At 52.6% G+C, this 115,343-nt stretch carries 72 protein-coding genes and 1 pseudogene (2 of these 73 running past the window's edge); 55 read left to right on the top strand and 18 right to left on the bottom strand.

Features of this window, described 5'->3' with window-relative positions; translation table 11 throughout:
- Positions 1–566 carry the 3' portion of a Gfo/Idh/MocA family protein gene (locus tag IEY46_RS22675; RefSeq protein WP_188995284.1) on the top strand. Its footprint begins 652 nt before the window's first position, so the window shows 566 of its 1,218 coding nt (coding positions 653–1,218); its start codon lies off the left edge, out of view; it ends in the stop codon at positions 564–566.
- Between the two features lie 12 nt (positions 567–578).
- Positions 579–875 (top strand): hypothetical protein, encoded by a 297-nt coding sequence (locus IEY46_RS22670; RefSeq protein WP_188995283.1) that lies wholly within the window; start codon positions 579–581, stop codon positions 873–875.
- A 470-nt stretch (positions 876–1,345) separates the two neighbouring features.
- Here the strand turns inward: IEY46_RS22670 and IEY46_RS22665 are convergent, their stop codons facing one another.
- On the bottom strand, positions 1,346–2,920 hold the full coding sequence (locus IEY46_RS22665) for an MFS transporter (protein ID WP_188995282.1): 1,575 nt from the start codon (positions 2,918–2,920) through the stop codon (positions 1,346–1,348).
- Positions 2,920–3,363 carry an SRPBCC family protein gene (locus IEY46_RS22660; protein WP_188996126.1) on the bottom strand — a complete coding sequence of 148 codons (444 nt, stop codon included), beginning with the start codon at positions 3,361–3,363 and terminating at the stop codon, positions 2,920–2,922. The genes IEY46_RS22665 and IEY46_RS22660 overlap by 1 nt, the downstream gene beginning before the upstream one ends.
- 1,022 nt (positions 3,364–4,385) lie before the next feature.
- Between IEY46_RS22660 and IEY46_RS22655 the strand changes: the two genes are divergently transcribed.
- The 4 genes from IEY46_RS22655 (at position 4,386) to IEY46_RS22640 (ending at position 13,999) form a co-directional block, all read left to right on the top strand.
- On the top strand, positions 4,386–4,841 hold the full coding sequence (locus IEY46_RS22655) for a DUF2269 family protein (protein WP_188995280.1): 456 nt from the start codon (positions 4,386–4,388) through the stop codon (positions 4,839–4,841).
- Between the two features lie 53 nt (positions 4,842–4,894).
- Positions 4,895–5,644, top strand: coding sequence for an SDR family oxidoreductase (locus tag IEY46_RS22650; RefSeq protein WP_188995277.1), 750 nt, complete (start codon positions 4,895–4,897; stop codon positions 5,642–5,644).
- A 92-nt stretch (positions 5,645–5,736) separates the two neighbouring features.
- On the top strand, positions 5,737–6,102 hold the full coding sequence (locus tag IEY46_RS22645; protein WP_188995275.1) for a cytochrome-c oxidase: 366 nt from the start codon (positions 5,737–5,739) through the stop codon (positions 6,100–6,102).
- Positions 6,103–6,172: 70 nt separating this feature from the next.
- A complete protein-coding gene (locus tag IEY46_RS22640) occupies positions 6,173–13,999 on the top strand; it encodes an S-layer homology domain-containing protein (protein WP_188995273.1) in 7,827 nt (2,608 codons plus the stop codon).
- A 386-nt stretch (positions 14,000–14,385) separates the two neighbouring features.
- Here IEY46_RS22640 and IEY46_RS22635 read toward each other — a convergent pair whose 3' ends face one another.
- Entirely contained in the window at positions 14,386–16,842 is a 2,457-nt protein-coding gene (locus IEY46_RS22635; RefSeq protein ID WP_188995271.1) for an NHL repeat-containing protein, read from the bottom strand.
- Positions 16,843–17,115: 273 nt separating this feature from the next.
- Positions 17,116–19,572: an NHL repeat-containing protein gene (locus tag IEY46_RS22630; protein ID WP_188995268.1), complete on the bottom strand. Its 2,457-nt coding sequence runs from the start codon at positions 19,570–19,572 to the stop codon at positions 17,116–17,118.
- A gap of 796 nt (positions 19,573–20,368) precedes the next feature.
- Here IEY46_RS22630 and IEY46_RS22625 point away from each other — a divergent pair.
- The 6 genes from IEY46_RS22625 to IEY46_RS22600 all read left to right on the top strand — a co-directional run bounded on the left by IEY46_RS22625 (position 20,369) and on the right by IEY46_RS22600 (position 27,666).
- Entirely contained in the window at positions 20,369–21,985 is a 1,617-nt protein-coding gene (locus IEY46_RS22625; RefSeq protein ID WP_188995266.1) for an extracellular solute-binding protein, read from the top strand.
- 35 nt (positions 21,986–22,020) lie between these two features.
- Positions 22,021–22,962, top strand: coding sequence for an ABC transporter permease (locus IEY46_RS22620; RefSeq protein ID WP_188995265.1), 942 nt, complete (start codon positions 22,021–22,023; stop codon positions 22,960–22,962).
- Positions 22,956–23,819 (top strand): carbohydrate ABC transporter permease, encoded by an 864-nt coding sequence (locus IEY46_RS22615; protein WP_188995264.1) that lies wholly within the window; start codon positions 22,956–22,958, stop codon positions 23,817–23,819. The genes IEY46_RS22620 and IEY46_RS22615 overlap by 7 nt, the downstream gene beginning before the upstream one ends.
- Positions 23,820–23,879: 60 nt before the next feature.
- Positions 23,880–26,150 (top strand): AraC family transcriptional regulator, encoded by a 2,271-nt coding sequence (locus IEY46_RS22610; protein ID WP_188995263.1) that lies wholly within the window; start codon positions 23,880–23,882, stop codon positions 26,148–26,150.
- A 386-nt stretch (positions 26,151–26,536) separates the two neighbouring features.
- On the top strand, positions 26,537–26,965 hold the full coding sequence (locus tag IEY46_RS22605; RefSeq protein WP_188995262.1) for a DUF6984 family protein: 429 nt from the start codon (positions 26,537–26,539) through the stop codon (positions 26,963–26,965).
- Positions 26,966–27,396: 431 nt separating this feature from the next.
- Positions 27,397–27,666: a hypothetical protein gene (locus IEY46_RS22600; protein ID WP_188995261.1), complete on the top strand. Its 270-nt coding sequence runs from the start codon at positions 27,397–27,399 to the stop codon at positions 27,664–27,666.
- Between the two features lie 102 nt (positions 27,667–27,768).
- On the opposite strand, the gene IEY46_RS22595 is transcribed toward IEY46_RS22600, so the two are convergent.
- Both IEY46_RS22595 and IEY46_RS22590 read right to left on the bottom strand, forming a co-directional pair.
- Positions 27,769–28,938: an IS3 family transposase gene (locus IEY46_RS22595; RefSeq protein ID WP_229750471.1), complete on the bottom strand. Its 1,170-nt coding sequence runs from the start codon at positions 28,936–28,938 to the stop codon at positions 27,769–27,771.
- Positions 28,939–29,635: 697 nt separating this feature from the next.
- On the bottom strand, positions 29,636–31,147 hold the full coding sequence (locus IEY46_RS22590) for an ADP-ribosylglycohydrolase family protein (protein WP_188995260.1): 1,512 nt from the start codon (positions 31,145–31,147) through the stop codon (positions 29,636–29,638).
- A gap of 305 nt (positions 31,148–31,452) precedes the next feature.
- On the opposite strand from IEY46_RS22590, the gene IEY46_RS22585 reads away from it, so the two are divergent.
- The 27 genes and pseudogenes from IEY46_RS22585 (at position 31,453) to IEY46_RS22450 (ending at position 80,098) form a co-directional block, all read left to right on the top strand.
- The gene (locus IEY46_RS22585) at positions 31,453–32,811 is read left to right on the top strand and encodes a response regulator (protein WP_229750513.1); all 1,359 of its coding nucleotides are present in this window, start codon (positions 31,453–31,455) and stop codon (positions 32,809–32,811) included.
- Positions 32,808–35,639, top strand: coding sequence for a sensor histidine kinase (locus IEY46_RS22580; RefSeq protein WP_188995258.1), 2,832 nt, complete (start codon positions 32,808–32,810; stop codon positions 35,637–35,639). Before IEY46_RS22585 ends, IEY46_RS22580 begins: the two co-directional genes overlap by 4 nt.
- 123 nt (positions 35,640–35,762) lie before the next feature.
- Positions 35,763–37,169: an ABC transporter substrate-binding protein gene (locus IEY46_RS22575; RefSeq protein WP_188995257.1), complete on the top strand. Its 1,407-nt coding sequence runs from the start codon at positions 35,763–35,765 to the stop codon at positions 37,167–37,169.
- 29 nt (positions 37,170–37,198) lie between these two features.
- Positions 37,199–38,110 (top strand): carbohydrate ABC transporter permease, encoded by a 912-nt coding sequence (locus IEY46_RS22570; protein ID WP_188995256.1) that lies wholly within the window; start codon positions 37,199–37,201, stop codon positions 38,108–38,110.
- A 2-nt stretch (positions 38,111–38,112) separates the two neighbouring features.
- Positions 38,113–38,943 carry a carbohydrate ABC transporter permease gene (locus tag IEY46_RS22565; RefSeq protein WP_188995255.1) on the top strand — a complete coding sequence of 277 codons (831 nt, stop codon included), beginning with the start codon at positions 38,113–38,115 and terminating at the stop codon, positions 38,941–38,943.
- 57 nt (positions 38,944–39,000) lie between these two features.
- Positions 39,001–43,374, top strand: a complete 4,374-nt coding sequence (locus IEY46_RS22560; protein ID WP_188995254.1) for a fibronectin type III domain-containing protein — start codon at positions 39,001–39,003, stop codon at positions 43,372–43,374.
- Between the two features lie 342 nt (positions 43,375–43,716).
- Positions 43,717–45,903 carry a glycoside hydrolase family 36 protein gene (locus IEY46_RS22555; RefSeq protein ID WP_188995253.1) on the top strand — a complete coding sequence of 729 codons (2,187 nt, stop codon included), beginning with the start codon at positions 43,717–43,719 and terminating at the stop codon, positions 45,901–45,903.
- Positions 45,904–45,937: 34 nt separating this feature from the next.
- Positions 45,938–47,068: a sialidase family protein gene (locus tag IEY46_RS22550; protein WP_188995252.1), complete on the top strand. Its 1,131-nt coding sequence runs from the start codon at positions 45,938–45,940 to the stop codon at positions 47,066–47,068.
- 266 nt (positions 47,069–47,334) lie between these two features.
- Positions 47,335–49,122, top strand: a complete 1,788-nt coding sequence (locus IEY46_RS22545) for a sensor histidine kinase (protein ID WP_188995250.1) — start codon at positions 47,335–47,337, stop codon at positions 49,120–49,122.
- Complete coding sequence (locus IEY46_RS22540) at positions 49,097–50,743, top strand: response regulator (protein WP_188995248.1); 1,647 nt, start codon at positions 49,097–49,099, stop codon at positions 50,741–50,743. Before IEY46_RS22545 ends, IEY46_RS22540 begins: the two co-directional genes overlap by 26 nt.
- A 125-nt stretch (positions 50,744–50,868) precedes the next feature.
- A complete protein-coding gene (locus IEY46_RS22535) occupies positions 50,869–52,578 on the top strand; it encodes an extracellular solute-binding protein (protein ID WP_188995246.1) in 1,710 nt (569 codons plus the stop codon).
- Positions 52,579–52,652: 74 nt separating this feature from the next.
- The gene (locus IEY46_RS22530; protein ID WP_229750470.1) at positions 52,653–53,549 is read left to right on the top strand and encodes an ABC transporter permease; all 897 of its coding nucleotides are present in this window, start codon (positions 52,653–52,655) and stop codon (positions 53,547–53,549) included.
- A 16-nt stretch (positions 53,550–53,565) separates the two neighbouring features.
- Positions 53,566–54,453 (top strand): carbohydrate ABC transporter permease, encoded by an 888-nt coding sequence (locus IEY46_RS22525; RefSeq protein ID WP_188995244.1) that lies wholly within the window; start codon positions 53,566–53,568, stop codon positions 54,451–54,453.
- 50 nt (positions 54,454–54,503) lie between these two features.
- A complete protein-coding gene (locus IEY46_RS22520; RefSeq protein WP_188995242.1) occupies positions 54,504–54,872 on the top strand; it encodes a hypothetical protein in 369 nt (122 codons plus the stop codon).
- Positions 54,872–58,678, top strand: coding sequence for a DUF5722 domain-containing protein (locus tag IEY46_RS22515; RefSeq protein ID WP_188995240.1), 3,807 nt, complete (start codon positions 54,872–54,874; stop codon positions 58,676–58,678). The genes IEY46_RS22520 and IEY46_RS22515 overlap by 1 nt, the downstream gene beginning before the upstream one ends.
- A 36-nt stretch (positions 58,679–58,714) precedes the next feature.
- Positions 58,715–59,122: pseudogene (locus IEY46_RS22510) on the top strand (SGNH/GDSL hydrolase family protein); the annotation flags it as partial.
- Positions 59,123–59,160: 38 nt separating this feature from the next.
- Positions 59,161–60,147 (top strand): sugar phosphate isomerase/epimerase family protein, encoded by a 987-nt coding sequence (locus tag IEY46_RS22505; protein ID WP_188995236.1) that lies wholly within the window; start codon positions 59,161–59,163, stop codon positions 60,145–60,147.
- 22 nt (positions 60,148–60,169) lie between these two features.
- Entirely contained in the window at positions 60,170–63,403 is a 3,234-nt protein-coding gene (locus IEY46_RS22500; protein ID WP_229750469.1) for a family 78 glycoside hydrolase catalytic domain, read from the top strand.
- A gap of 170 nt (positions 63,404–63,573) precedes the next feature.
- Positions 63,574–65,676, top strand: coding sequence for an alpha-L-rhamnosidase-related protein (locus IEY46_RS22490; protein ID WP_188995230.1), 2,103 nt, complete (start codon positions 63,574–63,576; stop codon positions 65,674–65,676).
- 386 nt (positions 65,677–66,062) lie between these two features.
- Positions 66,063–68,165: an S-layer homology domain-containing protein gene (locus IEY46_RS22485; protein WP_188995228.1), complete on the top strand. Its 2,103-nt coding sequence runs from the start codon at positions 66,063–66,065 to the stop codon at positions 68,163–68,165.
- Positions 68,166–68,612: 447 nt separating this feature from the next.
- Positions 68,613–69,686 carry a substrate-binding domain-containing protein gene (locus IEY46_RS22480; RefSeq protein WP_188995226.1) on the top strand — a complete coding sequence of 358 codons (1,074 nt, stop codon included), beginning with the start codon at positions 68,613–68,615 and terminating at the stop codon, positions 69,684–69,686.
- A gap of 182 nt (positions 69,687–69,868) precedes the next feature.
- Entirely contained in the window at positions 69,869–71,224 is a 1,356-nt protein-coding gene (locus tag IEY46_RS22475) for a sugar ABC transporter substrate-binding protein (protein WP_188995224.1), read from the top strand.
- A 63-nt stretch (positions 71,225–71,287) separates the two neighbouring features.
- Positions 71,288–72,172: a carbohydrate ABC transporter permease gene (locus tag IEY46_RS22470; RefSeq protein WP_188995222.1), complete on the top strand. Its 885-nt coding sequence runs from the start codon at positions 71,288–71,290 to the stop codon at positions 72,170–72,172.
- Between the two features lie 16 nt (positions 72,173–72,188).
- Positions 72,189–73,013 carry a carbohydrate ABC transporter permease gene (locus IEY46_RS22465; protein ID WP_188995220.1) on the top strand — a complete coding sequence of 275 codons (825 nt, stop codon included), beginning with the start codon at positions 72,189–72,191 and terminating at the stop codon, positions 73,011–73,013.
- A gap of 42 nt (positions 73,014–73,055) precedes the next feature.
- Positions 73,056–74,213 carry a glycoside hydrolase family 88 protein gene (locus tag IEY46_RS22460; RefSeq protein ID WP_188995218.1) on the top strand — a complete coding sequence of 386 codons (1,158 nt, stop codon included), beginning with the start codon at positions 73,056–73,058 and terminating at the stop codon, positions 74,211–74,213.
- 22 nt (positions 74,214–74,235) lie between these two features.
- Positions 74,236–77,919: a chitobiase/beta-hexosaminidase C-terminal domain-containing protein gene (locus tag IEY46_RS22455; RefSeq protein WP_229750468.1), complete on the top strand. Its 3,684-nt coding sequence runs from the start codon at positions 74,236–74,238 to the stop codon at positions 77,917–77,919.
- Positions 77,920–78,055: 136 nt separating this feature from the next.
- Positions 78,056–80,098: a hypothetical protein gene (locus IEY46_RS22450; RefSeq protein WP_188995213.1), complete on the top strand. Its 2,043-nt coding sequence runs from the start codon at positions 78,056–78,058 to the stop codon at positions 80,096–80,098.
- Positions 80,099–80,208: 110 nt separating this feature from the next.
- Here the strand turns inward: IEY46_RS22450 and IEY46_RS36805 are convergent, their stop codons facing one another.
- From IEY46_RS36805 to catA, 4 genes are all read right to left on the bottom strand, one after another.
- Positions 80,209–80,340 carry a nucleotidyl cyclase domain-containing protein gene (locus tag IEY46_RS36805; RefSeq protein WP_268239535.1) on the bottom strand — a complete coding sequence of 44 codons (132 nt, stop codon included), beginning with the start codon at positions 80,338–80,340 and terminating at the stop codon, positions 80,209–80,211.
- 42 nt (positions 80,341–80,382) lie between these two features.
- Positions 80,383–81,180: an AIM24 family protein gene (locus IEY46_RS22445; protein ID WP_188995211.1), complete on the bottom strand. Its 798-nt coding sequence runs from the start codon at positions 81,178–81,180 to the stop codon at positions 80,383–80,385.
- Between the two features lie 111 nt (positions 81,181–81,291).
- Complete coding sequence (locus IEY46_RS22440) at positions 81,292–82,869, bottom strand: histidine kinase N-terminal 7TM domain-containing diguanylate cyclase (protein WP_188995209.1); 1,578 nt, start codon at positions 82,867–82,869, stop codon at positions 81,292–81,294.
- 267 nt (positions 82,870–83,136) lie between these two features.
- Entirely contained in the window at positions 83,137–83,796 is a 660-nt protein-coding gene (gene catA / locus IEY46_RS22435) for a type A chloramphenicol O-acetyltransferase (RefSeq protein ID WP_188995207.1), read from the bottom strand.
- Between the two features lie 246 nt (positions 83,797–84,042).
- On the opposite strand from catA, the gene IEY46_RS22430 reads away from it, so the two are divergent.
- From IEY46_RS22430 to IEY46_RS22415, 4 genes are all read left to right on the top strand, one after another.
- A complete protein-coding gene (locus tag IEY46_RS22430) occupies positions 84,043–84,735 on the top strand; it encodes an ABC transporter ATP-binding protein (RefSeq protein ID WP_188995205.1) in 693 nt (230 codons plus the stop codon).
- 98 nt (positions 84,736–84,833) lie between these two features.
- Positions 84,834–85,709, top strand: a complete 876-nt coding sequence (locus IEY46_RS22425) for a helix-turn-helix domain-containing protein (RefSeq protein ID WP_188995203.1) — start codon at positions 84,834–84,836, stop codon at positions 85,707–85,709.
- A gap of 142 nt (positions 85,710–85,851) precedes the next feature.
- Positions 85,852–86,694, top strand: coding sequence for a phytanoyl-CoA dioxygenase family protein (locus IEY46_RS22420; RefSeq protein ID WP_188995201.1), 843 nt, complete (start codon positions 85,852–85,854; stop codon positions 86,692–86,694).
- A gap of 4 nt (positions 86,695–86,698) precedes the next feature.
- Positions 86,699–87,460: a prolyl oligopeptidase family serine peptidase gene (locus IEY46_RS22415; RefSeq protein ID WP_188995199.1), complete on the top strand. Its 762-nt coding sequence runs from the start codon at positions 86,699–86,701 to the stop codon at positions 87,458–87,460.
- Positions 87,461–87,700: 240 nt separating this feature from the next.
- On the opposite strand, the gene IEY46_RS22410 is transcribed toward IEY46_RS22415, so the two are convergent.
- From IEY46_RS22410 to IEY46_RS22395, 4 genes are all read right to left on the bottom strand, one after another.
- Complete coding sequence (locus IEY46_RS22410; protein ID WP_188995197.1) at positions 87,701–88,678, bottom strand: serine hydrolase domain-containing protein; 978 nt, start codon at positions 88,676–88,678, stop codon at positions 87,701–87,703.
- A 395-nt stretch (positions 88,679–89,073) separates the two neighbouring features.
- Positions 89,074–90,852 carry an ABC transporter ATP-binding protein gene (locus IEY46_RS22405; protein ID WP_188995195.1) on the bottom strand — a complete coding sequence of 593 codons (1,779 nt, stop codon included), beginning with the start codon at positions 90,850–90,852 and terminating at the stop codon, positions 89,074–89,076.
- Positions 90,845–92,587: an ABC transporter ATP-binding protein gene (locus IEY46_RS22400; protein WP_188995193.1), complete on the bottom strand. Its 1,743-nt coding sequence runs from the start codon at positions 92,585–92,587 to the stop codon at positions 90,845–90,847. Before IEY46_RS22400 ends, IEY46_RS22405 begins: the two co-directional genes overlap by 8 nt.
- Before the next feature lie 86 nt (positions 92,588–92,673).
- Entirely contained in the window at positions 92,674–93,105 is a 432-nt protein-coding gene (locus IEY46_RS22395; RefSeq protein WP_188995191.1) for a MarR family winged helix-turn-helix transcriptional regulator, read from the bottom strand.
- Between the two features lie 183 nt (positions 93,106–93,288).
- Here IEY46_RS22395 and IEY46_RS22390 point away from each other — a divergent pair, with 183 nt between their 5' ends.
- The 3 genes from IEY46_RS22390 (at position 93,289) to IEY46_RS22380 (ending at position 99,999) form a co-directional block, all read left to right on the top strand.
- The gene (locus IEY46_RS22390) at positions 93,289–94,242 is read left to right on the top strand and encodes an AraC family transcriptional regulator (RefSeq protein WP_229750467.1); all 954 of its coding nucleotides are present in this window, start codon (positions 93,289–93,291) and stop codon (positions 94,240–94,242) included.
- Positions 94,243–94,332: 90 nt separating this feature from the next.
- Complete coding sequence (locus IEY46_RS22385; RefSeq protein ID WP_188995187.1) at positions 94,333–95,328, top strand: phytanoyl-CoA dioxygenase family protein; 996 nt, start codon at positions 94,333–94,335, stop codon at positions 95,326–95,328.
- 384 nt (positions 95,329–95,712) lie between these two features.
- Complete coding sequence (locus IEY46_RS22380; protein ID WP_188995184.1) at positions 95,713–99,999, top strand: S-layer homology domain-containing protein; 4,287 nt, start codon at positions 95,713–95,715, stop codon at positions 99,997–99,999.
- Between the two features lie 502 nt (positions 100,000–100,501).
- On the opposite strand, the gene IEY46_RS22375 is transcribed toward IEY46_RS22380, so the two are convergent.
- From IEY46_RS22375 to IEY46_RS22365, 3 genes are all read right to left on the bottom strand, one after another.
- A complete protein-coding gene (locus IEY46_RS22375) occupies positions 100,502–100,801 on the bottom strand; it encodes a hypothetical protein (RefSeq protein ID WP_188995182.1) in 300 nt (99 codons plus the stop codon).
- Between the two features lies 1 nt (position 100,802).
- Positions 100,803–100,991 (bottom strand): hypothetical protein, encoded by a 189-nt coding sequence (locus tag IEY46_RS22370; protein WP_188995180.1) that lies wholly within the window; start codon positions 100,989–100,991, stop codon positions 100,803–100,805.
- Positions 100,992–101,258: 267 nt separating this feature from the next.
- Positions 101,259–102,587, bottom strand: a complete 1,329-nt coding sequence (locus tag IEY46_RS22365; RefSeq protein ID WP_188995178.1) for an FAD-dependent oxidoreductase — start codon at positions 102,585–102,587, stop codon at positions 101,259–101,261.
- 317 nt (positions 102,588–102,904) lie between these two features.
- Here IEY46_RS22365 and desA point away from each other — a divergent pair, with 317 nt between their 5' ends.
- The 4 genes from desA (at position 102,905) to IEY46_RS22345 (ending at position 106,626) form a co-directional block, all read left to right on the top strand.
- Positions 102,905–103,981 (top strand): Delta(5) desaturase DesA, encoded by a 1,077-nt coding sequence (gene desA / locus IEY46_RS22360; protein WP_188995175.1) that lies wholly within the window; start codon positions 102,905–102,907, stop codon positions 103,979–103,981.
- Between the two features lie 41 nt (positions 103,982–104,022).
- Positions 104,023–105,159, top strand: a complete 1,137-nt coding sequence (locus IEY46_RS22355) for a sensor histidine kinase (RefSeq protein ID WP_188995173.1) — start codon at positions 104,023–104,025, stop codon at positions 105,157–105,159.
- Positions 105,156–105,755, top strand: a complete 600-nt coding sequence (locus IEY46_RS22350) for a response regulator transcription factor (RefSeq protein ID WP_188995171.1) — start codon at positions 105,156–105,158, stop codon at positions 105,753–105,755. The genes IEY46_RS22355 and IEY46_RS22350 overlap by 4 nt, the downstream gene beginning before the upstream one ends.
- Before the next feature lie 148 nt (positions 105,756–105,903).
- Entirely contained in the window at positions 105,904–106,626 is a 723-nt protein-coding gene (locus tag IEY46_RS22345; RefSeq protein WP_188995169.1) for a metallophosphoesterase family protein, read from the top strand.
- Positions 106,627–106,745: 119 nt separating this feature from the next.
- Here the strand turns inward: IEY46_RS22345 and IEY46_RS22340 are convergent, their stop codons facing one another.
- Complete coding sequence (locus IEY46_RS22340) at positions 106,746–107,855, bottom strand: GntR family transcriptional regulator (RefSeq protein ID WP_268239534.1); 1,110 nt, start codon at positions 107,853–107,855, stop codon at positions 106,746–106,748.
- Between the two features lie 244 nt (positions 107,856–108,099).
- Here IEY46_RS22340 and IEY46_RS22335 point away from each other — a divergent pair, with 244 nt between their 5' ends.
- From IEY46_RS22335 to IEY46_RS22315, 5 genes are all read left to right on the top strand, one after another.
- Positions 108,100–108,990 (top strand): ABC transporter permease, encoded by an 891-nt coding sequence (locus tag IEY46_RS22335; RefSeq protein WP_229750466.1) that lies wholly within the window; start codon positions 108,100–108,102, stop codon positions 108,988–108,990.
- Positions 108,984–109,928 (top strand): carbohydrate ABC transporter permease, encoded by a 945-nt coding sequence (locus tag IEY46_RS22330; RefSeq protein ID WP_188995165.1) that lies wholly within the window; start codon positions 108,984–108,986, stop codon positions 109,926–109,928. The genes IEY46_RS22335 and IEY46_RS22330 overlap by 7 nt, the downstream gene beginning before the upstream one ends.
- A 65-nt stretch (positions 109,929–109,993) precedes the next feature.
- On the top strand, positions 109,994–111,613 hold the full coding sequence (locus IEY46_RS22325; protein WP_188995163.1) for a type 2 periplasmic-binding domain-containing protein: 1,620 nt from the start codon (positions 109,994–109,996) through the stop codon (positions 111,611–111,613).
- A 107-nt stretch (positions 111,614–111,720) separates the two neighbouring features.
- The gene (locus IEY46_RS22320) at positions 111,721–114,483 is read left to right on the top strand and encodes an alpha-mannosidase (RefSeq protein ID WP_188995161.1); all 2,763 of its coding nucleotides are present in this window, start codon (positions 111,721–111,723) and stop codon (positions 114,481–114,483) included.
- Positions 114,484–114,550: 67 nt separating this feature from the next.
- Positions 114,551–115,343 carry the beginning of a glycoside hydrolase family 2 protein gene (locus tag IEY46_RS22315; protein ID WP_188995159.1) on the top strand. Its footprint extends 1,925 nt past the window's final position, so the window shows 793 of its 2,718 coding nt (coding positions 1–793); the start codon lies at positions 114,551–114,553; the stop codon falls past the right edge of the window.

The raw sequence follows: 115,343 nt of genomic DNA, 5'->3' as shown, positions 1-115,343 counted from the left end.
GCGAGAGATGCTGGACATGCCATCATAAATCTACTTGTGAATTTCATTATGATATTTCGGAAAGCGACTTTACAAGATCGATGTATCAAAAAGCGGAGCAGGAAGATGGGTATTACCGAGACCAATGTGTATTCGGGGACGACATTGATATCTACGATACGATGTCGCTCAGTGTCAAGTATGCGAAAGGGACGCTTTTGACTTACTCGCTACAAGCGTACAGCCCTTACGAAGGCTGGAAGGCAACCTTCATCGGTACGAAAGGACGGCTAGAAGCAGAGGAATATCAAAGCGGCTTCGAGAAGGAAGAGATGAACGAAATTCGCCTTTATAACCGTGCAGGGGAACGCACGACTTTGCACAGCCTGAAAGCATCGGGCATCCATGGCGGCGGAGACTCTATTCTGCGGAGAATGATATTCACAGACGATGTGTCGGATCCGCTTGGTCAGAGGGCGGGCTCTAGAGCAGGCGCGATGTCGCTGATTATTGGTGCGGCTGCCAACATATCTATTGAGGAGAAACGGTTGGTTGCGATTCGAGAATTACTGCAAGAGGTGGAATAACCTTAAAAGCTTATGAATCAAACTAAGATTGTATCCGGATTACATTACAAGACAGGGGAACCCGTTCAGGTTCATATGACGGATGGGGTTATCGACCGAGTAGAGCCGTTGATGAATCGGACAATGGAACATGCAGGGGATTTGTATTGGATTGGCCCGGGGTTTGTTGAATCCGCCGCTTTTATGGATCTAACTGTTGGTTTGGCTAAGGGAGCTCCAGCGGACTTGATTACCTTCTCATGGGACCAGTGCCATAATCTGATGCTGCACGATGTATATAAACATGTAGCTGAAACCCCGGCTTCTTGAGGCTGAGGTTCCAGCTTATGTGGATTTGACAATGATCTGAGCCTAGTGAGCACCTACAAGGTGCTCTTTGTCGTTACGGGCGTGCCTAGGGGCTCGCTATAATTATACTGAATTTCTTGGAGGTGGAGAAATGCGCTGGCAAGAAGTACAGGAACGGTTTCCGGAGGAATGGGGTGTTTTGGGGACTGCGAAGGCTCACTCGGAAGCATGGACTAAGGCATGGAGATTGATGGAATTATCGGATTTGATTTTATGAAGGCAGCTGGTCTAATGATCGCCTCCACCATGAAAGGCCCGACCTCACGCGGTCGGGCTCAGGCTGTCGAGACTTTCTCGATAGCCTGACCGCATATAATGCGGCTTTCATAGTTTACATGTTTTTGTCATCTGACAGTAATCAAACATTTCGTACATTATGCAACCGGGGTTCCGTCCAGTGTTTGTACTTTGTACATTGTTTGTACTCTCTTTCATTTTTCAGATACAGCCGCTGAAATTCTGCCAGGTTCTTGTGTCTCGGATGTACCGATCGGCCTTTTTTTCCAATACCGTATCACCGCGATTATGGCAGATCCGAGCATCAACGCGCAGCAGCATGCTGCAACCACATTCAGTCCGCTCGTAAAGGCTTCGTGTGCTCCGGTCAGCAGCTTGTCTGCAGTCTTTAAACTTAAGCCTTCTGCAGCGGCTGTGGCACTGGCGAGACTATCCCGGGAAGCCTGCGCTACAGAAGCGGGGATATCAACTGGCATCGTATCCTTGACTCTGCTGCGGTAAACTACCGTGCCCAGGCTGCCTAAGACGGCGATCCCAACAGCAAAGGCAAATTCACCGCTGGTCTGCAGCATCGAGGCAGCGGAACCAGCCTTCTCAGGCGGGGCTGACCCCACGACAAAGTCGCTGGCCAGGCTCTGGAATGGGGAAGCTCCAAGGTTAAAGAGTGTATAACCCCCTGCCAGGAGCATAAGACCCGAAGCAGGGGAAATACGGGCCAGCAGCACGCATCCAGTGGCCGACAAGATCAGTCCTGCTCCTATGAGAACAGCAGGTCGAACTCTCCGTGCAATCAGGGGGGACAGCAGCATACCACTCATGGAACCGATCACTCCTGGAAGCATCCACAGCCCTGCTTGAAGTGGTGACAATCCTTTAACAAATTGGAGATACTGAGCGATATACAGCATCACCGCACCTGTCATGGTAATCCCGAACATGCAGGCAAGAGATGTGCTGAAGGCTGAATTAGTAAACAGCCGCAAATCGAGCAGTGGGCTGGAAAGCCTCTGCTGCCGCTGTACGAACAGAACACCAATCAGAAGCCCCACCAAAATAATCACGATTGGAAGTGTTTGAAAACCATGCTTGGCTGCTTCTTTAAAGCCGTAAACGATCGGCAGAATCGCTCCGAGAGATAAGCCTACACTTAAAAGGTCCACACGTTCCCCATCGTTCTGGCGATACTCCGGCAGCAGGAAGGGACCCAGAATCAGCAGCAGCACCATGACAGGTACTGCGAGCAGAAATATCGATCCCCACCAGAAATGCCCCAGCAGCGTTCCACCAACCACCGGTCCAAGTGCCATGCCACCCATGGAGCAAGTCAGCCATATGCCGATGGCAAATGATCTCTGCTTGTGGTCATGGAACATATTGCTGATAAGTGCAAGTGTCGAAGGCGAAAGTGTTGCTCCCGCGATTCCAAGCAGTGCCCGGGCAGCAATCAACATCCCTGCGCTCTGTGAGAATGCCGCTAGAATCGAAGCGGCGCCAAATGCGGCTCCCCCAATCATGAGCAGCTTGCGCCTTCCAATCCGGTCGCCGAGCGTGCCCATCGTAATCAAAAACCCAGAAAGCATAAAACCATAAATATCCATGACCCATAGCTGCTGCGTGCTATCTGCCCCAAGAGCAGCACCGATATGCGGCAGCGCGAGAATCATTACGGAGACATCAATAGATACAAGGAGCGCGGGTAATGCCAGCACGGCAAGACCAATCCAATCCTTTATTCCTGCCTTCATCACTTTTCCTGTCACAGCAATCATTATACCTCCTGCCTCCGTGCTTCCCCGAGTATGTCCAGCATTGCCTTCGTACCACGCTCACGAACTGCCGGGGTATCGTACCCATCTAGGAAAGCACCATGCTCTGTGTAAATCAGGTGCGTGCCATTCTCTACAGCTTTGAATTGTACAGACACCACAGATACCGAAATTCTTGCATCGCCTTGATCCATCGAGTAGGTATACACAATGCGCTCATCCGCAGCAATCTCCTGGAATAGAGCTTCATAAGTATAAATCTCGCCTCCAGGCGAGCCACCGCGGTGGATTTCCCGCCCACCGACTGTAAAATCAAACGTGTCTGCTTTCGGGAACCAGGTTGCTTTAACTTCAGGGTCTGACCACGCTGAGAAGACACGCGATGGCGTAGTGTTATAGGTACGTTCGTGCACAAAAGTATCATGGACTACAGATCGTTCATTCATTATTTTCGCCTCCTTGTATGGGATCTTCTTTCTTGTTATCATTTGCGAGAAATCACCAAGCCGGTCAAGACTATGCGCGATACTCGTCCGTCTCTCCAAAAAATAATTTTCGTGACTCTTCTTCGTCATGCTTAACAATTTGGTGAAATCCTGAGTCGTAAAGTGCGGATTATTAACCCTGCCAACGTGGCGAGCTCGCCGACTTTCCATTGATTCTCCATAATCATCCCCTTTGAAGCTCGCTGGTCGTTTACCGGTAGCTTAACTATAAAACATGACGTCACGTTAGGATCAAGAGGGAAATGGAAATTCGAGCAGAAATACTTATTCTGAACACTATTTTAATCAAAACAAATGCTCGTTCAGCATGACGGTCAATCTGAACCTTTTAACCAAATCCCGTACTGCTTCGTATGGAATATCATTACTCTCTATACTATTAGGCGTGTCTTCAAACCAAGCCAGACTAAGCCAGATGGCAAGGCCCTGAGCTTTGCGCTCGACGGACAGCAAGTTCTTGAGCTTTTCCCCCTGGTCGTCATTTCGATATCGTCGATTGCTAGACCATTTCAGCAAACAATCTAAACAACACGCGGCGATGAATTGTGGTTTTACATACCTACGGTTCGCCTCCACCATGAAAACCCCGACCGTGCTAGGTCGGGGTTTTGTGTTGTCAAAATTCACCTTAAGTTATCTCAAGTTATCTCGATTTACCTGACATGTTTGGCTTATTCTTTTCTGATATTTCTGTGGGAAGAAACTAACTTTGCCGCCAGAGGACGGCGCAACCGTTTCTTCTTGGGTTCTGCAGCAATGGTTTGGTCAACGTATAGTTCCAAAACTATACGTTCGTATAATTCCTGGAGCCAGACCCGTCATGGTAAATTGAATGGCGTGAGAGCCGGTGTACCATACGTTTGAAGCTTATCGAGGGGGAGTTGTATATCGAAAGGTCATTTAAAGAAGTGTCCGGATGACATGTCTGACGAACGAAAGATGAAAGATTGGAGTGGTGAACAATGGAATGGCTTATATGGATTCATGTGCTGTCAGCGATTCTTGGCATTGGACCAACTTATTTCGGTCATATTTTACTCCGGAAGAAGCAGCAAAGAGAGCAGCTTCTGCAATCACTCGTACTGTTCAAGCTGCTTAACTATTTCCCGAAAATCGGCGGTTCTATTGCTGTTGTGTCGGGGGTGGCGCTTGTTGCCTCTTCAGGCTGGAAATTTTCCGATCTATGGATTCTGATTTCCCTCGTGTTATATGTACTCATTCAGGTGGTTGCGGTGGGCATGCTGGGTCCTGTATTGGGTCAATTGAATCAAGTGCTGAGCGTTGGGGATGAAAAGGCAAGTGATCCAGAGACAACGGCAAACAAGACGGCTCTTCTCACAAAAGCCAACCAGCTTTACAACACGGCTTCGATTCTGGGCATCGTATTAATCATTTTAATGATTGTCAAACCAATGTGAGATCTGAATTTGACTGGGAAAGAACAGCACTTAATAAGAGGAGGAAACGAAAAATGAATTTACATGGAAAAGTCGCTTTCATTTCAGGAGGGGCACGAGGAATCGGAGCTGCGGCGGCGCTGATGCTGGCCCGGCAGGGGGCTAAGGTTGCTGTGAATTATATTCTGGATGCAGATTCTGCTCAGGCGATCGTGGATCGAATTCGTAATGCGGGCGGGGAAGCAGAGCTTGCAAGGGCGGATGTGCGCGATCCTGAACAGGTGAACAAGGCTGTGTCACATATTCATGCAACACTGGGAGACATTGATATCCTGGTGAACAATGCGCATATGTCCTTCGTGATGAAACCGCTGATGGAGATGCACTGGGAGGAATTTGTCCAGAAGCTGAATGATGAGATGAAGACAGCATTTACGCTGACACAAGCCATTCTGCCTGGCATGATTGCGCGAAAATATGGAAGAATCATCTATATTTCCAGCAATGCGGCGGACACACCGCTGCCTTATATGGCGGCGCATGGCTCAGCCAAAGCAGCGCTTAATGCCTTTGCAAAATATGTAGCTCTGGAGTGTTCCCCCTATGGTGTAACGGCGAATGTGGTCTCGCCCGGACTGGTCCAGACGGATGCGTCGAGTGATACGCCGGAAACAATCAAGCAGCAAGTTGCTGCCATGACACCCCTGCAACGGGTGGCTATGCCAGATGACGTGTCGGGCGCAATCGCTTTTCTGGCCAGTGAGGAGAGCAGGTTCTTAACAGGTACATGTACGAATGTGAACGGCGGAATAAATATGGCGTAAGTCGGCACCGCAAATTACAAGGTGCTCGTGGTCCTCGCAGGACGATATTACGGTTCAAAGCAATGGCTGTTATCTCTAGGAGGTTAATGAACATGGCAAGGAAAATGATGATCGGGTCTACCTTTTATTTTGTTATAGGTGTTGTCATGGGATTGGGGATGTCCATATCGAAAGTTTACACATTATCCCCGGTTCATGCGCACACCAATTTACTGGGCTGGGTGTCCATGGCGCTGGGAGGCGTGCTATACCATCTGTTTCCTGCTGCAGCGAATTCATTGCTGGGGAAGTGGCATTTCTGGCTCCATATGACCGGTATTCCGCTAATGATGGCAGGATTGGCCGGCTTGCTCTATTCAGAGAGCCCGGGATTTATCATTGCAACATCCATTGGTGGCATTTTTGTTGTAGCAGGGGCCATTTTCTTGTTTATCAATGCGATACGCCATGTCAAGTAAGCAGCTTGATACGGACGCTCAAACCGGTACGGGATAGTTGAATTTATAATAGAAGTGAGGTTCAAATGTTATGGATATGTTGTTAGCGAGAAGGTTGAGTTCCTTGCTGCTCATCCTGTCCTTATTTGCTCAGCTGGCATTCGGTGTGGGGCAGGCTGGGGCAAGTGATGTCGGCTTAAACAAACTGAAGCCGGAGGAGCTTATACCGGAATGGGCGATAGAACCGATTGCCGAGATGACAAGACTTGGCGTTATAAAAGGCTATGAGGACGGTGCTTTTCGGGCGGAAAGCAGTGTTACGCGGGCGGAAATCACCGTTATGCTGCTTCGGTTCGTGCAATCGACTTCAATGAAGCTGCAGGATGAGCAAGCACCGACCTTCCAGGACGTCGGGAACGAGTGGTTTGCCGATGATGTCCGCCGCGCATCCCGGCTCGGGATTGTGCAAGGAAACGAATCAGGTATGTTCAGACCTCACGCTGCTGTGAGCCGCCAAGAGTCAGCGGTGATGCTGAATCGGGTTGTGCAGCTGACAGCAGCGGGAGCCTTGTCCTTTAAGGACCAGAGCTCGATTCCGGATTGGGCCCGGCCGGCTGTTGCTGCTCTGGTTGAAGCCGGTGTGCTGCAGGGTTATGAGGATAATACCTTTCAGGGGCAGAAAAGCATAACAAGGGCGGAAGCGGCCGTTATTCTGCATCGTGCCAAGAAGCTTGCAGACGCAGGAGAACCAACAGGAGGCAAGGCGGAATCAGCGGCTCTGACGATCAAGGCCAATCAATCGGACGGGTCGATGCTGGCGCAGGCCGATGTGTTTATTCATGAGAAAGGGAAGCGGATGTATCTGATGTGGGGACGTACGAATGAGCAGGGTGTTTGGACGGCTTCGATCCCATACGGAGATTATGATGTGCATATCGTGAAGGAGGGGTTCGCAGGCTACCAGTCTATCGATTTCCAGAAAGGACGAACGGATTTGGAACTAACGGCCCAGAAAGCCGCACAGATTGAAGGCACCGTGCTGAGAGCAGACGGCAAGCCGGCGGCAGGCATTTTCCTCTCCTTTACGTCCAATCCGACGTTTCATACGGTCACGGGCATGGATGGTACGTTCCGCGCGAGCGTGCTGCCCGAGAAGACGTACCGGTTGACGCTTGTTGAGGATGCGGGCTTGTCGCGGATCTTTGCAGAAGGTGGGGGGCCGGCGTCTATTTATGGAGCGGGCGGTTCAGCATTTCCCGGATTGTCTCTGCTGGATTCGGAGTTGGCGCAGATACCGGACTGCGGATGCCATAAATATGATGCGGCTCAAACCTATACCTCATTAGGGGCAGGGCAAACGCTGAAGATGGGTTTGGTATCGATTGACGGTGCCCGGCCCATAACAGCAGCAGGAGGCAATGGCGGCGGCTCAGGATTGAATCCGAATCAGCCTGATAACAGCGACACGACACCGCCGGCCGCACCCGCAGGCCTGACCGGCACGGCTGGTAACAGCGTGGTGGTGCTGAACTGGGCGGCGAACAGCGAGAGCGACCTGGCGGGGTATAAGGTGTACGTGTCAGAAGACAATGGCTCGACATGGGACGCTGGAACGAAAATTGCGGGAGGTAGCGTGACGAGCCATACTGTAGGTGGACTCACGAATGGGGTATCGTACCGCTTCGCGGTAACGGCGTTTGACGCTGCCGGCAACGAGTCGGTGAAGTCGGCCGGGGTGACTGCGACCCCGCAAGCGCCTCCAGAGGGAAAGCCGCCGGCTGCACCACGCGGATTAACAGGCAAGGCTGCTAACACGCTGGTAACTTTAAGCTGGATGGCGAACAGCGAGACCGATCTGTCGGGATACGAGATTTACTATTCTGCAGACAACGGTGCAACCTGGACCAACGGACCCAAGCTCGGCAGAGTGACCGAAACTGAGGTAACAGGCTTGAGGAATGGTACTGCCTATAGCTTCACTATATCTGCCTTTAATACGGCTGGCGAGAGCTCGGCCCGGGCCGAACCGATCACGATCACGCCGAAGGGCACGAACGGGACGCCGGACCCGGTTGACGTCGCAACCCGGATTCCAACGACGGCGCTGCCTACCTTCCATTCCACAGTCAAGTTTCTGTATGCGGGAAATGAGCCGCTGCAAACCGGTGTCGCTGAAGGAGCCATTGAAGACAGTCTCGTGTCCGTTGTTCGCGGTAAGATACTGGATGCGGCAGGTCAGCCATTGGCAGGCGTAGGGATTCGTATTCTGGATCATAACGAGCTGGGTGCTACGAGAAGCCGCACAGACGGAATGTTCGATCTCGCCGTAAACGGCGGCGGCGGCCTGACGCTGCAATTAACCAAAGACGGATATATGCCTGTTCAGCGTAAAGTAACGGCAACAGCCGGTAGATATGAGACACTGCCGGATGTGGTACTGAAAGCTTACGATACGAAGGTGACCCTTGTTGACTTGAGCACGGCAGAGAACGTTCAGGTGGCACAAGGCTCTCCGGTAACGGATGCAGACGGTACCCGGACGCCTTCGGTGCTCTTTCCGGAAGGGACGTCTGCAACGATGAAGCTGCCGGATGGGTCGGTCGTGCCGCTGCCGGAAATTCACCTCCGGGCTACCGAATACACGGTAGGAGAGAACGGACTGAACGCCATGCCGGGTGACCTGCCGGATTTTGTCGGCTACACGCATGCCGTTGAACTATCTGCTGATGAAGCTGTGAAAGCGGGAGCGACAGAGGTTCGATTCAATCAACAATTGTATTACTATGTGGAGAATTACCTCGGATTCCCGGTCGGTGAAGCCGTGCCTATGGGCTATTACGACCGTGAAGCAGGCCGCTGGGTAGCGTCGGATAACGGGAAGGTCATCCGCATTCTCAGTGTTGACGGGGGAATTGCCTCCATCGATCTGGACGGAGACGGTGAAGCTGACAGCGCGGAGAAACTGACAGCGTTAGGGTTTTCGGATAAGGAAAGACAGAAGTTAGCCGGTATGTACACAGCAGGACAAAGCTTGTGGCGCGTACCGATTGAGCATTTCACGCCTTGGGATTGCAACTGGCCCTACGGTCCGCCGCCTGATGCCGAGCCTCCGATCGACAAAGAGCCGAACAGAGAACACGAGGAGGAGGATCCATGTGAACAAGCGGGCTCCATCATCGGCTGTCAGAATCAGAGCTTAGGTCAAGCGATCCCGATTGAAGGGACGGGAATGAGCCTGAATTATACCAGCACGAGAACTCCGGGTTATAAGGAAAAATCGAAGCTAACCATTCCGGTCAGCGGAGATTCAATTCCAGGCTCGCTGCGTTCGATGAGCGTCACGGTCGAAATCGGGGGCAAATCATTTAGGAAAACGTTCAGTCCTGCCCCCAATGTTTCGCATACCTTTCAATGGGATGGGATCGATGTTTACGCAAGAAAGCTGGTCGGTAAGCATCCCTACAAAGTAACGGTATCCAACAACTACGACCTTCAATATTATGCGGCTTCAAGTGATTTCCAGCAAAGCTTTGGACGGCTTAGCGGATCAGGAGTGGTCATCGGAGGGGTAAGAGAAACAACGAAAATACCCATCTCCCGTGTCTGGTATGGTTCTTTGGAGAGTCCAAACAATCCGTTCGAACAAGCGGGAGTCGCAGGCTGGAGTCTGGATGCGCATCATATGCTCAGTATGGAAGAGAATGTGATGTATGAAGGTGACCGCAATAAGAAAACAGTGTCTCACAAAAGTTTGAACAAGAAGGATCTAAGCGGGCTTGGAGATGACTACTATCCTATAGTGGATGATGCAATCTTCCCTGGTCCTGGAAATTCGTTCTATTTTAAAGCGGAAGGGGGAGTGAAAACCGGCAGGCGGCATCAAATTATTGCACGGTTAAATAATGATGGGAGCTTCCAAAAGAGTGACGAATTCCCGAGTGAGCAATACGGAGAAATAAGTTCTGACTCCATAGGGAATGTGTATCGATACTCGCCAACTACTAACCGGATTTACCTGAAAAAATTTGACGAGACACATTGGAATGTTTTTGCGGGGACGGGGAACCGTGCAAGCCGCGATATCATCGATGGGGCTCTGGCGGTCGAATCGGATTTGTATCATATCTTCAGTATGGCTGCTGCAAGCGACGGAACCTTGTATCTGACTTCACACAACCCGGTTGCACGGCAGAATATATTTTACCGGATTAGCGCTGACGGCCGTATTCACATGATGGGCGATGAGAGCACAGATGGGGCAGACAGTGGCAGGGCCACCAATGATACGATTGGCAACGCGACTATGGTCATGGCGGGTTCTGATGGTTCTGTTTACATTGGGGATAACAGCTATGCCAGCTATGGTGGCGGTATGCAATATGCTTCAAGAATAAGGAAAATAAGTCCCGATGGTATAATAACAAAGTTAGCCGGGAAAACACCGTATGTTTATACCCCGCAAGTAATCGATCACGGTGTGGATGCGAACCAGGCATTATTTTACTTGAAGAAGATGTTCATGGATGGTGAAGGTAATCTGTTGTTCGAAGCTTATTCATCTATCTTGTCATCATCACTATTGCTTTATAAGGTCAATAAGGAAGGCATTGTGGAGGAAGTAAACCTCGATCATGTAAATGCAGCGTCCAAAGCTTCTCTGTCATTGGCTGCGATAGACTATAACGGCAGCTTCATTTATAACCAATATAACAATATCTACAGGCATGATAGCTCGAAAATCAACCTAGCAGAAATCCCGGAGGAGGATGGGTTGTCGGTGAATGCTTTTGATCTCGCAACAGGGAGGATCATGCAAAATGTAAGTGCGTTTTCCGGTGCTGTGCTGAAAGCATTCTCGTATGACGATGAAGGCCGCCTGCTGTCGATATCCGACCGGAGTGGAAATTTGACCCGTATTGAACGCGATGAGCAAGGGAAACCGACGGCGATCGTGGCGCCAGGCGGGCAGCGGACGATACTCGAGGTAGATAGCAGCGGCGAGCTTACCTCCATTACGAACCCCGCAGGGGAAACGTATCGAATGAAGTACGAGGACGGAATGCTCACAGAATACATGGATCCGGAGCAAGGCGTTAGCCAGTACGCTTACGATGCCAGTGGGAGGCTCGTGAAGGCGATCAATCCGGAGGGTGGAATCAAAACCCTGGAAAAAACATTCATCAACCAAGGCTATAGCGTGATCTTTACGGATCCGAGCAGCCGCACAACAACGTATGAGACCGTGATTGCCAAAGGCAAAACGATTCATACGCTGACAGACCCCAATGGGTACAAGACGGTGACGGAGAAGATCGGTGAGCAGAGCGAAACGGCATTACTGCCAGACGGCACCAAGGTTCGTAAAAAATTCGGGACAGACCCGCGTATGGGAAAGAATACGCCGTTTGTTGCGGAGTTAATCTACACCTCGCCTGACGGCAAAGAAAGTAAATTCAAAGAAGAACGGTCTGCTGTGACGGATAATAACAATGAGTTGGTGTCGTACATGGTCAGGCATACGCTTAACGGCGATGTTTCCACCATCCAATACGATCGGGCAGGCCATAAATTTACGGAAACAACGGCTGAAGGCACCAAGACCGAAACCTATCTGGATGAAAAAGACAGGGTTAGCAAGGTGGCTTGGCCGGAAACCGATCTTTTCCCTATTGAAACCTTTTACGATTCGATCGGCCGGATGGAGCGGGTCCAACAAGGGGAGAAATTTATCAGCTATACGTATAACGCTCAAAATTTGATCGAGCAGGAGACAGACGCTTTCGGCAACGTGAAGAAATACGATTATGACGCTGCAGGACGCATGACCTCCATCACCACTCCAGGCAGCAAAATGTATCGTAAAGGATATGACAGCCTTGGAAATTTAACGGAGCTGACGATGCCAAATGGTGCGAAATACGCGCAGCAATTCAACAAGCTGGGTCAATTCGAAGGTTTCGCTCCGAGTTCGTCTGCGCTCTGGTACGCACCAGAGCATGACAACAGCGGCAACCTGACAAAGACCACGCTGCGAAGCGGTCGTGTCATTGATCATGTGCTGGAGCCGGCAGAAGGTAAGCGGCCTGTTGGCATCAATGATGCCGATATTCAGCGTACGTTTACGTACTTGGGTCAATCGGAGGCTGCCAAAACGATCGAAAGCGTGATGCAGCAGGACAGTTCCAGACAACAAAAGATTGAATATGGATACGAAGGGGAAAGCATCCATACGATGACGCTGACAGGGAAAGCGAATGCTTCGTTCAGCTACGCATACGACGATTTCTTCAACATGACCCATATGGCGATGACGGTTGGTGAAGCGGTATATAACACGCCTTTCCAATATGATAACGATGACAACCTGACTCAATTCGGAGCTTTTCAATTTAATCGCGGCGGTCCGTTGAAGGCAGTCGATTCCATGAGTGACGGCAAGCTGGACATTCAGGTGGATTACGACCGGTATGGCAAAATAGACAGCGTCACCTATATGCTGAAGGGAAGTCAAGTATACAAGGCGGCCTACAAGTATGATAAGAGAGACTTCGTAACGGACGTTGCTGTCGATTCGACCAATGGCAGGGAGACCACTCATTACGAATACGATCTGGATGGACAGTTGAAAAGCACGACGCGGATCGGGCCAGGAGGCAATGCCTTTACAGAATCATACAGCTATGATGCGAATAAGAACCGGGTAACAAGTCAGCTTAACGGAGCCGGGGAAGTGATCAGCAGCTACGGGGAGCACGATGTATTGGAGCGTGTGGGGACACTTGCATACACCTTCGATGAGGATGGCTTCCTTAAGCAGCGGGGTTCCGATACGTTCACCTACGGCGTTCGCGGCGAGCTGTTGGAAGCGACGGTGACAAGTGCGGGGAACACCTTCACGAATAATCTTTCCGTTACCGATGTCACCTACGACCCAACCGTTACAAGAGCAACTTATTTGGATACTTTGACGAATAATACCTTCAAGTATACGTATGACGGTCTCAGCAGAAGGGTGGCCAAGGAAGACAGCGCAGGGCGGAAGTATCAGTATTTGTACGGAAATCCCGAATCCCTGCAGCTGATGACAGCATCGGTTGATCCGAGCGGCCAGGTTACGATGTATTCCTATAATGAGATGGGATTGCTCATCGCGCTGGAGCGTGGCGGGGAGCGGTACTATGTCGTAACTGATGCTGTGGGTACCCCGAAGCTGGTGTTGGATGATAATGGTGCTGTCGTGAAGGAGCTGCATTATGACAGCTTTGGTAGCTTGCAATCCGATTCCAACCCCGAGTTTGAGCTGCTGCTTGGTTATGCCGGCGGCTTGGAGGATCGGGATACGGGATTGACGCGTTTTGGCTTCCGTGACTATGACCCGGCTTCGGGCCGTTGGACGGCACGGGATCCGGTACTTATCGAAAGCGGCCAGACGAATTTGTATACCTATGTCAATAACAACCCGATTATGTTCCGTGACCCTTGCGGACAATTATGTGTGGGTGCATCTGTATACGCCGTTGTCGGGATTGGCGGTAAGTTATGCATTACCGAAGAGGGTGTTTCGTCATGCGGGGACACCGGATTTGGCGTAGGGGTTGGAATTGAAGTCTCTCCATTTGAGGATATTGCCAAGAATGAGCTCTCCCTGGAGGCGATGGGGAAGCTGACGGCCGGAATCGGAAATTTGCAGGCGGGTTACAAGCTGGGTATTGACTTCGATACCAATTGCCGAACCGACGGACCTATTGCGAGAGTGGAAGCCGGCCCCTACCGTGTTGATCTGCTCAAACCCAGCAAATCGGCAGTAAAGGGCAACGAAGACAATTTCCAAAAAAAGATTAAAGAGTTGTTTAAGAAAAGCGGTGCAAAAGCGGAAGCGTCCATAAAAGCGAAGCTGTGCAGCAATCTCCGCTGGTAGTCCATGAAGCCCCTTGCCCTTGTGTGGCAGGGGGCGTTTTTATAAATATGACCCACATAAATATGTTAATATTCTAAAATAAGGAAAGCGGGATGAAATTGAATAGTCAAAAAACAATGTTTGTTTTAGAACGGCGTATTGGTGGATGGTATGCATGGTCTCAGGTAAAGGTGTTGGGGAGCTGTCAAAATGAATAGAACTTATTTTTGTCCGCTATTAAAAGGGCTCTTGATGATATGAATGAAATATGCGAAGAGTGCCCAATTTGAAGGATTTCCGAATTGATTTGCATTCGCTAAGATCAGAGCAGCGGCGCAGAGAGAATCTTCTGTGCGCCGCCATAATCACTGTATAAAAAGAGATACTCAGGTCAGCAACTAGTCCTATTAAAACGCATAACGGAATATATCAGTCCCACTAATGTAGTAGAGATTTCGAAACTCGTCTTCAATTAGACGGACTTTGGAGTTGGCCGTGCTCTCTATTGTGGTTACCGCCTTTGTTGTAGGGTGGATTTTAAAGAAATAAGTTCCCTTGATCACTCCGTACACATACCCATCCTTGCCGTTTACTAACGAAGCATCAAGAACGATGCCCGAAGATGCGGTAGGCCCATAAGTAACAGTCGGGAAAATGTTGCTATTGTAGACAAATGTTCCTGTCGTAGGGTTATAGATGAATAAATACCCTTCAGCCATCATCCAGATGTTATTGTCAGGTCCTACCGTAACGGCGGTAATCGCGGCAAGTCCGGATACAGGAAGATTGATCGCCGTGGATGTTCCGGTAGAAATGTTATACTTCAATAGTTTCGCGCTAGTCTCTGATGGAGCCACGCCTAGCCCCCCTGAGATTGATGTCCCACCGTAAATATATCCGCTTTTATAAGCAAGCGCTATAATACTCTGATGATAGACAATGTTGCGATTGACTGTATACGTGCCGGTTGATGGATCGTAAATCGTGAGCGCTCCTCCAAGCTCCCCGTAGGAAGGCACGGAGCCAATGAATAATTTCCCTTCCGCGCTTACCATGGTGCCAGGACGATCTTGCTTGTCTGCCTTGAGATCAAATAACTTGACCGGGTTGCTACCAATCGACCAAGGATTAGCAGGATCATACTCGTATATGAATGCTTCGGGATAAACCCCGGTATATAGCTTCCCATTTAAGAATGCCATACTCTCTGATTGCCCGACTCCGCGCTCTATCGTGATTTCGTCTGAACGCATGGAAGTATATATTCCTGTACCGCCAGTGAGGAATCCGCCCGTATAAATCTTATTGTCCGGTCCCTTAACCAGATTCTGAAGGATTGTTGGAGTAGCCGATACTCCTGACACGTAGGCGTTGGTAACGGTTCCGTTTTGAATATTATATTTGGCAACTTGAATTTTGCCCAAGTTATTCGCAATTCCCACCAGTGTATATCCCGGGTAGTTCGTTTGATCCGCCAATTGTATGAGTTTAAAATCTTGTGCATTCAGAAACGACACTCCGAGGGAGGTGTAGGTCTTGGAAGCAATATTGTAAGTATGCAGCACGTTATCCTTGACAAAGTACACAAGTCCTCCAGACACCTCTGACACAAGGGAGGACGTTACCTTGTCAATCTCTGCTTCTTTCGTGACAACCCCTCCCGTTATATCGAACACGATCGTTTTGTAACTAGGCAACACTCGTGCAAACAGCTTTCCACCTTCGATGTCCAGATTGTATACAAACTGCTCGGAAGAATAGCTAGCTGGCAATACACTCGTGCTCACGCCGGTCGAGACGTTATATTTGATTAGATGCGCATGTGAGCCAACACCTGCATAAACGATGTTATTTGTCGGATCATATGCAACGCTTCTGACGTACTGCTCGCTGCCGACTAATGGACTGGAGCCAAGCTGCGTAAAGCCTGATTCGGGAGTATATTTCATAAGTTTCGAGTTTGGAAAGGAACCAATGAAAACAGATCCAGATGGACCAGGAGCCAGAGACCACAGGAAGGGTTGACCTCCTGCTTGCCCCAGGTCGACAACGCTTGATGCGCCGGGGGTATATTGAAACAATTTACCGTTATTGTAGGTACCCGCGTATATTTTTCCATCTGTTGCTTTAGTGACTGCCCAACCTCCTGCCGCACCAGAAAGGGCATAGGTGGAGGTGCTTAATGTATCCACATTGATTGAAGCCAACCGGGCGTCAATTCCCGTAGCCCCGTCCACTACAGCATAGATCGTATCGTTATTGGATCCATCTTTGCCGAAAGTTGCCGAATGGATGGATGAGCTGGTGATTTGTGTCCCGACGTTCATAAGCGATTTAGTAACAAATACATCGTCCCAATAAGTAGTTCCAACGTTCGCCCCACCTGAATAAAGAAGTACCGTTACATAGGCAGTGCCTGCCGGCGCTACACCCGTCGTCTTCAAATAGGTCCAATCGCTTACCGGTGTGCTCTTCGTTGAGTAAGCAGCGCCCAGATAGGATTTAGAACTGTTCCAAAATCTCACGTATAGATCAGCAGCCCCGCTATCGATGTAGGCCCTAGCATAGGAAACATATGTGGTTCCAGCCAGCGCCGGAAGGTAATCGCTTTCGGTTCCAACGGCGTCCGAGCTTGTTGTATCGACAATTTTAAGACTTTTAGTACCGGTATACGTTTGAGTTGTGGAAGAGGAAATGCCGCCAGTTCCGTACTTTTGCGTCCATGAGGTCGTTCCGGACTCGAAGCTGTAGTTGGGTATTAATAAATCAGCCGCAAACGCGGGGGTGATCCAGACCAATGTGGCAAACAAACTACATAATAAGCTTGCGGTCAATGTCTTTGCGATCCCTTTTACTCGGTTCATAAAAAAACACCTCCATTTAGTTTCAACAATGTGATTCCTTGATACTCCGGTATAATTATTTTCCGGATAGCGACCGTCCGATGTGTCCTAGTAACCTGCCAGACGTGCCGTGTCAGTACCATTTGTTTCAACTTCGAACGCGTACAGGAGTCTCCTTACTACGGCAGCAGATCCACCTTCACGTCTTCGAAGCAAATTTTGGCCTTCGATGCGTGTAGACCGAAGATTCCGCGGGAAAGGATCGTAAGTAGTTCAACTTACGATTCCTTGAAACTAAAATGCATAACGGAAAATATCCGTTCCACCGATGTAATATAAATTCCGGAATTCGTCTTCTATTAGTCTGACCTTGCCGTTCGCTGTGCTTTCAATCGTAGTGACGACTTTAGTCGTAGGATGGATTTTGAAGAAGTAGGTTCCCTTGATTACCCCGTAAACATAACCGTCTTTGCCAAGAATCAAAGTTGCATCCGCAATTACGGTAGATGAGGCGGAAGGTGCATAAGACACAGAAGGAAATAAGTTGCTGTTATATACAAATGTGCCCGTGGAAGGATTGTAAATAAACAAGTAGCCCTCCGCCATCATCCAAATGTTGTTGTCTGGGCCGACCATCATTGAAGTAATGGCGGCCAGTCCTGAAACAGGAAGACTGATTGTTGTCGATGTCCCCAGAGCGACATTGTATTTCAATAGTTTCGCGCTGGTCTCGGATGGCGCTATTCCAAGTCCACCCGAGATGGAAGAGCCACCGTAGATATAGCCATCTTTATATGCAAGCGAGATAATGCTCTGATTGTTGACGAGATTCCGCTTTACCGTATGAACGCCTGTCGAAGGATCATAAATGGTGAGCGCACCGCCGAGCTTGCCGTACAATGGTACTGTCCCAATAAACAATTTTTCGTTCGCGCTGATCAAACTGACGGGACGATCCTGATCATCACCCTCCAGATCGAACAGCTTGACCGGACTCGTCCCCATGGACCACGGCAGGGAAGGATCTTGTTCGAAGATCTCCGCAGAAGGATATACTCCGTAGTAGATTTTTCCATTGAGAGTCGTCATGCCTTCTGCTTGCCCTATTCCACGTTCGATATCGATCTGATCCGAGCGCATGGATGTATAGATACCGGTCCCTCCGGTAAGGAACCCGCTAGTATATATTTTATTGTCCGGGCTCTTAACGATGTTCTGGAGAGTGGACGGCGATTCCGGAATACCAGTAACATAATTGGAGGTATTCAAGCCAGTTTGAAAGTTATATTTGGTAACACTAATGTTGCCCATTTTGTTGGCGATCCCCATCAATGTTACGCCGGGATAATTGGTTTGATCCGCCAACTGAATGAATCCGAAATCATGAGTATTCGGAAAAGGAACACCAAGCGAGGTTGTGGTTTTGCTGGCGTAATCATAGGTGTAAAGCACATTGTCTTTGCTGAAGTAAGAAATCCCACCTTGCGCCTTCGACATAATATTGGAGGTGACTCGGTCAATCTCTGCTTCTTGGGTCACGCTCCCGCCAGTCAGATCAAAGACGATTGTTTTGAAGCTGGGTAGCAGCCTGGCGAACAATTTTCCGCCCTCTATATCAAGATTATTTACAAATTCCTCTGACATATAGCTAGAAGGCAATACATTGGTTCGAATTCCTGTAGCGACGTTATATTTAATCAGATGGGCATGTGCCCCAATTCCTGCGAAGACGTTGTTATTCGTTGGATCATAAGCTACGCTGCGAACATAGCTTTCTCCGGTGACCAGAGGACTTGGACCGAGCTGCGAAAAACCGGATCCAGGAGTATACTTCATAAGTTTAGCATTCGGGAAAGACCCCATATAGACAGAACCCGATGCGCCCGGGGCAACGCTCCACAGAAACGATTGTCCGCCTGCCTGACCGAGGTCGACTACGCTGGAGGCTCCCGGTGTATATTGGAACAGCTTCCCCCCGTTATACGTGCCTACATATATTTTGCCGTCAGTAGCTCGAGTGATTGCCCAACCTCCTCCTGCACCTGGAAGAGTATAGGTTGTCGCGACTAAGTTATTTACATTGATCACTGCCAATCGAGCATTGACTCCGGTAGCTCCGTCCACTACGGCATAGATCACATCGTTATTAGAACCGTCCTTGCCGAATATCGCAGAATGAATGGAAGCGCTTGTAACTTGCGTGCCCACTTTCATCAGTGATTTGGTAATGAAAACATCATCCCAGTAAACGGTACCAACGTTGGCTCCACTTGAGTACAATAATGCAGTCACGTACGCGGTGCCGGCAGGCGCTTCCCCCGACGCCTTCAGGTAGGTCCATTCGTCCACGGGGGTGCTTTTGCTTACGTAGGTTGTACTCAGATAAGTCTTCGAGCTATTCCAGAATCTTAAATATAGATCTGCGGAGCCTGATTTAATATATGCTCTCGCGAATGTCACATAGGTTGTTCCCGCCGTAGCCGGCATGTAGTCGCTCTCAATTCCATAGGGCCCTGAACTGTTGCCGTCAACGATTTTCAGGCTGTTGCTTTCTGTGAAAGCCTCATCGCTGGAAACGCTAATACCACCCGAGCCGTACTTTTGGGTCCAGGAGCTTAACCCGAATTCGAAGCTGTAGTTCGGAACAAGCAAATCGGCTGCAGCCGCCTGGAAATGGGGGAATACCATCGCTAATATAAACAAAGTTACACTGACCGATACGGTCTTAAACACTACTCTTATTCGTTTCATAAATAACCTCCGATCCAATTTGGTATAACGTTCTACTACAAATCTGGTGCATGCTCCTTTTTTTGAGTGTAGTGCTTGACCCAGTTCATTAAATGATAATGCAAACCCTCCTTTGGTTATTTCTAGAAACGTATGCGCTTTCATTTCTGAGTTTATCTGCCTTTCACTGGAAAGTTTGATGAAAGGCTACAGACAAGATTATATTCCTGCGGGTTATATATTCAAGAATGCATTTTCGTAAGCATTACAATTTTCCGCATCGGGGTACTATCGATTGTGGATTTTACTGTAACAGAAGGACTTCGTTCGTGTAGAAATTGAACAAGATGCGAAAATCGGCGGTTGAGGGCTGGAAGTTTGCCGCAGCATCAGTCTACAAGGAGAGTTGAAAAGCCAGAGGAGTCTGTGCAGAAATTCGACCCAGAAAGACAGTTTCATTTCTTGATCCGTTATATTATGGAAATAGATAATAAATAATCATAGCATGTTTATGCTGATAAAGAGTATGATTCCGGGCAAAAGAGAAATTGATCATTATCTACCTATTTATCATTTTCTACACCACTGAAACCCTTGATATGATTGGTTTTTTTAAGAATATTACAGATTGAATATGGCTTTAATTATAATGGTGAAAACGCTTTATTTACAAACATGAAATGGGCAAATAGAATGTGAACTGTCAGGTGCGTCATCTGAAAGTGAGAATTTAGAAACTTAGAAAGAGAGGTTAGCAGGTTCGGTATTGTAGTGGATTAGATATGTTGAAAAAGTTAAATAATTGGGAGGGAAAAAAATGTCGAGAAGTTTTTTTAGAATTACATTAATTCTGTCATTAGTTATCACCATCTTAGCCGCTTGCAGCGGGAAAACAAACGAAAATGCAACAAACACAACAACAAACACAGATGCACCAAGCGATAAACCTGCTGCAACAGAAGATCTTACTAATAAGTATGGTGACACTGGTGGATTAAAGCTTCCATTGGTAGATAAGCCTACAACAATCAACTGGATGCTGGTAAGCGAAAATCCAGCGAACGACAAATTGATTGCCAAAGAAATTGAAAAACGTACAGGGATTACACTTAATATAATAACAACTCCATCAGCGACATTCCAGGACAAGTTAAGAGTAACCATGGCTTCAGGGAAGCTTCCCGATATTTTCCATGGTATTACGCCTTCGGAATTGAAAAAGTTGGGGCAACAAAAAGCAGTAGTCGCAATCAATGATTACTTGGATATCCTTCCAAATTTCAAAAAATTGTATATTGAACAAAATGATTGGGTTGTGAAGTCATTTGGCGATGAGAATGGAAAGATGTATTCTTGGCCCATTTACAATATGAATCGTGATGTAAATCATGGATTTTTGTATAGAAAAGACATTTTCGAAAAAAACAATATCCCTGAATGGACGGATACAGATGGATTTTATCAAGCTCTTAAAAAATTAAAAGAGATTTACCCGGCTTCTTATCCGTTCGCTTCCAGTCGTAAAGCCAATATTTTTAAAGACATTGCTTATGGATGGGGAATCGGTGGATTGGATTATCCTATGTATTATGACGAAACCACAAAAACATGGAAATTTGCACCCACTCAACCTGAGAACAAAGAAATGTTGACTTTCATGAAAAAACTTTATAACGAAGGCTTGATTGATCCTGAATTTTTAACGGACACACCCGATTCATGGACTTCCAAGATGACAACGGATAAAGCCTTTGTCACATTCGACTGGATCGGCCGCTTGGATTTATTCTACAATCAAGTGAAATCACAAATTCCTGATTTCAACCTGCGCTACGCTAATCCCGTGGGGCCGACAGGTAATATCAGAACACTGCCGAAAATTGATGCAAACTGGAGCATTACAGTAGCGAACAATGAAAATAAAGAAGCCGCATTGAAGCTGCTTGATTACCTTACCAGTCCTTCTGGTGCTGCATTAGTTACATTAGGTGTCGAGGGAGAAACATTCAATTTCGACGCAAACGGCAAACCGGTTTATCCTGAATTGGAGGATGTACCTTTAGTTGATATTAAAGTATTGGAAGATCGTTATGGGCTATGGCTGGAAGGCATGTACCTAAACCCTGACAGACGCAGTGTGTACTATAACTATACTGAGAAGGAACAAGAGGCACAGGACAAAATTCTTTCAGCAAAAAAATTCGAGCCCTTGGACCCGGTTTTGAATTTTACGGATGCAGAAACGGCAACAATTGCGGAGCTCCAAACATCGCTTCAGAAAGCTGCAGAAGAGTTTAATACGAAATTTGTACTTGACAAGACTTACGGGGACCAACAGTGGGAGGCATGGCTAAAGAATGCTGATAAACTCGGTGCCAGCAAATTAGCGGAAATATTCAATGTGGCTCAAGAACGCTTTGATACGGTCCAATAGTTTTACGATAACATAATAGTGGTAAGGCTACTCGGATGATTCCCATCCGAGTGTCCTTATCTAAGATAGGAGTAAAAGCAATGATCAAGCACATGAAACGGGACAAACAACTATTGATTCTCTTCATTCCTTGCATACTATTCTATATCATTTTTCGTTATGGACCCCTGTATGGTCTGATTATTGCCTTTAAAGACTACAGTGTATTCACAGGGATTATAGATAGTCCATGGGTAGGGCTGAAGCATTTTAATCGCTTTTTTTTGAGTCAGGATTTCTTTATGCTATTCAAAAATACACTATTGCTTGGATTTTTTTCTTTGGTTTTCGGGTTTCCCTTTCCGATTATATTAGCGATTATGCTCAATGAAATCAGGGTACACTGGTTTAAAAAAATTATACAAACAGCTAGCTATCTACCAACGTTTTTGTCTGTTGTTATTATCAGCAGTATGATTATCGACTTTCTTTCACCGAATAACGGTTTGATTAACCAGTTCATATCTCTTCTCGGATTTGAGAAAAAGTACTTTCTGATTGATCCCGATTGGTTTCGACCCATTTATGTTATTTCTGACATCTGGTCCAGTATGGGCTATGAAGCCATTATATTCTTAGCAGCTATTGCCAGTATTAGTCCAACTCTATATGAGGCAGCCAAGGTGGATGGATGCAGCAGATTCCAAATGATGCGTCATATTACACTTCCAGGCATTCTGCCTACCATCCTTATCATCTTCATTCTAAAAACAGGATCGATGATTCGTATCGGTTACGAGAAGGTATTACTTCTTTACAATGCGATGACTTATGATGTAGCGGATGTCTTTTCCACCTTTGTGTACCGGAAAGGCTTGCTCGAATCGAATTATAGCTACGGAGCAGCAGTAGGCATGTTTGAAGCTGTAGTCGCCATGGTGATGTTAATCGGAGCTAATTCGATAAGCAAAAGGCTTGGGGGCGGAGGAATATGGTAGGGATACGCAAATTATCTTTTTTTGATATGATAAACTATTTATTTTTAATAGGTATTGCCCTTGCAACCGTTTATCCGATAGTCTATATTACAGCGGTATCATTTAGCGATACATCCTATATTGTTCAAGGAAAAGTGTTTCTATTTCCAAAAGGGTTTAATATTGAAGCATATAAAGAGGTTTTATTGGATAATAAAATCCCAAGGGCCTATCTAAATACTGTTTATTACACTGTTTTGGGTACATTTATCAATCTATTGTTCACCTCTATTGCTGCTTATCCATTGTCGCAAAGAAATTTTTTCGGTCGTAAAATATGGATGCCTGCCATTGTCGTGACTATGTTTCTTCAGCCAGGCATTATCCCCAATTTCCTTATTGTACAGAAGCTTGGACTCTTAGACAGCGTGTGGGCTTTGGTTATCCCCAATGCGATTTGGACCTTTGAATTAATTATTCTAATTAGTTTTTATGAAAGCGTGTCCAAACAAATTCGCGAAGCTGCACTCATTGATGGTGCATCCGAATACCGAATCTTATTTAATATGGTGATTCCGCTTTCCAAGCCGGCGCTTGCCTCCATTGGCCTGTTTTACTTTGTCGGCCATTGGAATAGCTTCTTTCTTCCGATGATTTATTTAACAGATCAAACCTTGTATCCGTTGCAGGTAGTCTTAAGAGGCATGCTAATATTTAACGAGGGCAATGGCTCCAGCCTTGTCGATTCAGCTGCATTGGCACCTCAGGCAATGAAGAACGCGACGATTGTTCTGTCGATGATTCCCGTATTGATGATTTACCCGTTTGCGCAGAAATATTTTGCCAAGGGTGTGATGCTGGGGTCCGAGAAGGGATAAGGATCCAGCCATTGCTTGAGTTGGTCACCTATCATGATGAACAAGGAGATGACTAACCGGATGAAACGTATGTTTACTAATCTAGGTTTATTGCAAATATTTTTTTCGTTGATGTTAGTCATCTCTATCATGTTTGGGTCTACTTATTATGTCTATAAAAACTCGATCTCTGGAATCTATGAAAAAGTCAGTCAAAATAATAACCTTGTCGTTAAATCGATTGTACAATCTTTTGATAACAGCTTCAAATCGGTAAATAACTTGATTTATTCGATTCATGGCCTGCCACCATACGATAATTTAGTATTTCCTGAGGATGACCTTACCGACATGAGCAAGGTCTACGATTTAGTGGAAAATCTCTCCACCCTGGTTTCTTCTCTCGATTATATTGAGGAAGTCCTCGTCTATTACGACAACGCGAATTTGGCAATTACCTCAAAAGGAACGAGTAGCTTCCCCTTTTTTTTCAACAACCTATATAAACATCAGTTATATAATGCCGATTATTGGAAAGCTTATTTGCTCAGCAAGCACTCCTTTAAAATCTTCCCGGCAGAAACCTTCAGGATTTCATCGGAGTTTAATCAGCAAGTTTGGAATAAAAAACTGTTGGTCGTTGTTGATGGAAATAAGGCACGGCTGTCCAATAAGAACGTAATGATTCTCATGAATGTTGAGAAATTAATGAAGCATGTGAATCAAAAATCGATGATACCGGGTGCATCTTTGATTGTCCTTGATCAAGATCGCAATATTATTCACAGTACGGAGGAGACCTTAGATCTAATGGAGGTTTTGAATGACGTTTATTTCAATGCCTCTCAGGAAGCGTCTTTAACTCGCGAAGATTACGAATACAACTTCTATAAGTCGGAATATAACGGTTTTATTTATATCGACAAGGTACCCTACCAATTCCAGAATATTGATTCTGTTGCCACAGCCAATTATAGGATCATGCTGACTGCTATAATCAGTGCGATCGTTTTATCCTTTTTTCTCAGTATTTATTTAAATAACCCAGTCAAGAATATTCTCCGGCTGCTTGGCGGCGGAAATAGCAATGGCAATGACTTTCGTAAAATTCACAGTGGGATCGTGAAGATTCAAATGGACAATGAATCATATAAAAATCAGCTGTCCTTTGTTGAATCAGAGCTGCGTAGAGGGGTTTTTCTCCAAGCCTTGGATGAATATGCCCACACGAAGGAACATAGCATTCAAATGCAGCACTACTACCCCGATTTTTTTCGCCACAAATGTTTTGTTATGGCTGCTCTACAATTAAATCAAATAGATAATGAACAAAGTCTTTCTTTAACGGTTGAAGAAATTGTCGAAATGATTCAGCGCGCTTTTAAGCGTGACAAGCTTGATGCGAACGTGTTTCATGTGAAAAATTTGCAGTTTCTAGTAGTCATGGGATTGGAACAAGTAAGCGTTAGAGAAAAGCTTATTAAACGTTTGCGTTCCTCCGTAACACTTTCAGAAAGCGAAGAGCTGCTGGGATTTTCAGTATGGGTTTGTATAAGCAAAGTGTACACCTCGGAAATTGATAATTTTAAACGTGCCTACTGGGATGTTATGAATGGCAGGATGTATCGGAATGTCAATGACGATGTCAATGTGATCGATGTTGAAGACATCCAGTTTAAATGGGATATTTACTATCCATTTGAGCACATGGAGAAGCTTGCGAATTATATATTGAATCGGAAAATAACAGAAGCTATTCATATGATTAAAGAAATTATGCAGGAAAACGCCGAGCGGAATATCCACCATCACCAGCTGGTCCATATCGCTAAAACCATGTTTTTTTACATGCTCAGACATGCGGGAGGATCAGCTAACGTAAACAATGAATTATATAAGCTTGAAATCAACTTTTTCCAGAAGATAGAAGACGCTCTTAGCTATAGAGATGTTGAAAATGCGCTCATAGTGGTGACGAAGTATATCGGAAATCAAAATAAACCTGAGTTTAAAAATAAATTAAATCCGGCATTCGTCTCGCAATATATTGAATTGCACTATATGGAAAATTTATATTTGGATGATATCGCAGAAGTGCTGGAAACGTCGCCGAAATATTTTTCAAACTATTTTAAAAAGACGTTTGGCATTAATTATGTCGAATATCTCAATAAAGTGAGATTATCGCATGCAAGAGAATTGCTTAGAGATACAAATGCATCGATTGCTGAAGTCGGAGAAAAAACGGGATATCAGAATGCGTCCACGTTCACAACCACATTTAAGAAATATTATGGGATTTCCCCAAGTGAATATAGAAAGCATAGTGACGTAACTTTAGGGATGAAATAAAGATGAAAGCGATAGCTGCGCAACATGGAGAGATTCTAATTACCGAGTTGAGCAAACCCGAGCTGCCAGCTGGACATGTACTGGTTCGCACTGAATATTCGGCCATAAGCCCTGGAACAGAAATAGGCAGGCACGTTCAAGATTAATAATCCTACTCGTAATCCTCATCTGCGTGTTCTTTAGCGGCTGCTCAAACAGAGAAAATAATGAAACGATTCCTTCTGAGAAATACGGTGCTCCTATTAGCGATGATGCACGATCACTCCTTTCGGTAAACGCCGGGAGCCTCTCGATTCTAACGGCTCGCGATTGATTCACTCTTTCAGTTGGGGGCGCTCAGCTTGTTGAATACAGGGTTTATAACCGTGGAGAAGGGACAATAAATATTGGAACATACATTCCAAAGTGAGGAAAGGTTGACTGTTATGGCATATACACATCTTCAATCTTGGTATAATAAACCAAGAGAGTTATCAACTGTTGAAAAAGAATGGTTAGAACGGCTTTTGGACCACACGTTAACTGATAGGGAAATATTACAGAAACAATTAATGCATTCTAAAGTGATAGGGGAGTGTATGTGTGGTTGTAAGTCAATAAATATAAAAATAGAATCGGTTGCACAAAGTTACCCATATCCTGAACGGATTCCTGTTGAAATGACAGTATACGAATCAGGGAAAGCCCCGATAATGATTTTATTACACGTAGTAAATGGATATATTAACGAATTAGAAGTATTAAGAGCTGACTCAACCCCAATTATTGGTAATATTGATTTATCAAACACGGAAGTTTTGGTTAACATTCAATAATTTTATGCAACCACATGTGATATACTCCATGTGGTTTCTTTAGGTACTCTGTGTCTCTTTCAACGCCCAAGCTATAGCCTTGTCACTTCATAACAGGCTGGCAAACCCATATGAAAAGGCATTCTGATGAGTGGAAAGTTCAAGAGACAGTTACTTGATGCATACGACCTTGCTTGCAATAGTGCTGCTGCTGCAATTGTCATGAATTATGACTATGATCTTTACGGTAAGTTGAGTAAAATCACATATCCCGATAACGGCTTTGTGGAATACACATATGATTATTTGGATCGAATGAAAACATACAAGTACCAACAACTGGTTTCCAGTTATCTATTCATAATCAACAGCTAGCAGATACTATAAATGCGGGACGTGTACTCACTACTTATATCACTGTAAAATAATAATTCGGAAGGGGGATCAAAGCATTGAGTGAATACCGATTTATTTCCAAACAAGATTCTTATAATATTTGTGAACTAATTAAAGAAGCAATGATAAATGAGTTCAAAATAGCTGAAGATGAAGCGATAGGTAGAATGAATAGATTGTGGGGTAAATACTCAAGTCCAATTGATGAAGATGAGGATTTCCTGAATCTTGAAACACCACAGGATTGGGCATACATTATCTACTATGGTGAAGATTCTCAGTGGTGGAATAAGAGTAAGGATTTAACACCGCGTCCATATCCCTGATAGAGTAAGGGTGCTAATAATTTCTATGCGAAAAATCACATGCGAGTGTAACAATGAACTGTAACCTCATTTATGGACAATGTTAAAAACGGTATTGAAGCTTTAAGCAGCTAGGAGATGACTTCTGAATTCATCAGGAGTCATCTTTTTTAGTGTCCACTGATAGCGTTCGGAATTGTAGTGGATCACATACTCATTGACCCGTAGACGCAGCTCTTTAAGAGATTTACTGTCCTTGTAGTCAAGCTCATCCTTCATATGACCAAAGAATGTCTCCATGGACGCATTATCCCAGCAGTTCCCTTTACGAGACATCGACTGCTTAAACCCAGCTTCGGCGATAAGGAGGCGGGTTTTCGGGTGCGTGTAGTGCATACCCTGGTCAGAATGGAAGATGGCATCGGGATGAATATTTCCATCCAATCGTTTGAGTAGGCGAGCTATTGTCCGTTCAACCAAGGATAGCTCCAACGTTGAAGATAGATAGTGTGCCAGAATCTGCTTCGTAGCACCGTCCTTCACACAAGAAAGATATGCCCACTGACCGTTGCCATATCGAATGTAGGTGATGTCTGTAAGGAAGACCTTCTCTGGTTCGCCTTGATCAAACTTGCGCTCCAGAACAGTAGGACAGGTACGATGTTCTTGCGTAGCTTTAGCCATCTTGCGATAGGGATTGGCTTGCCGGATCGTAGCTACTAACCCAAACTTGCGCATGATACGACGAATCTTTTTATGATTCATGACAATGCCATTACATTTCTCTAGCCTCATTTTGATAACCAGTGCGCCTGCTTTCCCGTTTAACGCTTCAAAATGCTCCTTTATCAGGTGGAAGTCGGATTGATCGGCTGTATCGCGCAATTGACGCATTTCTTCAGCGCCGCACCAACGGTAATAGCCGCTCGCACTTACTTCGGCTATTTGACATAGGTAACGTGTTAAACGTCGTAAGTCATGCTTACGAATCGTCTGATTAATGAGCTGGAAGCGCTCGGAAGGCTTCAACTCCTTACTGCTTCGCCTTTCGAGCGCTTCTAGCTTTTTTAGGAGCTCGTTCTCCGCTTCGAGAAGTTTAATCCGAGCTTCTGCTTGCTTCAGTTTCTCTTCTGCTGACGCTTCTCTCTTTGATCGTTTGCCTGTGCTTCCAATGCCTCTGCGCTCTTCTAGCAAGCCATCCTCACCATACTTAGCATAGGTCTCCCTCCAGCGATAGAGGCTTTCCGTAGGTGTTCTCTGATCGACGAGTTCAATACTAAAGCCTGCTTTCAAGAAAATCTACATTGGCGGCTCTCCCGCTTGGTTAGATTGCACGGCAGCAAGTTTAAAACCTGGAGCATACGAGATATTCCTCCCTGAGATGCGGCTTACGTTCGGATTGGACTCCAACAATCTGATCTCTGCTTCAGTAAATCCTGTTCTGATTTTTCTCATGATGTTCATTCCCCGTATTTTCTCGATAGTATGATTAAAACACAAAAACCCGCAAGAGGTTACTTTTTTTAAGTGTCCATCTTACGGGTTACAGTTCAACAACTCCATGTGGTTTTTTCTTTTTGTAAACCTCACCCAGTGCTGAACCAATCGGGCGGCTAAGTTAAATCAAACTTAACCATCGTTTGTTCTGTACAATATGTTATCAATATGGATGTAATACCCTCCCTAATCTTTGAGTCACTTCAGAAAGGGACATTCTGCTGCAATAAGCGACATCTGCGGCAAGTAGCAGGATATTGCCGAGTATGACAAGAAGTTGGGTTACAAAAAATGTAAAGAAGCTGGTGAGCGATCATCAGCTTCTATTTTTACGTTTCAATTTATTTATCACGGTAATTCGGTTCTTTAAGATCATTTGCTTATTCGAATCCATCAACTTATCAACTTCTCGTTCATTTTAGATTTTGTCCAAGAGCACTACAATTTCAAAGGAGCTGGCGAAGTTGAATTGCTGCTGACCGAAGCAATCAAACTACCGGTAATTCCCCAAAAGAACGACAGGAACCAGCATGACGGTATTCCGCCCGTCCAGGGTCAGCTCGATAACGAAGCGGTTCGTGCCATGCGGGCAGGCCAGCGACAACTCGAACGAAATGCCCCGGGTCGTGTCGGGATAGATGACGGAGAACAGCTTCGTCGTCCCCGCCGGCGACAGCGTGAATCCCTCGGGACCGTACCAGCGGATGTTGAGAATATCCGATATTTTATAATGGTTGCGGACGACCAGACGAATCGTCTTCGGTACTCCCGCCTGGATGACAGCTCCTTCTTCGCCATAATCCACGATAATTTCGAAGAAATCGAACCGGAATGCGGTTCCCGCTGACCGCTCGTAGATCGATAGGAACTCGCCGTTGTCATGAAGCGATGCCGCCTGCAGATCCGAAAGCTGTGTCGGTTCGTCCGCCGACAGAGTAAGCGGGCTCGGTTTGCCGGGCATCACACGCTTGGCGACGGCCGTGACCCGATCCGTCAATTGATGGATATCGGCAGGCAGCTGATCGCCGTAAACCCCCAGCTCCCCGAGGTTCAGACAGGCGGTCTTGATGCCGGTGCCGATCGGCTCGATCCAGCGTTCGGGAATCGCCTCCAGGCCGTACAGGATGCCCAGCAACGATCCCAGGGTCGCGGCCGTGCAGTCCGTATCTTCCCCGCAATTGACCGCCGTACAGAGCGTCTTGTCGAAATCGCCTTCCCCGTAGAGTAGGCCGAGAATGACAATCCCCAGGTTGGAAGGCGCATCCCAGCCCGGCACGCCATCCTTGAACCCTTTCTCCTCATCCTCAGGGGAAATGCCCGCCCAGACGGCGTATTTGCCCCGGTGATGGCGCAGCAGCTCGTCCCGGGCTTCTTCCCATGTCAGGCCCTGGCGGAAGGAATGGATCGCTTGCCGGATCGCGAGCGCGACGCCGCAGTTGTCCGGGATGTAGGACAAGCCGACCGAGATCAGAGTATCGATATTCCGCTCGACGAAAGCGGCGCTCTCAAGAGCGGCGCAGAACACTTCCGCATATACGCCCTCCCCGTTGCCGTGATCGATGATGGCATCCTCGTAAGCGTATCGTGCGGCCAGACCGGGATTGCCCGGAGCGATGCACGCCCATATCTCGGAGCGGATAAATGCGCCGTTGCTATGTTTGAACACATTGCCTGCGGTCCCGCTCAGAGGAGGCATCAGTCCCGCCCGCATATTCACCTTGGCGATACCGTATTCGGCCCAGTGGGGTGTGACGTAGTGGAGCCAATATTCGCCGAGCAGCCGCGCGTCCACGTCGATGCCCTTCTCTTCGAGAGCGATCAACCACAGCAGCTGAATATCAAGATCGTCGTTGGGCACAGGGCTGCCGTCGAGCTGCTGCGTGTAGAATGAAACGCGGTTGAACTGCCGCTTGAATTCAAAAGGAGCGCCGAGCGTTCCGCCGATATTTTTCCCCATCCAACAGCCGAGCACCTTGTTCCGGTAATCCGTTTCGTTCAATATCATGCCTGTCATCCTCTCTGCAAAAAACGTTCAGTAAAATCGTTCCATCCGATTATAGCACCGGCGTTTCCTCTGGAAATATCGATATTTTCGTCAGTTTGTATCGGAAAATGAAGAAGTTTCCCCTCCGCGGGGTTGCCGCGTCCGCTGCGGGAAGGAAACGGCGGGAATTTGTCGAAAAGGGACACAAACGCCGCGGAGCCTGTGCGGCAAAATGATCCGGCGCGGAAGCGGTCCATTCCAGGGTCGCAGCCGATTGTGCCCTAAACGTTCCCCAATTCGACAAGGCGGTGATTGCGGTGTATAACATGCTGATTGTAGACGATGAAGAAGAAATCCGCAGAGGGCTTGAGGCCCACGATTGGGAAGGAATGGGCATTCGCGCAGCCGGGAGCTGCGAGAACGGCTTGATTGCCTGTCAGCGATTGTTCAGCGAGCCAGCGGATATTTTACTCACCGATATCCGGATGCCCTTCATGGACGGCTTTGAGCTGATTCACCAAATCGTTCAACGGTTTCCTTATATGAAAATTGTCATTCTGTCCGGTTACAACGATTTTCAGTACGCCCGCCAAGGGATACGGTACGGCGTCTCCGATTATTTGCTCAAGCCGGTAAGCAGGGCGGACATTGACGAAACGTTCGGACGGATTGTACGCGAGCTGGACGACAAGCGGCTGATCGAGATCCGGACGGCGGCCCTGGAACGAAAAGCGAAGCTTTCTGCGCATTTTCTGCGCCAGCGTTTCATGCAGCGGCTGCTTTTCCAGCGATTGACACAGGATGAAATCGAGGAAGGCTGCTCGGAGAGCGAGATGATGCCGGAGGGCGGGCGTTACGCCGTCTGGATGCTGCGGATCGACCGCAGGGAGGAGCAGCCCCATTATTATTCAGACCGCGTGTGGGACTTGATCCTGTTTGCGCTCAGCAATATTTTGACAGAGATGTGGGATGGGGCGGGACATGGCTATCACTGGATCGATCCGGTCACGGGAAGATGCAGTTTATTATGCGCTGACCGCAGCCTTCTGGACAAATCGGAAGCGGGAACATCGATGGAGGCGGAAAAAGCGGCGGCTGCCATTGCGGAGAATATAAAGCGTTTTCAGGGACTGATTATGTCGACGGTCTCCTACGGCATCGGACCCATCGTTAGCGATCTCGCGCAGGTTCATCTGTCCCGCCGTACCGTTAACGATGCTCTGAGCGCGGAAACGGGCAAAGGAGCTTCGCTTGTTGTACCTTTGGTTCTGTCACAGGGGCGGGAGAGCGAGCTTGCTCATTCTGCCGACAACGGATGGGGTATTCCTGTGAGAGAGGCTGCCTCAGCCAGCATGATTGAAGATGCGAAGCGGTTTATCGACGCCAATTTCGAACGGTCCATTTCGCTGCAGGACGTAGCGGAGCATATTCATTGCAATCCCAACTATTTGAGCTCGCTGTTTCGCAAAACAACGGGGAAAAACTACATTCACTATTTGACGACCCGCCGGATGGAGCGGGCGGTCCAGCTGCTGCGGCATTCCTCGTTCAAGGTCTACGAAATATCGGAGATGGTCGGCTACTCCACGCCTGCCTATTTCGTCGATCTGTTCCGCAAGCACAACGGGCATACGCCGCATGAATTCCGATCCATGCAAGGGAATGCGGAGGAGGGGGAGCATTGAATTGGACCCATCGGAAACGGATCATCGCGGCAGCCGTCGGGCTCTCGCTGTGCACCCAAATCGTCCTGGTTGTTATGGGGATACTGGGGGCTCAGCGGATGGACCGCGATATCGAGGACCAGACCCGTGCCAAGCTGCTCGATTCCGCCAGCCACAATGTTGCGACCTATTTCAATCAATTGACCTCCATGCTCAGTTTTCTGCAGTCCAGCGAGCTGGGCGAATACGCCCAATCCTATTTGGGGTTTCAGGATGCCGAATCCGTCGCCAGGCACACGGATAAAGCGAACGCTGTGCTGGAGCAAATCCGCATATCCGACAGCCTTATCGATACGATCTATATTCTGGGCAATTTCACGTTTCAGAAAAGCGTCGTTATCCGCTCGGGCCAGGACCGGATGTCGGACGAATCCGCACCGACCATCGACGACCTGACCTCCTCCAATCTGCTTCCGATTCTGCAGTATACGAGAAATCGGCCTGTTGTATTTGCGCCCGGCGATCTGACGGGCCGCCTTCAAATTTCTCCGGCGATGTCGCCGGGGCAGGCGGCGGATATCCGCAAGCTGGCGCAAACCCTGGAGGGCCGCGTCATCCTGAACGGGGGAGTTTTCGAGAGTACGCCAAAATCGTTTGTCGTAATAATGGTTTTGAAGGAGAACCTGCTTGGCTCACTGGTCCATGCCGATTCCAATGCCTCGTTCGCCTTAACGGATCACGAGGGGCGCAGCATCGGCCGCACCCCGCCGCTCGCTGGCGGCGATGTCGCGCTTCTGGAGAAAACGATCGATGTTTCCGGCATGAAGCTGACGATGTATACGCATAGAAGAGCGGAGATGGAATCCAATAAAGAGAGTTTCTTGCTAAAATATGTGATCTTCTTCGTTGTTGTCGCGATTATGACCTTCGTCGTCACCTTGCTCTTCTCGCATTATCTGATCCTGCCGTTCCGCAAGCTGTCGCACCGGATGACAAAGCAGCATTTGCTGTTTCCGCTGCAGTATTTGCGCAAGGACGACGGGAGGAAGCGTCTGCTGCCCCCGCTTTCCCTGCAGAAAAAGCTGGTTGTTTTATTTTTCGCCGCCGTATGTTTTCCGGCCGTTTCCTCCGGTTTTGCCTATCATCAATTTCTGAGCGCCTTCGCGGTTCAGCAAATGAAGCCGGCCTTCGATCCATATGCGGACCAGGTCGGGCTGAATATTCGCCGTCAGGCTGTAATCTACGAGGATCTGATCCGGAAATTGTCGCTCAATCAAACGTTTATCCTTCAGCTGATCAATCAGAGCATGGGCGGGGTGTCGGGGCTGCCGCAAGTGCCGGATATTTCGTTTCTCCAGTATTCGGGAATTAATGATTCCTCGTATTTTGTCCTGTACAATCTGCTCGGTACGCGTGTCTACTCCAACCAAAACTCCGAGTCCTTCAATTATCTGTCACTGGACGGAGCAACGAGGGAACGGATCGACGGGGCCAACGGGGCAATCTGGCTCACGAACGGAAAAGATCTTTATAATCAGGCGACCGTCTCCCTCGTCAAAGCCGTGTACGACAACCGCACTCCGTCATCCCGGCCCATCGGATATATCCAGATTGTTTTTGCCCAGTCGGCTTTCCAATCGGTTTTGCCGCAGAATGAGGTCTACACGGCAACCTTGGATGCGGATGGAAATTTGCTTTTTCAAAACGACGCATTCCGGAAGACGGCTGCAAGAGCGGCGGCAGTTAAAGGGACCACGCCGGATGCGCAGCAATTCGCCGGGATGAACGGACTTCGCGGCGTAGCGCATCTTTATATGGACGGGGAATGGAGCTGGAGCACTTATTTGATAGAGTCGACGAATGACGTGGACAAGAAGCAGCAGGAGCTGATCATCAGCTATGCGGGCGTGATTATCGCAAGCGTGGCAATCGCCATGCTGCTCGCTTATGGATTGTCAAGATGGCTGCTTCGTTCGCTGGAGCATCTGAAACTGGCCATGGAGCATCAAATCGAGGAAGTGAAGATGGACCGGCGTATCATTCACGGGGGGACGGGCCGGGACGAGATCGGCGAGCTGATCGACAATTATAACCGGATGCTGGCACGGATTAACGGGCTGATGGAGGAGAATATCCGTATTGCGGAGGAAAACAGTCTCAGCCGGATGAAACAGCAAGAACTGCTGTCGCTCAAAATACAGGCCGAGCTGAACATGCTGCAGCTGCAAATCAATCCCCATTTTCTGTACAACACACTGCAGAGCATTGGCATGCGCTCGCGGGGGGCGGGCGAAGAAGAGGCAAGCTTCATGATCTATGCACTGGCCGATCTGTTTCGCTACAGCATCGGTCAGGAGGGCAATTACGTGACTCTTGAAGAGGAAATCCGGCATACGCGGAACTACATCGCCATCCAGGAATTCCGGTTCAAAAATAAATTCACGGTCGAATGGAACGTTTCCGAAGCCGCGCTTCAATGCCGGACGATCAAATTCATTCTCCAGCCCCTGGTCGAGAACGCCATTACACATGGATTTCTGAACTCAATCCGCAGCGGGACCGTCTGGATCGACGCTTCACTGAACGAGGGCGAGCTGACGCTATCGGTGAGAGACGATGGCATGGGCATTGAGCCGCAGCGGCTGGCTTCAATTACGGAGCAGTGGGAGCACAGCCCGCCAGGCGGGAAGAAAGCGGAAACGGCGGACGCTGGCGGCGGTACCGGTATCGGGCTGAATAATGTATTCCAAAGGCTGCGGCTGCTCTATGACGGGGCAGCAGGGATGGAAATCGAAAGCGAATGGTTCGAGGGAACGGCAATCCGGCTGACGATCCCGCAGACGGAATGAATAAAACGATAGAAAGCGGTGAATTTTGTCACCTTGAGGGCAGGAGGCGCCCTTGCTACAGTTAAGCTAGGAATTGCGGCCGCAGTCCGGATCAACTACGACCAATAGGGGGAGCACAAAATCGTGTCCAAAAAACGAATGTATCCAATCGTGGCGCTGCTGCTGGTTTTCTCGCTGGCGCTTGCCGGCTGCAGCGGCAATAATACGTCGCCTGAGCCCGGCACCGGTACCAATAAGGAAAGAACGGCGTCCGAAGGAGGGACCCAGGCTGGGAAGAAAGTGACGATTCGGATTCATCTGGCCGAAGGGGAAATATCCAAGGAGCAGATTGAATCATTCGAGGCCGAGCATCCGAACATCGACCTGGAGCGGGTCGATACCGATTTCAATAAATTGATGGGCCAGATCGCAGCGGATTCCGACACGACACCGGACATTTTCCGGTTGATGGGAGCCAGCGAATTTCCGTTCTACGCCAGTCGCGGATTTGCCCTTAATCTGCAGCCGTACTTTGATCGCAGCGATTATTTCATAGCGGACGACTTGCTTGACACGACCAATATTTTTCGGTGGGATGGGCAGAGCTCGGGCAAAGGCGATATTTACGGTTTCCCCAAGGATTGGGCGCCGGACTTCAACCTGTTCATCAACAAGAAGCTGTTCGAGGCAGCCGGTATTCCGATTCCAAGCGACAAGGAATCGCTGACCTGGGAGCAGGTAATGGAATACGCGGCGAAGCTGACGGTCAAAGAAGGGGATAAGGTCACGCAGTGGGGCTTGTACGATCCGCTGGCCGGCGGGATTGGGCTTAATCAGGATCTCATGCTTGCGCAGCTTGCCTCTCTCGGTCAATCGCTCTATACCCCCGACAACAACGAAATTGTGCTGGATTCGCCCGAGGCCAAGCGGATCGTCCAATATTGGGTTGATGCGGTGAAAAAACCGGTCGGACCGAGCTCGCTGAACTCCGATGCCGCCAATTTTATCGATTTGTTCTCGCAGAACAAGCTTGGCATGATGATTGTCGGGTACTGGTTCAGCGGTCTGCTGAGAAGCAATGAACTGACGAAAAGTCATCTCGACGATTTTATCATGCTTCCTGCACCCGTCATGAGCGGAGGCAAGCGCGTGGAAGCGACGCGCAGCGGCACAGGCGGCATTATCTACAGCAAAACCAAACATCCGGAGGAAGCCTGGACGGTATTCGAATGGTTCTACGGCGGCAAGCCGGCGGATGAGCGTGCCAAAAGCGGCTGGGGACTGCCCGGCTTCAAGTCCAAGGTCGAGCTCCTTCCAAGGGAAACGAACTTCGACAAGCAAACCTACGCCGTCATTACGGATGATCTGAAGCAGCTCTCCACGCTTCCTTATAATCCGTATATATCGGCTACGGCTTTCAGCACGCTGCTCGACAAATATATGACGCCTGTCTATTTCGACAAAGACACGGTGGACGGCGCGATCGACAAAATCGCGAAAGAAGTGAAAATTCAAATCCGCGAGAACAAGGATATCGTCGGTGTGAAATGACGATGCACAAGGAAGGATGACTGGCTTCTATGGGGAAGGCAGCGCGCAGAGAGAGCCGGGAATTTTATATGCTGGTATTTCCATGGCTCATCGTGTTTTTATTCATGTCTCTCTATCCATTGCTTTACGGGCTTTACTTGAGCTTTACCAATTTTGCGGGGTTCAACTACGGGAATGTGAGATATGTCGGCCTGCGCAACTACAATAATGTTTTTTTGGACAGCGACGCGATGTACGCGCTAGGGCGCTCCTTCGCCATCGGATCTTTGAACGTGCTCTTCAGTACGGTTTTCGGATTCCTGATCGCCGTATTGTTGAACAACAAATTCAAAGCGATCGGTTTCTTCCGGTCGCTTTATTATCTCCCGGCGATTCTGCCGATCACGGCGGTCGGATTGATGTGGAAGCAGCTGTTTGCGACGACAGGCGTGCTGAACGATTTTCTCAGCTGGATCGGCCTTCAGCCGATCAATTGGCTCGGATACGACCATGCCGCAATGTCGCTGCTTATTCTGCTCAGCTGGGGCTGCGGAGGAGGCATCATCATCTATCTGGCCGGCCTTAAGGGCATCTCGCCGGAGCTGTACGAGGCGGCGGCCATCGACGGGGCCGGGGCGTTCAGGCGATTCCGGCTTATCACCATCCCGCTGATGACACCCGTTATCTTTTTCAATCTCGTCTTCGGCATTATCGGCTCTCTGCAGATTTTCGCCCAGGCTACGCTTCTGTCCTCAAACGGAGGATTGATGGGCGTTCCGATCCGGCCGATCTATCTGTATCTGGTTCATACGTTCCAGCAGATTTTCATGTTCCAGCGGTACGCATACGGTCTGGCATTGTTATGGGTGCTTTTTATCATCACGATCCTGCTCACGTTGATCGTGTTTGGCACGAGCCGGCTGTGGGTTCATTATGAATCGGGCGAACGGAGGGGAGGCTGACCATGAACCAACATCCCGCTGCCCGCTTGACCTGGTACGCCGTACTTCTGGTGCTGGCGCTCGTTTTCTCGTTTCCTTTGTACTGGATGGCGGTCAATTCGCTTCAGCCTCTCTTTACAGGCATGACCTGGTTTCCCGTGCGGCCGACGCTTGAGAATTTCCGTCTGGCATTCACCTTGCAGCCGTATTGGACGTTTTTTCGGAATTCATGTATTCTCGCGTTGATTTCCGTAGGCATTCCGATCTTTACGAGCTTCTTCTCCGCCTTCGCCTTCGCGCGGTTGAAGGCCAAGCTCAAGGGCGTATTGTTCATGGTCATCCTGTCGACGATGATGATTCCTCCAACTGTGACGCAAATTCCGCAGCTTGTCCTGTTCAAGCAATATGGACTGCTCGGCACCTATTGGCCGTGGATTATAGGGGGCCTGGGCGGCAGTCCGTTCATCATCTTCCTGTACCGGCAGTTCTTCATGAATGTGCCCAAAGAGCTGGATGAAGCGGCGCGTATCGACGGCTGCTCGACGTTTGCGATCATCTGGCGCATCTATATGCCGATCTCCATTCCGGTCGTTGCGACAGCGGCAATCATGTCCTTCAACACGAGCTGGGGCGGCGATTATCTGGCTCCCTTCATGTTTTTGCAGGAGCGGCAATATCCGCTCTCCACGCAGCTGATGCAGGTCGGCTATATCCTGCCGTCCTCGCCCAATGTGGACCTGTTTCAAGTGAAACAGGCGGCGCTGCTCATCTTCGTCCTGCCGATTCTGATCGTGTTTCTGTTCGGCCAGCGGTTCTTGATCAGCGGCATTATGACAGGTGCGATAAAGTCGTAGCGAAGGCCTCTACCGGAATGGAGGCATGTATCCACAATATCGGGAGGCGAAGGTCAGTTGAAACGAATCGGTGCATGGCTCGCGTTTGGGTTGTTGTTTCTTATGATGATGAACGGCATTGCGCATGCGGATTACGATGCGGATTCCCTGGAGCCGCTGGGGACCCGGGCTGCGGGCACATCCACCGTAGTCTATGACGCCGTCCGAAATGAATACGTTTTTCAGTTCGCCGAATCGGGCGGGGGCGATGTCGTTACGTACAAGCTGCCTCTTAACGATCCCAATGCGCAGAAAGGATTGATCGTCGTTCAGGCGCAATTGAATGACCATGCGGCGGTTTATCCGGTTTATTGGGGCGGGACGCTCTACCGCAATGCCGCGGGAGAGGTACTGCTTCCGTTTCAGCTGGCTTCTGCGGCAACCGTCGCCTGTACGAATTCGCTGACCGGAAGCACGGTAACGATCTCCTGTACGGATACGTACCAGGGTATCTCCACGTCAAAGACAATGACGTATAAGCTGAAGGGACAGACGCTGATCATCGGACTCTCTTCGAGCGGTGCGGGCGGCAGTAATAACTACGCGGGCTTCGCCTTCGACCGGACGAACGCCACTCCGAACGTTGTTCCCAAACGGATGACCTACGCGGAGGACGCGCCGTTCATGATGGTGGACAATGCGTACTTCATGAGCACGGTCGTGGACAAATTCAAGAGCGGCGGGACCTCGTTCGCGGATCAATTCGCCAACTACGCTTCCGATTCTGCCTGGTCGTCCACACGCGTGAACTATGACAAGAACAGTGCGGGAAGCACTAATGCGCTGGCGGAAACGGTATACGTGACGGTCAGCTCCGGCGCGCTGGACACGATCTATGCCACGAGTAAAACAAAATCCGCGCACCGGGACGATCTGACGGACAAAGTCGTCTGGGATTACTGGGGCGTCGGCGCCTACGGGGGCGATCTGCGGCAGCTGGGCGGCGGGATTGTGCAATCCGCTTTGGCCAGGGCCGATTTTCTCAAAAACAATTGGAGGATGGATCATCTGCTGATGATCGATCACCAGTGGCAGCGTCACGATTACGACCGCGGTTTGCCGGAGCATTATCCGGCCAATCCGATGCGCGGTACAGGGGCCGAGGTGCATGATTTAGTCGCCTCGCTGAAGAGCTACGGCTGGAAGTATGCTTTTCATGAGGATTATTGGTACAACTATCCCGTCGCCGCAGAGAACAAATACTGGACTGCCGCCGACCAGACGAAGCTGGCGAAGAACCCGGATGGCTCCTACCGGGACGGATTCCTGCATTCGGTAACGGGCGTGCAATCCTTTGCGATCCGGGCAGAGCGGATGAAGGATTATTCCGCTCTGGAATCCGCCGCGATCCGCACGAACTATGCGCCGAACGCAGCCTATCTGGACGTTAATCCGGCTTATGCGCCCGATTATTTGAAGCAGGTCACGCTGGATGCTTCCGCTGGCGATTCCCGCACGCTGCGGGCGGCTTATAACGGCAATAAATCGCTGTACGACGGAATCCGAACCATCTATGATGCGCCACTGCTCGGGGAAGGAACGAATCAGCTGTTCCGCGGAGATACGGCCTATGCCGGTTATGTCGACGGCGTGGAGAGGGAGGCAGTCGGTCATAAGGATGCGGAGATGATGGTGGATTACGAGCTGAAGACGATCCGCCCGCTCATGGCCAATCAGGGAATGGGTTATCGTTCCCGTTATTTCGGCGCTTCGTATCCGCTCCCGTCCCTTGCGGAGATGGATCACTACCGGGCTATGTCCATCGCTTTCGGACATACGGGCTTCATCGGCGACGAAGGTTATTTCTCGCAGGACATTCTGGATAATCTGGCGGGCAAGGAATATTACCTGATGCAGGCGCTGCAGGAACAATATCTGGATGCTGCCGCAAACGTTGACAGTATTCAATATTGGAACGGCTCGGCTTATCGGACCCTGGACGAGGCGCTTAAGGAAGGGTATGACTTCACGAAAGCGAAGCTCCATATCGCCTATGGCAATGGACTCGAGCTTTATCTCAACTTCGGGACGGCCGACTGGAGCGTCACGGTCAATGGAACGGCGTACACGCTCGATACCAACGGTTGGGTGGCGAGCAATCCGGGACGCTCTTTCCTGGCCTACTCTGCATTGATCGGCGGCCATCGCGTCGACTATGCCGACACCCCCGATTATACAATGGCTGACGGACGCGGCACGGACACCAATTTCGGGACCGTCGCGGCCAAGGGGATGAAAGTGATTGTGAAAAATGCCGGCGATGCCGCTGCGCCGGTCATTACGGATGCCTCCGTCGTCAGCCTCTCGGGCGATTCGGCAGCAATCAGCTGGACGACCGACGAGCCCGCGTCCGCCGAGGCGGATTACGGCGTTACGGCGGCATACGGCAAAAACGAGCCGGCCGTCTTGAATTTCACGAAGCAGCATCAGGTAACGTTGAAGCAGCTGCTGCCCGATACGCGCTATTATGTAAGGGCGCGATCGTACGATATCGCCGGGAATGCGGCGGAAGGTCCCGTATTGACGTTCCGGACCCAGCCTGCCGGCGGCAGCCTCGGGTCGCAATTTTCGCTTACGCAAGGAAACGCCGGTTGGCGGTACAAATATTGGAACGGGACGGCTTATGGAAATCTAAGCTCGAACGGAACGTACTGGTATTTGCCGTCGGATCCCGGAACGCTTATTACGTCTTACAGCATGGAGCCCGGAGCCTCCAATGACGCTGTTCTGCAATGGACGGCGCCAACAACCGGGTGGATCCGGCTGGAAGAGAAAACGCCGGATTCCGCCGACAGCTACAATCTCAATGCGACGGACGGCGTTACGTTGACCATCCTGCACAATGACGAGAAACTATGGGAGGACAGCCAATATCGCTCCAGGAAAAAAGTGAACGGATTCGATCTGACGCGTTACGTCCAGGCGGGCGATAACATCTACATCCGGATGAACAAGAAAAGCAATCCTTATTTCGATGAATTTTTGATCAATCCGGCGATCACTTACATGCCGCAGCCTGCATCGGCATCGGTATCGTTCTCGGAAACCCAGGGAAGCGGCCAGTGGTACTACCGGTATTGGGACGGATTAAAATATGCGGATATGGTCTATACGGCCGCGAATGCCAGATGGAGCGGGGGCGGGGCATGGATCGCGGAGGATTCGTCGGCTCCGTCGACGTCGGCCGATTCCGCCCGGGTCTGGATCGCTTCCGCCAGACAGGAGGTGACGGTCTCCGGCATGGTGAAGAAAAGCGCAGCGGGCGGCGACGGCGTAAGGACGACGATTCTGATCAATGAGATGCCGTTATGGAGTCAGACGATCGGCGCTACCGATACGACCGGGCACGATGCCGCCGTTCGGACATGGGTCGAGCCCGGCGACCGGCTTGTTTTTCGGGTGAACCGGGTCGGAACCGAAGCAGCCGACACCGTGAGCTGGAATCCGCAGATCACGCTCGTTCAGCCGTTTCAATCGCAGGCCGATTTCTCCTCTGTGCAGGGCCATAATCAGTGGTATTACCAGAAATGGGATGGAACAGCCTACACGGATCTGGTATGGGACCCTGCAGCCGGCAGCTATGCCGGCGGCGGATATTTAAAGGCGGACGGCTTGCGGCTCCATCCGGAGAATGGCTACGACGCTGTCCGGAAGTGGGTTGCGAATACGGATGGCATGGTCCGCGTGCGGGGTTATGCGCAAAATCCCGACACGGGCGGAGACGGGGTGACCGTCACGCTGCTCAAGAATGACACCGTCTACTGGAGCCGCAGCATCGGCGGGAGCGATACGAACCGATACGTTATCGACGTACCGGTGACGGTGAAGAAGAACGATGCCGTCTACATTCGGGTCAACAAGAATGTTACCCTGGATTTCGATTCCATTCACGTTGCGACTTCCATCGCATACGAACGGCCCGTCTATCGGGCATCCGACGGCTTCTCCAGCATGCAGGGGAAGGAGCAGTGGCGCTACAAAAGCCTCTCCGGCACGGCATATGGTACGCTGAGCTGGAATCCAGCATATCAGAATTGGATATTCGGCACCTACGGCTCAGTCACGGCGACGGCGCAGCATCCCGAAAATTCGGGCGTGGCCGTGCGTCAATGGACGGCCCCTTTCGCCGGTAAAATCCGCATCGCCGGCAGCGTCTTGAAGCAGACATCCGGCGGGGACGGCGTTGACGCGACCATCCGGAAGAACGGTTCGCAGCTCTGGTCGCGTTATATTGGCGGAGAGAAGCTGGGCAACTATCCGGAATCCTCGTATTATCATGACCTTGTCGCGAACGTCGAAGCAGGCGATGCGATCGATTTTATCGTCGACAAGCATGTCACGCTGGACTACGACGGCACGCTGTGGAATCCGACGATTACTTACGTGCCTTAGCGCAGATTCGAAAGCCCATCCCTGCCAGTGGGAATGGGCCTTTCGTTTGTCAATCAAGAAGCGGATTTTTCTTGCGAATCCAAGGGTATTCGCCTTTGCAGCCCGAATTTATCCGTTAGGAATAAAATGGCACACGCTAAAAGTCCGGTGATCAAATCAGGCTGCGCATGCGGAAACGTCTTTCGATCGCTTTTTGTACCCCTGAATTTTTGAATTTGGATATCTTTATGGGTAAAATTCGGGATACAAAGGCGAACGCTACGCTTCTCCAGATCGTTTTCCGCCTGCTCCGCCTCTTATTCACCGGACTTCAAAAGCCAGTGATGACGAGGAGCGATGATCATGACGAAACAATATCAAACGATCCAGCACGAAGGCATGCATTTGCAGTATGAGGAGACGGATCACGGCATGTGGCAGCGGGCGATCAGTCCTAAGCCGCTGGAACTGGGCGAGGCCAGTATCGCCTATCCCAATTTCCAGACGGCCATCGCCGGCATCCCGCAGGGACGGAGTTCGGCTGGCGCTACGGGCTATTCCGCTTTGTTCGCGGAAATGCGGATGGAACGCTTCGAGCCGTCCGCCGAAGGATTGTTTGCGCGCTACAAGCATGACAAGCTTGGTCTTGCGGTGGAGGTATCCATGGCGTTCATACCCGGGACGGCGATGATCCGCCAGACCACCGCAGCCATTAACGAGGGGGACGGAGCGATTACGCTGACGCAGCTGTCCTCGCTCCATATGCAAGGAATCGCCCTGGGCGGCTGCCGTCCCTGTTACGATCCGAAGAAAGTGAAGGTTCACTACTGCCGGACCGCATGGGAAGGGGAGAGCCAGTGGCGAAGCGACGATTTGGAAAGCCTGGGCTTATTCCAGACCTCCGTCCATGCGGAATTGGCTACCGTCTCGTTTTCCTCGATCGGCAGCTTCAGCACCGCGCATTACGTGCCCATGATCGTCCTTGAAGATATGGAGACAAGCCAGGTCTGGTATTTGCAGATCGAGGCTTCGTCCAACTGGAATGTCGAAATCGGCCATCGCAGCGCCTGGAATCGGCCGGATGGATCGTTGTATCTCTACGCGGACGGAGCCAATGAGCGGGTCGGCGGCTGGGCGAAGCCGCTGCAGCCGGGCGAGCGGTTCGAGACGGTACCGGTGGCTTTCGGCTGCTGCGAGGGTTCGTTCGGGGACGCTGTGCGCGAGCTGACGAAATACCGCCGCCATTCCTGCAAGCCGACGACGGCGCTCGAAGAGCTGCCGATCGTTTATAACGATTACATGAACACGCTGTGGGGAAATCCGACGACGGAGAGGCTCCTTCCCTTGATCGAAGCCGCATCCCGGGCAGGAGCAGAATGCTTCTGTATCGATGCGGGCTGGTTCGCGACGCGGGAGGAGAACTGGTCGATGGGGCTGGGCGACTGGCGGGAGAGTCCGGACCGGTTCGGTTCCGCAGGCTTGCGCGGCATGCTGGCCGAGATTGAGCAGCGCAGCATGATCCCCGGCATATGGCTGGAAATGGAAGTATGCGGGGAGGAAGCGGAGCTTGGCTCCAAACCCGATTCCTGGTTTCTGATGCGAAACGGCAGACGGGTCGGCGGAGGCTCGCGCTGGTTTCTGAATTTCGAAAACTCCGAGGTCCGTCACTACATGCACGGCGTCATCGACCGGCTTGCTGCAATGGGCGTAGGCTACATTAAGAACGACTACAACGACACGGTGGGAGCGGGCGCCGACGGCTTCGGCGGCTCCGGTGCAGTCGGAACGCTGCAGCATTCCCGCGCCTTCTATTCGTTTATCGACGAGGTGCGGGAGAAACATCCGTCGCTCGTCCTCGAGAACTGCGCATCCGGCGCAATGAGACAGGATTACGGCATTCTGCGCCATTTTCATCTGCAGAGCTTCACCGATCAGGAAATCTATACGAGATGCCCGAGCATTCTGGGCGGCAGTCTGGCAACGGTGCTGCCGGAGCAGCTCGGCATTTGGGCGTACCCCTACCCGCTGCTGCATCCTAACCATAACGCGCCGGAAATCGTTGAGACTGCTAGCTACCGTGAGTCGATGGCGGACGGCGAGCAGACAATCTTCAACCTGGTGAACGGTTTATGCGGTCAGCTGTATCTGTCAGGGCGCATCGATGCGGCCGATGAGCGGAATACCGCGCTGATCGCCGAAGCGGTCGGCCTTGCAAAGCTCGAGCGTTCTTTTGTGAGAAATGCTTATCCAGTCTGGCCGATCGGCTTCTCCCGGATCGGCGATGCCAACGGCTGGGCGAGCGTCGGTCTGGCCTCCGAGGAAGGGGAGCGGCTGCTGCTGGCCGTATGGCGGCTTGGCAGCCATGACGAAGTTATGGAGCTGCCGCTGCCTGGCTGGGCGAATCAGGCCGCAGTCGTCAAGATGCTGTATCCGGTCGGCTGCGGACTGGTGAAGTCGTTCTATAACGAACGCAAGGGAGCATTGAGCGTACGGTTTCCGAGCCGGAACCAGGCGAGGCTGTTTGAAATCAAACGCGATATCAGCGGGTGAAGCGGATAAAGCATCACTTCAAAGGAGGCATGATATGCAAGCCATGATCACGAACCGGTACGATCCGGCAGCTGAGCGGCCCAAGTTGGACGTAGAATGCATGGACCTGTATACGCCCGTCCATGAATCGGACTGGAAGTATTCGCATCATCCGCATCTCGCTTATTTCCAGGGAAAGCTGTATGCGATCTGGTCGAACGGCCGCGTCAACGAAGACGACCTGGGGCAGCGCGTGCTGCTCTCGGTCTCGGACGATTTCCGCAGCTGGTCCGAACCGGTCCCGCTCGTAGACTCGCTTATGGGCAAACATTCCGAGCTGGTCCTGACGGCCGCCGGTTTTCACCAGACCTGCGATGAACGGCTGGTCGCCTATTTCGGGCAATATGAATACAAGCCCGAGGTGATCCAGAACGGGCGGCGCACCCCCGGTGACGAAGGCCATATGGACACATGCTTGCGGGCGGTGACAACAGCGGACGGGGCGGTCTGGACCCCGCCGCTCGATATGAATTTGCCGATTGTACCGAACCACGGTCCGTCGGCGCTGTCTTCCGGCAGGCTTGTCATCAGCGGCAACATCATGTTTCCGTATACGGACGATCCGTCCGGACTCGCAGGCTGGAAGCAGGCGGGAATCTACCCTTCCGACATGGAGGGTGGGATTCGCGACGATTCCGAATCGTTCCGGAGCGTGAAGGAGCGGATGGACTGGCCGGTCGGACTGTGCGAAGGGTCCATGTACGAGCTGGACGACGGGACGATCCGGATGCTGCTGAGGAGCAATGCGGACAAGCTGTGGGCAACTGAAAGCCGGGATGGCGGGGCATCCTGGACGCCCCCCGCAGAGACGGATTTTACCGACAACTGGACGAAATTCCACTTCGGCCGTTTGCCGGACGGACGCTATTATTATGTCGGATGTCCCGACCCGAAGCCAAGAGGGCGGCGCAATCCGCTGGTCCTTTCCTTATCGGCGGACGGGAATGTGTTCGACCGTCATTTTATACTCGGCAATGACAGCTTCGAACCGAAATTTCCCGGGATGCACAAGGGCGGAGATTACGGCTACCCGCATTCTCTCGTCCATGACGGTTTCCTCTACGTTATCTTCTCCATCCGGAAGGAGCGGGTGGCGGTCATCCGGGTCCGGCTCGGTACGTTCTGACAGAGGGACATAGACGCAAGATCCGGCAAAGGCAAAGCATCGCCAGCAGCATCGTTTATTCAATTGGAAATAGTGAAAACAGGTCATTCTCTTTAGAGAACGGCCTGTTTTCATTTGGAGATGGAAAATTTCCGATACATTCGGGAGCGGGCTTTCCGGATGATGTTCCTATTGTATCGGTATAGAAAACGTAGTAGATTTAGGAGTAAATTTATCCGGCGGGGTCGGCGACGATCTGCGCCCGTACAAGGATGTGCATAACCTAGATGGTCGATCCCTTTCGGAAAAGCAAGCTGCTCTCCTTCGGATTGTTTCAGAAGATCCTATTTTCGTTTCTCGTTGCGATCATCCCGATTATGGCGGTAGGGTATGTGCTGGTGAGTAACGGGGAGAACATTATTCGCAAGGAAATCGAGAGTTCCCTTCATTCGCGCGTCCATTTCTATCTCAACGAATTGACCCGAGAGCTCGGGCACATCGTCAATCTGAAGCGGGAATATATTTTCGATCAGGAAATTCAACGCCTGAATGTACTTTCCCCAGCGATGACCGACTACGACCGGCGGGTGGCGGTACTCAATCTTCAGAAGAAAATGCAAACGCTATCATCGTCCAGCTCCTACATCAAGACCGTCAAGCTGCATATGGTGGCGGAGCAGAAAATTATTCAACCCGATCAGATCGAATATGGAAACTCCGATGAGGACAAGCAGCTCCATCTCATGCTCAACCGGAACGAATTTCCGATCGTTTCCTGGAACAATCAGCTCATAATGGTGGAGCGGTATCCGACGGGCAATTATGTAAACGGGGATCTGCCGCTCTACTGGATCGAAATTGTGCTGGACCGTTCCAAAATCGAGTCCGTACTGTCGCAGATCTTAACCGAGAATGGCGGAAACGCGATTCTTGCCGGTCCGGAAGGGAAGTGGGCCGTGCTCGGGGATGATAGCGATCCCTCCTTCACGGAAGAGATGACGCGGTTGAACCGTGTGGAGGGAGAGGAAAGCGATTCGGGCCAAAAGCGGATGACCGTGTGGAACCAGACCTACATGGTAGCCTATGAACGTTCGCCGGACTTCGGACTGGCATTGACGCTTTACGTCCCGGAGAAGGACGTGTTCGAGCCGCTGGAAATTTATAAAATCTGGTTCCGCATCCTGGTCGCGACCGCCATCCTCATTGTCATTCTGTTCGCCTACTGGATTTACCTCTTTCTGCAGCGTCCGCTTCAGCGGCTGATCCGTGCCTTCCGCAAAGTGAAAGAAGGGACGTTTGATGTCCACCTGACTCACAAAAACAAAGATGAGATTCAATACCTCTACCAGCAATTCAACCAGATGGTCGGCAGGATTCAGTCGTTGATACACGACGTATATGAACAAAATATTCGTTGGCAAAGGGCGGAGCTGCGCCATTTGCAGGCGCAGATCAATCCCCATTTTCTGTACAACACTTATTACCGGATGCACCGCCTCGTCCAAGCGGAGGACATAGACAGTCTCAAACGTTATACGAGACTGCTTGGGGACTATCTGAAATACATCGCCAGAAACGCTCAGGAAGAAGCGACCTTGCGTATGGAGGTCGACCATGCCAGAACGTACGCCGATATTTTGAAAATGCGCTTCCGCGACAAGGTTATGATCGAGTGGCAGGAGCTTCCGGATCGTCTCGCAGATCTGAAGGTCCCCAGACTCGTTCTGCAGCCGATCGTGGAGAATGCATTCGAGTACGGAGTGGAGGAAGTGGAAGGAATCGGTCTGTTGCGATTTTCATTGATGCCGGACGAACGGGCCCTGTCGTTGATCGTGGAAGATAACGGCGAGCATCTGCCCGATTCCAATCTGAGCGAAATCATCCAGCGGCTGGCCTCGAAGGAAGAGGACATCGAAACGACGGGGCTCGTCAATGTGCATCGCCGGCTGCAGCTGAAATTCGGTGAAGGGTATGGCATTAAGGCAGAACGCAGCGACTTGGGCGGGCTGCGCATCATTATGGTTATACCAATCGGGGAGGTCGAGTCCTATGTACCGCATACTGATCGTGGATAATGAAGATTATGTCGTGGAAGGGTTAATCGAAGTCTTTCATCAGCTGCCCCATTTGGAGCTTGAAGTTATCGGGGCTTTCTCCGCCAAGGAAGCGTTGGAATGGTTGAAGCGGACGAAGGTCGATATCGTCATCTCCGATATCCGCATGCCCGGCATGGATGGTATGACACTGCATCGCGAGATCGTCCGCTACTGGCCGAGATGCCAGGTTATTTTCTTGTCGGGGTTCAATGATTTCGGTTATGCCCAGCGGGCGATTCGCGGCGGGGCGCTCGATTATGTGCTGAAGACCGACGGTGACGAGGTGCTCATCACAGCCGTGGAGAAGGCTGTACGGAAGCTGGAGGCGGAGATCGAAATCAATGCCTTGATCGCCAAATCCAAAAACCAAATTGAGACCGCCGGGGCCGCGCTGCAGAAGGATTTTTTCAGCAATATGCTGCAGGGTGACCAGATTGGGCAGAGCGCCCTGTCCAGGCAGTTCAAGGAGTTGAGCATCCCGCTGCATCCCATCGTACCGGCGCTGCTCGTCATTGGACGGGTGGATGAATGGGCGGCAGACATCGTTTATTACGACCGCTGCCTGCTTCTGTACAGCATACAGAACATTGCCGGCGAATACTTGGACACGACTGTCGTACAGGTCTCGTTCGTGTACGACCGGTTCAACCTGATTTGGCTGATTCAGCCGAAAGAGATGAATCCGAGCAGTATTCCGCGGATTCAGGAGGAAACCTGGGCCATGATCGAACGGTTCGTGCAAGGAACGTTCGAGCGGATTCAAGAGGCATGCCGGGAGCTGCTGAAGCTGAAGCTGTCCGTCGCGCTTGCCGACCGGCCCGCCGGATGGGGGGAGCTGTCCCCCAAATTTGCGAGTATGCGTTCGGAGCTTGCTTGGGGGCTCGGTTCGGGACAGGAGATGCTGATTGTGAACAAGGAGAATGCAGCAGGGGAGTCTCCGCCGTTCTCGCAGCTGCACAATTCCGTATATCAACTAAACCGGTTGACCGAATGTTTAAATCATAATTTACCGGAATCGTTTAATGACATTCTGACTGAAATTTTAAGTCAAGGTTCCTTCGAGCAGAACTATTATATGGCTGCCTCGCTTATTCTTTCCATCCAGCCGCAAGGCCTGAATTTGTTATCGTCCGGAGAACAGGTGGACGGGGACCGGCTGCTTAGACCCGATTTGTTTGCTTCGCGCAGCGAGGCGATCGATTATTTGCGCGAATGCGGGAACCTCCTATTCGATTGCAAGAACCGGCTGCTGCACGAGCAGGAGGACGAGCTGGTGTTCCGGGTCAAGCGGATAATCGGGGATAATTTGGGCAATGAGCTCTCTCTGACCGCCATTGCGGAGAACGTGAATCATAATCCGTCTTATCTGTCCCGGCTGTTCAAGCAGAAGAACGGTGTCGGCATTGCCGAATATATTACCGATTGCCGGATTCAACGGGCCAAGGACATGCTGGGGGATCCGAACCGCAAAATTCAGGACATCGCGGCGGCGGTCGGATTTTCCTCCGTGCAGTACTTTTACCGTGTATTCAAAAAAGCGGCCAGATTTACTCCGCAGGAATATCGGGAGAAGCTGCTGCACGAACATGAGCGTAAATAAAGTGCAATCCCGGACGATTGGCCTCAAAAACTTACAACGCAAAGTAAAATCTTTAGAATAGAGGCCGGAATTTGCAGTTGTTACAATAATCATGCACGAACAAACCGTCTTGAGGGGGACAACGCATGAACGGAAGAAAAAGATTGTCGATGCTGCTGGTTGCCGCGCTAATTACGACTGTGGTCAGTGCTTGCAGCAGCGGCTCAAACAATGGAGGAAGCGGGTCCGAAGGGAATGGCGGTCAGAACGTGAAGTCGACGGACAATGCGGGCAAGACGGCTGCAAGCGACGGGCCTTTCGGCAAGTATGAGCAGCCGATTACCGTGAAATCCGTTTTGTCCACTGCGGGCTGGGCGACTTTTCCCGAAGGCGAGACGTGGGATAACGACAACCGCTGGACGAAGCTGTATCGGGAGACGCTCGGCGTCAACCTGAAGTGGAATTGGCAAGTCGATTCCACTCAATACGATAACAAAATGAACGTGACGATCGCGTCCGGCGACATTCCGGATCTGATGGTCGTCTCAAAGAAACAGCTGAACCAACTGGTTGAAGCGGACATGGTCGAAGACTTGACGGATGTCTTCGACAAGTACGCGATGCCGTACTTAAAGGAACAAGTCGCGGAGGCGCTGGCGCCGGCTCAGAAAATGGCGACGTACGACGGCCGGCTGATGGCTGTCCCGATGTACGGCGGCGATCCTCGCGATTCCTTGGTGACGCTGTACGTCCGTTCCGACTGGCTCGCGAAGCTGAACTTACCTGAGCCGAAGACGATCGACGAGCTCGTTCAGGTGGCGGAAGCTTTCGTCAAGCAAGATCCCGACGGCAACGGCAAAGCCGACACACTCGGGCTCGGAGTCCTTAGCGCGACGATGGGCGGCGGCTCCATGGGTGGTTTCTTGAACGGCTTCCATGCTTATCCGGACATCTGGGTCGACGACGGAGCCGGACAATTAATGTTCGGCAGCATCGCTCCGGAGACGAAGACCGCGCTGGCCAGGCTGCAGCAAATGTACAAGGACGGCTTGATTGATCGGGAGTTCGGTACGAAAGATTACAACCGGCTGAAGGAAGACGTCGTGTCCGGCAAGCTCGGCATTTTCTACGGCACGATCTCGGAATCGGCGCTGATCGCGGTCGATCTGATCAAGAACGATCCGAAGGCTTCCTGGAAGGCGTTTCCTCTGCCTTCGATCGACGGGACTCCGGCCAAGCCGAGCGTAGGCGTCTCCGTCGGCGGCTTCCACGTCGTGAAGAAGGGCTTCCCCCGCCCGGAGGTGGCTGTGAAAATGATGAACCTGTTCCTGCAGAAGGTGTACGGCGAAGACAAGTTCGGAACGAACAATGATCTGCAGACCTATGCATGGGCAGAGAACGCGAAATATGCCATGCACGTGTTATCGCCGGTCCAGGGCTACATCAAGGATTACAACTACCGTCTCGTACGCGATGCGTTGGCAGCCAAGGATCCTTCCGGTCTGAACGAAGCTCTTAAGAACACCTACGATCTCGTTGCGGGCACGGACGGTTCGGATCCCGAGAAATGGCAGCAATGGTGGATCCACCAGCCCGCGGTCAGCCCGTTCGAAGTGCGCGACCAATATCAGTTGCAGCCGGACGGCGTCGTCATTGACAAATATTTCGGCGGCTCCACCAAGACGGCGGACGAGAAAATGTCCACGCTGGGCAAGATGCAGAACGAGACATTCATCAAGATCATCATGAACGCGGCGCCGATCGACGAATTCGACAACTACGTGGCGAATTGGAAGAAGCTCGGCGGCGACAAGATCACTCAGGAAGTCAACGAATGGTACGCGAGCAACAAGTAATATAGATTAGCCCGCCAGCGGGCGACGGACGCTGGTCGTCCGTTCCCCGGCGGCGGAAGGAGGTGACGAAGATCGTGTTCAATCGCAAGTGGAGACAGGAAAGCTCCAACCACATCATGCTGTTGCCGGGGGTCTTGTTTCTCTTCCTTTTCTGTTACGTTCCGATGTTTGGGATCATCATTTCTTTCCAGAAATACTACCCGACGAAAGGTTTTTTCAAGTCCGAGTGGGTCGGCTTCGAGAATTTCCAATATATTTTCGACCTGCCCGATTTCAGCCGCGTTCTCTGGAACACGGTGTTCATCGCGACGGCCAAGATCGTCCTGCACCTGATCGTACCGATCATCACGGCGCTGCTCCTCAATGAGATTCGCAACGTCGTGTTCAAGCGCTCGGTGCAGACGTTGATTTATTTGCCTTATTTTCTGTCCTGGGTCATTCTCGCCGGCATCCTGATGGACGTTCTCTCCTTGAAAGGGATCGTGAACCAGATGATTCAAGGGCTCGGCTTCGATGCGATCTTCTTCCTCGGGGACAACGATTGGTTTCCGTGGACGCTTATTTTCTCGGATACATGGAAGCAGTTCGGGTTCGACACGATCATCTACTTGGCGGCGCTTACCGGCATCAATCCGACGCTTTATGAAGCGGCCGTCATCGACGGAGCGAGCCGCTGGAAGCAGACGCTGCACATTACGCTTCCCGGGATGGCTCCGATCATCGTGCTGATGATGACGCTGAGCCTCGGTAACGTACTGAATGCCGGCTTCGACCAGGTGTTCAACCTGTACAGCGCGCCCGTGCTCGAAAGCGGAGACATCCTCGATACGATGATTTACCGGATCGGCCTGCAAGATTACCAGTTCAGCGTCTCCGCGGCGCTAGGTTTGTTCAAGTCTCTCGTCTCGTTCGTTCTCGTGTCCGTCTCTTACGGACTGGCTTACAAGTACGCCAACTATAGAATTTTTTGATTGGAGTGGCTGACGGATGATAAAGCCGACGTCTTGGAGCGGTAGAAGCTTCAATCTGGCCAACTACGCGCTGCTGACTTTGCTGGCGGCGCTTTGTTTTCTGCCCATCGTTCACGTATTGGCTCTATCGCTTAGTTCCAAAGTTCAAGTAGCGGCGGGTAACGTTCTGTTCTGGCCGCGCGATTTCACTTGGGCTTCCTACGAATACGTCGCCTCGCAGGGGCAGTTTTTCCGGTCCATGGGCATTACCGTGCAACGGGTCGCTCTAGGCACGGCGATCAATCTCGCCCTGACGCTGCTGTGTGCATATCCGCTGTCCAAGGAACGCCGGGATTTCCGGCTGCGGTCGCTCTACGTCTGGTATTTCGTGATTACGATCCTTTTCGGCGGCGGCCTGATTCCCTGGTATTTAACGATCAAAAACTTGGATCTGCTCAATTCCATTTGGGCGCTTGTGCTACCCGGAGCCGTTCCGGTATTCAACGTCATCTTGCTGCTTAACTTCTTCCGCCGGCTTCCGAAGGAGATGAACGAATCCGCTCGAATGGACGGGGCGGGGGACTGGCGCATTCTGTTCAGCATCTACATTCCGCTGTCGACGCCCGCTCTCGCGACGATCACGCTGTTCACTGTCGTGGGCCATTGGAATTCGTGGTTCGATGGCTTGCTGCTGATGAACAATCCGGCGAAGTATCCGTTATCCAGCTATTTGCAGACCGTCATTACGATGCCGGATCTGTCTAAGTTCACCGACCCGGAGACGGCCAGATTGTTCAACCGGATCTCGGACCGGACGGCTCGCGCCGCCCAAGTGTTCGTCGGAATGCTTCCGATTTTGCTCGTTTATCCGTTCCTTCAACGGTACTTCATCCATGGCATCGTACTCGGCAGCGTGAAGGAATAATTTCCTAATTCTTGGGGGGTTAATGATCGATGCGAACGTGGAAAAAGAGGTTGGCTCTTGGGTGCGTCTTGGGATTGGCGTTAAGTTTGGTTCTGCCTGCCGGTTCTGTAATCGGTATGGATACGGCGAGGGCGGCCGACGGGGTTCCGTCGCAGACGCCGAACATGAGGACGGTCGGGCAATTCGCGCCTTATACCGTAATCGAGGATTTCGAATCGCCAGGGGCCGCGGCCGGCTGGCAAGCGGGCGAGAACGTGGCCGAGGTCGGCCTCGCCGAGCAGGCGTGGAACGTGTTTTTTCCTTATGAAGGCAGTAAGTTCCTCGCGATGAAGAGCGTGCCTAACTTGCAAACAACGTCTGGAGAACGGCGATCCGCACGTTCGACCAGCCTCTGGACCTTTCGGATTACCGCTATCTGATGATGGCTTACGATCACTTCGGCTATTTGCCGAACGACAAGCCTTATTACGCCAGGTTAAGAGTCTTTAGCGGCGACTCGGTGGAAGAAGGAATCGTCCGCGTCTTCAACAACCAGTGGAACAAGATCGGGATCGACTTGAGCGGCTGGGAGGGACGCGGGGCGATCGACAAGCTGGAGGTCGGCTTCCAGCACGCGTACGACCGCGCCGATCATCCGGACGATCCGCTGCCGGATTGGCCGCAGACGGAATTTTACGTCGATTACGTTCACGCGGCGAATATTCTCGATTGGCAGTTCTCCTACGACGGCGATACGGAGGGTTGGTCGTTCGACGGTTCGGCCGCTTCGCCGACCGTGTCGGGCGGCAAACTGTCGCTCGGCTTGACGGGGACGGGGGCAACGATGACCTCGGCTCCGATCAAATTGGACGCGGCGGCTAACAACGTCGTAACGTTGAAGCTCGCGAACGGTGCGGCGCTGTCTTCCGGCAAGCTGTATTGGACGACGGAGACGGAGCCCGCCTTCGACGAAGCCAAGTCGGCGGCGCTCGAACTCGCCGCGGAGGACGGTGCGAACAAAACCTATGCAGCCAGACTTCTCGGGCATCCGAATTGGGCGGGGCAAGTGACCGGCCTACGGTTGCAAGTGGCGGGAGGCTCATCCGGAACGAATACGATCGCGATTGAAGGCATCGATTTCGACAAGCAGGATCGTCCGATCTATGAATACGTCGGCGAAGTGTCAACGGTTCGCGTGGATGCCGGTAACGTGACGGTGACCGGGGAGCTCGGCAATGCGGCCGTCGCGGCGAATGCGCGGTTGCAGCTCTACGAGCTCGCCCCTTACCAGTACGAAGCGGATATCGCCTCGTTATCACCCTTAAGCTCGATTCCGGTCCCGGCTGGAGGCGATGGCGGGTTCTCGTTCGCCGTGAACCGGTTCGACGGGGAGCGGGATCGCTACTACTCCAAGTTTCTTGTCGTTCTCCGCGAGGACGGCGAAGGCGACGGAGGCATTCGATACGTCGACGCGCCGAAGTCGGCCACGGCAATCGATTTCCCGGCGGCGCATTCGTTCCCATATCCGGTCGCGCTATCCAAGAAAGGCCTTAACGTGCAGATGACGGACGATGCCGAGGAGCTCGGCGTCGCCCATGCGACGCTGACCGTCGTCGTGAATAGCCTGATGTACAAGGACGACGTCGATCCGGCCAACGCGATCCCGTTCGTATCGGAAGGCGAAACTTATTATTTTCACAAGGACGCCGTGGTCGAGCTGGACAGAGAGATCAAGGCGATGTCCGACAACGGAACGATCGTTAATCTCGTTCTGATTCTCTACGATGCGGACGATCCGGACGGATCGACGAACGCGCTCATTCATCCTGACGCGGCCAGGGGCCAAGGCACCGTCTACGCGTTTAATACGGCGAACGCCGAAGGAGTAACCTACTTCAAGACCGCCATGGAGTTTCTGGCCGACCGCTATACGCGGCAGGACGAACGGTACGGCAGGGCAATGGGATACATCGTCGGCAACGAGGTGGATTCCGCGTGGATCTGGCAGAACATGGGCGACAAGACCGTCGACCAGTTCGTCGAGCAATACGAGCGGTCTGTCCGGGTGGCCTATCAGGCCGTCCGCAAATATTCTGACAGCGCCAGAGTGTATATCTCGCTCGATAACGCCTGGAACGAGCCTTATTTTTCAAACCAGCCCACGCGCTTTTACAAGGGCAAGGACATCGTCGACAAGATGAACGCCTTGTCCAAGCGGGGCGGAGATTACCCGTGGCATCTGGCGCAGCATCCGTATCCCGAGAATATGCTCGATCCGCGCACTTGGAACGACAGCCTTCATGTGACGGACGGCTTCGATACGCCGAAAATCACGTTCAAAAACTTGCAGGTGATCGACCGGTACATGGGCCAGGAAGCGTTCAAGTCCGGCGGAGAGCGCAGAAGAATCATTCTGTCCGAGCAGGGCTTCCATACACAAGCGGACACGCCGGAAGCGCAGCGGGTCCAGGCGGCCGCATACGCCTACGCGTATTACAAAGCCCGGTTTTTGGACGGCATCGACGCGTTTATTCTGTTCAACCAGCTCGACATTCCGGCGGCGGGACTGAACATGGGCTTATGGACGGCCAACACGGCGCTTCCGGGGTTCGTGGCGAAAGACAAGAAATTCATTTACGACGTGTTCAAGAACATCGACACGAGCCGTTCGCTCGAAGCGACCGAATTCGCGAAACCGATCATCGGCATTTCGGATTGGAGCAAGGCGATTCCGGGCTTCGACGCCGCCGGGCTGGACCAACGCGTTCCCGCCCAGCTTGTGCCCATGTCGGTCAACAAACGCGCGCCGCGGAACGAAGGCGGCGATCGCTTCGAGACGGGCATCGATGGTTGGGAGCCCTCCGACCATGCCGACGGGATCACGCGAACGACGGCGGATGCGTATGAGGGAACCGGCGCGCTGAAGGTCGATTTCGTGAAGTTGGTGCGCATGACATTCGTGGGACTGGAACGCCTGTGGAAAGGCGCGGAGAAGAAGTTCGCGACGCCGGTCGACGCAACGGCGAAGCCCTACCTGAACGTCTCGTTGAAGCTGACCGAACCGGTCGGTACGCAAATTTATTACGCGAAAGTGAGAGTGTACAGCGGGGACCGCATCGCTGAAGGCGTCGCGAGAATCGTCCCGGACCGGGGCTGGAACGCGCTGTCCCTCGACCTGAGCGGATGGTCCGGCAAGGCGGCGATCGACCGGATCAAGGTGTGGACGCGCAAGACGACGAACGATAGCTGGAACGGCTCGCTGCTGATCGACGATGCCGGATTTTCGAGGAAGAATGAAGCGGTCGGCGGGTTGGCGAATCTCGATATCACTGTAACGTCGGATCTGGCGGGCGTATCGGCCGGCGCTTACCTAACCGTCGAGGCAACCAACTACGATGCCAAGAAGCTGTCCGGGGAAATCAGCGTCGAGCCGATCGGGAACTTGTCCTTCAAAACAAGCAAGCTGAAATTGAACGGGCTCGGCACGGGAGAATCGCAGCGGTTCAGGCTGCAGATCGCTTCATACGACCTAGGTGATGAAGACAGGACAGGGATTCGATTCCATTACCGGAATACCGTGCAGGAGCTGATGTTCGGGCACGATGCCGGGGACGATCCCGCGAGTTTGGAGGCGTTGTCGATGCAGCCATTCTGGCAAGGGGATACGTTGTACAACGAATCGGCGCTGATGGTTTCGCATGATGGCGAGCTTCCGGAAGCGAGGTTGATGTATGCGCCGACCGAGGTGGTAGCGGTGAAGAACGCCAGACTGGATACGGAATACGCGGAAGGCGCCGACTGGACATTCGAGAACGGCAAGCTTCGGCTCTCCGCACACTCGCGAATCCCATACATGACGGAAGACGAAATGTATTTGCCGGAATACACGCCGAACGTCAGCATGCCGAAGAAGGGCGGCGGCGCCGTCATCTACCGGGAAGGCTCGTTCTTCCATGATCGGCAGATCGTCGTCACCTATAAGCATGCCGGGACCTGGAACGGGCCGTCGCCGGCATTCGCCCGGGAGAGCTTGCCCCTAACGATCGGGAAGCTGCGGGCGGGAGATCCGGTTAAGGTGGCGCTCTTCGGGGACAGCATCTCGGTCGGCGCCAACGCCAGCGGGTTTTCCGGGGTGCCGCCTTATCTGCCGACGTGGGGTCGCATGCTCGCGAATGCGCTGGAACGCCATTACGGATCCGACGTCGCATTCGTCAATCCTTCCGTCGGCGGGACGACGTCGGCATAGGGCAAGGACAATGCCGCTTCGCTTGTCTCCGGGGAGCATCCGGATCTCGTCATCGTCGCCTTCGGCATGAACGACGGATCGGGGACCGGTATCGGGGACGGGGTGACGCCGTCCGCTTTCAAAGCGAATATCCGGTCGATCGTCAATACGGTCCGGTCGGTCAATCCTGCGGCCGAATTCATCCTGGCGGGCACAACGCTGCCGAACCCCGAGACCTTCTTCCTCGATCAGCAGCCTTATTATTTCGAGGCGCTTCGCGAGCTCGCTTCCGAGATGCCGGGGGTCGCAGCCGCGGATATGACAGGCGTTCACGCCGAGCTGCTGAAGACCAAAAGCTTCGGCGACATGACGGGCAACAACGTGAACCATCCGAACGATTTTCTATCCCGATGGCATGCGCAATTCGTATTCGGCATGCTGGCCGACCGAGCGGTTGGCGCATAAGCAAAGAATCGAGAATCGCATATGAGGAGTGATCTGCAATGAAGTCGCAATATTCCGTCATTTTATCGAATGTAGGCAGCTGCTCGGATCGTTACGTGACCGGCGGCTACGACAGACCGTTCGCCATTTCCGAATTGTTCGAGCGGGCCGTGCGAATTCCCCAGATAACGGGCGTCGAGCTGATCGGCACCTGGCACGTGACGGAGAACAACGTGAAGGAACTTAAGGTCCTTCTGGAGCATCACGAGTTGAAGCTCGTCTCGATCATTCCCGATCATTTCGGCCAGATGAAATGGAAATACGGCAGCTTCGCGGCCAAGGATCCGGCCGTTCGCAGGGAAGCCGTCGCCCATACGAAAGAAATGATCGACGCCGCGACGGAACTGGGAGGGAATCTCATCTCGCTCTGGCCCGGCCAAGACGGCTACGACTACCTGTTCCAGGCCGATTACATCGAGGAACGCGATTGGTTTGCGGAGGGGCTGAAGGAAGTGAGCCGCTATCGGCCGGACGTAAAAATCAGCCTGGAATACAAGCCCAAGGAGCCGCGCACCCACAGCTACCTGAGCACGGCGGCCGTGTCTATTCTCATGGCCCAGGAGACCGGCGCGGACAACGTCGGCGTGACGATCGACTTCGGACACTCGCTGAACGCTTACGAGACGCCGGCCGAATCGGTCGCGCTGCTGAAGAAGTACGGCAACCGGCTGTTCCACGTCCACATGAACGACAACTTTCGCCATTGGGACGATGACATGATTGTGGGCAGCATCCATACGATCGAGACGCTGGAGTTTTTCTATTGGCTGAAGCGGACCGGCTACGACGGCTGGCTGTCGATCGACCAATATCCGTACCGGGAAGACGGATTGGAAGCGGTGCGGGAAGGGGTCAACGCGATGGAAGCGTTCGTCCGTCTCGTGGACGCGATTCCGTCCGGAGAGATCGAGGCGTTGCTGAAAGGTGGCAAGTCGCCGGAGATTACCGCTTATCTGCGCAGGCTGCTGCTGTCGCTGGATCGTTGATCGGCAGGAAGAGAGGGACATCATGATTACTGTAGGCAAAATGACCGTCGATTACGAAACGAGTCCGATCGGTATCGACAACGCGCGTCCGGCGTTTAGCTGGCAACTGCAATCCAATCGAAGGGGCGAATACCAGACCGCATATCGCGTTCTGGTGTCCGTCAGCCGCGAGGGGCTGGAGCGGGTTATCGGCGACTGCTGGGACAGCGGCCGCGTCGAGTCCCGCGATTCGCAGCATATCGCATACGGCGGATGCGAGTTGCGATCGGAGACGCGTTACTATTGGAAAACGAAAGTCTGGGATAGAGACGGCAACGAAAGCGAATGGAGCGATACCGGTTATTGGGAAATGGGTTTGCTGAGGCAGGAGGAATGGACCGGGCGGTGGATCACCGCCCCGTTCTTACCGGAACCGCAGCCGGAACCGGATCTGCTGAAGGGCGTGCCGGTGCTCTGGGATCGGGCGGTTAACGCCGAGGAAACTGCAGGCGCCAAGAAGGCAGACGCGGAGAGCGGGTCCGGGAGCGGCACTGGCGAGAAATCCGGCGACGACCGCGGGAAGCGCTATTTCCGGCTCGTTTTCGAGATCGGGGACGAAGGACTGCCGGCCGAGGCGAAGCTGCACGTCTTCGCGGCGGATTCCCTCTATATTTATGTAAACGAACACGACGAGGGACTCTATTATCCTTACCTTCAATCGGTCGTGCTGGACGTGGCGGGCTTGCTGCGGCAAGGGAGGAACGTCGTGGCGTGCGCTGCGGACGGGGAAAGGCCAGGGCTCGTCGCGACGCTGCGGCTTACGTATCCAGACGGGAGCGTTCGTACCTACGGAGGAGAGGGCGATTGGCTAGCTTCGGACTCTCCGCAAGAGGATTGGACGTCACCCGATTCGACGGGAGAGGGAGCCGGGTGGCGAGCCCCCGCGAAGATCGGCGCGTTCGGTGAAGGGGACTGGAGCGTCTACAAACGCATCCACTACCCGGTCAATACCGCTTACGGCCCATGTCCGGTTCTCGGTCGCGCTTTCCGGGTCGAGAAACCCGTGGCGGGCGCGAGGCTGTATATTTCCGCTCTCGGAATCTATCAAAGCCGCATGAACGGCGTCCCGATCGGCAACGACGTTTTTGCGCCCGGTTGGACGGATTACCGTACTCGCATTCCGTACCAGGTTTACGATGTCGCGTCGATGCTTCGGGAGGGCGACAACACGCTGGAAGCCGATGTCGGCTCCGGTTGGTACGCCGGCCATCTGGGGATATGCGGCCCTTACCATTACGGAAAAAAGGTCGCTTGCCGAGCGCAATTGCGAATCGACTATGCGGACGGCACGAGCGAGACGATCGGCACGGACGAAGAGTGGTACGCCGCGCTAAGCCCGATCGTCTCCGCGGATATCTACATGGGCGAGACGTACGATGCCCGGCTGGAGAGAGCTTCTTTCGCGTCTGCGCCGGAACTTCAATCCACGGCGTTCTTCGAGGAAGGCCCCGGCGGGCGGATGACGGCGCAGCAAGGACCCGCGATCCGCGCGGTCGACGAGCTTGCTCCCCGTTCCGTCCGTCGCGTCGGCGAGGGTCGTTATATCGTCGACATGGGCCAGAACATGGTCGGATGGCTTCGGCTGAAAGTGACCGGCGCGGAATCCGGCCGGACGATCACGCTTCGTTACGCGGAGCGGTTGGAGCGGGAGGACCGGTTGTACCGGGTGAACCTTCGTACCGCCAAGCAGACGGACGTCTACATTGCCAGAGGAGCGGCCGAGGAGCAATACGAGCCGCGATTTACGTATCATGGCTTCCAATACGTCGAGATCGAAGGATATCCCGACGGCGAGCTGACGACAGACCGCATCGCGGGAATTGTCGTGCGCTCCACCGCCGAAGAGACGTCGGAAGTCCATACGTCGCACGCGCTGCTCAACCGGTTGATGGACAACGTGAAGTGGAGCCAGCGGGGCAACTTCTTCGGCGTTCCGCTCGATTGCCCGCAGCGGGACGAACGGCTCGGCTGGACGGGCGACGCCCATGCTTTCGCCCGGACGGCCACCTACAATATGAACTGTGCGAGCTTCTACGGCAAGTGGATGGCCGACATTCGCGACGCGCAAGGCGAAGACGGCGCGATGCCGGACGTCGCTCCGTTCGTCGAGCACTTCGGCAGAGGCCATGTGTTCTTCGCCGACGGCGGCGTCATTCTGCCTTGGACGTTATATCGGGTATACGGTGATAAGAGAACGATCGAATCGAATTACGAGGCGATGGCCCGCTGGATCGTCTGGATGGAGAACGACAGCGACGAGAACCTGGTGCGGCGGTCGGAAAGCTTCGGCGACCATCTGAGCTTCGGGGCGGAGACGCCGCGCGCGCTCATCAACGCGGCGTTCTTCGCTTATAGCGTGCGGCTCATGGCGCGGATGGCGGGAGAGATCGGCAGGGAGGAAGATGCTGTTCGTTACGAGGAACTGTTCGAGGGGCTGAAGCGGTCGTTCCAAGCGCGGTTCGTCCGGGAAGACGGGCTCGTCGAGAGCGAGACGCAGACGGCTTACGTGCTGGCGCTTATGATCGGCTTGCTGCCGAAAGAGATGGAGCGCGCAGCTCTGCGCCGGCTCGTCGACAACATCCGGCAGCGGGATTGGCATATGACGACGGGATTCATGGGCGTTTCCTACATTTTACCGCTGCTATCCGAGTACGGCGAGACGGCAACAGCCTATCGGCTGCTGCTTCAAGAGACGTTCCCGTCCTGGCTGTACCCGGTAATGAACGGTGCGACGACGATCTGGGAACGTTGGGACGGCTGGAACGAGGAGCGCGGGTTCCAGGATCCCGAGATGAACTCCTTTAACCATTACGCGCTCGGTTCGGTGGGCGAGTGGATCTACCGTTACCTGGTTGGCATCGACTTGGACGATCAAGAAGCAGGGTTCCGTTCGTTCCGCATCCGGCCGCTCCCCGGCGGAGGGATCTCGTCCGCGGCTTGCCGGTACGACAGCCTCTACGGCCGAATCGAAAGTGATTGGAGCATCGCGGACGACGGCTTGTCGCTGCGCGTGGAAGTTCCGGCGAACACCTCGGCGGAACTTCGGCTTCCCGCGCAGGCGGACGCGGAAATCCGCATTGACGGGATGCCGATCGTCGCGCACGCGCAAGACGACGACGCGGCGAGGGACGGATGGACGTTCATCCGCCGCGACGTCTGGGCGGCGTATTTCCGGATCGGCTCCGGCCGCTACGAGTTCAAGGTGGCGACATGGTAAGGCCAGGGTCCGAGGGAGGCCCTTGGGATATCGAGAAGCTGAAGGGGCCACCCTCCGCCGGGGTAAAACCGAACGTCTGCCGGAATACGATCTAAAGGAGCTAGGCGAACGCAATGCCAGTCTATCCAAAGCGCCTGCGAAACGAATTAGCATGAAGGGAGAGAGAACAAATGCAGGACCACCTCCAACGGGCTACTTGGATCTGGTATCCGGACGATTATGAAATATGGCTTCATCAGAAGGTATCCGTCCTCCGGCAGTTCAGAGGCTACATATGCCCGCCTTCTTGGCGGCTCGATGCTGCCTATACGAGCGTCAAATTCCGCAAGACGTTCGACTTGACGGAACCGGAGCTGTTGACCTTATCGGTGCAAGGCGAGTTTGTTCTGCTCATGGACGGCAGCATGACTCCGATTCCTTACAAGAAGACACCAATCACGTCGGTGCATATTCCTGCCGGCAGGCATGAATTGACGGTGAATGTATATAATGACCGTGAAATTCCCGCTATGTATGCTTCCGGAGCGACTTGCGGAACGGACGGAACGTGGGAGGTAACCGCGTTGAACGGCAAATGGGTACCTGTTGCATCATGGACCTTCCACCATATTGAGCAGCCTCCGGCAGCTTTTCCGTTCTCCTATGAAACGCGTCAGCCCGCTGCCGTTACGAATATTGACGGGGGGGTTATCGTCGATTTTGGCCGGGAAACGTTCGGAACCGTTAGCTTTCTGGAGGCCTCAGGTCAAGGCGGCATTCATTTGTATTATGGCGAATCGCTTGAGGAAGCGATGGCGGGGGAGGGAGCGGAGACGTTCGATACGTTGGCCGTGAATAGCGCCGAGCCTCTGGATCGCACTACATCGGTTACTCGGGCTTTTCGTTATATCCAGATCAAAACGGATCCGGGCATTTCTTATGCGCAGATCGAACACCGGTACGAATATTTGCCGATGGAACGGCGAGGCGAATTCCGCTGCTCCGATCCGCGGCTTAATGAGATTTGGGAGATGTCGGCGCATACCCTGCACATTAATATGCGGGAGTTCCTCTACGACGGTATGAAGCGGGACCGGTGGGTGTGGAGCGGGGACGCGAATCTCGGCTTTCTCATTAACAATTATTCGTTCTTTGAACAGGACGTCGCCAAGCGGACGATGATTGCGCTTCGGGGCAAAGAGCCTGTGGAAATTCATATCAATACAATTATGGACTATACGTTGTACTGGTTTTTGAGCGTCCACGATTATTATCTGTATACCGGCGATCTTGCGTTTGTTCGGTCCTGTTATCCGAAACTGGTATCATTGATGGAATTTTGCCTGAACCGGCGCAATGAAGCGGGCATGTTGGAAGGATATCCGGAGGACTGGGTATTCATTGATTGGGCACCCATGGAACGGCGCGGAGAGCTGGCAGCCGAGCAGCTTCTGTTTTGCCGGAGCCTTGAAGCAGCGGCTTTGTTCGCGGGAGAAGTCGGGGACAGCGAGGGTGAAGCAAGATATGGCAAGCTAACCGGACGGCTCCGCGAAACCATATACCGATTATTTTGGGACGATGAACAGGGCGGTTTGATTCATGGCCGGTATGAAGGAGAATTAAACAGGCAGCTTCTAAAGTACCCGAACATTTTCGCAACCCGATTTCATTATTTGGATGAAGGGCAGCGGGAGGCTGTGCGTGAAAAAGTGCTGAAGAACGATGCAGTGCAAAAGATCAATACGCCGTTCATGCGTTTTTATGAACTGGATGCGCTTTGCCTGCTCGGCGAGCATGACTATGTGTTCCAGGAGGTTCGCGAGTATTGGGGCGGGATGCTCGATCTGGGGGCTACAACCTTCTGGGAAGAATACGACCCCGCCATACCCGCTGAGCGGCAATACGATATGTACGGCGACAAGTTCCGCAAGAGCTTGTGCCATGCATGGGGGGCTGCGCCGATCTACCTGATCGGGAAATATATGTTGGGCGTCAAGCCTACAGAACCCGGGTACTCCCGTTATCAAGTAGAGCCGAAGCTGTGCGGACTCGAATGGATCGAGGGGAAGGTGCCGACTCCAGATGGAGAGATCGCCGTATACATGGATGCTTGGCGTATTCGAGTGACTGCGAATGACTCGGGTATTGGCGTGCTGAAATTTAAATGCGCGGGCAGGCCAATTGTCAACGCAGGGGAATTGACGGCTGTAGGCGGGGATGAATATGAGTTGCTCCTGACCTCACCGTCTTATGAATATGAGATCGAATTGGGAAGGGGTGATGTCCATGCGTAAGCCTGAATGAATCACCGGACTTTTAGTAGATCATGTTAAGCGGATAGATTGTAAAGGTAATTGAATAGTTCGCGCAGAGTCACATTCAGGTCTCTTACTAAGGAGACCTTTTTTTAATTATAGGAAAGTATAAATTTTCGTCATCCTTTCTCTATCATTCAAAGAGAAGAAACTTGGCTATGCCGCAAAGGACGGCGTTATCCGTTTCTTCTTGTTTGGAATAACAAAAGCCGCTGGGCATTTAGTTGTTGCAATTTCTATAAATATTTCCTTATAATCGACTTTATTCGACATTATTCTCGAAAATGATTTGCTATATTAGTTCTATTGTACATAAAACTATTTACCTATGTACGAATATAGAATAACGGGGAGTGTTGTAGAGTATGAAAAAATGGTTAGGGAGTATAGCCGCCGTATTGCTGCTGGCCGCTATTTTTGCATTTCCGAACGATTCATTTGCGGACAATTCGTTTAAAGACGTGGGCGGTACGTTCTGGGCAGAAGAAGAGATTAACAGTATGGCTCAGCTTGGACTTGTCAAAGGGTATACCGACAATACGTTCAAACCGAACAATACGGTAACACGGGAAGAATTCGCCGTCCTTATTACACGTGCGTTTTACTTGGAGCTGCCGGCAAGCAGCCCGTCTTCGACATTTGCCGATGTCTCGAAGACCAGATGGTCTTATACATCCATAGAGGCCGCGAAAGAATTTCTCACCGGTTATTATCCGCCGTCCGGCAAAGCCTTCTTTGACCCGACTGGAAAAGCGACGCGTGAGGATGTTGCGGTTGCTCTCGTTAAGGCTCTTGGTTATCAACCGGATGAGTTGAAAGATGAGAGAGTAATCAATCGTTTTTATGACGGTGACGACATTTCACCTAATATGCGTACTTATGTAGCATTGGCGGTAGAAAATAAGCTGATAAGCGGCTATAACGACGGGACGTTCAAACCGGGCAAGGCCGTTACGCGGGCAGAGTCTGCCGCGCTCCTTTACCGTGTGATCAAAGGCGCGGCGGCTGATAGCAAGCAGACTCTCACGTTGAACGTTGAAGCGCCCGAAACAACATCGACACCGACTTTTTATGTTTCCGGAGATGCAACAAAAGGTGCGAAGGTCTTTATCAATAACGAAGAAGTCGAAGTCGTGCAAGGACAATTCCGGGTTGGTTTCCGTTTGGAGGAAGAAGGCAGCTACAAGTATACCGTATCTGCGCGCATGGCGGGAGGCAAGACGCAGACTGTAACAAAAACGGTCAAGTTTGAAAAAGGCGCGCCTTCTATTGAAGTAAAAGGCGTGCCGGAAACAACCGACAAGAAAACGATAACGGTCACTTGGACCGTGAAAGACGGAAATGATGTAAGTCCGGTTGTCTATATAAATGATGAGAGACAATACGGGTCAACAGCTACGATTACTCTTGAAGAAGGGGATAACGAAATTAAAGTAGTCGTCGAAAACAGCTTTGGAAAATCGACAGAAGTTGTCAAACATGTTGTTTTTCAAAGCGGCGGTCCTGTATTGAACGTAGGCATTGTCCCGGCGACAACAGATAAGGAATCGCTGACGCTGAGCTGGACTGTACAGGATAAGAACGACTACAGCCCCAAAGTTTACCTCAACGGTGACCAGCTATACGGCAGCAACACGAGCGTGACGCTAAAAGAAGGTACAAATATCTTTACATTCCGGGCGGTCAATAGTGCCGGCAAATCGACGGAAGTGACCAAAACAGTCGTATTAAACGGGGGAGCTCCCAACTTGACCGTGGAACCGATCCCCGACACGACGGACAAGGATTCGATTACGGTCTCCTGGAATGTACAAGACAGGAACGACTACAGTCCGAAGGTATATGTCAATGGGCAGCAGATGTACGGCAGCTCTACGACCGTTAATCTGACTCCGGGTCCAAATACGATTACGGTTAAAGCGGTCAACAAGCCGGGAAAAATAACGGAAATCACCAAAACCATCACGTTTTCCAGTGGCGGTCCGGTGTTGAAAGTGGGAGATATTCCGCAGACAACCGGCAAGAAATCTGTTACGGTTTCCTTGAGCGTATCCGATAAAAACGATTACTCCCCAAAAGTATACATCAATGGAGAACAGATTTATGGAAGCAGCACAACCGTCAATCTGACTCCTGGCATGAACACGATTAAGATCAAAGCGGTCAACAGCTTAGGCAAAATAACCGAGGAATCACATGATATCGTGTTCGAGCCCCAAGGTCCGCGGTTAACCTTAGGCTATGCGCCGGAAACAACGACGTCGCAGACGATTACACTCTCTTGGACGGTTTCCGATGACAACGACTACAGCCCCAAGGTGTATGTAAACGATAAACTGGTTTATTCCAGCAGCATGGACGTAACATTGGTTCCCGGAGCGAATACGTTCAAGCTCGTTTCAAGCAATAGTCTCGGAAAAACGACAACGGTCACGTATACGGTTACCTATAATCCATCACAGTCATAAACGATTGAAACCTGCAGGTAGTATCAAGCGACGTCAATCTCAAACAAGAGCGGCTATCCTTCTTCCCGGATAGCCGCTCTTTAGCTTGGACTTGAGTGCGCGAACGTGAAGGATGCCGTCAGCCGTTTCTACTGCTTTTGGAAGGCAGCAACTCCTTACTGTTCCCCCTTTTGAGCGCTTGTGGCGGCGCGGGGCTGTTCTTAGCATCCGCAAGCAAGTGCCTGATACGGGCGGGCTACGCCTGAATTGATATGCCATGTCCCGGGATAAAAGCTCGCACAAGCGGCCAGGTTACGATGTATTCCTTTAACGAGATGGGATTGCTGATCGAACTGGGGCAAAGTCGCATTCTGGTTGACGCTTACATGGATCGGTGATATTATGTAATGAGTCATTTGTGTGGTCGGTCCACTGTCCATAATAAAATTATTTAGGGAGAGTTTGAATTTGAAATTCGACAGCACCCCTTTGTATGAGAAAATAAAAAGTTACTTGCGTGACTACATAATGCAGGCGGCGGAAACCGGTACCGAGGTACGTATCGACTCCGAGCGGCAAATGGCAGAGGAGATGCAGGTCAGCCGCTCCAGCGTCAACCGTGCAATATCAGAGCTTGTCGTAGAAGGGTATCTAGTAAAACGCAGGGGCAAAGGCGTATTTATCCTGCCCAAGGAAAAGCTGGAGCAGAAGCTTGGTAGCGTGCAGAAAATCGCGCTTATATTGCCCGACATCAGCGACTATTACTACGGCGTGCTGGCCCACGAGATCGAGCGGGTTGCTTACGACAACGGCTACGATTTGATGCTTTGTATTATCGGGACGGACCACGGCAAGGAGCGTGGCTATCTCGTCGAGCTGGAAAACAAGGGCGTTTCGGGAATCATTTCCGCGCCGTACGTGAACAGCGCTGTCAACGCCGACATTTACCGTCAGCTGTTCCAGGCGGGAATTCCGGTCGTGTTGGTGAACCGGATCAACGAAAACATGAGCGATCTTCCTCATATCGTATATGACCAAGGGGAAGGCAGCTACATCGGAGTGCGGCATTATCTGAAGCAAGGCAGGCGGAACATTTTGTATGTCGGCGACTTCAAGAACAGCTATTTGTGCCAGCTGCGCAAGCAGGGCTGCGTCAAAGCGCTTGAGGAGGAGGGCGATCCGTCGTTGCTCGAGGTGTATGTGGCGGACGGAACGGACTTCCCGGAGCGGCTGCTGCAGACAATGGCGGACGGCAGCATCGACGGCATCGTCTGCTACAACGACATTATTGCAATGACCGTCTGCAATGTGCTGGCTCAGGCGGGCCGTCGCGTTCCGGAAGACGTCGGAATTATTGGCTACGACAACTCGTATATCGTCAGCCTGTTGCCGGTGCCGCTCAGTTCGGTCGATTTTCCGCATCAACAGATGGCGAAAGCCGCATGGCAGCTGTTGGAGTCACTTCTCCGGCACGAGGAAGCCGAGCTTGCTCAGCAAATGCCGACGCGGCTCATGCTGCGGGAATCTTCCGCCACTATTTGAGCCGTGCGGTGAGGCGGGCGCTCCTGTTGAGAGCGCTTTTGTCGATGGTGTGCGGGAGTTGTTCTCTGAATATAGTGGTCGGTCCACGGTCCAATTTGAAAGGGGTGATGCCGCTCGAAGTGCAGGTTGCGTATACATGGTTTGAATCAGGTGGTACAACTTTGAATGGGGGAAAACGATCCGTGAAAAAGGGAACCTTGTCCAAGGCGCTTTGCGCCGTCGCATTGGTCAGTCTGCTGCTTGTTGGGTGCTCCGGCAATAGCGGTAATGAGTCGGGGGAAAAAGCAGCCGACGGAAAAGTAACGATTAACTACTGGGGCAGTATGACGCCGGAGTTTACGGATTATCTGGTGAAGAAGGTGGAGGAGACCTATCCCGATATCAATCTCAAGATATCGGCGATTCCAGGCGTTACCGGTGGCGGCGATCCGTTCATCAATGCGGCGGCGGCCGGCACGCTGCCGGATCTGTTCAACTCGAACCCGACTGGGGGATCGACATACTCGGACATGGGCATTACGAATCCGCTAAGCACATTTTCCGATTTTAAGGAAGCGGTTGCAAATGTCGATCCGAACTTGATTGAAACGGGACGGATGGGCGACGGCGAGGTGCATAATCTCATCACCTACGGGGCCACGCCGGTCATGGTCTATTACAACACGAAGCTTTGGCAGGAGGCCGGTCTGACGAAAGCCGACATTCCGACCACCTGGACGAAGTTCGTCGAGGTCGCAAAAAAGCTGACGAAATCGACTGCCGGCGGCAAAACCGATCAGTACGGCTTGGAGCTCATTACCGACGGGCGCGGCGGCGGCTTCAACTTCCAACTCGGCTATGCGCTCTATTGGAGCATTACCGGGAATCCGAACGCAGGTTTCTTGTCCAAGGACGGCAAGCAGGTCATTCTCGACAAGCAGGCGTACGCGAAGACGATCGGGCTGGTATCCGATCTCATCCTCAAGGAGAAGACATCCCCGCCGGAGCGGACGCAGGACATTTTTCCGACGGGCACTATCGGCATGGCACTGAACGGTCCTGGCTTCGCCACCGTGCTGGAGGACCCGGACAAGAGCAAGGTGGTCGGACAATGGGATCTGTTCCCGCTGCCAACGCTGGGACTGGGCAAAGGCACAAGCAATGCGCTGCCGGTAGGCGGGCGCACGATTATGATGTCGAGAAATACAAAGCATCCCGAGGAAGCCTGGAAGGTCATTAAGATACTGATGTCCGACGAGGTGCAGATGCAAGTGTACAAGGATCTCGGCGAATTCCCGGTTTCGAAAACGGTGCAGGCGGATCCCGAGTTCGCTTCCGACAAAGTCGTGAGCGCTTTCCTGAATCAGGACAATACGCAGGTAAATGGCCGCGACCCGTTTTACTATTCACTGATCAGCGACAATCTGTCGCCGGCGTACAACGAGGTGCTGGCTGGCAAAGCGAAGCCGGAGCAAGCGGTCGACGCCGCCGTGACGAAGTTGCAGCAATTGATTGACGAGGACCAGAAGTCCCGCGAAGTGCTGCTAAACAACAAGTAATGCCATTTCGGCGGAAGGCGGCGCTCAAGCGTCCTCTCCCGCCGCGTAAGGAGCTGCAGAACGATGCAAATTGCACTGAAACGGCTGAAGCGCACCTGGATCGGTTACGTATTTGTTTCGCCCTGGCTGATTCTGTTTTGCGTCTTTGGCTTTTTTCCCATCCTCTATTCGCTTGTGTTGTCGTTGCAGGAGGCCCGCGTCATGCAGGAGCCGGTCTGGGTGGGGCTGTACAATTTCAAGTATTTGTTGTCCGATCCGACAAGTGACCTCTGGCTGACGCTGCGCAATACCGTGATTTTCGTCGTCGTGTACATCCCGGTGCTGCTCCTGTTATCCCTCGGCATGGCGTATATGCTGAACCGCAAGCTGAAGTTCGAGGTATTCTGGAAGACGGCGGTGTTCATGCCGCTCGTAACGGCAGGCGTCGTCTATGCGATCATGTGGAGCAATATGCTGAGCGCGAACGGCATTCTCAACACGCTCCTGAACGCGCTCGGCTTTGACGACAATACGCTGCTGACGAATATCCATACCGCCATGCCGACTGTCGCCGCCATCGATGCGCTGAAGAACGCACCGTACTGGACAATTATCATATTGACGGCGCTGACGTCGATCTCCACCGATCTATACGAATCGGCTACGCTTGACGGTGCGACTGCTTATCAGAAGTTTCGCAGAATCACGATCCCGCTAATTTCTCCGACGCTGTATTTCATGCTCTACATGGCGAGCATCGGGGCTTGGAACGTTTTTGACCAGGTGTTTGTACTGACTAAGGGAGGACCGGCTAACGGCACGTTGACGCTTAACTATTATCTGTTTAGCATTTTCTCGCGCGGCCGCATCGGACTCGCCTCCGCCGTCGGAATTATTATCGGCTGCCTTGTGCTGCTGACGGTGATGGTGCTGAAGCGCTTCGTCAAATCAGAAAACGACTACTATTGAAGGGGGATCGCAGCCGATGAACATTCGAAGCCATGCCGTCTCCCAAACCGCGGTGTACGTTGTGCTGGCGGCCGTATCCGCGTTTACGCTATTTCCGTTTCTGTGGATGCTGACTAATATGTTGAAGCCGACGATTGAAATAATGGATAACCGGATACTGCCGAGCCGGCTGACGCTGGAACATTTCCGCAGCCTGTCGTCGGCGCTGCCAATCTGGCGCAACGCGTTCAACAGCCTGTTCGTGGCGCTTGCCGTAACGGCCGGCAGCTTGTTTTTTTCCTCGCTGGTCGCCTACGGCCTGGCCAAAATCGATTTTATCGGACGAAAAGCGCTGCATCAGTTCATCATTCTGACGATGGTCGTGCCGGGTTCGCTGACATTGGTGCCGCGCGTCATGGTCGTCAAGGACCTCGGCTGGATGGATTCGTACTGGGCACTGATTGTGCCCGCGCTCGTGAGCGCATACAACGTGTTTTTCTTTCGCCAGTTTTTTATGGGTATTCCATCGGAGCTGAACCAGTCGGCCTACGTAGACGGCGCGTCGGAATTCCGCATTTACGCCCGCATCATCGTGCCCTTGGCGAAGCCTGCGATGATCACACTCGGCATTTTGAGCTTCCTGTCATCCTGGAACGACTTCATGTGGCCGCTGATGGTGACGACCTCGACCGATTTGCGTACGCTGCCGGTTGTCGTGGCACTGCTGTCCGACCAATACAACACGAACTGGGGAGAGATCATGACCATCGGCAGCATCACGGCCGTGCCGATCACGATCGCATATATCGCATTCCAGAAATACTTCATCGAAGGTCTTGTGACGGCCGGGTTGAAAATGTAAGATGCAATACCAAATAAACATATATGGAATCGGGGTAGGAGCATGACCGCTGTACATCATCTTCAAGACGGAAGCGTACGTCGGGAGCTGCAAGAAATCATATACAAAATCGATCGAAATCTGGAGCGGTTCGATCTGTTGTTCCCTCATATGTCGAGAAGCGGCCGTTACGGCGAGTCACTGAATGCCGACGGCAACTGGACCGGCTCCTTCTGGACGGGCATGATCCTACTGGCTTACCGCTATACCGGACAGGAAAAATATCTCGCTGCCGCGAGGCGCTATTTGCCGGTATATCGCGAGCGGCTGGAGTACGGCCAGAAGGATCATGATCTTGGCTTTCTCTATCAATTATACGCTGCCAACCTGTACCGCTTCGACAGCAATCGCGAGGCGCTCGAGCTAACCATAGGGGCGGCCGAGGAGCTGCTGAAGCGCTTCAACGGCAAAGGCCGATTCATTCGCGCTTGGGGCGCGCCGGACGAGAACGACCGTCGCGGCGTTATGATTATCGATTGCATGATGAACTTGCCGCTGCTGTATACGGCAAGCAGCCTGAGCGGCGATCCCCGCTTCGCCGCGGCCGCGGACAGCCACGCCGAGACGACGCTTCGCTTCAACATTCGGCCGGACGCCTCCGTTTATCACACCTATGAGTTCGACCCGGATACGGGAGAGGCGCTTGGCGGCTATAACGAAGGCGGCTTCTGCGACGAATCATGTTGGTCACGCGGGCAGGCGTGGGCGATCTACGGCTTCGCTCTGGCGGGCCGGCATAGCGGCCGCCGCAACTTCATTGAGGCAGCCGAACGGCTGAGCGACTACTTCATCCGCGAATCGCCGCCAGACGGCGGCATTCCGCTGTGGGACTTCAAACTCCCCGACCCGGCGGGTGCGCTGAAGGACGCTTCGGCAGCCGCGATCGCCGCCTGCGGTTTGCTGGAGCTGGCGGAGCAGACGACTGACGTTTCGCCGGCGGCGCGCTGGCGCTCCCATGCGGCGGCCGTCGCGACGACGTTGCGACGAGAATGCTCGGCAACCGGGGATGAAGCGGTCGAAGGATTGATCCGCAACTGTTATGCGCGCGAGCCCGACATGAAGCAAGGACAGTTTTATACCGTATGGGGAGATTACTTCTACATGGAGCTTCTGATGAAGCTTGACAGCCTCGATCCTCAGATGTGGACCTACGAAGTATAAATTTCGGAAAAGGGGAATTTCCATGATGAGTAAACGAATCTTGCAAGCGGCGTTGAGCCTGATCCTGATCTGTTATGCCCTGGCGGCGCCGCTTGGCGTTGCCGCGGCCGACGGCGCGGCCGTGGTCACGGCCAACCCGCCAGCCGGAGTCATCGCCAAGGGTGCGAAGGTCAATTTGAGCGCCGGCGCTTCGGCGATCCGCTATACGACGGACGGCAGCGATCCGCGCAGCTCGGCGACGGCGATTGAGTACGCTGGACCGATTACGGTCGACAATGCCTTGACGCTGCGCGCGGCGTCCGAGGTTTCGACCGGCGTCTACGGAGATGTCGAGGCGTTCCACTACGAGCTGTTGAGCGTGCCCGGTTGGTCCTACGAGGTGAAGTCTCAGGCGGATGCGACGATTGCTTTAGATTCCGGTGTTTCCCATTCGGGTGGCGTTTCGCTCAAGCTGACGAGCGCAACGCCACCGGCCGCCAACGTCTACGCCCGGGTGTGGCAAAACGTCACAGTAAAGCCGAACACGACCTACCAGTTTAACGCCTGGGTGAAGGGTAACAACGTGAATGCGGATATTTCCGTCAACTCCGCTTGGTCACCGCGTTATTCGATTCCAAGTGGTGATTGGCAGCAGCTTGGCTTCACGTACACGACGGGGGCGAACGAGACTCTGCTGTCCTACCGGATCGTCGTGCCAAACGTAACGGACGCGCTGTGGATCGACGACATTACGTTTACGGAATCCGGCAGCTCGGTCAATCTGCTCGTTAACCCCGGCTTCGAGGTGCAGCTGGAACCCGTCCGGGCAAGCGTTGCCGCTGGCGCGGTGCCGGCTGGTACGGAGGTGGTGCTTACGGCTGCACCGGCTGCACAAATCTTCTATACGGCGGACGGCAGCGATCCGCGCAGCTCGGCGACGGTTATTACGTACACGGGACCGTTGTCGATCGACGGGGACGTCACGCTGCGGGCCTTCGCCGTAGATGGCTGGCTCACCAGCGCGGTGAGCGACTTCGCTTACACGGTGCTGCCGGTTGCCGTGGAGCCGACCGTCCTCGGAGGCATTTTTATCGATGAGCCGCCGGCTTTTGCCGTTCGCACCGCCGGAGACCGCTTGACTTGGAGCGTCAACAACCCGGAAGGCGAGCTGGTTCTGCAGGGAGAAGCCGCTCTTACGTCGCCGATCTACAGCCTTCAGCCCACGCTGGCGGACAAAGGCTATTTCACGCTGCAGGTCAGCGCCTGGCAGGGTACGGTATTGCTAGGAAAAGCGTCGACGCCTTTCACCGTGCTCGAAGAGGCGGACGTGGCAGTTAAGCAGGACAGCCGTTTTGCCATGGGCACCCATTTCGCCAAGTTCTGGAACGACGATCTCGTGCCGCTGCTCGATGCCACTGGCATCTCGGCCATTCGCGATGAGCATGAATGGAAAAATCTCGAAAAGCAGAAGGGCGTTTTTTCTTTCCCGGCCCGAAATGACGCCTACATGGCAAGGCTGGAGCAGGAAGGAGTGCAGCCGCTGATCGTGCTCGACTACACCAATTCGTTTTATGACAACGGTTACACCCCATACACGTCGGAGGGTTACAACGGCTTCGCCAACTATGCCGACCAGGTACTTCAACATTATGACGGCGAGATTCCGTGGGTCGAGGTGTACAATGAATATAACAACTCGAATTTCGGCGATATGGGCGCGGGGCCGGCGGACTGCAAGCCGGAGTATTATTTTGAACTATTGAAGGCCACCTATCAGAAAATCAAGCAAAACCACCCGGCCGTGACGGTTGCCGGTCCGGTGACAGTAGGCCTGCCGTGGGAATGGCTGGAAACCTTCTTCCAGCTCGGGGGCTTGGATTATCTCGACGTTGTATCCGTGCATCCATACAACTTTCCGAATGCGCCGGAGATTCTGGCCGAGCGGATCGATCAGCTCGACAGCCTCATCCGCGAATACAACAACGGACAACCGAAGCCGATCTGGATTTCTGAAATCGGCTGGCCGTCCTACAGTGGTTCGGAGGGTGTCGACGAGCGGACGCAGGCGCAATACATCGTGCGCAGCCATGTGACGGCATTGGCGTCCGGCGTAGACAAAATATTCTGGTATAACATGATGAATGATGGTATCAACAAGGAGGATCGCGAGAGCAATTTCGGCCTCATTCGAAATTTGAACGATCCGCAAGGCGCTTATGCGCCGAAGCCGGCATACGCGGCGTATGGCGTCATGCTGCGCCAACTCGGCGGCATGGCGTACGTCTCGCAGGATGTTGCTCCTGCTTCCGTGTACAGCTATAAGTTCCAGGCGGGCCAGCAGACGGCCCATGTTCTGTGGAGCCTGGAGCCGGTCAACGTCGCCTTGCAGGCGAGCGGCGATCTGACCATCGTGGATGCGATGGGCAACGAGGAAGTCTACACGCCGCATGACGGCAAGATTTACTTGACGCTGGACGAAACGCCGCTATACGTCAAGGGAGAGGTCCTCGGCATCGCCGCGGACGGCACGTTCACGCTGCAGGCGGAAAACGCGCTGGTCGGCGAAGTCATCGATGCCGTCGTGATCTGGAACAACGAAGCGTCGACGACATCCGCGTCGGCCGCGCTGGAGGCGGAGGGCGTAACTGTACCGCTGGCGGTCGCCGCAGGTGCAGTCGTCACGGAGGCTGTTGTGCTGCCGGCCAAGTCGAGTGCGGGCGTCAAGACGCTGACCGCCGCGATAAAGTTCGGAGGCGTCTCGGCGGGGCGCATCGCCGCCTCCGTGTCAATCTTAGGTTCGGCGGTGACGGCAAGCGAGATCAAGCACGGACTGGATGCGAATGGCGGCCACGTGCTGCGCCTGACGCTGGCCAACGAGCTGGCGGTGGCCAACGAACTGACGGAAATCCAATGGAGCTTCGGCAGTCAAAGCGGCGCGACCACATTTCAGACAACAATTCCCGCAAGCGGTCAGACTGTTGTGTCACTGCCCGTTCCTTCGCTGACGGAGGGGCAGACGTATCCGTTCCAGCTTCAGCTGCAGCTGGAGGAAGGCAATCCCGTCGCTGCCTCTGGCAGCCTGAACCTCGTTCCGGCGTCGGCAATGACGGCACTGGCGAAAAAGACGGTTGACGTGGAGGGAACAAACGACGACTGGAGCGGGGTGAACGCCATCGATCTTGCAACGGAGACGACCGCGGTTCCGGTCACGGGACATTCGTTCGGCGGCGCCACCGATCTAGGCGGCGATCTGCGGCTGACGTGGGACGACGATTATTTGTACGTATCGGCGAGCGTTAACGATGACACGTTTGCGCAAAGCTACTCCGGCAGTGACATCTGGAAAGGCGACTCGCTTCAATTCGCCTTGACGGCGGGCTTCCCCGGCGAGACGGTGAACCGCTTCGAATATGGTGCGGCCCTGACCTCGTCGGCAGCGGAGTTGTACCGCTTCAGCGCGCCTTCCGGAATGGCGACCGGGTCAGTCGCGAATGCCCGGGTGAACGTGGCGCGAGACGGGACCAATGCGGTGACGACGTACAAGATCGCAGTGCCGTGGAGCGAGCTCGGCAGCCTGTCGCCGACTGACCGCGCGCTTAGCTTCTCACTGCTCGTCAATGACGACGATGGCGCGGGACGAAAGGGCTGGCGCGAATGGGGCTCCGGCATCGGCTCGGGCAAAAATCCGGCTTTGTTCAAAGCGGTATGGCTGCAGGAGCAGCCATAAGACGAAAGTGTAAGTCGACAACTGCAAGATAATACAGAAAGATCGAAGCTGTGGGGCGGGCAGGGGACGGGCGGCGAGGCTGGGCACCACATTGCGCTCCGCACGAACGTCCCTTGCACATACGAGGAGGACAACTATGAATATGGAGCAATTTCTTAGCAACCGGCCGTTCGCCGAATACCTGGACAGCCTGTGGGACGGGGAACGGGGATATTACCGTCAGTCGGACGGCGCTGCGGCGGGCACATCGGTATCCATGCTGGCAGCGGTCTATCATCTCTACAGCGCCCTGCTCGCGGACGGGGAGACGGAACGGGCGCGGCATGTTGAGCGGCTGTCCGGCCTAATGTCCAGCGTGCTGCCGCTGGTGCGCGAGGACGGGGGCGTGGCGGAGTCGGCGGATCATCCCGGATCGAGCTACCACCCTGGTCTTGCATTTAATATCTGCAAATGCCTCGGGCTGATCTATCCATATTTGGAGCAAATCGGACTGGGGGCGCAGCGCGAGCCGGTACGCCAAGCGATCGTCACGATGGTCGAGCATCACCCCGAGGCGGGGGAGGCCGGCACCCACGGCAGCGACCAGTCGCTCCGCTTCGAGCTGGCGGCATATTATTTCGCTTACGTTGCGACGGGAGAGCGCAAGTACCTCGGCTGGTACAAGCGATTGTTCCATAACGGCATCGCCAGTTATACGCGCGACATTCACAGCCATAAGGAACGGCATTATACGACAGCGCCAGGCCTGCAGCGGGCCGGTCTGCATCCCGACTTTACCTTCAACTACGCCGGGGGCATCGGCACCGAAACGGAGCTGCCGACCAACGCACATACGCCGGCATACTATCTAGCCGAAGTGGACGGCTTTCTGTTCACCTACCTGCTCGGCCTCAAAAACGGGGTGCTGACGCGCAACGCAGACTGGGATGACTTTTGCCGCAAATACGCTCGCGGATTGTACAAGGACTTGTCCCGTGCCGGCCGTATGTCCTGCGATGTGGACGGCTACGGCATCCACCGGGCCTGGTACGCCAAGGTCATATTTGAGGGGCTGCCGTTGGCGGCCTGCGTCCCGCTCGGTCCGAACGAATCGGATGCGGAAGCGCGCGCCCACTTCAAATGGTATTGCGACCGCTATCTTGAAAATTTCATGTCCTCGGAACATTTCCGCCGCTTCGGAGTGCCGCCGCATCAGCCGTACGGACATCGGCTGACGATCGAAAAGCAGTTCGACAAGTTCAATTGCATCGAGATTTACGCCAAAACGGCGGCGTATTTGTACGAGTTCGGCGTCGACCGGGAGCCAGCGCGTGAACCCGATCCGTTTTACGCTTATTCGTGGTGGCATGACTGGTTGCGGGTCAGCACTCCGGTGTACGAGACGTCCTTCGCTGCGGCGACGGGCGGCTGCGCCATTCCTAAAGCGCGGCATTTTGGCGATTCGAATCTCGGCACGCTTGCCGGCGGCGCCGCGCTGATGACGCTGTTTGCCGGGAAACAGCTGCTGTACGCGCCGTCGACGGACCCGGATTACGCCTTTGACATGCTGGTGATGGACCGCAACGGCCGCACGGCGCGATCCAGCTGCACGCTGTTCGGGGACCGACGGGAGTTTTACGTGGAAAATACCTTGGGCGAGCGGCTCGAGAAGGAAAGCTTCGTTCCGTACGGCATGCCGTTCGTGGAGGCACTGGGGGAGAGCGTGAAGACGGTGTTCCGCAAATCGACTGAGCAACCGAATGTAACGTTTGTCGTGCAAAACCGCTTTAGCCGGGACAACATCGAGATCACGCAGAAGTTTTTTTCGCCAGCCGGCTGCTTTATTCGAAAAGGCTGCTTCAACCTGCCGCTGCCGAAGCTGGAGCCAGTCGAGGTCGAGCTGCGGGACGGCGGCTCCTTGACGCTCGACTTCGAGGCGGACGGTTGGCTGGACATTCGCCGGGTGCGGGCGTTCCGCTGCCGGGTCGGGGCCGGTGCTTATCGCATCGAACTGCTGCGCGTGCCTGCGTATGCGCATGAGCGCAATACACGCATCTGGCGCGGCAGCGAAGGACTGGAAGGGGAGCCCGGGGGAGAAAACAGCTTCAGTCCGCATCCGACCGGCGTTCTGCGCATCGGCGCCGGCGGCGGTGATCTGCATCAGGCGGAGCTGGTGCTGCGGTTGGAGTTTATGGCCTGACCGCAGGGGTCACCCTCACCCTAACACCAAACAGCCCGCTTCCAATTGGAGAGCGGGCTGTTTGCCTTCCTTGGGCTGCCGTCGCCCCGTGTTTCGCTGAAGCGGCGCATTCAGGCGGTCTGTACATTATTGAGGCCAGTTCTCTTCGCCAGATACAGAGCTTCGTCAGCCAAAGAGAGCAGCGCCTCCAGCGAATATCCAGCGGTGGCGGTTTCCACGACTCCTACAAATGACTGTTTCATCTAGCCGTCACACGGGATGCTCACGATTCAAGAGTGAGAAGATCAACGGGTTGGAACAGCTGGCAACGAACTGTTCTTGTACTTCATGAGCGGTGCCAGCCACACCATGCCGGTTCCCCGATACACATTAACAAGCCCTTCACCTGATGCAGCCGAACCTATGCGGGTTTTCCCTGATTTCTCCACGGTGAAGTCCAGGGAATGGGACCACATCAGTGCAAAACTTCCGTCCACCTTCAATACATCATTCTGCAATTCGATGACGACCGCTTCCTCCGTAGGAATGGGCGCCTCCAGTGCGAGAATTCCTTTTCCTTTGGCACTTAGATTAAATAGGCCTTCGCCGCCCAGCACGGCTGAAGAAACATTCTTACGCGCCGTGACCGCGATATTCAGTGTTGTTTCGCATGCCAGGAACATGCCGTCGTCGATGACAATATGGTCGTTGTCGACATCGATTAACCATAGATATTTATAGGTGGTTTCGAGTAAAATCGTACCGGTACCTTTGTAAAGCGGTTTGATTGCGCTGGTTCCTGTCACTGCACTCGACACCAGATTTCGCATCAAACCTCCAACACCCTTAACACCTGTGGTCATTTCAATATCGCCAACCATATACTGCATAGCCCCAGCAGACAGCATAACTTCACTGTTATTGATTTCAACCATGAGCTGCTTGTTGCGCATGTTGCTTTTGCTCATGAAGAAGTTGGATTCTGCCTCCGACATGGTGGTACTGCTCAGATCCTCTTTATATTCAATTACTGTAAATCCGCCAAGCTGCTCCTTTATTACAACATTGTCATTATCTTTAAGATTATTTATGGTAAAAGCCATGCTGATATACGCCTCCTGTGGCAGTTATTTTGAGTTGTACAAGCTTATCTTCTTTTCATAGGCTAATATTCGACAAAAGGAAGAGATTTCACGGAAGCGGAAGCGGCGCGTTTAGGCTAAAGCGGTCTGTACATTATTGCGGCCGGTTCTCTTCGCTTGATACAAGGCTTCGTCGGCCAGAGAGAGCAGCGCCTCCAGCGAATGCCCGGCGGTGGCGGCTTCCACAACACCGAAGCTGGCTGTAATAACGAGAGGGCCTGCCGGCGTAAGCAGAGGGCCTGAAGCGAGTGCCGAGCGGATCTGCTCGGCGATGCTCCCCGCCTCATCTATGGACAGGTCCGGCAGGCCGATGACAAATTCTTCGCCGCCATACCGTCCGAACACGTCCTCCGTGCGGATGAAAGGCTTGCACAGCGCTATTGCGTGCTGAATGGCCCGATCTCCAACCGCATGGCCGTAAGTGTCGTTAATGCTTTTGAAATGATCGATATCCAGGAGGATCAGGCAGAATGTACCGCCTTTGGACTGTCCATCGGTCAGCGCTTTTCTGCAAAGCTCCATAAAGCAGGTCCGGTTATAGATCCCCGTAAGCCCATCCGTGGTGGCAAGAAGATGCAATTCGTTATGTAGGAGAGTTCTCTCGGTGACATCAATCATAATAATAGTCCGGCCGGCGTGTTTGCCATCCCGTTTGATCACGGGTGAAGAGCGAATCTGGTAGTAACTGGTTTCACTGCCGTTTTGCCATTTGATTTCATATTCATCCTGTTCAAGGTGCTGCGTACGGGGGTTCCCGCTCTTCTCCGCATTAGCGGCCTGTCCCTCCTTCAGAGGGAAAGAGATGTCGTGAATGGATTTGCCGATTGCCGAAGCATCCAGCACGGGGATCATCCGCATAGCCGCTGGATTATAATCGACCACATGATCATTAATGTCCAGCACAATGACGCCGTCGCGCATACTGTCAAAAATATTTTCCCGGGCGATAGGCGCGACAGTCAGCATGCCCATTGACAGAATGGACCAGATATACAGGCCGGAGGTGAAGCTCATCAGGACCGGCACCGGGTCCATGCCATATGGCGTGAGACCCATCAGATAGAGGAAAGCACCGGTCATTGGCACATATAGGGTAATCAGCATGGTCAGAATCTGTTTTCTGTAAGCGGAGCTGCTTATCAGCCGCCGGATCAGCAGAATCCCCCCGACAAAGAGACAGGCGAACGTATAGCAGCCGTGCAGGATATATCCTTTGCCCATCACGATATCGACAAGCGGAGTAGGCGCATCGGAACGCAGATAGAGAGACTGATAGAATAGATGATGAAAATCGTTCGTTGAGATGGTCACAACAGTGATGACGGGTATCAGGAAAAATAGCGGCAGGATCTTGCGGGTCAGGAATCTGGACATATCCAGGTAATGGAAGACCAGAATCAGGCAGCAGGGGGCAATGAAGGGCATGCCCAAATATTCGATGGTGAGCCAGAACTTGATTTCCGCGAGAGAATCGCTTGCCAGCTCAAAAGCGAAGCCGAACGTATAAATGGCACAAAATAAGGACATCCAGACAAAGGTCCGGATCCCGGAAAAGGTGGTTTTGACGAGCATGGCATAGATGCACAGAAGAACGCTCATGACACCGGACACACAGACGACGACAATATAATTGTTAATGACCGTACTCATGTAATCAAGGCTCCAGTATCTTGATGTGGTCAAGCTGCCGAAAACTGGACAACTATGGAAAGATAAGAAAATAGTATCACAAAAAAAGGACACAGAAAAGAAAATTCGTCATAAATCGCGTTAATGTGCTATAGGATGTCATCATTCTTCCCATCCCCTCCAACAGGCGGGAGTGCCGGTTAAAAAGAGAAAGCCCCCGACATCCGTCAGAAGGCTTTCTTCTGTTACAGCTATAAGCAAGTTTAAGCTTCGAATGCATTCAATCTGTTATTCGCCTGGCAACCAGTCCATACAGTGGTCAGCCCGTAATTGCAGTTCATGAAACACGATGCCTGCATGATAGCCGTCACACACGGCGTGGTGGAGCTGTACCGATAATGGCAGCTGTACACGGTTGTCCTGCCTGAAAAATTTGCCCATCGTAAAGATAGGCAGGAGATAGGTTCCCTCGTTATAAATATTCAGGTTAAAGCCTGTGAAGCTCACCCAGGGGATAGAGGAAATCGGGAATATATTTGGTGGTTCGTCAGGTTTGGCGGCAAACTGCATAAGGCCTCCGTACCTTTCCATATCTTCGATATAACGGTAGTAGAATTCGCCGAAATCTTCATTGTAGGGTGTCCAGATGCTCGAAAAGCTCTTATTCTCATCATGGAAAACGGTATAGCCGGGAGATATGCTATCCCAGTAACCAAGTCTGTTCTCCGAGTCAAAGCAGGTTCGGAATTCAATATGGCGATTGACAATTGCTGCGATCATATGGATCAATGCCGGGTACAGTTTTATTCCTTTGCTCTTCGTTTCTGCCAGCAGCAGGGTGATATCAAGATTTGCCGTTATGCTGTAGGTGCATCGGACGTGGTTTAAATAATGTTCAAAATACGGTTTTCTATCCCAGGTATCAACAGTAATCGGGTTAAAATTCATTCGTGCAGCCTCCTAAAAAATAATTGAATTCTTGAATTTTAGGAGGCTGCCTCTATTGCTTTAACCATATCCACACCACTTTCCTGTTCGGATTCGTTTTAAGTTTAGCATTGAATTCCTGTGATGTCTTGCACAGACTCTAGAACAATTGCCTGCTGTATCCTTGTTTCTCCCATGCAGCCAACATCCCTGGCCGTTCGTCTTATGGTAAACTGGATGAACCAAGCTTCAGGAAAGGATGATTCAATGGATAAAGCACATGATGCGATTCTGTCCATTCGCGACCTGCGGATGAATTATGGTTCACGATATGTTTTGAAGGGAATCAATCTGGACGTCTACGAGGACCAAATTATCGGCTATATCGGTCCTAATGGAGCAGGCAAAAGCACGACGGTCAAAATCATGCTGGGTCTGGTAGAAGGTTATACAGGCGATATACATATATTCGGACAGAACATTGCCGACGGAAATGTGGATTACAAGAAACGGATCGGCTATGTGCCGGAGACAGCTGAAATTTATGATACGCTGACAGCCCGGGAATATTTGACCTTTATTGGCGAGCTTTACGGTCTTCATAGTGAGGACGCCGATTACAAAGCGAAACAGCTCATGCGCACGCTGGGCCTGGAGGAATTGTATGACTCGCGCATTGTCTCTTTTTCCAAAGGCATGCGGCAGAAGGTTCTGCTGATCGCAAGCATGCTGCATAATCCCGACATCCTGTTTCTGGATGAGCCGTTGGCCGCTCAGCAAAAGGACGGGCTGATCACGTTTGCGCTCCTGCTGCTGTTGTTTGCATTTGCGGGTCTCCATTTTGCCCTGACCTTTGTAAAAGCAGGGATTGGGATCGAGCTCGCCTTGCTGGCTGCAGCTGTCCCGCTCCTGTGGGGCAAAGTGTTCGCGGTGCCATGGAAAAAGATTGAGAATGCTTGAGCGGTTTTATGGAAGTGGCAGGAAAGGTTCTACGGAAAGAAGCGCGATACGCGATCATGAAATGACTGTGGAATCGGGCATCGGAGGTGTGATCGTATATGCATGAAATACGGCTGAGCGGGGACAAGCTGCCCCTCGTCAGGGACATGGGCGTGTACGGGGCGCCGGAGCCGAATTGGGCCCATCCGGACCGCACGATGGCGGAAAACCTGCTGCTCTACGTAACGGAAGGGGAGCTGTCCCTTGGGGAGGGCGAAACCGAATACCTGCTTCGCAAAGGGGATGCGCTGCTGCTGAAACGAGGGGTCGGGCAATGGGGCAGGCCGGTTAACGCACCCGGCTCCTCCTGGGTGTTCGTCCATTTCTACGATCAGAGCTTCGCGTCGGCGGAAGGGCCGAGTCCGCTCTCGTTCTCGCTGCTGCCCCACGACGCGCTGTTCTTCTCGCCGGACAAATACAGGGCGGAGGTCGCGCTACCGAAAAAAATCGAGCTGCCGGGCGACCTGCACGTCGAGCGCGAGCTGAAGGCGATGCTCCGCTTGTACCAGTCACGGCATAGCCTGCGTCATCTGCTGCTCAGCCTGAAATTTATGGAGCTGCTCATCTATTTCATCCACAAGTCGGAGGCCGCCGCTGTTCCTTCCAAGGCGGAGCTCACGGTGCGTCGCGTCATCGACTACCTCGAAAGCCGCTACGACGGCAAGCTGACGGCCGGCGAAATCGCCGAAGTAATGGGGATGAACTACAATTATTTGTCCGAGCTGTTCAAACAGCAGACGGGCAGCAGCATTCTCGACCATCATTTGCGGCTGCGCATCGACCGGGCAGCGGAGCTGCTGCGGACGGGCAGGCTGAACATTTCCGAGGTGGGGGAGCGCTGCGGATTTTCCGACGTCTACCATTTCAGCCGCATTTTCAAAAAAATGACCGGCTACACGCCAACCGATTATATGAAAAGTCATTACCCGACCTGAAAATTGGATAAAGAGTATGCCGCTCGCTTCATTCCTACGCTTTCCCTCTTTTGTTAAGATGAGGGCAGATGTTTTGCCAAGGACGCGGCCGCAGCCGCCGACGGCGAAGCTGAATGATCGCCATTTCGGGAGGTTGAACGCGATGGAACAGATGAAGACCCAGCATCCGACGCTCGAGGAGCGTTATGCGGCATTCAAGAGGGACGGCTACACCGTTTTTGAAAGCGTATACGACGACGAGATGCTCCGTTCGTTCAAGGAGACGTTTCACCGTCTGCAGGACAACGGCATCGATCGGCAGCAATGGTGGTTCGCAAACACATGTGAGCTGGCGCCGAAGCAAATGCTGCCGGCCGTGACGAACCCGCTCATTCTCGATTTTGCCGAGAAGGTAATGGGTCCGTTCGTGCAGCTTGACAATTTAACGCTGGCCGGCTTCCCATCCGTCTCACTGGAGAACCGGAACAAGACAGGCTGGCATCGCGACCGCTGGGCGAATTGGCCATTGACGGAGGACTACACGAGCCCGCTGTCGGTCAACGCCATCAGCTATTTGCAGGATTTGACGGACGAATACGGTCCGCTACGCGTCATTCCCGGATCGCACCGGATGCCGGTCGGCATTCCGGCGGAGGAGCGCGGCAAGCCGCATCCCGACGAGCTTGTGCTGTACGTCAAGGCCGGGGATGTCGTGTTTACACATAACGGGCTCATCCACAGCGGCACGCAGAACACGTCGGGCAAAATCCGCTACTTCTACAGCGTCTACTACAACAAGACGTGGTTGAAGCATACCGACAACCATGGCGGCCCCAATGTGCAGCGGATCGTTTCGGAGGCGCGGTCCCGCAACGATCATCGGACGATGAGGCTGTTCGGCGCAGACGAGCAGCTGCAGGCACGAGCCAATTCCGGCTTCCTCGACACGGACGAGGAGATGTGGGTGAAATGGGCCGCCGCGGACAAAGCGGCGGTCAAGGGCTAGCGCGGTGGGAGGCGATCGCGCTATTCAGCGGATAACAATCGACGGAATACCGGCGATATGGCAGGAGCCGTCTGAAGGCCCCGGCCGCGATCTGGTCGTCTGGCTGCCTGGCTTCTCCGGGCGAAAAGAGGACACGGCCGCGCAGCTGGACGCCTTCGCCGCCGCCGGCTTCTATGCGCTCAGCTTCGATCCCGTGCAGCACGGCGAGCGGGCGACGGAGACGCGGGAGGCGCTGGCCGCCAGAGTGGTCGGCAATATTCGCCGCCATTTCTGGCCGATTCTCGCGTTGACGGCGGAGGAGTTTCCCCGCGTCATCGACGGCGCCCGCGAGCGGATCGGCTTCGAGGGGAAAGTGATGGCGGGCGGCATCTCTATGGGCGGCGACATCGCCGTCGCCGCAGGCGCGGACGCGCGCATCGCCGCCGTAGCGGCCTGCATCGCTACGCCCGACTGGCTGCGGCCCGGTAGCCACGAGCCTCCGGGCGAGCCCGACGAAGCCGCGCAGACATACTACGACAGGCGCGATCCGCTCACGCATTTGACCAACTATGGGGGCCGGCCGGCGATTTGCTTCCAGTGCGGCGAGCTGGATACTCAGGTGCCGCCGGACGGGGCGCTGCGGTTTGTCGCGGCGCTGCGCGGCGGCTTGTACGCGGACTGCCCCGAGCGGCTTGCGGTCGTCAAGCATCCGGGTGTGCCGCATCGTTTTACAGATGGGATGTTGCAGGGCGCCATTCAATGGTTCCGGCAATTCGGGACGGAATAATGCATACGGGCGGAGACTGAAAGAGGGCATTCTGATGTATCTTCCAGTTCAAATAACGGAAAATCCGCTAAACAAAAGCGCCGCAACCCTATCATTCGGATTGCAGCGCTTTTGTCCTCGTTCCATCATTATATGGTGCGTGTCCAATGCACGTCAAACGTTACCGTGACTCCTTTAATGGCAACACCCTGCACTCACGAGGAGAGCTGATTCCGTAAAAGATAATGATGGAATTTTGTCTCACCGATTATTTTCAAATAACGGTACAATATGCTTTTCAATCAACTCAATTCTGTTCTTAGCGCGTGGCATAAATCGAGAAGCGATAGCAATTACCATTTTCTTTTCGGGATTTACGAAAATCGCATTTCCACCGTCGCCCAAAGCTGCATAACAACCATGTTCCTTGTTGTCAACAATCCACCACAAATATCCGTATGGCAGTTCTCCCCATCGGCTGTTTTCTTTGGTACTGTCCTCGATCCATTTTAAGGATAGTAATTGCTTGCCGTTCCACAAGCCTCCATCTAAGTATAGCTGACCGATTTTTGCCATATTCCGTGGCGTTAAGGTAAGTCCCCAACCGGCAGTGTTCGTGCCTTTAGGATCCACCACCCAACCGCGAACATATTTATTCTTAAGGAAAGCAAAATACTCCTCTTTGCAATGTATAGTCGCATTATGGGGTGCTTTGATTCCAAGTGGTTCAAACAGATTTTCTGTGGCAAAATTAAGCACAGATTGGCCAGTTGCATTTGTGAGAATTCCTGACAAAATCTGTATGCCGATGGTGGAATATTTGAACCCTCCAAGACCGCTCTTACCGCCCATCAAGTCCAGCGCAGCTTTTGTCCAATCATCGCTTGTATAAACCTTTGTATACGGCTCCGACTTGTACTTATACGGTGTGGTCATTGTCAGCATATTTTTTATTGTGACATTTTGTATCGTTTTTTCGCCGCGTTTGACCGTGTAATCGGGGAAAAATTCCAATACTTTCTGGTCAATGCTTTTAATATAGCCTTTATCTATGGCAATGCCAATCAGCGCAGAAACAACGCTCTTTGTCACCGATGCAACATGGATGGTATCGTCGGCGGTGTAGTCGTCAAAATAGCCTTCATATATCTTTTCGCCGCCATGCATTACCACAATACCCGCAATATTACCATAGTCTGTTTTAATAAGACTTTCGAAATCTGTAATTCTTTTATTCATACTTTTCTCCTTCTAAATATAAGTACATCGATGCCTAAGAAAAGCATATTATGATATAAAATTTTTTGCGATAGTCTTTTTAAACTTTTTAAACCTGTTTTAAATTCTGATTTCATCGTTGCTAAGAAGGGAAGGGAAACTCCCATTACCAGTTAAGATCTGTCAATGTTACGATTATCCGGATTTTGAAGCGTGTATGTCCCGGTTTCAATCTCAGAAATCCAGACATCACATTGAATTTTGTACATTTGACATTTTATTTTATCGTAGTGAACAGGTGACAAGCTTACCGAGAGGGTCGTTTGGAATTGTTAAGAGAACGCATATTGTAAAAGCCCGGATTCCGCACAACAAACAGCGCCTCTGGATCACTTTAGCCAGGGGCGCTGTTTTGTTCATATTACCTGCTGGAACTGGTTGGCATACAGCTCATAGTAGCGACCCTTGTGGGCGATAAGCTGATCGTGGCTGCCGCGCTCGGCAATTTTCCCGTCCTGGATATACAGGATCGTATCCGCATTGCGGATCGTGCTCAGCCGGTGGGCGATGACAAAGCTGGTGCGCCCTTGCATCAGCACCCGCATCGCTTCCTGGATATGCATTTCCGTACGGGTATCGACGCTGCTTGTCGCTTCATCGAGAATGAGAATAGCCGGGTCTGCCAGTATGGCGCGGGCAATGGTCAGCAGCTGGCGTTGGCCCTGGCTGAGATTGCAGCCATCGGCAGTCAGCACGGTATCGTAGCCCTGCGGCAGCTCGCGGATAAAGCCGTCGGCGTTGGCCTGCATCGCGGCTTGTTCGATTTCCTGATCCGTCGCATCAAGCCGCCCGAAGCGCAGATTATCCCTTACCGTGCCGGAGAACAGGTATACATCCTGCAGTACGATACCAAGGCGGCTGCGCAGGCTTTTCTTGTCGAAGCCCTGAATGTTATGGCCATCGATTGTGATGCTGCCTTCATCGATATCGTAGAAGCGGGTAAGCAGATTGATAATCGTCGTTTTGCCCGCGCCGGTCGGTCCGACCAAAGCGATCAGATCGCCGGGCTTTGCTGTAAAAGTAATATGCCGCAGCGTGGGGAGATCGCTGTTGTAGCTGAAGGAAACATCCTGGAAAGACACCTCTCCCAGCACCTCGGCCGGAAGCTCTTTGCCTTCTTCATCCCCGTGAAACTCAGAATCCGTATCCAGAATCTCAAAGACGCGCTCTGCTCCTGCGACTCCAGCCTGAATCATATTATATTGGTTGGCCAGATCGTTTAGGGGCCTGCCGAACTGGCGGGAATAACTCAGGAAGCTGATAATGATGCCGACCGTGGTCAAGTCCCTGAACGCCATCCAGCCGCCAATCGCGGCAATCAGAATATAACTGAAATGATTCATCATATTCATCACAGGCCCGAACATGCCGGATAGTATTTGGGCGCGTGTGCCGGCCTGCTTCAACCCTTCATTGATAACGCCAAGATGCTCGATGGACACCGCTTCGCGGTTGAAGGTTTTGACCACCCGCTGGCCGGAAATCGTTTCCTCGATATAGCCGTTTAATTCGCCAAGACGCTGCTGCTGCTCCTTGAACAGCCGCTTCGTCCGTTTGGAGATCAGTTTCGTTGCTCCCATTACAAGCGGAACGGTGACCAGACAGACCACAGTCAGCCAGACGTTCAAATACAGCATCATTGCAAAGGAACCGGTAATGGTGATGATGCTGGCCATAATCTGGATCAGGCTCTGGTTCAATGAATTGGAGACGTTCTCCACATCATTGGTAGCCTTGCTCATCAGTTCTCCATGACTCGTCTTGTCGAAGAACCGGATCGGCAGCAGCTGCAGGCGGCCGAACAGATCCTGCCGCAGCTCCCAGACTGTGCGCTGGGATACGCCTGCCATGACATAGGCCTGAATCCAGGAAAGGGCGCTTGCGCTGACATAAACGGCAAGCAGCATAAGGCATAGGCGGAGAAGCCCTTCCCGGTCATGCGGCATAATAAATCTGTCGATCGCACGGCCAATCAGGAAGGGGGCAATCAGCTCAAGCAGGGCAATGACGACCGTCATGACCATCACGATGATGAGCCCTGAGCGCTGCCTGCCCAGGTACTGCCAGATACGGCCGAGGGTCGCTCGCGTATTCCTGGCCCGTTCCGTTGCCTGGGGTATTGGCGTTCTAGCCATGCATGGCCTCCTCCTTCCGCTGCTGGGACTGGTAAATATCCTGGTAGAGCCGGCTGCCGGCCATCAGCTCGTTATGCGTTCCTGATGCGGCGATCCGTCCTTCATCAAGCACCAGAATGCGGTCCGCCTGCATGACCGATGAGATCCGCTGGGCGATGATGATGCGGGTGCTTGTGCGGAGCAGGGTCTGTAGGGAGCGTTGGATACGTTTCTCCGTCGCCAGGTCGATGGCGCTTGTGCTGTCGTCCAGCACCAGAATCTGCGTCCGCATGAGCAGCGCACGGGCGATGGAGATCCGCTGCTTCTGGCCGCCGGAAAGATTGACGCCGCGCTGGCCCAGAAGAGTATCGTACCCGTCGGGAAAAGAAGCGATAAAGTCGTGAGCCTCGGCCGCGCGGGCTGCGGCGATAACTTCGTTATCGTCAGCCTTGGGCTTCCCGAACCGGATATTGTCGCGGATCGTGCCGCTGAACAGAATCGATTGCTGCAGTACCATGCCCACACGGTTGCGCAGCTGTTCCGCCGGAATATCGCGGACGTCGGTCCCGTCAATAAGCACGCGGCCTTCCACAGGATCGTACAGGCGGGAGATCAGGCCGACGAGCGAGGATTTGCCTGATCCGGTTGCGCCGAGGATGCCGATTGTTTGGCCGGGCTCTGCGGTGAAGCTAATGCCCTGAAGCACTTTCTTGGACGCTTCCCCGATACCGTAAGCAAACGACACGTCCTGAAATTCCACACGGCCGCTGCCTTCTGCCGGTTGAAGGGCCTGCTTGCCGACGTCTTCCATGTCCCGCTCCATTCCGAGCACTTCGTTCACCCGGTCGGCGGAAGCTTTGGCACGGGAGAAATTCATGATCGTATTGCCGACAGAGAGCAGAGCGAATAGCAGCTGTGTCATATAGGTAAGAAAGGCGGCCAGGTCACCGATTGGCAGACGGCTTTCCCACGATTCGGCACCGCCGTACCAGAGCACGGCGACCAGGCTTGTATTGAGCAGCAGCAGCATTAGCGGCATGTTGGCCGCTACCGTCCGCGCCGCCCGCAGAGCCATATGCAAATAATCGCTGTTCGTCCTGCCGAATCGCTTGCGTTCAAACTCTCCGCGGACAAAAGCCTTGACTACCCGCATGCCGGAGGCGTTCTCCTGGAGCACGGTGTTCACGCCATCGAGCTTCCCCTGCATCCGGGAGAAGAGCGGAACGGATCGCCGCACAAGAATGAAGACAATAACAAACTGGATAGGGATGACAAACGCCAAAATGAGCGACAGGCGCGGGCTGATCACGATCGCCATAATAATGCTGCCGATCAGCAGCGAGCCGTCCCGGACCAGCATGCGGAGCAGAATCTGGACAATCTGTTGCAGCTGGACGATATCCCCTGTCAGGCGCGTAATAAGGGAGCCGGCGGGATACCGGTCAAGCTGACGGAACGAGAAGGTCTGGACTTTGCTGAACAGGCGCATGCGCAGATCCGCTCCGAAGCCCTGTGCGGCGATTGAGGAGAAATACGTGCAGCCCGCTCCTCCAATCAGCCCGATCAGCGCCACGCCGAGCATGATGGCGCCGGTCCTCCAGATGACGGTCTGGTCGCCGCCGGTAATGCCGTCATTCACGATCGCGGCCATCAGCTTCGGCTGCGATAAGTCCATCCACACCTCCAGAATCATCAGCAGCGGGGCGAGCAGAGCCGGGAGCCAATAGGGGGCGACGAACGATTTTAATTTCCACACCAGGATGCACCTCTTTTCAGGCAATAAATAATATCATCAATCATTGATTCATGATTGATTGGGATGACCAAGTAATATATAGCCGGCTAACTAGTTAAATTGTCCCGCATATGCAGCAGCAGGCGGCGCAGCAGAAGCTTTTCCTCCGGAATGAAGCGTTCAAAGCAGCGCTGCTCGACATCGTGGATCGCCTTCTTGACCTCCACCGCCGCGCTGCGGCCTTTCTCGGTCAAGAAGACGCGGGATATCCGCTGATCCCGGCTGTCGGCTTTCCGCTGCACGAGACCGGTCTTCTGCATGCGGTCAATCATGACCGTCAGCGTTGCCGGCGTAATATTCATTTGATCGGCCAACTCGCGCTGGCTCTGCCCGTTCAGCTCAAACAACCGCATAAGCAGAGGCGGCTGCCCCGGATAGACGTCAAATTCGCGGATAATAAGGTCCACGTTATGGCGGTAGGACTTCATAAGATGAGACATGATGTGCATCAGAGACTCCTCTTGCGACTGGTCTGCCATCGAGCACCTCCAATAATGTTAGTCGGCTAATTAAAAGAGTAATACCCGATCCGCGTTTCGTCAATATACCTTTTACATTGTGGTGCAAAAAAAGGCCTTGTTTGACTTTATAATCGTTTATAGTCTGTGCATGGCTTTAGAAATCCTCGCATGGGCAAGCAGGAATGGGGCAAAAACGTTATAATGACCATAAACCTAGCCGGAGCATTTCATCAAGAAAGGGAAGTGGACAAAGGTATGGCCGCTTTGGATCACGGATGGCCGATTGTTCATAGTGTCGGAGATATCGTCGTAAAAGCCGGTTTCGTTCTGGACACAAGAACTATCGAGGATTATGAACTGGTTTATTTTCCAGTCGGGACGGATACCGTCTATGAGCTTTTGGGCAAGCCTTATGTGCTCGATGTCCCTTGTTTTGTGTTCACCCGTCCGGACGAGCGGCATCTTTACCGTTTTGGCGGGGAGAAGAGCGTGCGCCATCTGTTCGTGCATTTCGATTACGAAGCGCTGCGTCATGCGGACGTCCGGCTGATTTCTCTTCTGCATGGCAGCGCTGTGCATCCCGTCCGCCATAACAGTCTGATTCCAGGCCTTATCAGACAGATGCTGTCCATTGCCGGCAAGCAGCCCCTCCATTGGAAAAGCCGCTTGTCAGCATTGCTTGCTGCAGCGCTGGAGGAACTCGGAGCCTCGGCAGATTTGCCTCCCGAGGATGCAGCTCTTCAGATGCCGATCCAGATTACCAATGCCATGGCCTATATGGAGGAGCATCTTGCCGAGGACCTGACCATAGAAAGAATTGCCCGCCAAACCGGCTGGTCGCATGAGCATTTTACCCGGATATTCCGGGCCAGCGTAGGCATGACTCCTAAGCGGGCTCTTGTCGAGCAGCGGTTGAGGCGGGCGGAGCAGCTGATGATGAACGGTCAATCGTCGGTGAAACAGATTGCCTACGAAGTAGGTTTTGGCGACGAGCATCATTTTTCCAAAACCTATAAGAAGCTGCGTGGGATTAACGCTTCCGATTATATCGAGCGCTGCCGTAATCCCATCTTCCGTCATATCGCCGCTGCTCTCGATACGGAATCGCCTTACGGAGCGAGCCGTCATATCGTGGTCAATAACCATATCAAATAAACACATCGTTTTGTCGGATTGTTCCATTGAGAACGTTCTCCCGTTTCGTGCACAATGGGGATAAACCAGCTAAATGGAGGGATCCAACCGATGGGAAAATATTATACACCGAAGTCTCGGCCGCGGAATGACCGTTATTTGGTCAGTGTGGATGAATATAGGCACTACCATCGTGACGGTTATGTCATTATAAAAGGGCTTTTATCAAAAGAAGACATCGATCCGCTTTATGAATTAGCGGAGAAAACGCGGCTTGGCAGCAGCGGGAAAGCCAAACCGGCCGACCCGCAAAGCAAGGATCCGCTGAAAGAGGAGTTTACCAACCTGACGCGCGTCCATATGCTGTCAAGGCTTGAGGCAGTGGCGGAGCAGGGCATGCTTAATCCCCGTATTCTGGATGTGACGGAAGCGCTGATCGGGCCGGATGTCTACGCGGTTCAGTCGATGATGTTCTTGAACCCGCCCGGCCGCGGAGGCCAGGGCTGGCATCAGGATTCCTGCTACATCAGAACGCATCCTGATACGCTGGTCGGTGCCTGGATCGCCTTGGAGGATGCGGATGAGGAGAACGGCTGCCTGTGGGTCGTGCCCGGCTCCAATCATGAGCCGGTATATCCGCCCGAAGGAATGGGCGGCGGCAATGTTCATGCCCTGGACGCTTTCGGGGACTTGAATGCGGTCCAAAATGTCAGCCATCTCGATGATGAAGTGAATACGCTGTCGCGGGTGGTAGCGAAATATCCGCCGGCGATACCGGTGCCCTTGCAGGCTGGGGATGTTCTGTTCTTCCATTCGCATCTGTTTCACCGCTCATTCCCGAACAGGACAGAGGACCGCTACCGCAGATCCTATGTCTGCCATTATTGCAACGCACGCTCCTGGGTGCCCTGGGATCATGACAGTTTCGAAGGAGATTCCGGCAATTACCGGCAGATTCTGGCTCGCGGACGGACGCATCTACCCTATGCAGAGCCTGCCTTCGGAACCGAGGTGTTCCTGGCGGAGGAGAATGAGTCGGCGGACAGCGTGACCATGATGGGAATGGATAACGGCATGATGATGCCGGTTGCGCAGAAGAAGGACTAGTGGTTTGAATGGTTGAGCGCTATGCGGTGGTTCCAAAAGGTTTCACCAGGCTCCAATAATATAAACAAACTTCTCGGCCCTCTCGCTTCCAACAGGAAGCCGGGAGGGCATTGTTTATGTTCGGTACATTTCCGTAGTTGTCTGGCGGGGCCGGCGCTATTCCCACGCAGGCGTAGCGCGAGAGACCATGCAGGTGCTGGGCTGGCGCGGGAATGGAAGAAGCGGATGAATGAAGCTTCAGACCCACTGCCGTACGCAGGGGGATGCTGTCGAATTTTGCCGATATGGTGGAAATGTTTAGAAACTGTTAATAGGGCTTTTGGTAAACTTGGCCAATCTGCTGTTGCAATAGACAGCGAATCCTTAGAAGAGGTGAGCCAAGCTATGTCAGTCATCGTTCGACAACTTACGCGGAAAATTACTGCCGGGGCACTCAGTTTATTAATGTTTTGGTGCATTGTTCAGCTGCCAGCGGCACAAGCAGACACGCAGCAGGCGGCGTGGAAGCTTACTTCCACGGCAGACGGGCTTAATATGAATCCGAGCCGGTCTGCAGCTGCCCCCAAGACGGCTGTATGGAACAATGAGCTATACGCCATATGGGCGGAAAGTAATGGCGATATGTTTGATCCTAAAAAGATAATCAGGGTCAAAAAGCTCGACGGAGAGAACTGGGTTCCGGCAAATGACGGAAACGGTCTCAATGTGTCCTTGAATCAGGATGCAAATGGTCCGGCACTGGCTGCATATGAAGGCTATCTCTACGCCATCTGGGAAGAGGTAACGGCAGGCAATAAGAAAGTCATCAGAGTCAAAAAGTTCGATGGCAGCCAGTGGGAAACGGCGGATGGCGGTGTTTCGCTGAACGGAAGCGGGAGCAGTGCCAACAACCAGTCTCCTGTTCTTGCGGTCTATAAGGACGATCTGTACGCAGCGTGGCTAGGGAACAACAACGGAGGCACGGACAAAAAAGTACAGATTAAGAAATTTGACGGCAATAGTTGGACGACGGATGCCTCCGATTTGACCTTGGTTCCCGGTGGGTTTACAAACCAACTGCAATTCACTGTCTATCAGGATAAACTCTATCTCACATGGAGCGAATCCACCTTGTCAAGTCCTTCTCTCAATTATATTTCAGTGTTCCAGAAGTCGGGCACTTCTTCGTGGACGAATGTCTCTGGGGCTACAGGATTGAGTGACCCGTCTAAACCGATGGTAAGTCCCGCAATACAGGCATATAACGGATTGCTGTATGCGGTGTGGCGGGATGGCAATACGGCGACCTTCCTTATCAAGAGCTATGACGGCAGCGCATGGAGCCAGGTCGGAAACGGTACCCTGGATACGTCCGGCAATGCAGCCCAGCCTCAGCTGGCTGTATACAATGACCAGCTGTTTCTATCATGGCTGCAGTCGTCTTCACCCATCACGAATAAGATCCGTGTCTATAAATTCGACGGCGCCAGCTGGACAGCAACAGACGATGCATTACTAGGCACTTCCAATGGACAGCCATCTTCCCTGGCCGTTGCCTCGGATGCTTTGCATCTTCTGTGGTCGGACAGCAATAAGGTCCGCTCTTCCTCTTACCAGGAATTCCCTGGCGCACCTGCCGCTCCGACGGGGCTGACGGTTTCCTCCGGAAACCAAAAGGCAACGCTGAGTTGGGATAACGGCGGCAGCGGGTTGGATTATAAGATCTACCAGGGATCCGAGTCAGGGGTTTATGATCCCACGCCTGTTGCAACTGTAAGTGGGTCAAGCAGTTATACAGCAACCGGCCTTACGAACGGAAGCACGTATTATTATGCGGTTACAGCGAGCAACGACATAGGGGAAAGCGGCTACTCCAATGAGGCGAGCGTAAAAGCAGGCGTCATCAATGCGGTCTTGACTGAAGGATGCTCCTACCTCTGGACAGCAAATTCGCAGGAAGCGTTTGAAACATGTGATGCGAATCCTCTGTGGGTGGGAACGTTGACGAACTACGACATCGGCGGATATCAGCCCCGAAGCACGGCGGAAGCAGTATTGAAATTCGATCTGCCAGCTGTGGACGCGCCTATCGTTTCGGCGCAGTTAAAGGCGTATGTGCCTAAGAAGCAAGTATCCTCGGGTGCAAATGACGCAACGATTACCATTTATGATGGAGATCCGGACTGGCAGCCGTATAATGCAGGAAGCGGAACACCTGTGGTGTCGCCACAGCCGGCGAATCTGTCGACTCCCAAGTTCTACATTAATACGCCGCCGTCATGGAATACATATGACGTGACTTTTCCGGTGTTGGAGAGTGCGGACCAAGGGCGGGACTCGGTGACGCTAATTCTGCAAGGGACGAAAACGAATTCCGATTCGCTGGCGTCGAATTTGGATCTCTTATATAACATGCCCGGTTACGAGGCTGTGCTGGAGTTGACGTTGGGCGAACCTTCGCAGCCGGAGCTGGCTCCGCAGATCGGCGGCTTGATCTGGGCGCCGGGGGGCACGGCAGGAACGACAAAGCTGACGGGAGTAAACGGCGACCCGATCCTGAGATATGCGGTCGGCGCAGCGGGACAATATACGCAGCCGGTGGTTGGAGCGGATGCGGCCGATCTGGGCTATACGCTATCCCTGGACCTGGATGCGGATATTGCCGTGGTCAGCGGCCAGCATATCTATGTGGTGGCGGTGGACAGCCTGGGGCATATCGTGGAGTGGGCGGACGCGGCGATCGCGGATGCCGAGATTAATCCTGGATCGAATCAGCAGCCAGAGCTGGCTCCGCAGATCAGCGGCTTGACCTGGGCGCCGGGAAGCGCGGCAGGCACGACGAAGCTGACGGGAGTGAGCGGCGACCCGCTCCTGAGATATGCGGTCGGCGCAGCGGGACAATATACGCAGCCGGTAGTAGGAGCGGATGCGCGTGATTTGGGCTACGTGAAACTGAGGGACCTAAACGTTGACATTGCCGTGACAAGCGGCCAGCATATCTATGTGGTGTCGGTGGACAGCCGGGGAGGCATTATAGAGTGGGCGGACGTGGCGATCGCGGATGCCGAGATTAATCTAGGATCGAATCAGCAGCCGGAGCTGGCTCCGCAGATCAGCAGCTTGACCTGGGCGCCGGGGGGCGCGTCAGGAACGACGAAGCTGACGGGAGTAAGCGGCGACCCGATCCTGAGATATGCAACCGGCGCAGCGGGTCAATATACGCAGCCGGTGGTTGGGGCGGATGCGCATGATCTGGGCTATACCTTGCCGCTGAACCTGAATGCTGATATTGTCGTGACCAGCGGCCAGCACATCTATGTGGTCGCGGTGGACAACCAGGGACGTATCGTGGAGTGGGCGGACGTGGCGGTCGCGGATGCCGATATTTCGACTGCAGCGCCTGTGTATCCTCCTTACACACCGCCTGCATCGGCAAGCTCCCAGGACGAGGGCTTCGCCATCAAGGTGAATGAGGGCGAACTTCAGGACCAGACGGCGACCGCCAAGGTTGATCAGACAGGCGGCAAGAAGAGAACGACCGTATCGATTGACGGGAAGAAGCTTAGCGGCAGACTGGCAAATACTACAGGCGCGGTCGTATCCATACCTGTGCATAACGGCTCGGATACCGTAATTGGCGAGCTGGATGCGCAGACGGTGAAAGCGATGGAATCCAGCAAAGCGGTATTGAGAATCGAGTCGGAGCATGTCGTATACACGATTCCTGCGAGCCAAATTAATGTCTCTGCTCTATCGTCGCAGTTTGGTGCGGATATCGACCTGAGCGATATTGTCATTCTGGTCACCATTGCCAATGTGCCGGATCAGGATGTGATGTTCCTTCCGCAGGAAGGCCAGCAGCTTCAGATGATCGCCCCGGCGGTGGACTTCAGCATTACGGCAGTCTATCAAGGTCGGGAAGTGAAGGTGGACATGTTCAACGCTTATGTCGAGCGAATGATTGCCATTCCGGAAGGTGTTGATCCCGGCAAGATTACGACAGGCGTTGTTGTTCTCGCTGATGGAAATCTCTTGCATGTGCCGACGAAGGTGATGCAATTGGACGGCAAATATTATGCGGTTATCAACAGTTTGACCAATAGTGTCTACTCGGTTGTTTACAATGTGAAGACCTTCGAAGACATTGCGAAGCATTGGGCGCAGGCGAGCATTGAGGATATGGCTGCGCGGCTCGTGCTGAGCGGTGGCACGAACAATCAGTATGTGCCGGACGAGGCGATTACGAGAGCTGAGTTTGCTGCCATTATGGTGAGGGGGCTGGGCCTCCATAATGCCAAGCAGCCGCCATCCTTCAGCGATGTGCGCAGCAGCGACTGGTTCCATAATGCGGTAGCCGTTGCTGCTTCCTTCGGATTGCTGCAGGGATATCCGGACGGGACGTTCCGTCCGAACCACAGCATTACAAGACAGGAAGCGATGGTTATTGCAGCCAAAGCGATGGACATTGCGGATATGGATACAGCTATCACGTCTGCCCAGCGGGACGATCTGCTGACGGCCTTCAAGGATGCCGGCCAATTCGGCGGTTGGGCTAAGTCCGCAGCGGCGCTTAACATCCGTTTCGGGGTGATTGGCGGCAGCGGTGGGACAGTCCGTCCGCTCGATCAGGTAACCCGGGCGGAGACGGCCGCCATCGTGCAGCGTCTGCTCAAGCAAGCAGGCCTGATCTGATGACTGGGCAGCCGGACGCGGGACGGTTCTGATGAGGGCTGCTCAACGTCCGAGCTCCATTATGGGAGCAAACAAGAAGAAGCTGTCCCCTATGGGCTCACGCCTTAAGGGACAGCTTCTCTTGCGTTTGCCAGCATATTCTGCCAAGGTCTGTGCATTGCGAGTGGCTCTCCTCCGCATGTTGTTTCGGGACATTCGCCACGCAAACCAGCCGAGCTGCACCCGTGGAAAACCACGAAGCAACAAAACCAGATCAAGCTTACCGCAAGCAAGAGCGATTTCCAAGGCGTCATGTATTCTCAGCACAACAGCTATGCCGTGGCGCTCTGGTGAGCAGCCTCAGCCGTTTCAATGATGACATTTTCTCAGACGGTTGACACTGAAAAATTTCAGGAGGCTGAAACAGGTCGCCACGCACAAGCAGAATCTGGACGCCTGTGTGCAACTCGATTTTATTTGTTGTAGAAAGGGGTGGTTTAAACGTTTAAACTACCCTTCTTTTTTATTTTATGAGATGTTTTTGAAGCTCGTATACTGGAATACCTTCTTTTATTTCGCCATAGTGACCCGAATCCTTATTTAGATTAATCTCAATTGGTTTTAGTAAGACCTTCCAGTCATCGTTCTCTTTAATTACAGAATAAGGAATCTCAGGGATAACACCTAGATCAGAATAAGTAAATTGTATGGATACCACCGCTTGGTTCTCGCTAGTTCTAACAAGCTTAACCATTTTATACTCAATAACAGTATCACTTTTGGCATTTTCCTTATAACCCTTTTTACGGCTTGTTTCGTCCAAATTAATTAAGATCTCTAGAATACCGCATCATACCTTCAATATCTTTTGAAACATAGGCCTGAAAGTACTTATCAGCTATCAATTCAGGATTATCAGTTTCTGAACTAGTATTAGCAAAGGCCTGGGTAACATACATTGTGAAAAACAAACACAATAATAAAGACATTGCAATTTTTAATGATTTACCCATAATAATACCCTCTTCCATTTAAATAAATAATACTACCCATGTTTATAAATTTAAACTCCTGCTTATATTTGACGAATCCAAATGAACAGATGTTCCACAATATTGTAAAAATCTGTACGAAAATCAATAAATCTGCTACTGGTTCGTCATGTATTAAAGCCTGGTTCATATAAAACAAGAACCGCATGGGGCCAGTGAAGCCCGCTCGTATGCGGTTCTTGCTTTTTTACCCGAACCGGTCAAGCCACTTCAAGGGCAGTTTTGCCGTCAAATCGCCTGCAAGCCCGCCTGGTTAAGCAGATTCCATGGCTTGTTGTAATGCGGCTGGAAGAAGAAATCGACAAAGCCCAGCTCATCCATCGTCATCTCATTCTGAATACAGACCGACAGCGTGTTGATCGCCTGGGTCAAGTCCGCCTTCGACAGAATCTGGGCGCCTACGATCCGTCTGCCTACTTCCTCGTAAACGACCTTGAGGAGCACCTTCTCGAAGGTAGGCATAAATTCGGGGCGGTAATTATCATTGATTGTGACAGATTTCACAATCAATCCCGCATCAAGAGCAGCCTGTTCGGTCATGCCGGTCGACGCGATATGGTAATCATAAATTTTAATGCCCGAAGTGCCCTGGGTACCCATATATCTGACCGTTGGTCTCATCAGGTTCCGGGCAATGAGTGTTCCCATCCGGACGGCATTGGTAGCCAGCGGTATATATGCATCCTTGCCTGTCGGATTGTAATGGATCGCGCAGCTGTCTCCCGCCGCAAACACATCCAGGCAGCTTGTTCGCATGTATTCATCCACGATAAGCGCGCCATTGCCCAGCATATCCGCCTGTCCCTTGAGCAGCTCCGTATTGGGACGGAAGCCGATGCACAGAATAACCAGATCGGTTTCATATTCCCCGGCTGTTGTAACGACACGGCTGACCTTACCTGCTTCGCCTGTGAACGCCGTGACACCTTGGCCAAGCGCGAGCCGGATTCCGCGGCCAGTCAGCTCTTCTTCAACCAGCGCAGTATATTCGCGGTCCAAATACTTGAAAAGCACGCGGTCGGTATTGTCGATAAGCGTAACCTCCTTGCCCTGCTGTTCAAAAGCTTCCACCAGCTCAATGCCGATATAACCGGCGCCGACAACCGTCACTTTCCGGGCATGGGCTGCTTTCTCAATGATCGTCTGCGAATGGGCGTAATTTTTGCAGAGCAGAATATTGCCGAGCTCCATTCCATCCAGCTTGGGGATGATCGGCCACGAGCCGGTAGTCATGACCAGCTTGTCGTAACGGTCTTCCTGTATTTCGCCGGTCGTCAGATTTTGCACGCGTACGGTTTTGCCGGCTGTATCGACGGCCAGCACATCATGACGCATCCGTGTATCCACACCCAGACCTGCCAGCTGCTCCGGATTCGCATAAAACAGCTGCTCCGCATCCTTGACGATGCCGCCGACGTGAAGGGCGATCCCGCACGATAGAAACGATATATTATCATTGCGTTCATAAACCGTAATACTGGCTTCAGGATAGAGTCGGGCCATCTGGGTAACAGCGGCAGTTCCAGCGTGCGTACAGCCAATAACGATGATTTTCATAGTAAAGTCCTCCCCGGAAGATTATATTGTGATTTAATTCACAAACAACTATACATACATGTGATTAATTTCACAATGTGTTGATGGCTTCAGTATACGCCTTCTACGGAAGAATGGCAAGGGGCAACTGCAATGGTGTGTTGTTCTTCTGCAAGGGGTGTTGTAACGGGGTATTCAAGCCCGGGGATGACGTTTGTCATACTCGCGGATGTGACGTTTATGACTGGGGCGAATGAGCAGTCCTCTCTATAATAGAAAGTAGAATGCTGCAGCTGGCTAACAGGGCTGAAGCACCACACACAGGAGGCCTGCATGAGATGAATAATGCCCAGAACATCGCCAAACTAAAAGAAAATGTGACCCCCTTCGAAAAAAATGATCATAAATCGAGCATAAAACAGCTCATAAACACGCTTGTCCCACTTATCCTGTTATGGTATGCCGCCTACCTCAGCATATCCATATCATATTGGCTGACTGTGCCGCTTGCCATTATCGCTTCGGGTTTTGTCATCCGCACCTTTATTTTGTTTCATGACTGCTGCCACGGGTCTTTCTTTAAAAGCAAGCGGGCCAACGACATTATCGGCACGATCACCGGCGTTCTGACCCTTGTTCCTTATCAGCAGTGGAAGCTGAGTCATTCCATCCATCATGCCTCAAGCAGCAATCTCGACAAGCGGGGCATCGGGGATATGTGGATTCTAACGGTGGAAGAATATAAAGCATCCTCTATGCTGCAACGTCTGGCTTACCGTATTTACCGCAATCCGATCGTCATGTTCGGCGTAGGCCCGGTATTTGTCTTCCTGATTCAATACCGCTTTAACCGCAAAGGCGCCAAGCGCAAAGAGCGTATGAACACGTATATAACCAATATTTCTATTGTCGGTTTGTACAGCTTGCTGGTACTGGCCATCGGCTGGCAGGATTTTCTGCTTATCCAGGGCCTTGTTTTCTTCATCTCCGGCTCTATGGGCATTTGGCTGTTTTACGTACAGCATCAGTTCGAGGACTCTTACTTTGAGAATGATGAGGAATGGAGCTACGTGAAAGCCGCAGTTGACGGCAGCTCTTATTACAAGCTTCCGAAGGTGCTTCAATGGATTACCGGCAACATCGGGTTTCATCATGTCCATCATCTGAGCCCGCGGGTACCCAACTACAATCTGGAGAAGGCTCATAATGCTTCGCTGCCCCTTCAGAAGGCAACGACGATTACGCTGAGCACCAGCTTGAAATCGCTACGTTTCCGGCTTTGGGACGAGCAGAACAAAACCTTTGTCGGCTTTAAAAAGGTGGGAACGCTGATGAATCGCACCGCTGCGCCAAAGGAAAAAATAAAAGTAGCCAGCCAAATCACCCCTGCCGTGAATGTCGAAAATCAAATATAATAATAAGGTGAATAGCGGTAAATAAATGTAAGGAGGATTCCATGCAGAAATGGTACCAGATCTTTCATAAAAACACCGGAATCATTCCTTATGTATGGGGTGTCCTGTATATCCTCCCGTTCTACTTTATTTACCGTTCTTCTTCCACCTATGATATTGTAATCGGAGGCTGCATGATTGTCGCCTTCTTCATCTGCTATGTGCTGTCCTTTATTTCCAAAGGATGGCCGGTATATGTCTGGATCAGCATCCAAATATTGATCTCGATTGCCATGAGTCTGGTATTCGGCTACGTCTATTTCGCTATATTTTTAGCGTTTTTTATCGGAAATATCAAAAATCGCGCCGGATTTATTACCTTGTATTCGATCCATCTTGTCACCTCGATTATTACGATCAATCTGGGCTTTGTCACCAAGAATGCCGTTATCATCACCCAGCTGCCATTCGTGCTGATCAGTCTCATTGCCGTGATCCTGCTCCCGGTAACCACCTACAACCGGAACAAAAGCGATAAGCTGCATGAGCAGCTGGAGGACGCAAACAAACGGATTTCCGATCTGGTGAAGCTGGAGGAACGGCAGCGGATTGCGCGGGATCTGCATGATACACTCGGGCAGAAGCTCTCTCTGATTGGCTTGAAAAGCGACCTGGCCGTTAAATTAATCAGCAAAAACCCGAATCAGGCCCAGAATGAAATGAATGATGTCCGGGTTACGGCGAGGAGCGCATTGAAGGAAGTCCGCAAGATGGTAACGCAGATGCGCGGCACACGCGTGGAGGACGAGATATTCCGGATCCGGCAGATTCTCGAGGCTGCCGATATCGATTTTACGCTGGAGGGGGATTCCCGGCTTCCAGACACCTCCTTGCTGAACGAGAATGTGGTCAGCATGTGCCTGAAGGAAGCGGTCACCAATATTGTGAGACACAGCAGCGCATCAGCCTGCTCGGTCAAGATTGATCCTTCGCCGGCCGGCTTAAGGATCACGGTGCATGATAATGGAATCGGCATCGCAGACACAAACGTACGAATGAGAGGCAACGGGCTCCGAGGAATGAAAGAGCGGCTGGATTTCGTTAACGGAAGTCTTGATATCCAATCCGGCATGGGAACGACCGTTATTATCAACGTTCCGAACGTGTTGAAACAACAGGTAAAGGAGACGGAAGTATGATTCGAATTGTGATTGCCGAGGACCAGCGGCTGCTGCTCGGGGCATTGGCTTCGCTTCTGGATCTGGAAGAAGATATGCAGGTTGTGGGCAGAGCGAGCAATGGCGAGGAAGCTGTAAAGCTGGTCAAGCTGTACGAACCGGATCTCTGCATCATGGACATCGAAATGCCGCTCAAAACCGGTCTCGATGCGGCTGAGGAATTAAAGGGCCTGGGCTGCAAAGTCATGATTCTGACCACCTTTGCGCGTACCGGATATTTTGAGCGGGCCCGCAAAGCGGACGTGCACGGCTATTTATTAAAGGACAGCCCGAGCGAGGAATTGGCGGATTCGATCCGCAGCATCATGTCGGGCAGACGGATTTACGCCTCTGAGCTGGTGGATGAAGGCTACACGGAGGAGAATCCTTTAACCCTGCGGGAGAAGGAAGTGCTGGCTCTCATTGCCGACGGCATGAACACGAAGGATATTGCCCATCAGATGGAGATTACAACCGGAACGGTCCGAAATTATATTTCAGTCATTCTGGAGAAGCTGCAGGTCACGAACCGGATCGAAGCGATCACTCGCTTTAAGGAAAAAGGATGGTTTAAATAAACCCGGATCCCAATCGGATGTTGGGTTTTTTTGCGTTACTGGCAGCGGGGGCCCGGATTGGTGGCTCCTGCTGTTTTTTTGTTTTATACTGGTGGAAACGTAAATGGGAATAACGGTTCACGATGCAGATCAGAAGGGGTGAAGCTTGATGCGGGCGGCATTTATTTCGGATATTCACGGCAATTCCACGGCCCTTGGGGCTGTTCTGGAGGATATAGGCAGGCAGAGGATCGATCAGATTTATGTGCTGGGCGATCTATGCTACCGCGGGCCCGACCCCAAAGGGTCCCTTGCTATGGTGCAGTCACTGAATACCCGCGTGATCAAAGGCAATGCGGACGAGTGGGTGGTACGCGGCGTTCTTCCCGGTGAAGTGCCGGACAAGGTGATCGGGATGATGAATCTAGAGCGCGACTGGACCGTGTCTAAGCTGGATCGGCAGGACATCGCATACCTGGAGGGGCTGCAGGCCAGGCTGGATCTGGAATGGGAGGGCATAAGGGTCAAAGCGTTCCATGCCACGCCCGAGAGCTTATTCGAGGTGGTGCTTCCAAGCGCGGATGATGACGTGCTCCAGGCGAAGCTTATGCCGGCAGCCGATGCCGATGTATACATTTATGCGCATATCCACAAGCCATTTATCCGGTATCTCAACGGTCGGATTCTTATGAATATCGGCAGCGTGGGTCTGCCTTTTGACGGCATGGCCAAAGCTTCGTATGGCATTGTTGAGGTGGAACAGGGGAGAATCAGTACATCGATTGAGCGCGTCGGGTTCGATATTGAAGAGGTAATCCGTCAATACGAGTCCGGGCAGTACCCGAATTCGGAAATGATGGCCAGAATTCTGCGCAGCGGCAGCGTCTCCTGACACCTCCGGACTAAGGCTGCCCATGTCAGGGATAGGAGGGAACAGCCGAGCCGCTGCTGGAGCGGCTCGGCTGATCTTCCGTTTTTTTCGCCAATCCCGGATTCTGTGATTCGTGACCGCTATGTCGTTCTTCCTTCGATAAGAGTTACGGGAATGATGATTTTCCGGAGCAGGGATGGGTCTTTAATCGCCTCCAGCAGCAGATTGATGGCTTCTTCGCCCAATTTGCCTTCCTGCTGTTGAATGCGGCTGAACACATGACCCTGATAATCCCGGATATAAGGAGCGTCAAAGGAGAGAATAGCCAAATCCTCCGGTATTTTTTTGCCGATGTCCTGGGCCGCTTCCGCGGTATGAACCGCCAGTATATTGGAGAAAGCGAAGACGGCTGTGATGTCCGTCTGAGCTTCCAGCCAGTCCTTGATCATATTATGAGTGGTTGCTGCATCCATATAAGTGAATTCATCGGTTCTTGTTAGCCAGTGGGCAGGCTCGATTCTGAGACCTGCTTTTTTTGCCATGTCCAGATAACCGGAGAAGCGGTCCTCGGAGCTGGATGTCTTGGATTTGCTTCCCGACAATATCCCGATCTGCTTATGGCCTTTATTAATCAGATACTCCGTTCCCAAATATCCACCCTGATAATTATCGGAATAGACGGCATTGGTATGAATCCCCGGCAAATAGCGGTCGATCAGCACAAACGGGATTTTGTCCGTCTTCAAATTCAGTATCGCTTCACTGTAAGCCTCGCCATCGACCGGGAAAATCAGAAGGCCGTCAACGCCTGCAGCGCGCAGAAAACGGATCCCTTCTTTCTCTTCAACCTGCGTCGTAGCCGTGCGGATGATCAGGGCGATATTCTGCTCCTTGCAGGCTTCTTCCACGCCTTGAAGGAGATGAAGGGAAAATTCGTCATTGGTCAAGGGGCTTTGAAAGCCAATTTTTATCATAGGAGCGGCGGAGTCATTCTCTTGTACAAACAGAGCGTCAGAACCCTGAGGGTCGGATACGAAGGTGCCTTTGCCGGCGATCCGGTAGACAAGCCCTTCTTCAACGAGCAGCTTCAATGCGCCTTTGATGGTAATGCGGCTGACGCCATACTGCTGGACGAGCTCAGCCTCCGTCGGGATTTGATCGCCGGGCTGAAGCAGTCCTTGTTCAATTTTGTCTTTCAGCATCCCTCTGATTTGGAGGTATAAAGGGGGGTTGCCTGATGTCTGCGACATAAGAATTCCTTTCATGAATAAAAAGTTATAATTGTATTATAACATTATGAACAAGTGCCTATCAACTGATAATATGTCAAATCAATAGGAATAATGGCGAAAGGAATATTGTTTGAATAAGTCATGATTTTATACAACTATTTAATACAAATATAATAAATACTTGTTGACATATAACAAATGCTCATTTATTATAACCTTATTCAAGGAAGCGTATACATTTTGAAATTGGGGGAACCACATTTTGCGGAAAATTTGGCATTGGCGGTACTTTTATTTATTGCTCGCGCCCACTCTTCTTTATTTTCTGGTATTCAATTACATTCCTTTCTACGGCATTGTCATCGCATTCAAAAACTTCCAGCCGTTCAAGGGCGTCTGGGATAGTCCGTGGGTAGGCTGGAAAAATTTCGACACCATGTTCTCGTCGGTCAAGTTTCCGGAGCTGATCCGTAATACGGTACTCATCAGCTTCTATCGTCTCTTGTTCGGGTTTCCGGTGCCGATTCTGTTCGCTCTGATGCTCAACGAGATCCGTCTCATGTGGTTCAAGCGGACGATCCAGACCATTACTTATTTCCCGCATTTCCTGTCCTGGGTTGTGTTCGGGGGTATCGTGTTCAATGTCATCGGCCCTTCCGGAATCGTTAATCTGGTTCTCGGCAATCTGGGGTTTGAACCGCTTAATCTGGCTGCAAATCCCGAAGTTTTCCGTTCTTTGGTTGTTGTGACGGGCATTCTGAAGGAATTCGGCTGGGCGGCAATCATTTATTTGGCGGCTTTAACGGGCATCGATCCGCATTTGTATGAAGCAGTCAAGGTAGATGGAGGAGGAAAGCTAAAGCAAATCTGGCATATCACGCTGCCCGGAATCCGGCCGATGATCGCTATGCTGCTCATTCTGCAGCTTGCCAGTATCCTTGATGCCGGCTTCGAGCAGATTCTCATCCTCTCCAATCCCGTTGTTTACAGCGTGGGCGATATTATCGATACCTACGTGTACCGGGTCGGATTGCTGGAAGCGAATTATGGCCTGGCTACTGCGGTAGGGTTGTTTAAAGGCGTGATCGCCGCGGTCCTGATCGTATCGGCCAATCATATTATCCGCCGGACAGGAGAGAAATCATTATGGTAACCACACAGGAACAGGTTGAAGCAAGCGACCTGAGGCTGATCAACAAGCCCAAAGCATTGGACCGCAATCCCCTCTGGGTGCAGGCCATCATTTCACTGGTTCTGATCATACTCGCGCTGATTACGCTGCTCCCGATTCTGAATGTACTGGCGATGTCGCTGAGCGAAGCGCATGCCATCTATGAGCATCCCCTGATGCTTGTCCCGTACAGCGTAACGCTGGACGCCTACAAATATATCTTTTCAACCTCTGTGCTGCTCAAATCATTTGCCGTCACGGTCTTCGCTACGGGAGTAGGCACCCTCTTCAATCTGCTGGTTACGATTACCGGGGCTTACGCCCTGTCCAAGACGAAAATGCCGGGCAGCCGGATGCTGCTGTGGTTCTGTATTATCCCGATGCTGTTTGGTCCCGGACTGATTCCGTCTTATATTTTGCTGAAAAATCTGCATCTGCTCAACAGCATCTGGGTGCTGGTTGTATCCGGCCTGGTCGTCCCCTTCAATCTGATTCTGATGCGCAATTTCTTCTGGAGCATTCCCGAGGAGCTGGAGGAGGCGATGCGGATCGACGGCGCAAGCGAAATGGGCATTTTATGGCGGATGATCATACCGCTGTCCAAACCGGCCATCGCAACCATCGGCCTGTTCTATGCGGTCGGCCACTGGAATGATTTTTTTACCGGGCTCTTCTTCATTACCGACAACACGAAGTGGCCGCTGCAGGTGCTGCTCCGCTCCATCGTTATCGATATGAATGCGCTCAATATGCGGGGCGTATCCACTACCATCAGCCAGGATGCCAGCAAAATCATGCTGACACCGGAGAATATCAAAGCGGCGAGCATTATATTCGCCGTCGTGCCGATCGTGATTGTCTATCCGTTCCTGCAGAAATATTTCGTAAAAGGCATTATGCTCGGCTCCGTGAAAGGCTAAACATGTTGGGAGATCCGTCAAGGATTGCTCATAGAAAACAAATCCGTATAAGAGGTGAAAGAAGAATGCGCAGAACCACGAAACAAAAAAGGGGAATCATCCTGCTCGTCTTTCTCATGATGGCGTCACTGCTGGCCGCCTGTTCGGGCAACAAAGACAACACTCCGGGCAAAACGGCAGAAGGAGGCGGAGGCAATCCGTCTGCCGCAGAAGGAAATGATGGCGGAGCGGCGGCGAAGCCGGTCAAGTTCAGTTATGTACGGCCTGTTTGGGGAGCGGCCACCTATACGAAGGCAGGTCCGTACGAGAAGGAATTGTTCAAGCAGGGCAATGTGGAAATCGATGCGCAGATCATTCCGGTCACGGAGTATGACACGAAGATTATGACGATCATTTCCTCCGGCGACATTCCCGACGTATTCTGGGCGGGGGGTCCTACAGACAAGAAGTTCAAGGAAATGCAGGACCAGGGCGCTTTTATGAAAATCAATGAATATCTGGATAAATATCCGGCGGTGAAAGAGGCGGTGCCGCAATCCGTCTGGGATACGCTGACCGACGAGAAAGGCGATATCTACTTCATTCCAAACGTGTCCAACCCGCTTGTGCCGATATTTACGTACTACCGGCAGGATATCTTCGACAAGCTCGGCATTGCCGAACCCAAGACGGTCAAGGAACTGGAAGCGGCGCTGGTCCAAATCAAACAAAACGATCCGAAAATGATACCGATCACGGCGCAGGACACGATCTGGGGCTTCGGCGGACTGTCCACCTCCTTCGGATTCTCCCATTATGCCTGGGGGCCGGGAAATGGCGAAGACCGGGATAATCCGCAAAAAATCGTTCCCTGGTATTTGACGGACGGGGGCAAAAACTATTATTTCTGGCTCAAAAACCTGAAAAAAGAAGGATTGCTGGACAGTGAGTTCCTGATCGCCAAGAACTGGGATCATGCCAAACAGAAATTCACCTCCGGCAAAGCGGCTGTTCTGGGTATCAACTGGGGGTACGGCCCGGAAATTATCTCGACGATGAAGAAAACGAACCCGGCTGCCAAAGTTGGCATTCTGCCTCCGCTGGAAGGCCCGGATGGAACGATGGGCGGCTTGCGTCCTTTCGGAGCATGGGACCGCGGCATCTATATTTCCGCTAAAATGAAGGATCCCGACGGATATTTCCGTTACCTGAACTGGCTGTTTACGGACGGCAGCGATTTTAGAAGATACGGCATTGAAGGCAAAACCTACAAAGTCGAGGATGGCAAAAAGCTGCTGATGGCAGATGATGACAAGGAAGCGGATTATAAGAACGGTCAAATCGAACCGCTGCAGATGATTACCCCGATGTCCGAGGCGCTGAACTGGGAATCCGAGGAAGCGAAGTACCAAGGCGCGGGTGTCGGCGAATATTTCGCGGAGGCGAAAGCGAAATTCGATGCTTATAACAAAATGCAGTATCCGGAATACCGCAACCCGACCATCTTCTCGCCGCTTGAAGTGGAGCAGGGAGCCCAGCTCTATAACGATTATTTGCAGTCTGTGATCGACGGAGCCATTATTAACGATAAAATCACAGAGCAGGATTGGGATGCGGCCATCGACAAATATTTGAAGGCCGGCGGCCAGAAAATCATTGACGAAGTAAACGAGCTGCAGACGAACAAAGCCAAACCGCAATATTAAATGAATGCAGCTAAATAACAGACATGGAGGGCAGAGAAGGGAACATCGGTCCGTTCTCTGCCTTTTCTTTCATTGAGGCGCTTAAGAACAGGAGGTTTATTAAATACATGACACAGCAGCCAGAGAGCAGGACATTAAAGAAAATAGTCGTTGTTTCGCATACGCATTGGGACCGGGAATGGTATGAGGATTTTCAGAATTACCGCACGCGATTGGTGTATTTCATGGATGAACTGCTTGACCATCTGAAGGCAGACGCTTCATACCGCCATTTTATGCTGGATGGGCAAACGGTGGTCCTAAGCGATTACACGGCGATCAGACCGGAACGCGAGGGGGAGCTGAAGGCTTATTTGCAGGAGGGACGGCTCGCAGCAGGACCGTGGTATGTCATGCCGGATGAATTCCTGGTCAGCGGGGAATCGCTCGTCCGCAACCTCTTGGCCGGTTTCAGGCAGTCCAGGGCGATGGGAGCAGAGCCGATGAAATCCGGTTACGTCACCGATATCTTCGGCCATAACAGTCAGATGCCACAGATATTGGGCGGCTTCGGCATCGATAATGCCGTGCTGTTTCGTGGATTTCACGGCGACGGCGACCCTTCGGAGGTGTGGTGGGAAGGCGCTGACGGCAGCAGGGTGCTGGCCTTGAAGCTGGATGAGGACAGGGCTTACAGCGACTTCTATTTCTTCCTCCGCTGGCCGTTCGTCGAGCGGGATTTTCAGTACGATGAAGAGGAGCTTGTCAGCCGTGCCAAAGGCATGATCACTTACAAGGAAGCGCGCATCACGACCGATATCGCGCTGGGGCTCGACGGCTGCGATCATGTCGAGATCGAGCCGCGTCTTGGCTGGATGCTGGAGCTGCTTAACAACATGGATGCCGGTGTGGAGTGGGTCCACAGCAGCCTCGAAGAGTATTTGAACGAGCTGCGGGGTAAAGTGAGCGGCCTCCATGTGCTGCGCGGCGAACAGCGGATTCCCGGCTATAACGGCGTCAACAATATGGTGTTGTCGAACGTGCTTTCCTCGCGGATTCATCTGAAGCAGCAGAACCAGTCAGGCGAATATTTGCTGACGGGCTGGGCGGAGCCCTGGAGCGCTTTTGCAGAGCATGACGGACGGGCATATCCGAAGCCTTTTCTCGGCGAAGCCTGGAGACATCTGCTGGAAAACCATCCCCATGATTCCATCTGCGGCTGCTCGATCACCCAGGTGCATGAGGATATGCTCTACCGTTTCGCCCAGAGCCGCTCGATCGGCGAACGGATGACCAGCGAAGCGCTGGCGTTTATCAGCGGCCATATCGAAGAGTCGGCTCTACAGGGGCGTCATGCGGCGATTTTGTTTAATTCGTCCCAGCGGCAGGTGAAGGGCGTTGTCCATTTCGAGCTGGAGCTGCCCGCAGGCACGACGAACCCGTCGCAGTTCCCGGAGGTGGCCGGGACCAACTTCAGGCTCCTGGACCATGAAGGGCGGGAGGTGCCGTTCCAAATCATCGGCCTGCAGAAAAACAGCCTCAAACGCTGGCGCCCCTACCGCGACATTCCACGCGGACGGGCGGTCGACCGGTATACCGTCGCGCTCTCAGCAGATATTCCCGCCTTCGGTTACACTGTCTATACCGTGGAGATGCATCTGTCAGAGGCGCCTGGTGCTGGCGAATATGCGTTTCGCAAGGCGGCGGAGCCTGTACGTTACCCGGGTTCGCAGCAGATGTCTCCGACAAGCTGGGAGAATGGGAGAGTCCGCCTCGAGATCGCAGCGAACGGAACGCTTGCCCTGCGCGATCTGGCGACAGGTTACGAAACCAAGGGCCTGTTGACCTTTGAGGACGAAGCGGATATCGGCGACGGCTGGAAGTTCATCGCTCCGGTCAGCAACGAAACGGTCAACTCCGCGGCCGGTCCTGCCTCGGTATCCGTCATGTATGACGGGCCGCTGGAGACCTGTCTGCGCATCGCCCTCCGGCTTGATGTGCCGGAATCCGCTGCGGCCGATCAGACCCGGCGCTCAGCTGTCCGGTCCAGCCTGCCGATAACGACTTATGTGACGCTCCGGAAGGATGATCCGGTTATCCGCTGCCGGACGGTAGTGGACAATCATGTGCGGGACCATCGTCTCCGGGTGCTGCTGCCGACCGGAATCGATAGCGGGGAGTACATGACGAGCACGCCTTTCGATTTGGTCCGGAGGAATGTCGTGAAGCCGGATTACAGCCGTCATATCGAGAAGGACAGCGGTATCGTTCCTTATAACGGCCTGCTTTCCATCGATAATGGGCAGCATGGACTTGCCATATTCAGCAAAGGGCTCTATGAGGTGCAGGTCAGGGAAGATAAGGCGAGAACGGCAGGGCTCACGTTATTCCGCAGTACCCGCAGCGAGGTATTGAGCGACGGGGGCGACGGCGGAAATCTTCTGCAAACGCTGGAATTCGAATATGCTTTCCGGCCATTCGATCCGGCTGCTGTGCCCGGCGGAGATTTAATGATCGAGAAGGAGCAGTATGCGCTGGACATCCGCAGCATTAACCGCCCGGCGGGGGCGGTTGCCCATGAAACGCTGCACAGAAGGCCGGCCGATCTGCCGGCGCGCCGTTCTTACCTCGACATCCAGGGCAGTGGACTGATTGTGAGCTCTTATAAACAGGCGGAGGACGATGCGGATGCCTGGATTCTTCGTCTGTGGAACTGCCAGGAGACGGCGCAAAGCACAGAGATCAGACCGCTGGCCCAGGTTAGCCGGGCGGAGCGGGTGAACCTGGATGAACAGACGATCGGGCTCCTGGAAGCGGGGTCAGATAATGAGTGGGCGGTTACGGTGCAGCCGAAGGAGATTGTAACGCTCAAGTTCTGGTACACATCGTAAGAGGGCAGAAAAGCACGAGCTTGTTTGAGCTGGCTGTTTAACATGATGGCGGGAGATGAAACGAGGAATGGTGAAAGGAAGAGAAGTATACCTGGAATTGAACGCGGCATGGGAGCTTAGCGGTTTTTACCCCGGCTTCTGGGCTTTTGGCAAAAGCATGGAGCTGGGACTTGAGCTAAAAGGCGTCGTGCCGTGGATACCCGCCTCCGTGCCGGGCAGCATTCATTGGGATTTGCACCGCGCCGGATATTTGCCGGATCCCTATTTCGGCGCCCATTCGGCGGCTTGCGAATGGGTGAACGCCCGGGACTGGATGTACCGCACCTCATTCAAAGCGGACCCATCGTGGGCGGGCAGACGGATACGCCTTGTATTGGAAGGGGTCGACCATTCTGCGAGAGTTCTGGTGAACGGCCGGGAATGCGGAAGCCACACAGGCATGTTCAAGCCCGGTCTGATTGAACTGCCGCAGGATTATCTGCGTTTGGGCGAATCCAACATGCTGGCGATTGTGCTCGAGCGCTCGCCGGAAGGCGTAGCGCAGCTGGGCCGGACGGATGAAGTCGACCATCTCAAAAGCCGCTTCGGCTACAAATGGGATTTCTGTCCGCGGCTTGTCCATATCGGACTATGGAAGAAGGTGGGGCTGAAAATATCGGACTGGTGCTCCCTGGACCATGTCGGGCATGAAGCGGTGCCGTCCGCTGACGGGGCGGGTCTGCTGAAAGTAAATGCCATTGTGGAAAGCGTCAATAGCGGCGCTGTCCGGCTGGAAGCTGATCTGTATGACCCTGATGGAAAACATGTCGGCTCGGAGCGGTTTGAAGGGGCCGTCAATCCCGGACTGCAGACGATCCGGC

The sequence above is a fragment of the Paenibacillus nasutitermitis genome, from assembly GCF_014641075.1.
Lineage (GTDB): Bacteria > Bacillota > Bacilli > Paenibacillales > Paenibacillaceae > Paenibacillus_Z > Paenibacillus_Z nasutitermitis.
Note: the sequence above shows the minus strand (reverse complement) of the source record. Positions and strands in the feature narration are given on the sequence as shown.

Coding starts and splice junctions, on each gene's coding strand:
- IEY46_RS22670 (WP_188995283.1), top strand. CDS start 579: ATGAATCAAACTAAGATTGTATCCGGATTACATTACAAGACAGGGGAA.
- IEY46_RS22665 (WP_188995282.1), bottom strand. CDS start 2,920: ATGATTGCTGTGACAGGAAAAGTGATGAAGGCAGGAATAAAGGATTGG.
- IEY46_RS22660 (WP_188996126.1), bottom strand. CDS start 3,363: ATGAATGAACGATCTGTAGTCCATGATACTTTTGTGCACGAACGTACC.
- IEY46_RS22655 (WP_188995280.1), top strand. CDS start 4,386: ATGGAATGGCTTATATGGATTCATGTGCTGTCAGCGATTCTTGGCATT.
- IEY46_RS22650 (WP_188995277.1), top strand. CDS start 4,895: ATGAATTTACATGGAAAAGTCGCTTTCATTTCAGGAGGGGCACGAGGA.
- IEY46_RS22645 (WP_188995275.1), top strand. CDS start 5,737: ATGGCAAGGAAAATGATGATCGGGTCTACCTTTTATTTTGTTATAGGT.
- IEY46_RS22640 (WP_188995273.1), top strand. CDS start 6,173: ATGGATATGTTGTTAGCGAGAAGGTTGAGTTCCTTGCTGCTCATCCTG.
- IEY46_RS22635 (WP_188995271.1), bottom strand. CDS start 16,842: ATGAACCGAGTAAAAGGGATCGCAAAGACATTGACCGCAAGCTTATTA.
- IEY46_RS22630 (WP_188995268.1), bottom strand. CDS start 19,572: ATGAAACGAATAAGAGTAGTGTTTAAGACCGTATCGGTCAGTGTAACT.
- IEY46_RS22625 (WP_188995266.1), top strand. CDS start 20,369: ATGTCGAGAAGTTTTTTTAGAATTACATTAATTCTGTCATTAGTTATC.
- IEY46_RS22620 (WP_188995265.1), top strand. CDS start 22,021: ATGATTCCCATCCGAGTGTCCTTATCTAAGATAGGAGTAAAAGCAATG.
- IEY46_RS22615 (WP_188995264.1), top strand. CDS start 22,956: ATGGTAGGGATACGCAAATTATCTTTTTTTGATATGATAAACTATTTA.
- IEY46_RS22610 (WP_188995263.1), top strand. CDS start 23,880: ATGAAACGTATGTTTACTAATCTAGGTTTATTGCAAATATTTTTTTCG.
- IEY46_RS22590 (WP_188995260.1), bottom strand. CDS start 31,147: ATGATATTGAACGAAACGGATTACCGGAACAAGGTGCTCGGCTGTTGG.
- IEY46_RS22585 (WP_229750513.1), top strand. CDS start 31,453: ATGCTGATTGTAGACGATGAAGAAGAAATCCGCAGAGGGCTTGAGGCC.
- IEY46_RS22570 (WP_188995256.1), top strand. CDS start 37,199: ATGGGGAAGGCAGCGCGCAGAGAGAGCCGGGAATTTTATATGCTGGTA.
- IEY46_RS22565 (WP_188995255.1), top strand. CDS start 38,113: ATGAACCAACATCCCGCTGCCCGCTTGACCTGGTACGCCGTACTTCTG.
- IEY46_RS22555 (WP_188995253.1), top strand. CDS start 43,717: ATGACGAAACAATATCAAACGATCCAGCACGAAGGCATGCATTTGCAG.
- IEY46_RS22550 (WP_188995252.1), top strand. CDS start 45,938: ATGCAAGCCATGATCACGAACCGGTACGATCCGGCAGCTGAGCGGCCC.
- IEY46_RS22545 (WP_188995250.1), top strand. CDS start 47,335: ATGGTCGATCCCTTTCGGAAAAGCAAGCTGCTCTCCTTCGGATTGTTT.
- IEY46_RS22540 (WP_188995248.1), top strand. CDS start 49,097: ATGTACCGCATACTGATCGTGGATAATGAAGATTATGTCGTGGAAGGG.
- IEY46_RS22535 (WP_188995246.1), top strand. CDS start 50,869: ATGAACGGAAGAAAAAGATTGTCGATGCTGCTGGTTGCCGCGCTAATT.
- IEY46_RS22525 (WP_188995244.1), top strand. CDS start 53,566: ATGATAAAGCCGACGTCTTGGAGCGGTAGAAGCTTCAATCTGGCCAAC.
- IEY46_RS22515 (WP_188995240.1), top strand. CDS start 54,872: ATGATGGCTTACGATCACTTCGGCTATTTGCCGAACGACAAGCCTTAT.
- IEY46_RS22505 (WP_188995236.1), top strand. CDS start 59,161: ATGAAGTCGCAATATTCCGTCATTTTATCGAATGTAGGCAGCTGCTCG.
- IEY46_RS22500 (WP_229750469.1), top strand. CDS start 60,170: ATGATTACTGTAGGCAAAATGACCGTCGATTACGAAACGAGTCCGATC.
- IEY46_RS22490 (WP_188995230.1), top strand. CDS start 63,574: ATGCAGGACCACCTCCAACGGGCTACTTGGATCTGGTATCCGGACGAT.
- IEY46_RS22485 (WP_188995228.1), top strand. CDS start 66,063: ATGAAAAAATGGTTAGGGAGTATAGCCGCCGTATTGCTGCTGGCCGCT.
- IEY46_RS22470 (WP_188995222.1), top strand. CDS start 71,288: ATGCAAATTGCACTGAAACGGCTGAAGCGCACCTGGATCGGTTACGTA.
- IEY46_RS22465 (WP_188995220.1), top strand. CDS start 72,189: ATGAACATTCGAAGCCATGCCGTCTCCCAAACCGCGGTGTACGTTGTG.
- IEY46_RS22460 (WP_188995218.1), top strand. CDS start 73,056: ATGACCGCTGTACATCATCTTCAAGACGGAAGCGTACGTCGGGAGCTG.
- IEY46_RS22455 (WP_229750468.1), top strand. CDS start 74,236: ATGATGAGTAAACGAATCTTGCAAGCGGCGTTGAGCCTGATCCTGATC.
- IEY46_RS22450 (WP_188995213.1), top strand. CDS start 78,056: ATGAATATGGAGCAATTTCTTAGCAACCGGCCGTTCGCCGAATACCTG.
- IEY46_RS36805 (WP_268239535.1), bottom strand. CDS start 80,340: ATGAAACAGTCATTTGTAGGAGTCGTGGAAACCGCCACCGCTGGATAT.
- IEY46_RS22445 (WP_188995211.1), bottom strand. CDS start 81,180: ATGGCTTTTACCATAAATAATCTTAAAGATAATGACAATGTTGTAATA.
- IEY46_RS22440 (WP_188995209.1), bottom strand. CDS start 82,869: ATGAGTACGGTCATTAACAATTATATTGTCGTCGTCTGTGTGTCCGGT.
- catA (WP_188995207.1), bottom strand. CDS start 83,796: ATGAATTTTAACCCGATTACTGTTGATACCTGGGATAGAAAACCGTAT.
- IEY46_RS22430 (WP_188995205.1), top strand. CDS start 84,043: ATGGATAAAGCACATGATGCGATTCTGTCCATTCGCGACCTGCGGATG.
- IEY46_RS22425 (WP_188995203.1), top strand. CDS start 84,834: ATGCATGAAATACGGCTGAGCGGGGACAAGCTGCCCCTCGTCAGGGAC.
- IEY46_RS22420 (WP_188995201.1), top strand. CDS start 85,852: ATGGAACAGATGAAGACCCAGCATCCGACGCTCGAGGAGCGTTATGCG.
- IEY46_RS22410 (WP_188995197.1), bottom strand. CDS start 88,678: ATGAATAAAAGAATTACAGATTTCGAAAGTCTTATTAAAACAGACTAT.
- IEY46_RS22405 (WP_188995195.1), bottom strand. CDS start 90,852: ATGGCTAGAACGCCAATACCCCAGGCAACGGAACGGGCCAGGAATACG.
- IEY46_RS22395 (WP_188995191.1), bottom strand. CDS start 93,105: ATGGCAGACCAGTCGCAAGAGGAGTCTCTGATGCACATCATGTCTCAT.
- IEY46_RS22390 (WP_229750467.1), top strand. CDS start 93,289: ATGACCATAAACCTAGCCGGAGCATTTCATCAAGAAAGGGAAGTGGAC.
- IEY46_RS22385 (WP_188995187.1), top strand. CDS start 94,333: ATGGGAAAATATTATACACCGAAGTCTCGGCCGCGGAATGACCGTTAT.
- IEY46_RS22380 (WP_188995184.1), top strand. CDS start 95,713: ATGTCAGTCATCGTTCGACAACTTACGCGGAAAATTACTGCCGGGGCA.
- IEY46_RS22370 (WP_188995180.1), bottom strand. CDS start 100,991: ATGGGTAAATCATTAAAAATTGCAATGTCTTTATTATTGTGTTTGTTT.
- IEY46_RS22365 (WP_188995178.1), bottom strand. CDS start 102,587: ATGAAAATCATCGTTATTGGCTGTACGCACGCTGGAACTGCCGCTGTT.
- desA (WP_188995175.1), top strand. CDS start 102,905: ATGAATAATGCCCAGAACATCGCCAAACTAAAAGAAAATGTGACCCCC.
- IEY46_RS22355 (WP_188995173.1), top strand. CDS start 104,023: ATGCAGAAATGGTACCAGATCTTTCATAAAAACACCGGAATCATTCCT.
- IEY46_RS22350 (WP_188995171.1), top strand. CDS start 105,156: ATGATTCGAATTGTGATTGCCGAGGACCAGCGGCTGCTGCTCGGGGCA.
- IEY46_RS22345 (WP_188995169.1), top strand. CDS start 105,904: ATGCGGGCGGCATTTATTTCGGATATTCACGGCAATTCCACGGCCCTT.
- IEY46_RS22340 (WP_268239534.1), bottom strand. CDS start 107,855: ATGTCGCAGACATCAGGCAACCCCCCTTTATACCTCCAAATCAGAGGG.
- IEY46_RS22330 (WP_188995165.1), top strand. CDS start 108,984: ATGGTAACCACACAGGAACAGGTTGAAGCAAGCGACCTGAGGCTGATC.
- IEY46_RS22325 (WP_188995163.1), top strand. CDS start 109,994: ATGCGCAGAACCACGAAACAAAAAAGGGGAATCATCCTGCTCGTCTTT.
- IEY46_RS22320 (WP_188995161.1), top strand. CDS start 111,721: ATGACACAGCAGCCAGAGAGCAGGACATTAAAGAAAATAGTCGTTGTT.